Here is a 115,343-nt window from a genome sequence, read left to right as displayed (position 1 = left end):
TTATCGTTCTGCTCAGCGTGGTGTTGCAGCGGTTGCGCATGAAGCCGCCTCGTCAGGCGGTCAGCCACTGGCACTTTTTCCCCTGGCTTTACCCCGATACCCGCGCGCCGCCGCGTCGGTCTGCTTTCTCCCTTTAAAACAAAATCACTCACTTTTTGCCTTAAAAAGGAAAAGTATGACTACCTGCACTCCGCGCGCGGCATGGGGAAACCTGCTGCGTCGCCTCCATTTCTATATCGGGCTGTTTGTTGGTCCGTTTATTTTCTTCGCAGCGCTGACCGGTACGCTGTATGTCGCCACGCCGCAGCTTGAAAATGCGCTGTACCATCATGCACTCCACACGGATGCCGTGGGTGAGGCGCAGCCTCTTGCTGCACAAATTGCCGCGGCCGAAAAGGCCGTAGAATCAGATCTGCGTCTGCATGCCGTTCGTCCGGGGCTGGAAGAGGGCGAAACGACCCGCGTGATGTTTGCCGACCCGGCGCTGGGTCCCTCCGAGCATCGGGCTATTTTTATTGATCCCGCCAGCCTTGAGGTTCGAGGGGATATGACCGTATACGGCACCAGCGGGATTTTACCGCTGCGTCAGACTATCGATTATCTGCATACCTCGCTGATGCTGGGCAACCTCGGGCGCCTCTATAGCGAGTTAGCCGCCTCGTGGATGTGGGTTGCTGCCCTGGGCGGGATCGCGCTGTGGTTCTATACCCGACCGAAGCGCCGTATTAACAATCGTTTCCAGAATCGTCGTCGCCTGCATGTGATCTTAGGCTGGACGTTACTGGCGGGAATGCTGCTGTTCTCAGTCACCGGGTTAACCTGGTCACAATGGGCCGGTGGCAACGTCGATAAGCTGCGTGCAGAGATGAACTGGCTGACGCCGCAGGTAAACACCACCCTTTCCGGTGCGCCGGAAATGATGGATGAACACGCCGAACATCGTGGTCATCACGGCGGAATGTCGATGCCTGAAATGCCTGTTGAACTGTCGCTTTTTGACAGCGTATTGCAGGCCGCCCGCCAGTCAGGAATTGATGCGAAAAAGGTTGAGATCCGTCCGGCAAGCAGGGTCGACCAGGCCTGGACGGTGACGGAAATCGATCGCCGCTGGCCGACGCAGGTTGATGCCGTTGCCGTGGACCCCCACTCTCTGAAGGTGCTGGACAGGACTCGCTTTGGGGATTTCCCGCTGATGGCTAAACTCACCCGCTGGGGCGTGGATTTCCATATGGGGATCCTGTTTGGTCTGGCAAATCAGCTGCTGCTCATCGCGTTTGGCGTTGCGCTGTGCGTGCTGATTATCTGGGGATACCGGATGTGGTGGATGCGTCGTCCTGCGACGTCAGCCGCGAACCCGGTACAGACGCTCTGTCAAAGCTGGCTGGCATTGCCGCTGTGGGGAAGAGGAGTGACGTTCATGATAAGCCTCCTGCTGGGGCTGGCGTTGCCGGTAATGGGCGTCAGTCTGGCGGTATTTATCGTGATTGACTGGCTGCGCTGGCGAGCGGCTTCAGGCGTGTCGCTCGCCGGCACATCCGCTAAATAGCCTTAAGGCGTGCTGATAACTACCGCAACACGGCGGTTTTCAGCGCGCCCTTGCGCAGTACGGTTGCTGCTGAGAGGGTATTTTTTGCCTAAACCCCGCGTAGTGAGGTTGCTGCGCGGGATGTTCGCGCCCTTCGCCCAGGCATCCGCTACAACATTGGCACGTTTTAACGAAAGCGCTTCGTTGTAGCTCTCTTCGCCATAGTTATCCGTATGGCCGTCCATCCGGGCGTGATTCAGACCGGTTGCCGCCAGACGTGAGGCCATAGTCTGGATCTGCGTTTCACTTTCCGGACGCAGTCTGGCGTCATTTTTATCAAACAGGATCTTATCCGACAGGCCCAGGGACCAGTCGCCATTCAGTTCGTTAAAGCCGTAGGACTTCATGGCCGCGATTTGCTCTGGTGTGAATTTACCCTCCGTCGTCTGGCACCCGGACATAACCAGAGATGCCAGTAACAACGGCGCGAAGTATCGCTTCAACATATCGTCTTCCTTTCAGGGTGTTGTTTTCGAACGCTGGTTTTTGACCAGGTACATATTGCGATCGGCTTGCTCCAGTAATGCCTCGACGGAGGCATTTTCCCACGCCAGAGCAAAGCCAATGCTGAGTGACATTGATGCTGTGTGTCCGTTATGCAGATCAAACGGACGGATAAATTGCTGCGACAGCGCAGCGCAAATATATTCGACCTCACGCGCGGTGTGGACGCCATAAAGGATCATGGCAAACTCGTCGCCGCCAAGACGGTAAGACTGATGACGTTTTTCGCCAAATTCGACCATCCTTTTTGCGGCTTCGATCAGTACGCAGTCGCCCGCGGCATGGCCCCAGGTGTCGTTAATAAACTTGAAGTTATCACCATCCAGGAAGAGCAGGGCAGAATTGGTCTTTGCCGAAGCGTCATTCATTAAGGCCGCAATGTTGTTGCGAAACGCGGCGCGGTTTGCAAGCCCCGTGAGCGGATCGTGCATGGCGGTACGCAACAGTTGAGCGTTTTTCGCCTGTAGCTTGAGCTGCCACTCTTCCATTTCATCCAGCAGGCTGTTGAAGTCTTCACCAAACTGGTGGAACTCTTCAATGCGGCCTTCCGTTACCCGGCGAGAGAAGTTGCGGTTGGTACGGACGTCATGCACAACGTCAGTGATGTTTTGCATTTCAACAACCATGCCATGATGTAGCAAGCGGGTGATGGTCAATGCGACGGCAGAGGCAAAAAGAATGCAGCCGGTGAGGACCGCAAATGAGAGCCAGATAAAGTGGCTAATCAGGCTGTCTCGTGCGGTCAGACGAATTTCGCCAATCACATTACCGTTATGTATGATGGGCTGTGCGACAGGAACAGGGAACAACCACCGGTTGACCAGCGCGCCCAGCGTGTCGGTATTATCCGCCGGGTTCCACGACCACCAGGCAAACCGTTTATGATGTGCATTAAGCACTTCCGCCACGGCAAATTGCCCCTGCTTGCCGAGGGTCGCCAGCGTTTCATTTGCCGCCACGGCATCGTTGAACACCAGAGAAGCCTCAAGGCTGTGGCTCATGGTGGCGCCGGTGAGTTCGAGGTTTTTTTGCGCGTATTGCTTTAATGTCACCACGGAAGCGAAACACAGCAGCAACCATATAAACGTCATCGTTATAATGACGCTTATCATGCTGATTCGCCGCAACGTTCTTTTAAACGTCGGACGCGGTGTTGGTGTGACTTCCTTATTCATGCTTCTTATTCCGTGCGAGCATTAATACATCCGGATTGACTCTTACGCCACTGCGCGTCAGCGCATCCAGATTTACGGAAAACCTGACCTTGTTGTGCTCTATTATCAGACAAAATGCGCTGCCAATAACGCATTCAGGATTTTGCTCTGACATTAATAGCAACGCCTGGCCCTGATATTGATTTATTATTTCCTGTTGTTTTGCCGGTGATTCGCTCCCGAAATAGAGGGCATCGCACCTTGCTGTGAGTGCTTCCCGATCGCTATGCACAATGACAGGACTATAGGGCAACGGGTTATTTACATCTTCACTGCTGAGCGCCTGTCTGTAACGGGAAGAGGCATAAATACAGAGCTTAGGCTGGCCGGAAAGTGCTGGCCATCGGGTGTAGCTTACAATACCAGAAACAATCGAACGTACCGATTTATCCGTTTCCGTGAGCGAGCCTGCCCTTGCAGGGTTCACCAAAATGAACAGCATTAGCGCCAGGGGGAGGTGAAGCAAAGCGATCAAGAATGTATTTCTCATCAGAATCCGCCAAACCGCCCCGGAAATAGATGCCCTTATGAATTTCCGGCAGAATACCATTCTTTCTCAAAGCCGTCATTATGTCAGAAATATCCCTGTCTTGACCTAAGCTAAATCTTACAGAGCACGATATTCAAAGTAATTTAGGCAGGCTCAATTAAGTCTGCTGGAATTCATACTTTTATTCATTTTTTGTTGCCAGGATTTATGTAGCCACGCAACTTTCCCTCAATTCACCCGAGGATAATTAAGCTAACGGCCAGCGCCGGGATAGCGTGCCTGGTGTGAGCGTAGACTGGCGTTAAAAGCGTATGTGTAATTTTATGTTTACGATTTTAACCTGTAATTTGGCATTAAAATGGCTGCTGTAAAATAATCTGTACGTATTTTGGATTGAAATCTTTACTTGATGTGTTATCGTTGTGTCACCTCTTCGAGGAAAACCACTATCGCAAACGAGTTTTACAGGATCGCAATCATGCAAAAAGACGCGCTGAACAACGTACATATCACTGACGAACAGGTGTTAATCACCCCGGATCAACTGAAGGCGGAATTCCCGCTGAGCGTCGCGCAGGAAGCTCAGATTGAGCACTCTCGCCAGACCATTTCTGACATTATCGCAGGCCGCGATCCGCGCCTGCTGGTGGTATGTGGTCCTTGCTCCATTCACGATCCTGAAACCGCCATTGAGTACGCTCGTCGATTTAAAGCATTAGCGGAGGAGGTCAGCGATAGCCTCTATCTGGTGATGCGCGTCTATTTTGAAAAGCCACGTACAACGGTTGGCTGGAAAGGGTTGATTAACGATCCGCACATGGATGGCTCGTTTGATGTGGAAGCGGGCCTGAAGATTGCGCGTCGCCTGCTTGTGGAGCTGGTCAGCATGGGGCTGCCGCTGGCAACCGAAGCGCTGGATCCGAACAGCCCGCAGTACCTCGGCGATCTGTTTAGCTGGTCTGCGATTGGGGCGCGCACCACCGAGTCACAAACCCACCGCGAGATGGCGTCTGGCCTGTCTATGCCGGTTGGTTTTAAAAACGGTACCGACGGCAGCCTGGCTACGGCGATTAACGCCATGCGCGCCGCCGCTATGCCCCATCGTTTTGTCGGGATCAACCAGGCGGGCCAGGTATGCCTGCTGCAAACGCAGGGCAATCCGGACGGGCATGTGATCCTGCGCGGTGGTAAAGCGCCAAACTACAGCCCGGCGGATGTCGCGCAGTGTGAAAAAGAGATGGAACAGGCGGGACTGCGTCCGGCGCTGATGGTAGATTGCAGTCATGGTAATTCGAATAAAGATTACCGTCGCCAGCCTGCGGTTGCAGAATCTGTGATTGCACAGATTAAAGATGGTAACCGTTCAATTATCGGCCTGATGATTGAAAGTAATATTCATGAAGGCAATCAGTCATCGGAACAGCCGCGTAGCGCGATGAAGCCCGGCGTCTCCGTCACGGATGCTTGCATCAGCTGGGAAACCACTGATGCGCTACTGCGTGAGATCCACAAAGATTTGAACGGCCAGCTGGCGACGCGTCTGGCATAAGAGGATAGTTATGGTTGCTGAATTGACCGCATTACGCGATCAAATTGATGAAGTGGATAAGGCGTTGCTGGACCTGCTGGCGCGCCGCATGGCACTGGTTGCTGAGGTCGGCGAAGTTAAAAGCAAATACGGCCTGCCAATTTACGTTCCGGAGCGTGAGGCCTCTATGCTCGCCTCCCGCCGTAAAGAGGCACAGGCGCTGGGCGTTTCACCGGACTTAATTGAAGATGTCCTGCGTCGTGTGATGCGGGAATCCTATTCCAGCGAAAACGACAAGGGCTTCAAAACTCTCTGTCCGTCGCTGCGTCCGGTGGTGATTGTCGGTGGCGGCGGCCAGATGGGGCGTCTGTTTGAAAAAATGCTGACGCTTTCTGGCTATCAGGTGCGCATCCTGGAAAAAGAGGACTGGCCGCATGCGCCGGAACTCATGAAGGATGCCGGAATGGTTATCGTCAGCGTACCGATTCATGTGACGGAGCAGATTATCGCGAAACTTCCTCCGCTGCCGGAAGATTGCATTCTGGTGGATCTGGCGTCCGTTAAAAATGGCCCTCTACAGGCAATGCTGGCGGCGCACACCGGGCCCGTGCTTGGGTTACACCCGATGTTTGGCCCGGACAGCGGCAGCCTGGCGAAGCAGGTAGTGGTTTACTGCGACGGTCGTCAGCCGGAAGCGTATCAGTGGTTCCTGGAACAGATTCAGGTCTGGGGGGCACGTTTGCACCGTATCAGTGCGGTTGAGCACGATCAGAACATGGCGTTTATTCAGGCGCTGCGCCACTTTGCAACCTTCGCCTATGGTCTGCACCTGGCGGAAGAGAACGTTCAGCTTGAACAATTGCTGGCGCTTTCCTCGCCAATTTATCGTCTGGAGCTGGCGATGGTCGGGCGACTGTTTGCCCAGGATCCACAGCTTTACGCCGACATCATCATGTCGTCTGAAAATAACCTGGCGCTGATCAAGCGCTACTATCAGCGTTTTGGCGAAGCGATCACCTTGCTGGAACACGGCGATAAACAAGCGTTTATCGACAGTTTCCGTAAAGTGGAGCACTGGTTCGGTGATTACGCCACGCGATTCCAGAGTGAAAGCCGCACGCTGTTGCGCCAGGCAAATGACAGTCGCCAGTAATCTGATGATGTATATACTGAAAGCCAGCAATGCTGGCTTTTTTCATTTTGGGGAACTGTCATGGCTGAACCGCAGCTGCTGTTGAACTATACCGGGCATCTGCCCGAATGCCCGACGTGGAGTGCTGAAGAGAAGGCGCTCTACTGGGCGGATATTCTGGAAGGGGAGATTCATCGGTACCATCTGCCCACCGCGGAACACTCGGTGCTCTCATTCCATGAAGAAGTTGGGTGTTTTGCCCTGCGTGAACGCGGCGGATTTATCGTCGCGATGCGAAACGCCATCTGGCTGACCGATAAACACGGCCTGCTCCAGCGTAAGGTTTGCGATAACCCGTCCAACCCGCAGCTTGCACGCTTTAACGATGGAGGCACCGACCATCAGGGACGGTTTTATGCGGGCACGTTCTGGGGGCCGGGAGATTATAACGGCGCCATGTTGATGCGTATCGACAACGACCTGACACCGAAAGTGATCCAGTGCGATATTCAGGGGCATAACGGTTTAGCGTTTAGTCCTGACAAACGGTGGATGTTTACTTCTGATACGCCGAACGGTGTGATTTACCGTACGCCGCTTGATGAGCAGGGGGAACCCGGTAAGCGCGAAGAGTTTCGCCGGTTTAGCGAGGGAGACGGTATTCCCGACGGTGCGGCAATGGATGAGGAAGGCTGCTACTGGAGCGCACTGTTTGACGGCTGGCGTATCGCACGGTTTTCACCGCAAGGCGAACAGCTCGAAGAGTACCGGCTGCCGGTACGCTGCCCGACAATGGTCTGCTTTGGCGGCGACGATATGAAAACGCTGTTTATCACCACCACGCGGGAAAATATGGAGGCGGAGGAGCTGGCGAAATATCCGCTTTCCGGTGCCATCTTCACCCTGCCTGTAAATGTGGCAGGGATGAAGAAAAGCCGCTTTATCGAACATTAAGCCGGATCGACCGGGACCACGGTTTCGCTCGGATAGCAGCCCAGCACTTTCATGGAGCGTGTGATCTCGCCCAGTTCGCGCAGGGCTTTCTGCATGGATGCAGACTCCAGGTTGGCCTGAACGTCGAGATAAAACATCTCTTCCCACGGGTTGCCATGTATTGGGCGGGATTCCAGCTTCGTCATGATCAGGTTGTGATTACGCAGCACCAGCAGCGCTTCAACCAGCGCACCCGCCTGCTGGCCGGTCGCCATCAACAGGGTGGTTTTCGCCGGGACCTGGTCCGACACGTTGATGGCCTTGCGGGCCAGAACCACGAAACGGGTGATATTCTGCGTCTGGTTGGCCAGATTGCGTTCCAGCACCTGTAAGCCATACAGCGCGCCGCCCGCTTCGCTACCGAGAGCCGCGACGGCAGAAGAGTTTGCCTGCGCCACTTTTTCCATCGCCGCCGAGGTGCTTTCGGTGTATTCAATTTTCCAGTGCGGATAACGGTTCAGGAACTGGCTGCACTGCTGGAACGGCTGCGGGTGGCTGTACACCGTTTCGATCTGACTCAGATCGGTTGAGCCAGAGACCAGCACGCAGTGATCGATAGGGATAGTCAACTCGCCGACTAACGACAGGCTGGTGTGCTGGAGCAGATCGTAAACATCGTTGATGGCGCCGGAACTGGTGTTCTCAATAGGCACCACGGCGTAATCTGCCTGGCCGGTTTCGACCTGGTTGAAAATGTCTGCAAATTTCGCGCAGCCGCTCTCAATAAACTCTTCGAAATGGCGGGCTGCGTACTGGCGAGCCGCCAGGTGAGAATAGGACCCTTTCGGGCCGAGGAAAGCGATACGAGCAGAGTGCGGGTTGGTTTTGTTCAGATGCTGCTGGAGCAGGGCCTGTTGCGTCAGAACGGAATCTTCAATGATGAGCTGGAACAGGCGGGTGATGTAGTGCGCATCCAGATGATGCGCTTTGCCGAGTTGAATCAACCGTTCCAGTAAATCACGTTCGCGATCGATATCGCGCACCGGCCGATGGGACTCGAGCTTCGCTTTGCCCACTTCAACGGCGAGCGCGCGGCGTTCGGCCAGCAGGGCCAGTAATTTTTCGTCGAGTGCACTGATTTTTACGCGTAAATCCAGGAGCGGGTTTTCCGGTGTCATAGTGTTGTCTGTCTCATTTTATCGTTATCAATAAAAAAGGCCTCCCGGTGTGGGAGGCCTTGTTGTTCGTCTTCGCATTCTTTATCACACGACGAAACGCCTCCCGGTCAGGGGAAGGTAAAAAAGAATGCGAAGAAAAACGGCGTCTGTTTCATAAGGTCATCCTGAAAATGATAGGGTTAAAGTACCTGCACTGTTTTGATCCTGTCAATAAAAAACGCGCCCGAAGGCGCGTTGTCGGTACACTCAATTTTAGAGGATTACTCTTCTTCAACTTCTTCCGCGAAGCTGGCGTCTTTCACCGAGGTTGCGGCGCGACGTGCTTCACCTTTGTGTTGCACTTTATTGAGCTGCCGTTCCAGCTTGTTGATCAAATCGTTAATTGCGGTGTACATATCCTCGTGTTTTGCGCTGGCGACCAGATGGCCGTTTGGAGTATTGATAGTTGCATCAGCGATGAAACCCTGCGGCTCCTTGGACAGGATGATATGTGGATTAATCAAATGTGTTTGCCATTTATCCAGTTTGGCGAGACGGTCTGCGACGTGCTGGCGGATTGCCGGAGTAATTTCCATTTGTTTACTGGTAATGTTCATTGTCATAAATTTTACCTCTTGTCTTTCCGTCTTGGTGATTCCAGCATACCCGACCTAATGTCAAAATGTGTGATTTAGATCACGTTATTTTGTCGGTTTTTGTCAGGGAATCTTTTTTGTGAGGCAGGGCAGGAAGAGGTGAGATTTACCTTGTCGAAGCCAGCAATTGCGGTCATAGTTGACTGGATGTGTTGAAGCTAAACCGCTTCAGCGTAAGTCTGAAAGAATAAAAAAACGGCAGCCTGCGGGCTGCCGTTATGCGTCGTAGCGGTATCAGGTGTTGCTGCTGTTCGCGGCGATGATTTTCGCCACTTTGTCAGCCTGAGCCGTCATCTGCATCTGGCGATACGCATTCTCCATCAGCTTCAGGCCATCACGCGTGGCCTGGGTATCTGGATAATCACGCAGCATGCCTTCTACACGGTTAACCACGGCAACCCATGCGCCACGGCGAGTGTAGTATTCCGCGACGGAGTACTCGTATTTCGCCAGACGATCTTTCAGGAACACCAGACGCTTAGTGGCATCGGTAATGTACTGGCTGTTCGGGTAGCTACGCACCAGTTTGGAGAAGTCATTGAAAGCATCACGCGCATGTTGCGGGTCACGGTCAGAACGATCCACCCCGAAGAAGCCCTGCAATGCACTGTCATCCAGCGCCATGTTAGTCAGGCCGCGCATGTACATCACGTAATCGATGTTAGGATGGGTAGGGTTCAGACGCATGAAACGATCGATCGTTGCCTGAGCCAGCGGCAGATCGGCATTTTTATAGTAGGCGTAGATAAGATCTAACTGTACCTGCTGTGAATACGGACCAAACGGATAGCGATTATCCAACGCTTCCAGTTGCGTTATCGCCTGTTTCCAGTTACCGTCCTGCAACTTTTGTTGTGCAGTCGCATAGATTTCATTCGGCGGATTGTCAGGGACCTGTTCATTCGAACCGGAGCAGCCCACCAAAGCCAGGCTCAACGTGGCCGCTGCCACCAGATATTTCATGCGCGTCATGACGTTTTGACTTTCCTCAAATGTTTGTCCGGGAGAAACTCAGTTCCTGCTCCCGATTAAGACCAGCTACAATAGCACACTATATTAAACGGCAAAGCCGTAAAACCCAACGTTAAACGAAGAAGCAGTTTATGGCACAACGAGTAGAACTCACCGCAACAGTCTCCGAAAATCAGCTCGGTCAACGCTTAGATCAGGCTTTGGCCGAATTGTTCCCTGATTATTCGCGTTCACGTATAAAAGAATGGATCCTTGACCAGCGCGTGCTGGTAAACGGCAAGATCTGGGACAAACCAAAAGAGAAAGTGTTTGGTGGGGAAGCTGTCGCCATCAATGCTGAAATCGAAGAGGAAGTCCGCTTCGAGCCGCAGGATATCCCGCTGGATATCGTCTACGAAGATGACGATATTCTGGTCATCAACAAACCGCGTGACTTTGTCGTCCATCCGGGCGCGGGTAATCCTGACGGTACGGTACTTAACGCACTCCTTCATTATTACCCGCCGATAGCTGACGTACCGCGTGCCGGTATCGTTCACCGTCTGGATAAAGACACCACGGGTCTGATGGTGGTGGCGAAGACGATCCCCGCCCAGACTCGACTGGTGGAATCTTTGCAGCTGCGCGAAATCACCCGTGAGTATGAAGCGGTGGCCATTGGTCATATGACCTCTGGCGGCACGGTGGAAGAGCCGATTAGTCGTCATCCAACCAAGCGTACGCATATGTCCGTGCACCCGATGGGTAAACCGGCGGTAACCCATTACCGCATCATGGAACATTTCCGTATTCATACGCGCCTGCGTCTGCGTCTGGAAACCGGGCGTACTCACCAGATCCGCGTGCACATGGCGCATATTACCCATCCGCTGGTGGGTGACCCTGTTTACGGCGGTCGTCCGCGTCCACCAAAGGGCGCATCGGATGAATTCATCTCCGTGCTGCGTAAATTCGATCGCCAGGCGCTGCATGCGACGATGCTACGTCTTTACCACCCAATCACCGGAATTCAGATGGAATGGCATGCGCCTATCCCACAGGATATGGTGGAACTTATCGACGCGATGCGCGCAGATTTCGAAGAACATAAGGATCACGTGGACTGGTTATGACCAAACTGATTGTCCCGGAGTGGCCGCTGCCTGAAGGCGTGGCCGCCTGTAGCTCGACCCGTATCGGTGGCGTGAGCCAGGGTGCGTGGGCGTCTTTGAACCTCGGTGCGCACTGTGGCGATAACCTGGAGCACGTCGAAGAGAACCGTAAACGCCTCTTTGCTGCGGGAAACCTTCCTTCAAAACCGGTCTGGCTTGAGCAGGTGCACGGTAAAGCGGTGCTGAAGCTGACGGGTGAGCCCTATGCGTCTAAACGCGCCGATGCTTCGTACAGCAATACGCTGGGAACGGTTTGCGCGGTGATGACCGCTGATTGCCTGCCGGTGTTGTTTTGTAACCGTGCCGGTACGGAGATTGCAGCAGCGCATGCGGGCTGGCGTGGCCTGTGTGAAGGCGTACTTGAAGAGACCGTTGCCTGCTTCCAGGACGATTCTGCAAATCTCATCGCCTGGCTTGGCCCGGCGATTGGCCCGCAGGCATTTGAAGTGGGGCCTGAGGTTCGGCAAGCTTTTATGGAAAAAGATCCTCAGGCGGTTAATGCGTTTGTGGCATCCGGCGATAAATATCTGGCCGATATTTATCAACTTGCCCGCCAGCGCCTTAATAATGTCGGCGTGACCCAGATCTTCGGCGGCGATCGCTGTACATTCACCGAAAAGGGTGATTTTTTCTCCTGGCGCCGCGACAAGACGACAGGCCGTATGGCAAGTTTCATTTGGCTGATATAACCTAAAGAATCAAGACGATCCGGTACGCGCCGTTTTCTTTTCACATAATTCAGGTTATTAACCTTGAATAATTGAGGGATGACCTCATTTAATCTCCAGTAGCAAATTTGACCTGTTATGGGAGGAGTTATGCGTCTGGATCGTCTTACTAATAAATTCCAGCTTGCTCTCGCCGATGCCCAGTCCCTCGCACTGGGGCACGACAACCAATTTATCGAACCTCTTCATTTAATGAGCGCCTTGCTGAATCAGGAAGGGGGATCGATACGTCCTTTGTTAACGTCCGCTGGCATTAATGCCGGCCAGTTACGCACCGCCATCGATCAGGCGCTGAGTCGTTTACCGCAGGTAGAAGGTACCGGTGGCGACGTACAGCCGTCACAGGATCTGGTGCGTGTACTGAACCTTTGCGACAAGCTGGCGCAAAAACGTGGGGACAACTTTATTTCGTCAGAGCTGTTTGTTCTGGCGGCGCTTGAATCACGCGGTACCTTAACCGACCTGCTGAAATCCGCCGGTGCAACCACCGCTAATGTGACCCAGGCGATTGAGAAAATGCGCGGAGGTGAAAGCGTGAACGACCAGGGAGCCGAAGACCAACGTCAGGCTTTGAAAAAATTTACGGTCGATCTGACCGAACGTGCCGAGCAGGGCAAACTTGACCCGGTAATCGGTCGCGACGAAGAAATTCGCCGGACTATTCAGGTACTGCAACGCCGTACCAAAAACAACCCGGTGCTGATTGGTGAGCCTGGCGTCGGTAAAACCGCCATCGTTGAAGGGCTGGCGCAGCGTATCGTTAATGGCGAAGTGCCCGAAGGGCTGAAAGGCCGTCGCGTACTGGCGCTGGATATGGGCGCGCTGGTGGCCGGGGCGAAATACCGCGGTGAATTTGAAGAGCGTCTGAAAGGCGTGCTGAACGATCTGGCGAAACAGGAAGGCAACGTCATCCTGTTTATTGACGAACTGCACACTATGGTGGGGGCAGGTAAAGCTGACGGCGCAATGGATGCAGGGAACATGCTGAAACCTGCGCTGGCACGTGGTGAACTTCACTGCGTCGGTGCCACTACGCTGGACGAGTATCGTCAGTACATTGAAAAAGATGCCGCGCTGGAGCGACGCTTCCAGAAGGTGTTTGTCGCAGAACCAAGCGTTGAAGATACCATCGCGATTTTGCGTGGTCTGAAAGAGCGTTATGAGCTGCACCATCATGTGCAGATCACTGACCCGGCCATCGTTGCGGCGGCGACGCTTTCGCATCGTTACATTGCCGACCGTCAGTTGCCGGATAAAGCCATCGACCTTATCGATGAAGCGGCGTCCAGCATCCGTATGCAGATTGACTCGAAACCGGAAGAGCTGGACCGACTCGATCGCCGCATTATTCAGCTCAAGCTGGAACAGCAGGCATTGAACAAAGAGTCTGATGAAGCGAGTAAGAAACGCCTCGATATGCTCAACGAAGAGCTGGATGAGAAAGAGCGTCAGTATTCTGAGCTGGAAGAAGAGTGGAAAGCAGAGAAAGCCTCCCTCTCTGGCACCCAGACAATCAAGGCGGAGCTGGAGCAGGCGAAAATTGCCATTGAGCAGGCGCGTCGCGTAGGGGACCTGGCGCGGATGTCCGAGCTACAGTACGGCAAGATCCCTGAGCTGGAAAAACAGCTTGAGATCGCCACGCAGTCGGAAGGCAAAACCATGCGTCTGTTGCGTAATAAAGTGACGGACGCCGAGATTGCCGAAGTGCTGGCGCGCTGGACGGGGATTCCTGTAGCTCGCATGATGGAAAGTGAACGCGAAAAACTGCTGCGTATGGAGCAGGATCTGCATCAGCGCGTCATTGGCCAGAACGAAGCGGTCGAAGCGGTATCTAACGCCATTCGTCGTAGCCGTGCGGGGCTGTCCGATCCGAATCGTCCCATCGGCTCGTTCCTGTTCCTGGGGCCAACCGGTGTCGGTAAAACCGAGCTGTGTAAAGCGCTGGCTAACTTTATGTTCGACAGCGATGACGCGATGGTGCGTATCGATATGTCCGAGTTTATGGAGAAACACTCTGTCTCGCGTCTGGTCGGTGCGCCTCCGGGATATGTCGGTTATGAAGAGGGCGGTTACCTGACGGAAGCGGTTCGTCGTCGTCCTTATTCCGTCATCCTGCTGGATGAAGTGGAAAAGGCTCATCCTGACGTGTTTAACATTCTGTTGCAGGTGCTGGATGATGGACGCCTGACGGACGGGCAGGGAAGAACGGTCGATTTCCGTAACACGGTGGTGATCATGACCTCGAACCTGGGTTCCGATTTGATTCAGGAACGCTTCGGTGAGCTGGATTACAGCCATATGAAAGATCTGGTGCTGGGTGTGGTCAGCCAAAACTTCCGTCCGGAGTTCATCAACCGTATTGATGAAGTAGTCGTGTTCCATCCGCTGGGTGAGAAACACATTGCGTCGATTGCGCAGATCCAGTTGCAGCGTCTGTACAAGCGTCTGGAAGAGCGTGGGTATGAAATCCACATCTCGGATGATGCGCTGAAACTGCTGAGCGAGAATGGTTACGATCCTGTTTATGGCGCGCGTCCGTTAAAACGTGCAATCCAGCAGCAGATCGAAAACCCGCTGGCGCAGCAAATCCTTTCCGGGGAGCTGGTTCCGGGCAAAGTTATCCGTCTGGAAGCCAACGAAGACCGAATTGTGGCAGTGCAGTAAGTCACAAAACGCAAAAACGGGCCGCTTGCGGCTCGTTTTTGTTTAAAAACCAGGCAAGAATTAAGGTCTGAGATGTGTTTTGCCTGGAAAGTGAGCAGTCAGTAAATAATTTTCACTTTGCACTTGCAGCCTCAGAATAACTCCCTATAATGCGCCTCCACTGACACGGAACAACGGCACGCAAGCCGCCGGGTCAGCAGAGAAAAGCAAAATAAACGCTTGACTCTGAAGCGGGAAAGCGTAATATGCACACCCCGCGCCGCAGCGAAAACGTAGCGGCACTGCTCTTTAACAATTTATCAGACAATCTGTGTGGGCACTCAAAGTGACATGGATTCTTAACGTCCTCGGACGAAAAATGAATACCAAGTCTCAACGAGTGAACACGTAATTCATTACGAAGTTTAATTCACGAGCATCAAACTTAAATTGAAGAGTTTGATCATGGCTCAGATTGAACGCTGGCGGCAGGCCTAACACATGCAAGTCGAACGGTAACAGGAAGCAGCTTGCTGCTTCGCTGACGAGTGGCGGACGGGTGAGTAATGTCTGGGAAACTGCCTGATGGAGGGGGATAACTACTGGAAACGGTAGCTAATACCGCATAACGTCGCAAGACCAAAGAGGGGGACCTTCGGGCCTCTTGCCATCGGATGTGCCCAGATGGGATTAGCTAGTAGGTGGGGTAACGGCTCACCTAGGCGACGATCCCTAGCTGGTCTGAGAGGATGACCAGCCACACTGGAACTGAGACACGGTCCAGACTCCTACGGGAGGCAGCAGTGGGGAATATTGCACAATGGGCGCAAGCCTGATGCAGCCATGCCGCGTGTATGAAGAAGGCCTTCGGGTTGTAAAGTACTTTCAGCGGGGAGGAAGGCGACAGGGTTAATAACCCTGTCGATTGACGTTACCCGCAGAAGAAGCACCGGCTAACTCCGTGCCAGCAGCCGCGGTAATACGGAGGGTGCAAGCGTTAATCGGAATTACTGGGCGTAAAGCGCACGCAGGCGGTCTGTCAAGTCGGATGTGAAATCCCCGGGCTCAACCTGGGAACTGCATTCGAAACTGGCAGGCTAGAGTCTTGTAGAGGGGGGTAGAATTCCAGGTGTAGCGGTGAAATGCGTAGAGATCTGGAGGAATACCGGTGGCGAAGGCGGCCCCCTGGACAAAGACTGACGCTCAGGTGCGAAAGCGTGGGGAGCAAACAGGATTAGATACCCTGGTAGTCCACGCCGTAAACGATGTCGACTTGGAGGTTGTGCCCTTGAGGCGTGGCTTCCGGAGCTAACGCGTTAAGTCGACCGCCTGGGGAGTACGGCCGCAAGGTTAAAACTCAAATGAATTGACGGGGGCCCGCACAAGCGGTGGAGCATGTGGTTTAATTCGATGCAACGCGAAGAACCTTACCTACTCTTGACATCCTGAGAACTTTCCAGAGATGGATTGGTGCCTTCGGGAACTCTGAGACAGGTGCTGCATGGCTGTCGTCAGCTCGTGTTGTGAAATGTTGGGTTAAGTCCCGCAACGAGCGCAACCCTTATCCTTTGTTGCCAGCGGTTAGGCCGGGAACTCAAAGGAGACTGCCAGTGATAAACTGGAGGAAGGTGGGGATGACGTCAAGTCATCATGGCCCTTACGAGTAGGGCTACACACGTGCTACAATGGCGCATACAAAGAGAAGCGACCTCGCGAGAGCAAGCGGACCTCATAAAGTGCGTCGTAGTCCGGATTGGAGTCTGCAACTCGACTCCATGAAGTCGGAATCGCTAGTAATCGTGGATCAGAATGCCACGGTGAATACGTTCCCGGGCCTTGTACACACCGCCCGTCACACCATGGGAGTGGGTTGCAAAAGAAGTAGGTAGCTTAACCTTCGGGAGGGCGCTTACCACTTTGTGATTCATGACTGGGGTGAAGTCGTAACAAGGTAACCGTAGGGGAACCTGCGGTTGGATCACCTCCTTACCTTAAAGAACCTGCCTTTGTAGTGTCCACACAGATTGTCTGATGAAAAGTAAATAGCAAGGCGTCTTGCGATTGAGACTGTACGTCCCCTTCGTCTAGAGGCCCAGGACACCGCCCTTTCACGGCGGTAACAGGGGTTCGAATCCCCTAGGGGACGCCACTTGCTGGTTCGTGAGTGAAAGTCACCTGCCGTCATATCTCAAAACTGACTTGCGAGTCATGTTTGAGATATTTGCTCTTTAAAAATCTGGATCAAGCTGAAAATTGAAACGACACACAGCTCATGTGTGTTCGAGTCTCTCAAATTTTCGCAATCAGAAGTGAAACATCTTCGGGTTGTGAGGTTAAGCGACTAAGCGTACACGGTGGATGCCCTGGCAGTCAGAGGCGATGAAGGACGTGCTAATCTGCGAAAAGCGCCGGCGAGGTGATATGAACCTTTGACCCGGCGATGTCCGAATGGGGAAACCCAGTGCAATTCGTTGCACTATCGTTAACTGAATACATAGGTTAACGAGGCGAACCGGGGGAACTGAAACATCTAAGTACCCCGAGGAAAAGAAATCAACCGAGATTCCCCCAGTAGCGGCGAGCGAACGGGGAGCAGCCCGGAGTCTGAATCAGCTTGTGTGTTAGTGGAACGGTCTGGAAAGTCCGACGGTACAGGGTGATAGTCCCGTACACGAAAGCACACTTGCTGTGAACTCGAAGAGTAGGGCGGGACACGTGGTATCCTGTCTGAATATGGGGGGACCATCCTCCAAGGCTAAATACTCCTGACTGACCGATAGTGAACCAGTACCGTGAGGGAAAGGCGAAAAGAACCCCGGCGAGGGGAGTGAAAAAGAACCTGAAACCGTGTACGTACAAGCAGTGGGAGCCTCTTTATGGGGTGACTGCGTACCTTTTGTATAATGGGTCAGCGACTTATATTCTGTAGCAAGGTTAACCGTATAGGGGAGCCGAAGGGAAACCGAGTCTTAACTGGGCGTTAAGTTGCAGGGTATAGACCCGAAACCCGGTGATCTAGCCATGGGCAGGTTGAAGGTTGGGTAACACTAACTGGAGGACCGAACCGACTAATGTTGAAAAATTAGCGGATGACCTGTGGCTGGGGGTGAAAGGCCAATCAAACCGGGAGATAGCTGGTTCTCCCCGAAAGCTATTTAGGTAGCGCCTCGTGAACTCATCTTCGGGGGTAGAGCACTGTTTCGGCTAGGGGGCCATCCCGGCTTACCAACCCGATGCAAACTACGAATACCGAAGAATGTTATCACGGGAGACACACGGCGGGTGCTAACGTCCGTCGTGAAGAGGGAAACAACCCAGACCGCCAGCTAAGGTCCCAAAGTCATGGTTAAGTGGGAAACGATGTGGGAAGGCACAGACAGCCAGGATGTTGGCTTAGAAGCAGCCATCATTTAAAGAAAGCGTAATAGCTCACTGGTCGAGTCGGCCTGCGCGGAAGATGTAACGGGGCTAAACCATGCACCGAAGCTGCGGCAGCGACGCTTAGGCGTTGTTGGGTAGGGGAGCGTTCTGTAAGCCGTTGAAGGTGTGCTGTGAGGCATGCTGGAGGTATCAGAAGTGCGAATGCTGACATAAGTAACGATAAAGCGGGTGAAAAGCCCGCTCGCCGGAAGACCAAGGGTTCCTGTCCAACGTTAATCGGGGCAGGGTGAGTCGACCCCTAAGGCGAGGCCGAAAGGCGTAGTCGATGGGAAACAGGTTAATATTCCTGTACTTGGTGTTACTGCGAAGGGGGGACGGAGAAGGCTATGTCAGCCGGGCGACGGTTGTCCCGGTTTAAGCATGTAGGCGGAGGTTCCAGGTAAATCCGGTACCTTATTAACGCTGAGGTGTGATGACGAGGCACTACGGTGCTGAAGTGATAAATGCCCTGCTTCCAGGAAAAGCCTCTAAGCATCAGGTAACACGAAATCGTACCCCAAACCGACACAGGTGGTCAGGTAGAGAATACCAAGGCGCTTGAGAGAACTCGGGTGAAGGAACTAGGCAAAATGGTGCCGTAACTTCGGGAGAAGGCACGCTGATATGTAGGTGAAGTCCCTGCGGACGGAGCTGAAATCAGTCGAAGATACCAGCTGGCTGCAACTGTTTATTAAAAACACAGCACTGTGCAAACACGAAAGTGGACGTATACGGTGTGACGCCTGCCCGGTGCCGGAAGGTTAATTGATGGGGTTAGCGGCAACGCGAAGCTCTTGATCGAAGCCCCGGTAAACGGCGGCCGTAACTATAACGGTCCTAAGGTAGCGAAATTCCTTGTCGGGTAAGTTCCGACCTGCACGAATGGCGTAATGATGGCCAGGCTGTCTCCACCCGAGACTCAGTGAAATTGAACTCGCTGTGAAGATGCAGTGTACCCGCGGCAAGACGGAAAGACCCCGTGAACCTTTACTATAGCTTGACACTGAACACTGGTCCTTGATGTGTAGGATAGGTGGGAGGCTTTGAAGCGTGGACGCCAGTCTGCGTGGAGCCAACCTTGAAATACCACCCTTTAATGGCTGGTGTTCTAACGTAGACCCGTAATCCGGGTTGCGGACAGTGTCTGGTGGGTAGTTTGACTGGGGCGGTCTCCTCCCAAAGAGTAACGGAGGAGCACGAAGGTTGGCTAATCCTGGTCGGACATCAGGAGGTTAGTGCAATGGCATAAGCCAGCTTGACTGCGAGCGTGACGGCGCGAGCAGGTGCGAAAGCAGGTCATAGTGATCCGGTGGTTCTGAATGGAAGGGCCATCGCTCAACGGATAAAAGGTACTCCGGGGATAACAGGCTGATACCGCCCAAGAGTTCATATCGACGGCGGTGTTTGGCACCTCGATGTCGGCTCATCACATCCTGGGGCTGAAGTAGGTCCCAAGGGTATGGCTGTTCGCCATTTAAAGTGGTACGCGAGCTGGGTTTAGAACGTCGTGAGACAGTTCGGTCCCTATCTGCCGTGGGCGCTGGAGAATTGAGGGGGGCTGCTCCTAGTACGAGAGGACCGGAGTGGACGCATCACTGGTGTTCGGGTTGTCATGCCAATGGCACTGCCCGGTAGCTAAATGCGGAAGAGATAAGTGCTGAAAGCATCTAAGCACGAAACTTGCCCCGAGATGAGTTCTCCCTGAGACCTTGAGTCTCCTGAAGGAACGTTGAAGACGACGACGTTGATAGGTCGGGTGTGTAAGCGCAGCGATGCGTTGAGCTAACCGATACTAATGAACCGTGAGGCTTAACCTTACAACGCCGAAGCTGTTTTGGCGAAGAGACAGACACGATTTTCAGCCTGATACAGATTAACAGAATTTGCCTGGCGGCTTTAGCGCGGTGGTCCCACCTGACCCCATGCCGAACTCAGAAGTGAAACGCCGTAGCGCCGATGGTAGTGTGGGGTCTCCCCATGTGAGAGTAGGGAACTGCCAGGCATCAAACAGAAAGAACCCCGTACCGGAAGGTGCGGGGTTTTTTGCTTTGTGCGCGGAAAAACATGCCGGATGGCGGCTTCCCCTTATCCGGCCTACAATTGTTAAAACGATTTTAACAAAGGTGCCGCTTTGACTCGTCCTTTTGATTACCAACAAGATTTTGCAAATATAAATTTTCGCGAACATCCCGAACGGTATCAGGTTGGCCGGGGTGAGCAGGGCGTATTGATGGTCGAGCCTTATAAAAGCGAAATCCTTCCACACTGGCGTTTTAAAAATTCTGAAGTCGCAGCGCGTTCGGCACAAGAGATATACGCTCTCTTTGAAGAGTACCGCAGTAAAAACGATTTTGTAGGTATGGATATGGCGCGTAAATTCATACAAATGGGCTATACCCGCGCCCGGCGATACGCGAATCATAAGGGCGGTAAAAAGTATGATGCGGAACGACAAGTCAAACCCCTCGATCACGATCCAGTAAAAGCAGAAGCAGCCGCAGTCTTCAAAAAGTGGTGGGATAAAATTCGTGCAGACGAAGATTACTTGCAGCGAAAAAAGGCCCACCAGCAGTCCTGGGGATAATTACTGCGTCCGCTAATAATTAGATAGCTGATCGAGTTCACAAAACGCAATGAAACATATTGGAAACATTTTATTTACCTAACGATTCGTTTTAAATCCGGTTTTACTGTTTGTGGGCAAAGGCCCGCAATGTGAGACAGGGGATATTAAAATGACAGAAACCGTAGCCAGTGCAGATACGGATAACACCAATTTGGCAGGTAAGGATACTCGCCGTCGGGTTTGGGCAATCGTTGGGGCCTCATCAGGAAACCTTGTAGAGTGGTTTGACTTTTACGTCTATTCATTTTGTTCACTCTACTTTGCGCATATCTTTTTCCCGTCAGGGAACACCACAACTCAGCTTTTGCAAACCGCAGGCGTTTTTGCCGCCGGGTTCCTGATGCGCCCTATCGGTGGATGGCTATTCGGCAGGATCGCGGACAGGAAAGGGCGCAAGACATCCATGCTCATCTCTGTATGCATGATGTGCGTCGGCTCGCTGGTGATTGCCTGCCTGCCCGGTTATGAGACTATCGGAACATGGGCACCGGCGTTGTTGTTGCTGGCACGTCTGTTCCAGGGGCTATCGGTCGGTGGCGAATATGGCACCAGTGCGACATACATGAGCGAAGTGGCGGTTGAAGGGCGCAAAGGTTTCTATGCATCATTCCAGTATGTAACCCTCATTGGCGGACAGCTACTGGCGTTACTGGTTGTGGTGATCCTGCAACAAATCCTTAGCGATGAAGATTTGCGCGCCTGGGGCTGGCGCATCCCGTTTGCTATGGGCGCTGCCCTGGCGGTTGTCGCCCTGTGGCTACGCCGTCAGCTTGATGAAACCTCTCAACAGGAGGTCAGGGCGCTGAAAGAGGCGGGCTCGATGAAGGGGCTCTGGCGAAACCGCAAAGCATTTTTGATGGTGTTAGGTTTTACCGCCGCGGGCTCGCTAAGTTTCTATACCTTCACCACCTACATGCAAAAATATCTGGTTAACACCACGGGCATGCATGCAAACGTTGCGAGTGTCGTCATGACGGTGGCGTTACTCGTCTTTATGCTCATCCAGCCGATTGTCGGCGCGCTGTCGGACAAAATTGGTCGCCGTACCTCCATGCTGATCTTTGGCGGCATGCTAACCCTGGGTACCGTTCCGCTTTTGACGGCGCTACAGCATACAACCTCTCCGTATACCGCTTTCGCTTTAATCATGGTGGCGCTCATTATTATCAGTTTTTACACGGCAATCAGTGGCATTTTGAAAGCGGAAATGTTTCCCGCACAGGTGAGGGCGCTGGGTGTAGGCCTGTCTTATGCGGTCGCGAATGCCCTGTTCGGCGGTTCGGCGGAGTATGTCGCGCTATCGCTTAAGTCGTGGGGCAGTGAAACGACCTTCTTCTGGTATGTCACCGTAATGGGAGCGCTGGCGTTTATTGTCTCGCTGATGCTGCATCGCAAAGGAAAAGGTATCCGCCTTTAATAATGCGCCATCTGCCAGACGGCGTAGCCAGTTGTTGCCCCGGCTACGTCCCAGGCAAAATCTTTCCAGCTCCAGCCACTTCCCGAGGGGCGGCTATCCCAAAGTTCTTTTGATGCCCCCAGGCTGATGGAGAACATCAGGCCTATTGTGGCACTTCGATCCCTGCTATAACCCTGGTGCAGCGCATACTCATTACCCGCAGCGGACATCATTGCCGACGCCAGAAAGTGCTGAGCTTTATCCTGACCCGACCAGTTATCATTAGCCATATGGCTGCAACCTGTCAGCAAAAGAGGGATTATCAGGCAAGGCGTACGCATTAACAGGCTCCATAAAAAAGCCCCGTCGATGACAGGGCTCGTGTATTACAGAATGCGGCTGATGAGGCGATCGATACGGATCCGACGTAGACGGCGAATCAGCTTGCGAACTTTCACCGGGTAATCAGCGATGCTTTGCAGATCGCGATAATGACGAACCACTGTAGTATGCGTGCGTATAAGCTCCAGCTCACGATCGCGTTTCGCGGCTAACGCATGCTGAGGATCGTGAATAAGAATGGCGTTTTCCAAATCCAGACGCCAGGCGCGTGGGTTCAGGTTATTACCGGTCAGCAGCATCCACTCGTCATCAACCCACATTCCTTTGAGATGATAACTGTTATCTTCATCTTTCCAGAGGCGCACGACGAGCTGGTCCGTGTTCACATAGTACTGTAAACGGCTCAGAAAGCGGCGCAGGTTAATCTCATAGAGATAAGGCAGTGCGCCGATGATCTTGAAAGGCTGATCTTCCGGAATGAAAAAGTCGTTTGCCGTTTTATCCCCGACAATGATTTCCACCTTTTTACCATCACGCAGCAACTGAATGATATTACGCACCAGAACGGCGGGAAGGTTGAAGTAAGGGGTGCAGATGGTGAGCTTATGCTCCGCGCACGGCATCAAATGGAAGATAGTCTTGTTCAGGAGGCTGGATTTACCCAGGCCTACCAGAGGCGTAACGGACAGTTCTTCATTATTGGCATCACCCTGGAAACGATAAATCGCATCGCGCAGCTCCTGGCGGAAGGAGCGAACGTCGTTTTTGATTTCCGGGCTTTTCGGGCGATGAGGATCGTCAAGACGGTGCACACCCCGGCCATGAACCAGGTTTTTATCAACCCAGTTGAACATGATGTCGGTCATCTGCGGATTACGGATAAGATGGTAGCGATCGTAACGGTATTTATCGAGCTGATGGAGATAAACATCATTCAGGCTGGCGCCGCTGTAAAGGACGCTGTCATCGATGATAAATCCTTTGAAATGAAGAACGCCAAGCGCTTCACGGGTATTCACCGGTACGCCATATACCGGTATATCAATACCCGGATTTTCCTGGGCCATGCGGCAATACCAGTCCGCATTGGTATTCGAGGCAGCCGCACCAATACGGCCACGCTGAGCACGGTGCCAGTCAACCAGCACGCGAACATCCAGTTCCGGACGCTGACGTTTCGCTTCATAGAGCGCGTTCAGGATCGCACGCCCACCTTCATCTTGTTCAAGATAGAGCGCCACAATGCAAATACGTCGCGTAGCGCTGGCAATCTTTTCAAGAAGCGTCTCCCGGAAATGAGCGGGAGCATAAAAGAACTCTACATCATCAACTGACTGAGAAATCTTCGGTAGTTGAGCAAGGTGTTGTTGATGTTTATTACGCTTAAATTTTGACAACATCACAGTGCGTTTCTTCTCTGTTCATTGAAGGGTTGTCTGTACCAGGCAAACAACATAAGCGGACAATGATACCCCAGTGCCGGGAAAAGTGGGTAACATTTCCAGCAGCTTACTCTTGTTTATCCGTCGAAGTCAGGCTGAGGGACAAAGAGACAATGCCTTCATCCAGCTGGATATCAACGTCAAAACCGAGCTTCCGCGCCAGGGTCACCATACCCCGATTATTTGGCATAGTAATGCCATTGAGCCGTGACAATCCGTGATCGCGCGTATAACCAATGAGTTTTTCGAGCAGCCGTCTGCCCAAACCCAAACCTTTAAGATCGGAACGCACCAGTACGGCAAACTCCGCATCCACGTTATCCGGGTCGGAAATGGCACGCGTCACGCCGAGGATCTCTTCTCCCTCTGCGGAACGGCGGACCGCCACAATCGCCATTTCTCGATCGTAGTCGATCTGGGTCATATTGGCTAAATCGTCGTGGGTAAATTCATTAATTTCGCTGAAATAGCGATAGTACAAATCTTCTTTCGTCACCTGCGAGATGAACGCTCGCAGCAGCGGCTCGTCTTCCGGCAGGATAGGGCGAAACAGTGCCCGCTCTCCATTTTTCATCTCCACCCACTCTTCCAGATGGAGAGGATAAGGACGAATGGCGAGACGGCTTTCCCGGTCACCGACAAATGGCGCAATTTCCAGCGTCACGTCGAGGGCAGTGAATTCATTTCCGGAAGCGAGGAGCGGGTGGATGTCCAGGCGCTGGATCTCCGCACAGTCAACAATGAGGTTGGAGACCTTCACCAGAAACTGGCTTAACCCGGCGATATCAAGCGGCCTCAGAGCGCTTCTGCCGCGGATTTTTTTACTTTTGATGGCCTGAATAACCAAATAACGCGCCAGGTTCATGTTTAGAGGTGGAAGCGCGACAGCCGCTTGTTCTTCTGGCCGCCATTCAACGCCGCCTTCACCCAGCATAATAAGTGGACCAAAAACCGGATCGTGTTCGACGACCACGCGCAGCTCCTGCGCACCTGCTCGGTTAGCCATGCTCTGCACCAGCAGGCCGTGGATCCGGGCCTGTGGCCACGTCATTTTAACGCGATCGATAATGGCATCCGCGGCCTGTTGTACTTCTGTCGCGGTGCGCAGATACAGCATGACGCCCTGAACATCCGATTTGTGCGGAATATCGGGGGAGCGCAGCTTCAGCGCGACCGGATAGCCAATCTGCTCAGCGATATGTACCGCCTCAGCGCTGTCACCGGCAATCCAGGTCGGCAGTGTTTGCATCCCATAGCTGCCAAGAATGGGTTGCACTTCATGCGTATCAAGCGAAGTGGCGCCCTCTTCGATGGCCTGTTGCAATAAACTGTGTACGTCCACCGAATTTGCTGTGAGGTTGCCCGGTAGGGCAGGCGTTTCACGCAGCTGCTTCTGGTTGCGGCGGTATTCAACCATATGCATAAACGCGGTTATGGTGCCCTCTGGCGTACGGTAGGTTGGCAACCCGGCTTCACTAAACAGACGTCGCGCTTCCTGCGAGGAGAACTCGCCGCACCAGTTGGTTAGCAGGGTGACGTATTTGCCGCGCGGATGGTTTCGGACAGCCTCAATCAGCGTTCGTGCACTTTCGCTGCCTGGCGCAACCGCGCTGGGCGAATGGATAATCATCAGCGCATCAAAGTCCTGGCTATCCAGCAAAATCGTGATCGCCTTAATGTAACGATCGCTGCTGGCATCATCGCGCAAATCGAGGGGATTATCGGGAACAACGCTTCCCGGTAACGCGTCCCGCAGGCGCTGGAGCGTCTCTTCACCCAGCGTGGCCAGCTTGCCGTTGCGTAGCCAGAGCTCGTCCAGCGCCAGGGCGGCGGGAGCGGCTCCGTTGCTGACAATCATCAGCTTTTCACCGCGCAGGGGACGCATGTGGCTCAACGTTTCGACGGCGGAAAAAAGCTCGTGCGTATCCTGTACCCGCAGTAAACCGGCGCGCTGGATCGCTGCATCCCATGCGGGATCCATCCCGGAATGGGATTGCAGCAGGCGCTGAGCCGCGGGGCTGCGCCCGCTTTTGATGACCAGAATCGGTTTATTACGCGATGCGCTACGCGACGCCGACACAAAACGACGGGCGTCACTCAGGTGTTCAAGGTAGAGCAGGATAGCGCTGGTTTTGCTGTCACGCGCCAGGAAATCCAGCAGCTCATCAACGTCAATGTCCAGGCTGTCGCCGAGGGCGATGAAATAGGAAAAGCCCATCTCACGCTGCTGCGCCCAGTCGAGGATGGTATTGGATACCGCTGCCGACTGTGAAATAAAGGCCAGTTTGCCTTTACGGATCGGAACCGGGGAAAAACTGGCATTCAGCCCTTGCCAGGGCGCAAGCAGACCGAGGCTATTTGGACCAAGAATGCGCATCTGGTAGCGGCTGGCGCAGGCCAGCAGTTCGGGCTGCTGTTCAGGAGGCGAGGAAAGAATAATGCAGGTTTTACAGCCTTTCTGACCGAGCGACTCAAGCAATTCGAGGTTTCGTTTCGCATGCGTACAGAGCACGGCGAGGTCGGGAACAAACGGTAAACTTTGCACGTCCGGCCATGCCAGCACCCCCTGTACCGCTTTATAAGCGGGCGTAACGGGCATGACCGGGCCGTTAAACCCGCCAGACAGCAGGTTACGCATCATCAGATACCCTGCGCGGTCCGGTTTCATCGAGGCGCCAATAACGGCAATGGATTTCGGACGGAGTAGCGCTTCTAACCCTCTCTGGCTCATGCAGGCCTCCTGTGAATGCAAGCGACCTGATGATTTTAAACGCTTTCTGTCTCTGTTGCTGTGACGCTACCCTTATGAACGGTTTTTCCTGCCAGATAACGTTCGCGGAAGCAGGAGAAGTGGGAGCTTAATGCGCTGGCCGCCTGGGTATCGCCCGCCAGATCCAGTAGCGCAATGGCGACTTCAGCGGTGCAATATTGACCCTCGGCATGCGCTTCTCGTAAGCGATAGGCAGAAACACGCGACAGATCGACGGAAATCACCGGCAGCGCATCAAGATAAGGGCTTTTGCGAAACATCTTTCTTGCTTCGGTCCAGGTGCCGTCGAGCATAATAAACAGCGGCGGCTTACCGGATGGTGGCGCCGTAAGCACCTGGCGTTGTTCGCCTGCATATGATGCCGGGAAAACGACCATGGGCTGATAGTCCGGGTTTGCCACCAGGTCAAGCAGAGCCTGAGGTGGCTCAGTGCGCGACCACTGAAACGCTGCGGTATTGGGCAGAATATCGGCGATCAAACGCCCCGTGTTGCTGGGCTTCATCGGTTCGGTATCGAACATGACCAGACAAAAACGGCTTTTCGCCTCGCTCGGTGCAAGCGTTTCGCACAGACACACTTTCAGCGGTAAAAGGCAGCGCTGGCAGCGGCGAATACGATTGCCTCGGGCCAGAAAAGGGCGGGTTGCGCGCGCAAGGCGCTCGGCGCGTAATTGAAGTACAGCGTTATCAGTCATGGGCGAAAAGGCAGGAAAAACCCCATTTTCGCAGAGGAGAGAACGGGGCACAAGATGTGCCCCGTGAATGTTACAGGGATTCGTTTAACCAGCTGTCGAAAGGCGCCTTCGGTACTGCACCATTGAGCATGTCGATCACTTCCCCATTTTTGAAAATCATAATGGTTGGAATGCTGCGAATGCGAAAACGGGCGCTGAGTTCACGTTCCGCTTCGGTATTCACTTTAACAAAACGCATTTTCCCGCTGCGCTCTTCAGCCACGTCTTCGAAGATGGGCGCAAAGTTACGGCAGGGGCCGCACCACGGTGCCCAGAAATCGACCACAACCGGCAGATCGTCCTTGAGGAGTTTGTCCAGCGTAGCACCCGTCGCGTTAATGACATCGCCATCAAATAATTCGTGGCCACAACGCCCGCATTTCGCACCGTCATCCATCCGATCGTCCGGAATGCGGTTTAAAGCCTGACAGTTGGCACATACGGTATTCATAACTAACCTCTGATAGAGCCGTGGAACAACGGCAGAACGCCGATAATGTTTCTGATATGTTACATATTATCAGTGAGCCTGTATAAATCGACAACGCGTTTTATTCAATGGGAACAATAGTCACAGGCTTTTGTACGAAATTATGGCTATGAGCTTGCACATCGGGTAATCTGCGCGCTTCGCGCAGCGCTGGTGGAGAAAAGCATGAACGACGAAATGAAAAACAAAAGCGGCAAGGTCAAAGTGATGTATGTCCGCAGTGATGATGACTCTGATAAACGCACCCAAAATCCGCGTACCGGAAAAGGTGGCGGGCGTCCGGCGTCTTCTCGTGCAGACGGTGGCCGTCGCCCCGCCCGCGATGACAGAAATAACCGCGGCGATGACCGCAAACGTGATGACCGTAAGCGTGACGATCGCAAACGCGATGATTTTGTCCGCGACGGTGGATCGCCATGGCGTACCGTTTCGCGCGCGCCCAGTGAAGAGGCGACCGAAAAAGCCGATCACGGCGGTATCAGCGGAAAAAGCTTTATCGATCCGGAAGTGCTGCGTCGTCAGCGTGCGGAAGAAACCCGTGTATATGGCGAGAACGCCTGTCAGGCCCTGTTCCAGAGCCGCCCGGAGTGTATCGTTCGCGCATGGTTTATCCAGAGCGTGACCCCGCGCTTTAAAGAAGCGCTGCGCTGGATGGCGGCGAACCGTAAAGCCTACCACGTGGTTGACGATGCCGAGCTGACAAAAGCGTCCGGGACTGAACACCACGGCGGCGTCTGCTTCCTGATCAAAAAACGTAACGGCACCACCGTGCAGCAGTGGGTCAGCCAGGCGGATGCCGATGACTGTGTGCTGGCGCTGGAAGATGTGGGTAACCCGCATAACCTGGGCGCTATGATGCGTAGCTGCGCGCACTTTGGCGTGAAAGGCGTTCTGTTGCAGGATGCCGCGCTGCTGGAATCCGGTGCGGCAATCCGTACCGCGGAAGGCGGTGCTGAGCATGTTCAGCCGATCACCGGCGACAGCGTGCTGGAGGCCCTTGAGCAATTCCGTAAAGCGGGCTACACCATTGTCACCACCTCAAGCCGCGCCGCTACGCCGCTGTTTAAAGCGACGTTGCCGCGCAAAATGGTGCTGGTGTTAGGTCAGGAGCGCGATGGTCTGTCTGATGCGGCACTCTCCAGCGCTGACATGAGCGTTTCTATCGACGGCACTGGCAACGTTGAAAGCCTGAACGTATCCGTTGCGACCGGCGTGCTGCTGGCCGAATGGTGGCGTCAGAACAAGGCATAAGCCTTATATGTGCCGGGCCTGACCCGGCACATTCAAACCCTACTCACTCTCTGCCGGTAACACAGGCATCCAGTCAATCGGCTTTTCGCCACGCTTTTCCAGCCACTCATTCGTCAGAACAAAATGGTTACTGCCAAAGAAACCGCGATGCGCAGACAGCGGCGACGGGTGCGGTGCTTTCAGTACGTGATGGCGCTGACGATCGATAATCGCCCCTTTCTTTTGGGCATGTGAACCCCAGAGTAAAAACACGACGCCTTCACGATGCTCATTGATCAGGCTGATAACCTTATCGGTAAAGGTTTCCCATCCCAGACTGGCGTGGGAGTGTGCCTGACCCGCCCGGACGGTTAATACGGTATTCAGCAACAGCACGCCCTGGCGCGCCCAGCTTTCCAGATAACCGTGATTAGGGCGGGTGAAACCCGGAATCGTTCCTTCCAGCTCTTTATACATATTCAGCAGAGAAGGGGGAATGGCCACGCCCGGACGCACGGAAAATGCCAGTCCGTGAGCCTGCCCGGGACCATGGTACGGATCCTGCCCCAGTATAACCACCTTCACGTCGCTCAGTTCGGTGTAGCGAAAGGCGTTAAATACATCTTTCTGCGGTGGATAAATTGTCTGGCCGGCCTGCCGTTCAGCCGCAACGGTACTGAGGGTATTAATAAAATAGGGCTGCTGCTTCTCTTCTGCCAGCACGTCATGCCAGGTTAAAGGTGTTGTCATCTCGCTCTCCTGCGAATTTCATTCTCTGCCTAGCTTACCTGCTAATGCCTGGTGAGCAAAATTACCCGCGGAAAAGCGGCTAAGTGTCTCAATTTATGTTGAAAACCAGGCAGGGTAAGTTGAATTGGTAAATCATTAAAATTGATCTAAAACAAAAAATTCAGACCACACTCTTTATGTGGTTAGTGATTTTGTTGATTTAAATCAATAAATCACCCGGGTCTGAATGTTATATATACACACAACAAACAATGGTTTTACCAATTGGCCGCAAAAGGCCAGCATCAGTTAATGTAGCCTAAGGGAGGCAACACATGATTACAGGTATCCAGATTACTAAAGCTGCAAATGACGATCTGCTGAACTCTTTCTGGCTGCTGGACAGCGAAAAAAACGAAGCGCGCTGTGTAGTAGCGAAAGCAGGTTTTGCGGAAGACGAAATCGTTCCGGTGAGCAAACTGGGCGAAATTGAATACCGTGAAATTCCAATGCAAGTGCAACCAGAAGTGCGCGTGGAAGGTGGTCAGCACCTGAACGTTAACGTCCTGCGTCGTGAAACGCTGATGGATGCTGTTGAGAACCCAGAAAAATACCCGCAGCTGACCATCCGTGTGTCTGGCTATGCGGTGCGTTTCAACTCTCTGACTCCGGAACAGCAGCGCGACGTTATCGCCCGTACCTTTACTGAAAGCCTGTAAGGTTTCAGCTTCGGGGGTGGAATAAAAAAGCCGGGAATGTCCCGGCTTTTTTTTACTCTTCAGTTTTTGTCTCTGGCGCAGCAGAACTTGGCTTACGGCGCTTACCAATATTTTTGGTATCGCGGTGGCGCTGCTTCACGCGCGGCTTCTCTTTTTCTTTCTCTTTTCTCTCAGCACGTTTCGCGAGCGCTTTCTTGGACGGTTTACCCGTCATTTTTTCACTCGGTGCGCGTGTCGTCGGACGAAGTTCGTCAATCACACGAGCTTTTAGCGGCTCATCAACGTAGCGGCCAATTTTTTGGAGCAGCAGATGGTCGTGCGCTTCTACCAGAGAAATAGCAATCCCTTTGCGGCCCGCACGGCCGGTACGACCAATACGGTGCAGGTAAGTATCACCGCTGCGAGGCATATCAAAGTTGATCACATGGCTCACGTCCGGGATGTCGATCCCGCGCGCGGCAACGTCGGTTGCAACCAGCACATTCACGCGACCATCGGTCAGGCGCTTAATCCCTTCGGTACGCTTAACTTGTGCCATTTCACCTTCGAGATAGCAGTTGTTGATGCCAGCGTTGCGCAGCATTTCTGCCAGCTCATGCACGCGCTCGCGTTTACGTACGAAGACGATGGTACGGGTTGCTTCTTCCTGCTTCAGCAGATGTTTCAGCAACTCAACCTTATGCTCAAGGTTATCTGCGCGGTAGTACCACTGGTGGATCTTCTTACGCTCACGCGTCGATGGCGTAGCGGACACTTCCACCGGATCTTCCAGCAGACGTTCGGCGAAATCTTTAATGGCATCCCCTTCAAGGGTTGCCGAGAACAGCATTGTCTGGTTACGCCAGCGCGTTTCACCCGCGATGTGTTCGATATCCTGGGCAAAGCCCATGTCCAGCATGCGGTCAGCTTCATCGAGAATCAGCGTTTCCACCGCCCGGCAGTCGAAGTTCTCTTCTTTTATGTATTGCAGCAGACGGCCTGTCGTCGCGACAACGATATCCTGGTTTTCGCTGAACACTTCGGCGTGGTTCATATACGCTACGCCGCCGGTGATGGTCGCGATATCCAGATGGGTGTTCGCCGCCAGCTCACGCGCGTGTTCGGCAACCTGCATCGCCAGTTCACGGGTCGGGGTCAGGATCAAAATGCGCGGCGGCCCTGATTTTTTACGCGGAAAATCGAGCAAATGCTGCAACACAGGCAGCAAGTAGGCTGCTGTCTTCCCCGTGCCGGTTGGCGCAGAACCGAGCACATCGCGGCCCTCAAGCGCAGGCGGAATGGCCGCGGCCTGAATGGCGGTCGGGCGTGTAAAGCCTTTACTCTCAAGAGCATTGAGCAGGCTTTCATCGAGTTCAAGTTCGGAAAAAGTCGTTACAGTCATGTTCTACCTCTGTGTGGGGCGCTGATTATAGACGTTACGGCTGTAATCTTCATCTGTTTGTATGGATATCGCTTTTCGACCACTTCGCTTTCCCCTATGCTACTCCAGTTTCACACAGAAGGTTGCCCTGACATGTCTCAACTCAAAGCGCAGTTGCGCCGCGATGGTTTTACGTTTAAACAATTTTTTGTGGCGCACGATCGTTGTGCAATGAAAGTCGGTACAGACGGTATTTTACTGGGTGCATGGGCCCCTGTCGCAGGTGTAAAACGCATTCTGGATATTGGTACGGGCAGCGGACTTCAGGCGCTGATGCTGGCGCAGCGTACCGAAGAACACGTCACTATCGACGCCGTTGAGCTTGATCCTCAGGCGGCCCAGCAGGCAAGCGAAAACGCTGCCGATTCTCCGTGGGCAGAACGGATCAGGGTGGATTGTGCCGATGTCCTGACCTGGGCACCGGAGCAGACTGCGCGTTACGATTTGATCGTCAGCAATCCGCCGTATTTCACGCCAGGTGTGGAGTGTGGAACGCCGGAACGCGAGCAGGCACGTTACACCGGCTCGCTCGATCACAAGGCGCTACTGACCAGCGCGGCGGAACTCATCTCGGAAGAGGGATTTTTCTGCGTGGTCTTGCCCGAAAGCACGGGTAACACCTTCATTGAGATCGCTCGGGATATCGGCTGGAGTTTGCGTCTTCGTACCGATATTTCGGATACGGAAGGTCGCTTACCGCACCGTGTGTTGCTGGCGCTCTCGCCGAAAGAGGGGGAGTGCTTTACCGACAGGATGGTTATTCGCGGGCCAGACCAGCGTTATTCCGAAGATTACACTGCCCTGACCCAGGCCTTTTATCTGTTTATGTGAACCTGCGGCGTCAACACCGACGGGCCGGACGTTTCCAGCGGGTCGGGATAGTCCAGCGTATAATGCAGGCCACGACTCTCTTTGCGCATCATCGCACAGCGTACAATCAGCTCGGCAACCTGCACAAGGTTGCGCAGCTCCAGCAGATTATTGGAAACGCGGAAGTTGGCGTAATATTCATCAATTTCCTGCTGTAACATCATGATGCGGCGTAACGCGCGTTCCAGACGCTTCGTTGTGCGTACAATCCCGACATAATCCCACATGAGAAGCCGCAGCTCGTGCCAGTTATGCTGGATAACCACCAGTTCGTCCGGGTTCTCTACTCGACTTTCATCCCATGCTGGCAGGTGCGTTGTTGGACGTGCATAGGGCATGCGTTTGGTTATATCTTCCGCAGCCGACCATCCATACACCAGACACTCCAGCAATGAGTTTGATGCCATGCGATTCGCACCATGCAGGCCGGTGTAGCTGACCTCGCCGATCGCATACAAACCATCCACGTCGGTACGACCATGATCGTCAACCATCACCCCGCCACAGGTATAGTGGGCGGCAGGCACAATCGGCACCGGATCGCGGGTTAAATCGATACCCAGACTCAGCAGCTTTTCATAAATCATCGGGAAGTGCTGGCGAATAAAGTCTGCCGGTTTATGGCTAATGTCCAGATACATACAGTCCACGCCAAGCCGCTTCATCTCGTGGTCAATGGCGCGGGCCACGATATCCCGCGGAGCAAGTTCACCTCGGGGGTCGAAGTCCGGCATAAACCTGGAACCGTCCGGTCGCTTCAGATACGCGCCTTCGCCGCGCAACGCTTCAGTTAACAGGAAGTTACGTGCCTGCGGGTGGAACAGGGCGGTAGGATGGAACTGATTAAACTCCATATTCGCTACGCGGCAGCCTGCGCGCCAGGCCATGGCGATACCGTCTCCGGAGGCGATATCCGGGTTAGTCGTGTACTGGTAAACCTTGGAGGCGCCGCCGGTCGCCAGCACAACGGCTTTAGCCTGGCAGGTTTCCACCTTCTCTTTATTCCGATTCCACACCCATGCGCCGACAACACGGCGCGTGCCGGGCAGGCCAATTTTATCGGAAATAATCAGGTCGACGGCGTTACTGCGCTCCAGCACCCGAATATTAGGATGGCTGAGGGCTTTGCTGACCAGCGTGGTTTCAACCGCTTTTCCTGTTGCATCAGCAGCGTGCAGAATACGGCGATGGCTGTGCCCGCCTTCACGGGTCAGATGATAGCTCTCTTCACCATTAGGCTGAACCTGCGTATCAAACAGCACGCCCTGGTCGATAAGCCATTGCACGCAGTGGCGGGCATTGCTGGCGACAAACTCTGCGGCATGCTCATCCACGATCCCGGCACCGGCAATCAGAGTGTCTTCTACGTGTGAGGCAATGCTGTCCGTTTCATCAAACACGGCGGCAATACCGCCTTGTGCATAGAAGGTGGAACCTTCGCTCATCGGCCCTTTACTCAGCACGATTACGTTCTGATGTTCCGCCAGGCGCAGCGCGAGGGAGAGGCCAGCAGCACCGCTGCCGATAATCAGTACATCACAATGGAGTTCAGGCGTTGTATTCATGATGTTTGTTTAATTTACTAAACATGGTCTGGGCAGAATAGCATTGTGATGCGAGTTATCGCACGTTTTTTTTGAAGCGTGTTGCAATGACTAAACGGATGGCCGGAAGTTAAATCATCGCTAAATGACTGGAATTATTTTGCGAAGCAGATCGTTAGCTTCAGATTTTGTGGTGAAATAAAGCCTGTGTTGCGTTACTCTTCTGACAATAAAGTTAATGATTCTTGTCAGAAAGCGGGTGCGTATCGTGAACAGACTTATAATGAGAGAAAATGAACGGTCTGCGGCGCGATGAACAAAAACAAAGGCGTTACGGAACTTATTGAAGAACAGACGCTCTAATTCGGTGCTTGCTCAAAGTGCAATGTTGTTAGAGTGGCGTTTCGATAACGCGTGGAATTTGGTTTGGGGAGACATTACCTCGGATGAGCGAGCAGTTAACGGACCAGGTCCTGGTTGAACGGGTCCAGAAGGGAGATCAGAAAGCTTTTAACCTACTGGTGGTGCGCTACCAGCATAAGGTAGCGAGTCTGGTTTCCCGCTATGTACCGTCAGGCGATGTTCCTGATGTGGTACAAGAGTCTTTTATTAAGGCCTATCGCGCGCTGGATTCATTCCGGGGGGATAGTGCTTTTTATACCTGGCTGTATCGTATTGCAGTCAATACGGCTAAGAATTATTTGGTTGCTCAGGGGCGTCGTCCGCCTTCAAGTGATGTTGACGCTATCGATGCAGAAAACTTCGAAAGTGGCGGCGCGCTGAAAGAAATTTCGAACCCTGAGAACTTAATGTTGTCAGAAGAACTGAGACAAATCGTTTTTCGCACGATCGAGTCGCTCCCGGAAGATTTACGCATGGCAATTACGTTACGGGAGCTGGATGGCCTAAGCTATGAAGAGATAGCCGCCATCATGGATTGTCCGGTCGGCACGGTTCGTTCACGAATTTTCCGTGCGCGAGAAGCCATTGATAATAAAGTTCAACCGCTTATCAGGCGTTGACGATAGCGGGATACTGGAAAAGGTATTAGGCATGCAGAAAGAAAAACTTTCCGCTTTAATGGATGGTGAAATGCTGGATAGTGAGCTGCTCGATGAGTTGTCTCATTCTCCCGAAATGCAACAGACCTGGGAGAACTATCATCTTATCCGCGACACTCTGCGGGGTGATACCAGCGATGTTCTCCATTTCGATATCTCAGCACGCGTTATGGCGGCCATTGAGAACGAACCTGTTCATCAGACCACGCCGCTTATTCCTGAAGCGCAGCCTGCACCTCACCAATGGCAGAAAATGCCGTTCTGGCACAAGGTGCGTCCATGGGCCAGCCAGCTCACCCAGATGGGAGTCGCTGCGTGTGTATCGCTTGCAGTTATCGTTGGGGTCCAGCACTATAATACCCAGTCTGAAGCCAGTCAGCAGCCTGAAGCGCCAGTGTTCAATACGCTGCCGATGATGGGTAAAGCCAGTCCGGTTAGCCTGGGCGTACCGGCAGATGCCTCCGCAAGCGGCGGACAGCAACAGCAGGTACAGGAGCAGCGTCGTCGCATTAATGCGATGTTGCAGGATTACGAGTTGCAGCGTCGTCTGCACTCCGAGCAGCTTCAGTTTGAGCAGGCCCAAACCCAGCAGGCTGCTGTGCAGGTGCCAGGAAACCAAACTTTAGGAACGCAATCGCAGTAATGAAGCAACTTTGGTTCGCCATGTCTTTGATGGCGGGTAGCCTGTTCTTCTCTGCTAACGCCTCGGCTGATGTTTCATCCGGGGCGTTGTTGCAGCAAATGAATCTGGCCAGCCAGTCACTCAATTACGAGTTGGCATTTATTAGCATCAATAAGCAGGGTGTCGAATCGTTACGCTATCGCCACGCCCGCCTTGATAATCAGCCGCTCGCCCAGCTTTTACAGATGGATGGCCCGCGTCGGGAAGTGGTCCAGCGTGGGAACGAAATCAGCTATTTCGAGCCAGGCCTTGAGCCGTTTACGCTCAATGGTGACTACATCGTTGATTCCCTGCCATCGCTCATTTACACCGATTTTAAACGTCTCGCCCCCTACTATGATTTTATCTCAGTGGGGCGAACGCGTATTGCCGACAGGTTGTGCGAAGTGATCCGCGTAGTCGCGCGGGATGGGACACGTTACAGCTATATCGTCTGGATTGACGCAGAGACGAAGCTGCCGATGCGCGTTGATCTGCTCGATCGCGACGGTGAAACGCTGGAGCAGTTCCGCGTGATCTCCTTCGACGTGAACGGTCAGGTTGGCAACAGTATGCAGAATCTGGCCAAAGCCAGCCTGCCGCCTTTGCTTTCCGTACCTGCCGGCGATTCTGTCAATTTCAACTGGGTACCTTCCTGGATCCCGCAAGGATTCAGCGAAGTATCCAGCAGCCGTCGCCAGCTGCCGACTATCGAAACACCGGTTGAATCGCGCCTCTATTCCGATGGGCTATTTAGCTTCTCGGTGAATATCAATCGCGCTACGGCGAACAGTTCCGAACAGATGCTCCGTACCGGTCGCCGGACGGTTAGCACGACGGTACGCGATAATGCGGAAATTACCATTGTTGGTGAATTACCGCCGCCAACAGCAAAACGTATTTCAGACAGCATTAAATTCAGGGCTGCGCAATGATTAAAGAGTGGGCGACGGTCGTATCCTGGCAGGATGGCGTAGCGCTTGTCAGCTGTGACGTTAAAGCATCATGCAGCAGCTGCGCTTCGCGAGCCGGTTGCGGCAGCCGCGTATTGAATAAGCTGGGGCCGCAAACGTCGCACACTATTGCTGTGTCGAGCGATCAGCCGCTGGTGGCAGGGCAAAAAGTGGAGCTCGGCATCGCTGAAGGCAGCCTGCTCACTTCCGCCATACTGGTTTACCTTTCTCCGCTCGCCGGACTTTTCGTGATGGGCGGGGTTTTCCAGATGCTGTTCGGCACAGATTTGGCCGCCATGTGCGGTGCCGCCTTGGGCGGTGTGGGCGGGTTCTGGCTTGCTAAAGGCGTTTCCCCAAGGCTTACCGCCCGGGAAGCCTGGCAGCCCGTCATTCTCAGCGTTGCACTGGCACCCGACCAACTTCGTGTTGAGACGCTCTCTTCTGAGGCCCGGTGATCTGCCGGGCTTTATTATTATTTACATCGCAATAAAGTAAACGCCGTCTCTTCGCGCTATACCTGACTCTAAGTGCATTTCCAGCAGACGAGGTTGTAGTGTAGAATGCTGCGTTTTCGCACTGAAAAACGTCAGGCTAAGAACAGCGGCCTCCAGGAATTCGTAAGGCATAATTATTTAACTATATGAAGAACATACGTAACTTTTCGATCATTGCTCACATTGACCACGGTAAGTCGACGCTGTCTGACCGTATTATCCAGATTTGCGGTGGCCTGTCTGATCGTGAAATGGCAGCCCAGGTTCTGGACTCCATGGACCTGGAACGCGAACGCGGTATTACCATTAAAGCCCAGAGCGTGACGCTCGACTATAAGGCTTCCGATGGTGAAACCTACCAGCTGAACTTTATCGACACCCCAGGGCACGTTGACTTCTCTTATGAAGTGTCACGCTCGCTGGCGGCCTGCGAAGGCGCGCTGCTGGTGGTGGATGCCGGGCAGGGCGTAGAGGCCCAGACGCTGGCAAACTGCTATACCGCCATGGAAATGGATCTCGAAGTGGTGCCGGTTCTGAATAAAATCGACCTGCCAGCCGCCGATCCTGAGCGCGTAGCGGAAGAAATTGAAGACATCGTCGGTATCGATGCGACCGATGCAGTGCGCTGCTCGGCAAAAACCGGCGTAGGTGTTCCGGATGTACTGGAACGTCTGGTGCGTGACATTCCGCCGCCGGAAGGTGACCCGGATGCGCCGCTCCAGGCCCTGATCATCGACTCCTGGTTTGATAACTACCTGGGCGTTGTCTCGCTGGTGCGTATTAAAAACGGCACCATGCGTAAAGGCGACAAAATCAAGGTCATGAGCACCGGGCAGGTCTACAACGCTGACCGCCTCGGCATCTTCACGCCAAAACAGGTTGACCGTACCGAACTGAAATGCGGCGAAGTGGGTTGGCTGGTCTGTGCAATTAAAGACATCCTCGGCGCGCCAGTGGGCGATACCCTGACCGGCGCACGTAACCCGGCAGATAAAGCGCTGCCAGGCTTCAAAAAGGTGAAACCGCAGGTTTATGCGGGTCTGTTCCCGGTCAGCTCCGACGATTACGAAAACTTCCGCGATGCGCTCGGAAAGCTGAGCCTCAACGATGCTTCCCTGTTCTATGAGCCAGAAAGCTCAACGGCGCTGGGCTTCGGCTTCCGCTGTGGCTTCCTCGGTCTGCTGCACATGGAGATCATTCAGGAACGTCTGGAGCGTGAATACGATCTGGATCTGATCACCACCGCCCCGACGGTTGTCTACGAAGTAGAAACCACGTCGAAAGAGGTCATCTACGTCGACAGCCCTTCCAAGCTCCCGCCGCTGAATAATATTCAGGAACTGCGCGAGCCTATCGCAGAGTGTCACATGCTGCTGCCGCAGGAGTTCCTCGGTAACGTGATCACCCTGTGTATTGAGAAGCGTGGCGTGCAGACCAACATGGTGTACCACGGTAACCAGGTGGCGCTGACCTATGAAATTCCGATGGCGGAAGTGGTGCTCGACTTCTTCGACCGTCTGAAGTCTATCTCCCGTGGCTATGCGTCACTGGACTACAACTTCAAACGCTTCCAGGCCTCCAACATGGTTCGCGTGGACGTGCTGATCAACGGCGAGCGAGTTGATGCCCTGGCGCTGATCACCCACAACGATAACGCACCGTACCGTGGTCGTGAGCTGGTTGAGAAGATGAAAGAGCTGATCCCGCGTCAGCAGTTTGACATTGCGATTCAGGCGGCCATTGGTAACCACATCATTGCCCGTTCAACCGTGAAGCAGCTGCGTAAAAACGTTCTGGCTAAGTGCTACGGCGGCGACGTCAGCCGTAAGAAAAAGCTGTTGCAGAAGCAGAAAGAAGGTAAGAAGCGTATGAAGCAGGTCGGTAACGTTGAGCTGCCGCAGGAAGCATTCCTTGCCATCCTTCATGTTGGTAAAGACGGAAACGGTAAATAACCTTAAGGAGTTGGCATGGCGAACATGTTTGCCCTGATCCTGGTCATCGCTACCCTGGTAACAGGTCTGTTATGGTGCCTGGATAAGTTTATCTTCGCCCCAAAACGCCGTGAACGTCAGGCTGCCGCGCAGGCAGCCACGGGCGATACGCTGGACGCGAAAACCCTGAAAAAAGTCGGCCCAAAACCGGGCTGGCTGGAAACAGGGGCATCGGTCTTCCCGGTGCTGGCGATTGTGCTGGTGGTGCGTTCATTTATCTATGAACCGTTCCAGATCCCGTCAGGATCGATGATGCCAACGCTGCTGATCGGTGATTTCATTCTGGTTGAGAAGTTTGCCTATGGCATCAAAGATCCGATCTACCAGAAAACGCTGATCGAAACGGGTCATCCGAAACGTGGCGACATCGTGGTGTTTAAATATCCGGAAGATCCACGGCTGGATTATATTAAACGCGCGGTAGGTCTGCCGGGCGATAAAGTAACCTACGATCCGATAGCGAAGGAAGTGAGGATTCAGCCAGGCTGTAGCTCTGGAACTGCATGTGAAAATGCGCTGCCAGTCACTTACTCCAACGTTGAGCCAGGTGATTTTGTGCAGACCTTCGCCCGCCGTAATGGCGGTGAAGCGACCAGCGGATTCTTCCAGGTGCCAAAAGGTGAAACCAAAGAGAACGGTATTCGTCTGGTTGAACGCAAAGAGACGCTGGGCGATGTCACTCACCGCATTCTGACCGTGCCAATCGCACAGGACCAGCTAGCAATGTACTACCAGCAGCCGGGCCAGCAGCTGGCGACCTGGATTGTGCCGCCGGGACACTACTTCATGATGGGTGATAACCGCGATAACTCCGCGGACAGCCGTTACTGGGGCTTTGTGCCGGAAGCGAATCTGGTCGGTAAAGCAACCGCTATCTGGATGAGTTTCGAGAAGCAGGAAGGCGAGTGGCCGACCGGCGTTCGCCTGAATCGTATTGGCGGAATTCATTAATTTTCGTCAAAAATAACACGTAGCGGCTTTTATTCGCCGCTACGTGAATTATTTCAGCGATAAATCTCTTTGAACTAACGACATCCCCTGTCGTTGCGTATAGAATATTCCCCCGAAGTTTAAGGTTGGCCCTGCAAGGGTGCCACGGCACACGAAACCGCGTTGGTTTTCTCAGGTCGGTTTCGTGTGCTGCATTTTTGACGCATTCATTTATTGGTATCGCATGAACCCCATCGTAATTAATCGGCTTCAACGGAAGCTGGGCTACACTTTTCATCATCAGGAGTTGTTGCAACAGGCATTAACCCATCGCAGTGCCAGCAGCAAACATAATGAGCGTCTCGAGTTTTTAGGCGACTCTATTTTAAGTTTCGTGATTGCAAATGCGCTTTATCATCGTTTTCCGCGTGTGGACGAAGGTGATATGAGCCGCATGCGTGCCACGCTGGTGCGTGGCAACACCCTCGCTGAAATCGCACGCGAGTTTGAGCTGGGTGAGTGTCTGCGTCTGGGGCCGGGTGAGCTGAAAAGTGGTGGGTTCCGTCGTGAATCCATTCTTGCCGATACGGTCGAGGCTTTAATCGGTGGCGTGTTCCTGGACAGCGATATCCAGACCGTAGAAAAGATGATCCTGAACTGGTATCAGACCCGTCTGGACGAAATCAGCCCGGGCGATAAACAAAAAGATCCGAAAACGCGTCTGCAAGAATATTTGCAGGGTCGTCACCTCCCGCTGCCATCCTATCTGGTGGTGCAGGTACGTGGCGAAGCGCACGATCAGGAATTTACCATCCATTGCCAGGTCAGTGGCCTGAGTGAACCGGTGGTCGGCACGGGTTCAAGCCGTCGTAAGGCTGAACAGGCTGCCGCCGAACAGGCGTTAAAAATGCTGGAGCTGGAATGAGCGAAGAAAAAACGTATTGCGGATTTATTGCCATCGTCGGACGTCCGAACGTTGGTAAATCCACCCTGTTGAATAATCTGCTTGGACAGAAGATTTCCATTACCTCGCGTAAGGCGCAGACCACGCGTCACCGCATCGTCGGTATCCATACTGAAGGCGCTTATCAGGCGATCTACGTCGATACCCCGGGCCTGCACATGGAAGAGAAGCGTGCCATCAACCGTCTGATGAACAAGGCGGCGAGCAGCTCCATTGGCGACGTAGAGCTGGTGATTTTCGTTGTGGAAGGCACCCGCTGGACGCCGGACGACGAAATGGTCCTGAACAAGCTGCGTGACGGCAAAACGCCGGTGATCCTCGCGGTCAATAAAGTGGACAACGTGCAGGAAAAAGCCGATCTGCTGCCGCATCTGCAATGGCTGGGCAGCCAGATGAACTTCCTGGACATCGTCCCGCTGTCTGCGGAAACGGGTATGAACGTCGATACCATCGCGGGCATCGTGCGTAAACATCTGCCGGAAGCGACTCATCACTTCCCGGAAGACTACATCACCGATCGCTCTCAGCGTTTTATGGCGTCTGAAATCATCCGTGAGAAGCTGATGCGTTTCCTGGGCGCTGAACTGCCGTACTCTGTGACGGTGGAGATCGAGCGTTTCCAGAGCAACGAGCGTGGCGGCTACGATATTAACGGTCTGATCCTCGTTGAGCGAGAAGGGCAGAAGAAGATGGTGATCGGCAATAAAGGTGCCAAGATCAAAACTATCGGAATCGAAGCCCGTAAAGACATGATGGACATGTTTGAAGCACCGGTTCACCTGGAACTGTGGGTGAAAGTGAAATCTGGCTGGGCCGATGATGAGCGTGCGCTGCGCAGCCTCGGTTACGGCGAAGATCAGTAACCTAAGACGACGAGCATATGGATGGATGGCAGCGCGCCTTTGTCCTGCATAGTCGTCCCTGGAGCGAAACCAGCCTGATGCTGGACGTCTTCACGGAAGAGTCCGGTCGCGTGCGCCTTGTTGCCAAAGGCGCACGTTCCAGACGTTCTAATCTGAAAGGTGCCTTGCAGCCTTTCACCCCGCTGCTGGTCCGCTTTGGCGGGCGAGGGGAAGTCAAAACCCTGCGCAGTGCTGAAGCCGTCTCCCTGGCGCTTCCTCTTTCTGGTATCACGCTCTACAGCGGTTTGTATGTCAACGAACTCATTTCACGGGTTCTTGAACATGAGACCCGCTTCTCTGAACTTTTCTTTGATTACCTGCACTGTATTCAGGCACTTGCTGGCGCAACCGGCACCCCTGAGCCTGTGCTGCGTCGTTTCGAACTGGCGCTGCTCGGGCACCTTGGTTACGGCGTTGATTTTCTCCACTGTGCGGGAAGCGGAGACGAGGTAGAAGACACCATGACCTATCGCTATCGTGAGGAAAAGGGCTTTATTGCCAGTGTCGTCGTCGATAACAGCACTTTTACCGGGCGCCAGCTCAGAGCACTGTATGAACGCGAGTTCCCGGACGCCGACACCCTGCGTGCGGCAAAACGCTTTACCCGAATCGCGCTCAAGCCGTATCTTGGGGGCAAACCTTTAAAGAGCCGCGAATTATTCAGGCAGTTTATGCCGAAACGCTAATGTTTTACCCCTCACCCCAGCCCTCTCCCGGAGGGAGAGGGAGAAGGTAAATGACCAAAAATACCGAGGATTGTCATGGCTGAATTACTGTTAGGCGTCAATATCGATCACATCGCCACGTTACGTAATGCACGCGGTACCGCGTATCCCGATCCGGTTCAGGCGGCATTTATCGCTGAGCAGGCTGGCGCCGACGGCATTACCGTCCACCTGCGTGAAGATCGTCGCCACATCACTGACCGCGACGTGCGCATCCTGCGTCAGACGCTGGATACCCGCATGAACCTGGAGATGGCGGTGACAGAAGAGATGCTGGCGATTGCCTGCGAGACTAAACCGCATTTCTGCTGCCTGGTGCCGGAAAAGCGTCAGGAAGTGACCACCGAAGGCGGTCTCGATGTGGCCGGGCAGCTCGACAAAATGCGCGATGCCTGCAAACGCCTGGCGGATGCCGGTATCTTGGTATCTTTATTTATCGACGCCGATTTCACCCAGATTAAAGCCGCTGCCGACGTGGGTGCGCCGTATATTGAAATTCACACCGGCTGCTATGCCGATGCCGAAAACGACGCAGCGCAGGCGAAAGAGCTGGAGCGAATCGCCAAAGCGGCTACCTACGCCGCGAGCCTGGGACTGAAGGTGAACGCCGGTCACGGCCTGACCTATCACAACGTAAAAGCCATTGCTGCCCTGCCGGAAATGCATGAGCTGAACATTGGCCACGCCATTATTGGTCGTGCGGTGATGAGTGGCCTGAAAGAGGCGGTGTCCGAGATGAAGCGCCTGATGCTGGAAGCGCGTCAGTAATGGCTATTCTGGGCTTAGGCACCGACATCGTCGAAATAGCCCGCATTGAAGCGGTGATCGCCCGCAGCGGCGATCGCCTCGCAAGACGCGTGCTGAGCGATAACGAATGGGCTATCTGGGAGGCGCATCAACAGCCGGTGCGCTTTCTGGCAAAGCGCTTCGCGGTAAAAGAGGCGGCGGCGAAAGCGTTCGGCACGGGCATTCGTAACGGCCTGGCGTTCAACCAGTTTGAAGTGTTTAACGATGAGCTGGGTAAGCCACGTCTGCGTTTATGGGGCGAGGCGCTTAAGCTGGCGGAAAAGCTGGGCGTGGCGCACATGCACGTAACGCTTGCAGATGAACGCCACTATGCCTGTGCGACGGTGATTATTGAGAGTTAAATTTTGTCCGCATGGTGCATCAGGACAAACTTATCCCACAACTGTTCTTCGTTCTCGACGTGTGCCGGATCTTTTAAGATCGTATTGGGAATTGGGCACACCTTCTGGCAGGTCGGCGTTTCATAGTGGCCGATGCATTCGGTGCAGCGGTCGCTGTTAATCTCATAAATGCTGTCGCCCATCGAAATCGCCTGGTTCGGGCATTCGGGTTCGCACATATCGCAGTTGATGCAATTTTTGGTGATTAACAGCGCCATCAGGAAATTCTCAGAAACATCACAAACAGGGCGGGCATTATACGCTCATTCGTTGTTCAAACCAGTTTTTTTACCAGCTCTTCGCTGTGCCGAATACGTTCTGGCGCACGCTCCAGATCCTGCTGAACCAGCGCCATAAACAGCAGGTCCGTCAGCATCATCTGCGCACTCGTCGACGAAATCGCCGCGCTGCGAGTGGCCTGTTCCTCGGCAATGGTATACAGGCAGCGGGTTGCCCGTTGCTGGAGCGCATTCGGGCTAAATCCGGTAATCGCCAGAATTTTTCCCCCTACGCGCAGGGCTTCGTCAGTGGCCATATTAATTTCACGTCGCTCGCCGGAATAGGAGATGGCCAGCAGTAAATCGTCAGGATCCATGGCCTGCACGGTCGCCAGCAGCGCGTGCATATCCTGTTCAACGATGGCGTTATAGCCGATTTTTGTCAGCTTCCAGCCAAAGTTACGCGCAACCAGTCCGGAGGCGCCGATCCCGGTCAACACAATACGCCGCGCGTCGCGAAGCATGGCTACGCTTTCCAGCAGTTTCTCTTCTGTGTTCACATCCAGCGTGGCATGCATTGCCGCCACGTTCTCCTTGATCAGCTTTTCGCCCACCAGACGCATCGGATCGTCGCCACGGATCTGGTTATGCACCGGCATTGACTGCGGATTCGGGTTGCTCACCAGTGCTTCACTGATCGCCAGTTTTAGCGCCGGAAAGCCCTTGTAGCCTATTTTCTGGGCGAATTTCACCACGCTCGACTGGCTCACCCCGGCTTCGCCTGCCAACTGCTGGGAGCTGAGGTGTCGCGCGCGATCGGGCTGAGTAAGTAAAAAATCCGCCAGCTTTTTATCACTCTGGGCAAACCCTGCGTAGCGCTGACGAATACGAATTAAACAGTTCATACGGTCTCCTGGCGAAAATGTGATTACCCGCGCAAATACGAATTTTGCTCGCCTGAATGAATTTTATATTCCATTATAGTGCGTTTATTATGAATTAAAAATTCCAGAGGTAAATAACATGAATCTTGGCTCTCTTGTTTCTGAAACGCGTAACCCGCAAACCATGGATCTTGATGCACTGTCCACGCTGGAGCTGGTAAACCGCTTTAATCATCAGGATACCCTCGTCGCGCTGGCAGTCAAAGAGACATTGCCTGAGGTAGCAAAAGCCGTAGACGCCGCTGCCGACGCTCTCAAAGCAGGAGGACGCATTATTTATATGGGAGCGGGAACCAGCGGGCGCCTCGGGGTGCTGGATGCCTCAGAATGTCCGCCGACTTTTGGCGTTCCGCACGGGCTGGTCGTTGGCCTGATTGCCGGTGGCCCCGGCGCGCTGCTGAAAGCGGTAGAAGGGGCAGAAGACAATAAACAGCTTGGGGAAGATGATCTCAGGGCGCTAAACCTGACCGCGCAGGATCTGGTGGTCGGGCTGGCGGCTTCTGGTCGTACGCCGTACGTCATTGGTGGACTGGAATATGCCAGACAGACCGGGTGCACCACAGTGGCCATCTCCTGTAACCCGGGCTCGCCGATTGCGCAGGTGGCCGCCATTGCCATCTCTCCGGTCGTCGGGCCGGAAGCGCTCACCGGCTCCACACGGCTGAAGTCGGGTACCGCGCAGAAGCTGGTGCTCAATATGATCTCCACCGGCGGGATGGTGAAATTTGGCAAGGTCTACCAAAACCTGATGGTGGATATGCAGGCCACTAACATCAAGCTGGTGGACAGAGCGTGTCGCATGGTGATGGAAGCGACAGGCGCCAGTCGTGAAGAGGCGGAAAAGGTGCTTCAGCAGACCGATCACGATGTAAAACCCGCCATTCTGATGATATTAACCGGGCTGGATGCAGCCGCGGCCAGAGCCAGACTCGAAGCCCATCACGGGTTTTTACGGGCGGCATTAGAACACCAATAAGAGGCGTGTATGGACAAAACAGCAGCGCTCGCCAACGACATCCTGCTCGGGATCGGTGGGGAAAAAAATATTCAGCGTCTTGAGAACTGTATGACGCGTGTTCGCGTCGAGGTGCATAACGACGAACAGCTTGATTTGACGCGCCTTAAGCAGCTTCCCGGCGTGAGCGGGTACGTTAAGCAGGGGCAACAGCACCAGTTGATTGTCGGTCCGGGCAAAGCGGCGCAGGTGGTAGATGCCATGCGCGCCCTGATGACGGGCGGTGAAACGGCTCCCGCCTTTGACGATGCGGAACGCACCAAAGCGCAGGCGAAAGCCAAATACAAAGCCCCTATGAGCGATGCGCTGCGCCAACTGGCTAACGTCTTTATTCCGATGATCCCGGCGTTTATCGCGTCGGGGCTGATCACCGGGATTATCAATATTCTTAAGCGTCCGGATATTGTCGGGGATTTTGCCACGCAGTATCCGAACCTGCTGGGTATTCTGGCGATTTTCGGCAGCGCGGTGTTTGCCATCATGAACATTCTGGTGGGGGTGAACACGGCCAAAGTGTTTGGCGGCTCGCTGGCGATGGGCGGCGTTATGGCGGGTATCCTCTCCAGCCCGCAGCTGGCGCAGATTACGCTGTTTGGCGAGGCGCTTCAGCCTGGCCGCGGCGGGGTGATTGCCGTGCTGCTGGTGGTCATTCTGATGTGCTGGATCGAGAAAAAGCTGCGCGCGGTGCTGCCAGGCTCGATTGAGCTGATCCTCAACCCGCTGCTGACCACATTGATTACCGGGAGCGTGGCGATTGTGGCGCTGCAACCGTTAGGCGGCGCCATCTCTGAAGCCATCGCCCACGGCGCGTCTCTGGCTATCGATCGCGGTGGGTTATTGGTGGGGGCTGTGCTGTCCGGAACCTTCCTGCCGTTAGTGCTGACCGGTCTGCATCAGGGGCTGGTGCCGATCCACGTCGAACTGGTACAGGCGCACGGCTATAACGCCCTGCTGCCGATCCTGTCGATGGCGGGCGTTGGGCAGGTCGGCGCGGCCATCGCGGTGCTGATGAAAACCCGCAACGCACGTCTGAAAAAGGTCATTAAAGGGGCGTTGCCGGTCGGGTTGCTCGGTATCGGCGAGCCGCTGATTTTCGGCGTTACGCTGCCGCTGGGCAAGCCGTTCCTGGCCGCCTGTCTCGGTGGCGCGGTGGGCGGGGCGTTGATTAGCTACTGGAAAGTGGCGACCGTTATCACCTTCGGGATTTCCGGTTTACCGCTGGCATTAACCATCGTGACCGGAAAAGTGATGCTCTATCTGTTAGGCTATCTGGTAGCGGTGATCGCCGGGTTCCTGTTTACCTGGCTATTAGGATTCAACGACCCAGAGGAGTAAGGTTTGGCAAATCACGAGCGTCGCGTTGTCTTTTTTGATCTGGATGGAACGCTGCATCAGCAGGATATGTTCGGCACCTTTATGCGCTATCTGCTGCGGCGCCAGCCCCTTAACGCGTTGCTGGTATTGCCCCTGTTACCCGTTATTGGCATCGCGCTACTGGTGAAAGGCCGTTCAGCGCGCTGGCCGATGAGCCTGCTGCTCTGGGGATGCACGTTTGGTCATAGCGAAGCGCGTCTTAAGCAGCTTGAACAGGATTTTGCCCACTGGTTTCGCGGGCACGTCGCCGCGTTTCCCGTGGTCCAGGCGCGCCTGACCAGCTATCTCGACGCCAACGATGCCGATATCTGGCTGATTACCGGCTCCCCGCAGACGCTGGTGGAGCAGGTCTATTATGATACGCCCTGGCTGCCGCGCGTAAACCTTATCGCCACGCAGATCGCGCGCGGCTACGGCGGCTGGGTGCTCACCCTGCGTTGCCTCGGACATGAAAAAGTGGTGCAGCTGGAGAAACGCATCGGTACGCCGCTGCGTCTGTACAGCGGCTACAGCGACAGCAAGCAGGACAACCCGCTGCTCTATTTTTGCCAGCACCGCTGGCGCGTCACGCCTCTGGGCGAACTTCAGCAACTCGAATAGTCTTATCTGTACCGGCTGTGTATAATGCCGCCCGCTTTTCGACTGGAGTATCAGCCCTTGTCCAACCCTGAACACAATCATGAATACTGGATGCGCCACGCGCTGGCGCTGGCTCAGCGCGCCTGGGAAGAGGGCGAAGTTCCCGTGGGCGCGGTGCTGGTCCATAACAATCAGGTAATTGGTGAAGGGTGGAACCGTCCGATTGGCCGTCACGATCCTACCGCGCATGCTGAAATTATGGCGCTGCGTCAGGGCGGACTGGTGCTGCAAAACTATCGTCTGCTTGATACCACTCTGTACGTCACCCTTGAACCGTGCGTGATGTGCTCCGGGGCGATGGTGCACAGCCGAATCGGTACGCTGGTGTTTGGCGCGCGGGATGAAAAAACGGGCGCTGCTGGTTCACTGATGGACGTGCTTGGGCATCCGGGGATGAACCACCAGGTGAAAACTATCGGCGGGGTACTTGCACCAGAATGTTCGGGTCTGTTAAGTGACTTTTTTCGAATGCGTCGGCAGCAGAAAAAGCAACAAAAGGCAGAATTGAAACCGCAGGATGATTAAGCTCGTCCGGTGCGACCACCGGATAGCATTCAGCCAGCTGTTGCGCCTCGGCCGCCTCTTTTTCTTTCTCCAGCAGATATCCCACCAGGCTTATCTGATACTTACGAATATTTTCCACGTAGGCATACGCTTCATGCCCGCGCGCATAGCCGTACGTCAGCTTCTGGTACCACTGTTTCTGGCTAAGCAGCGGCAGGCGCTGTTTTACATCTGACCAGCTGTTCGGGTTACCTTTGGTTTTTGCCGTCAGCGTCCGCGCGTCGAGCATATGGGCATAACCCATGTTATAGGCGGCCAGCGCAAACCAGATCCGCTCCCCTTCAGGGACCGTCTCCGGCACTTTCGCCATCATATCCTGTAAATATTGCGCGCCGCCGCTGATGCTCTGTTCCGCATCGGTTCGATCGCTAATGCCGAGGCTCTGCGCGGTATTTTTGGTCAGCATCATCAACCCGCGCACGCCCGTGGGGGAGGTGGCCTGAGCATCCCAGTGCGATTCCTGATAGGAAATTGCCGCCAGTAACTTCCAGTCAATCTCCTGAGCGTACTTCTCGAACAGCGGTTGCAGGTCCGGCAGCACGCTATCCACCGCGCGCAGGAAGGAGCGGGTGTCAACGTAATCAAAATCGTCACCGTGACCGAGATATTTCTCTTCCAGACGCGCCAGGGTGCCGTCTTCATTGATGGAATTAAAGAAATCGAGCATAGCCGCAGAGACGGTTTGATCGTCGTCTAACTGGGTAAACCAGGTTACCGGCTGTTCATCGGTCACATCCAGCGCCACGGCGATTTCAGGATGAACGCGCTGGAAAAGGCTGATCGCCACCGAATCAGCAATGGTATAGGCCAGCTTTTTATCTTTTACCTGCTCCAGCAATTCGGTAGTGCCGAGTTTAGGATCGACCGTCCAGCTGAGGTTCGGGTATTTTTTCTCTTTCAACGCCCGCAGATCGTCAATCACCACATGGCCTGGCGCAATGGTCAATTGCTGGTCGGTAATGTCGGCCAGTGAGCGCGGGCGCAAGCTACCCACACGATAAACCACCTGCTGCGACACGGAGTAATAGGTCGGGCCCGGCTGATAATTTTTGCTGCGTTCGCTGTTGTACACCAGACCTGCGGCGAGAATATCGGCACGGTCATGGTCTAAATCATCAAACAGCTGGTTGATGTTCTGCCGCACGGTGACTTTAAGCTTCACGCCCAGATAGTCCGCAAACAGCTGTGCCAGTTCGTAATCAAGACCAATGGTTTTACCGTTGATATCGTCGTATATAAGCGGAGAGGAGAGGGTACTGACGCGCAACTCCCCCCGCTCCTGAATGGCGGCGATACGGTTTTCGGCTTTGCCGAACCAGGGGATAGACGGCCAGAGGGCCACTGCCAGCAGCAACGTAACAATGCCGATGAGCAGATAATTAATCTTTAATTTTTTCAATTAGTTAATTCTCTGCGACGCCGGTTGCCTCAGTGTGCTGTAGTCATGTTAAGAGTAGAGTTTGCCATTGATTGAGCGGCATTTTGCGCAAAGTAGCGCCAGTTGGCAACCAATTAGAGAGACAGGTCACATCTATTGTTAAACAAAAAGGATGATTTTATTTCGACGCAAACGGTTTCGTCGGCGCTCAGGATTCTCTATAATGACGCCCGTTTTCCCCCCCTTGCGCACACTGTAAGCGCCCCGGCGCTTCGAAGACGAGAGACTTATGATGGAAATTCTGCGTGGTTCGCCTGCACTGTCTGCCTTCCGTATTAATAAACTGCTGGCACGTTTTCAGGCGGCCGACCTTCCGGTAAGCAATATTTACGCTGAGTATGTCCATTTTGCTGACCTGAATGCCCCCCTGAATGCAGAGGAGCGCGTACAGCTGGAACGTCTGCTTAAATATGGCCCAAGCCTGAGCAGCCATACGCCGACCGGCAAATTAATCCTCGCCACGCCACGTCCTGGCACCATCTCCCCCTGGTCTTCCAAAGCCACCGACATCGCTCACAACTGCGGCCTGAGCCAGATTAACCGTCTGGAGCGCGGCGTGGCGTACTATGTGGAAGCGTCAACCCTGAGCGACGCGCAGTGGCAGGCCGTGACAGCGGAGCTGCACGACCGCATGATGGAGAGCGTGTTTGACTCTCTGGATGATGCGCAGAAACTGTTCTCCCACCATCAGCCTGCGCCGGTACAGAGCGTGGATCTGCTGGGGCAGGGGCGTCAGGCGCTGATCGACGCAAACCTGCGTCTTGGTCTGGCGCTCGCAGAAGATGAAATCGACTACCTTCAGGATGCATTCGTTAAGCTGAATCGCAACCCGAACGACATCGAACTGTATATGTTCGCGCAGGCCAACTCCGAGCACTGCCGCCACAAAATTTTCAACGCCGACTGGATTATCGACGGCGAACAGCAGCCGAAGTCGCTGTTCAAAATGATCAAAAACACCATGGAGCAAACCCCTGACCACGTGCTGTCTGCCTATAAAGACAACGCCGCGGTGATGGAAGGTTCCGAGGTGGGCCGCTTCTTCGCCGACCGCGAAGCAGGGCGCTATGACTTCCACCAGGAGCCTGCGCATATCCTGATGAAAGTGGAAACCCACAACCACCCGACGGCCATCTCTCCGTGGCCAGGTGCGGCGACCGGCTCCGGCGGTGAAATCCGTGACGAAGGTGCGACCGGTCGCGGCGCGAAACCAAAAGCGGGTCTGGTTGGTTTCTCCGTTTCCAACCTGCGTATCCCGGGCTTTGAACAGCCGTGGGAAGAAGATTTCGGCAAGCCAGAGCGCATTGTGACCGCGCTGGATATCATGACCGAAGGCCCGCTGGGCGGCGCGGCGTTCAACAATGAATTTGGTCGTCCGGCGCTGAACGGTTACTTCCGTACCTACGAAGAGAAAGTGGACAGCCACAACGGCGAAGAGCTGCGCGGCTACCACAAACCCATCATGCTGGCGGGCGGGATCGGCAACATTCGCGCCGATCACGTGCAAAAAGGTGAGATCGTCGTGGGCGCGAAGCTGATCGTGCTCGGCGGCCCGGCAATGAACATTGGTCTGGGCGGTGGTGCTGCCTCGTCTATGGCTTCCGGCCAGTCTGATGCGGATCTCGACTTCGCGTCCGTGCAGCGCGACAACCCGGAAATGGAGCGCCGCTGTCAGGAAGTGATCGACCGCTGCTGGCAGCTCGGCGATGCCAACCCGATTCTGTTCATCCACGACGTGGGCGCGGGTGGACTCTCTAACGCCATGCCGGAACTGGTGAGCGACGGCGGTCGCGGCGGGCGCTTCAACCTGCGCGATATCCTGAGCGATGAGCCAGGCATGAGCCCGCTGGAAATCTGGTGTAACGAATCCCAGGAGCGCTACGTGCTGGCGGTTGCTGCCGATCAGCTGCCGCTGTTTGACGAGCTGTGCCGCCGCGAGCGCGCGCCGTATGCCGTCATCGGTGAAGCTACCGAAGAGCAGCACCTGACTCTCAGTGATACCCATTTCGACAACCAGCCGATCGATCTGCCGCTCGACGTGCTTCTCGGCAAAACGCCGAAGATGACCCGCGACGTTACAACCCGCAAAGCGGCGGGTAAAGCGCTGGATCGTCAGGGCATTATTGTGGCGGAAGCGGTTAACCGCGTGCTGCACCTGCCTGCGGTGGCGGAGAAAACCTTCCTGGTCACCATCGGCGACCGTACCGTGACCGGTATGGTGTCACGCGATCAGATGGTCGGCCCGTGGCAGATCCCGGTCGCTAACTGCGCCGTGACCACCGCGAGCCTCGACAGCTACTACGGCGAAGCGATGGCGCTGGGTGAACGCACCCCGGTGGCTCTGCTGGACTTCGCCGCTTCTGCCCGTCTGGCGGTCGGTGAAGCGCTGACCAATATCGCCGCGACGCAGATTGGCGACATCAAACGCATCAAACTTTCCGCGAACTGGATGGCCGCTGCCGGTCACCCTGGCGAAGACGCGGGCCTGTACGAAGCGGTAAAAGCGGTGGGTGAAGAGCTGTGTCCTGCGCTCGGCCTGACCATTCCGGTGGGTAAAGACTCCATGTCGATGAAAACCCGCTGGCAGGAAGGCAGCGAGCAGCGCGAGATGACTTCGCCTCTGTCGCTGGTGATCACCGCGTTTGCGCGCGTGGAAGACGTGCGTCATACCGTTACGCCGCAGCTTTCCACTGAAGATAACGCCCTGCTGCTGATTGACCTCGGCAAAGGCCATAACGCGCTGGGTGCCACCGCGCTGGCACAGGTTTATCGCCAGCTCGGCGAAAAGCCAGCCGACGTGCGGGACGTCGCACAGTTGAAAGGCTTCTACGACGCAATTCAGGCGCTGGTGGCGCAGCGTAAGCTGCTGGCCTACCACGATCGTTCCGATGGCGGCCTGCTGGTGACGCTGGCAGAGATGGCCTTCACCGGCCACTGCGGCGTTGAAGCAAACATTGCAACGCTTGGCGAAGACCGCCTGGCGGCGCTGTTTAACGAAGAGCTTGGCGCGGTCATTCAGGTACGCGCCGCAGATCGCGACGCGGTGGAAGCGATTCTGGCGCAGCACGGTCTGGCAGACTGCGTGCACTATCTCGGTAAAGCGGTGCAGGGCGACCGTTTCGTGATTGAAGCCGACGGCCACCCGGTGTTCAGCGAAAGCCGCACCACGCTGCGTATGTGGTGGGCGGAAACCACCTGGCAGATGCAGCGCCTGCGTGACAATCCGGAATGCGCCGATCAGGAACACAAAGCGAAGGCGAACGACAACGATCCTGGCCTGAACGTGAAGCTCACCTTCGACATCAACGAAGACATTGCCGCGCCGTACATTGCGACCGGTGCGCGTCCGAAAGTGGCCGTGCTGCGCGAGCAGGGCGTTAACTCCCACGTTGAGATGGCAGCGGCCTTCCACCGGGCGGGCTTTGACGCCATCGACGTCCACATGAGCGACCTGCTGGCAGGGCGTACCGGGCTGGATGATTTCCAGGCACTGGTAGCCTGCGGGGGGTTCTCCTACGGTGACGTGCTGGGCGCGGGCGAAGGCTGGGCGAAGTCCATCCTGTTCAACAGCCGCGTACGTGACGAGTTTGAAACCTTCTTCCACCGTCCGCAGACGCTGGCGCTGGGGGTGTGTAACGGCTGCCAGATGATGTCTAACCTGCGCGAGCTGATCCCGGGCAGCGAAGCCTGGCCGCGCTTTGTGCGTAACCAGTCTGACCGCTTTGAAGCGCGCTTCAGCCTGGTAGAAGTAACCCAAAGCCCGTCTCTGCTGTTGAAGGGGATGGTCGGTTCGCAGATGCCAATCGCGGTTTCGCACGGTGAAGGTCAGGTTGAAGTCCGTGATGCGGCGCACCTGGCTCAGCTTGAAAGCAAAGGACTGGTGGCGCTGCGCTTTGTTGATAACTTTGGCAAGGTCACCGAAACCTATCCGGCTAACCCGAACGGTTCGGCAAATGGCATTACCGCGGTCACCAGCGAAAGCGGTCGGGTGACGATTATGATGCCGCACCCGGAGCGTGTCTTCCGTACCGTGAGCAACTCCTGGCACCCGGAAAACTGGGGCGAGGACAGCCCGTGGATGCGCATTTTCCGCAACGCACGTAAACAACTAGGTTAAGTTTCAACGCCTGACTGTAGGCCCGGTAAGCGCGAGCGCCACCGGGCTTTTTTGTCTCTGTCGCAAATTCGCGACAACTCTCTGGTCTGAGTGTCTCCAAAAGGAGACATTTAACCTGTTGATTTATATGCGGCAGGACAGGTTCCCGTTAAGGTGTTGCTTAATAGCGACACTTAGCCTGGAAATCATTCACGTAACAATCAATACGTTTTGATAATAAAAATATTACTAATCATAAGGATAGCATTAATTTTTGCAATCTGGCACGCGTGTTGCATAATAGTAACCAGTGGCTCATTCACCTTCTTATGTCAGCCCCTTCGGGACGTGCTACATAAACTTCGAATGACGCACAAAAAGGTGCCTGCCGTCCAACTACTGATTATTGCAATGCTTTATCAGGCCAGGGCGAAACGTCGAGTTAGGCACCGCCTTATTCCATGACAAAGCCGGGTTTTTACCCGGCTTTGTTGTATCTGAAGGGCAGACTCAGTTACGCTCTCCTCAAACCCGGATGAAGAGAGTAATGTGTTGAAACGCTGGCCCGCTTTCCCTCGCTCCCTGCGACAGCTCGTTATGATGGCCTTCCTGCTGATCCTGCTACCTTTGCTGGTTCTGGCCTGGCAGGCCTGGCAAAGCCTGAACGCGTTAAGTGCACAGGCGGCCCTGACTAACCGCACCACGCTTATTGATGCTCGCCGTAGCGAGGCGATGACCAACGCCGCGCTTGAGATGGAGCGTAGCTATCGCCAGTACTGCGTGCTGGACGATCGCACGCTGGAGAGGGTCTATCAGAACCAGCGTAAACGCTACAGCGAAATGCTGGACGCCCACGCCGGGGTGCTGCCAGATGACAAACTCTATCAGGCGCTGCGTCAGGATCTGAACGATCTGGCGCAGCTCCAGTGCAAAAACAGCGGTCCTGATGCCGCCGCCGCCGCCCGACTTGAAGCCTTCGCGAACGCCAATACGGAGATGGTTCAGTCCACCCGTACGGTTATCTTTTCCCGTGGTCAGCAGCTCCAGCAGGAGATTGCCGAGCGCGGCCAGTTCTTCGGCTGGCAGGCGCTGGTGCTGTTCCTCGTCAGCCTGGGGCTGGTGCTGCTCTTTACCCGCATGATCATCGGCCCCGTGAAGGGGATCCAGCGGATGATTAACCGCCTGGGGGAGGGTAAATCTCTCGGGGATACGGTCGTTTTTAAAGGCCCGCGCGAGCTGCGCTCGGTCGGTCAACGCATCATCTGGCTTTCAGAGCGCCTGGCGTGGCTGGAATCGCAGCGCCACCAGTTCCTGCGCCATATCTCACACGAACTCAAAACGCCGCTGGCCAGCATGCGTGAAGGTACGGAACTGCTGGCCGACGAAGTGGCGGGGCCGTTAACCCCTGAGCAAAAAGAGATCGTGGCGATTCTGGATGCCAGCAGCCGCAATTTACAAAAGCTTATTGAACAACTGCTGGACTATAACCGCAAGCTGGCGGATGGTGCTGTGGTGCTTGAAAGCGTTGAGATTGAACCGCTGGTGGACATGGTGATCTCCGCCCATAGCCTGCCAGCAAGAGCTAAAATGATGCATACCCAGGTGGAACTCAACGCGCCAGCCTGTCTTGCAGAACCGATGCTGTTAATGAGCGTACTGGATAATCTTTATTCCAATGCGGTGCACTATGGTACTGAATCCGGTACCATTTATATCAGAAGCAATAACAACGGTTCGCGGGTATTTATTGACGTAGCGAATACCGGAAGCCCGATTCCGGATGATGAAAAAACGATGATCTTTGAACCCTTCTTCCAGGGGAGTCATCAGCGAAAAGGTGCGGTAAAAGGAAGTGGTCTGGGGCTGAGTATTGCCCGCGACTGCATACGACGCATGCAGGGTGAGCTTAACATCGTGAGTGATGAACGCGCCGATGTCTGTTTTCGTATCGAACTGCCTCTTGAGCCGGAAAAATCAATGAAATGAATAACAACCTGGTGAGTATGTCACACGTCTTTTACCGCGCACTGCGCGCGGTGTTTTCCAGCAAAAATGTGCGCCTCAGCCTGCCCTGCTTACTGCTGGCAGGCTGTGTAACCCATGCACCGAAAAGTGCAATTAGCCACAAACAGGAAGATAAATGGCCGCAAAAACAGCTGGCCGATTTCCTTTCAACACGTTGCGATGATATCTGGAGCCTGTCGGGGCGTGATGTTGAATCCAATCCGCTGTTCTGGCTGCGCGGAATAGACTGCGCCCAGCGGCTGGCGCCCGCTGAGGCCCGTGCCCAGGCGGCGATGCTGGTGGACGATACCTGGCAGGACGCGTTTAAACGCGGGATCGTGATGGCGGATGCCAGAATCACGCCTGTCGAACGCCGCGCCAACGTGACGCGGCTGGATACTTACGTGATCAATATTCCCCCCCAGGTGCGCCCGGTCTATCAGCTCTGGCGGGACGGACAAACCCTGCAATTACAGCTGTCCGAAGAGCGTTTCCGCTACAGCAAATTGCAGCAGTCGAGCGACAGCGAGCTTGATGCGCTTCGCCAGCAGCAGGAGTCGCTGCGCGAGCAGCTGGATACCACCACCCGCAAGCTTGAAAATCTGACCGATATCGAAAGACAGCTCTCGACGCGTAAGCCGGCAGGCAGCTATCTGCCCGATGGGTCGAAAGGCAACTCTGCCACGACGCCAGACAGTGAGATGCCGAAACAAGAGGATGTGAAGCCATGACAAGCCGTAAACCTGCCCATCTGTTACTGGTGGATGACGATCCCGGGCTGTTAAAGCTGCTGGGGATGCGTCTGGTCAGCGAAGGCTACAGCGTGGTCACCGCTGAAAGCGGGCAGGAGGGGCTGAAGGTGCTCAGCCGTGAGAAAATCGATCTGGTGATCAGCGATTTGCGCATGGATGAAATGGATGGCCTGCAACTGTTCACGGAGATCCAGAAGCAGCAGCCCGGGATGCCGGTGATTATCCTCACCGCTCACGGATCTATTCCTGATGCGGTGGCCGCGACGCAGCAGGGGGTATTCAGCTTCCTCACCAAACCGGTGGATAAAGACGCCCTCTATAAAGCGATCGACAGCGCCCTTGAGCACGCGGCGCCATCCGGCGACGACGCCTGGCGTGAATCCATCGTGACGCGTAGCCCTGTAATGCTGCGCCTGCTGGAACAGGCGCGGATGGTGGCGCAATCCGACGTTAGCGTGCTGATCAACGGCCAGAGCGGGACCGGGAAAGAGATCCTCGCCCAGGCGATCCACAACGCCAGCCCGCGCAGTAAAAATGCTTTTATTGCCATTAACTGTGGCGCGTTGCCGGAACAGCTGCTCGAATCAGAGCTCTTCGGCCATGCCCGCGGCGCCTTTACCGGCGCGGTGAGCAGCCGTGAAGGGCTGTTCCAGGCGGCTGAGGGGGGCACGCTGTTCCTTGATGAAATTGGCGATATGCCCGCGCCGCTGCAGGTCAAATTGCTGCGCGTGTTGCAGGAGCGGAAAGTGCGTCCGCTTGGCAGCAACCGCGATATCGATATCAACGTGCGTATTATTTCCGCCACCCACCGTGATTTACCCAAGGTGATGGCGCGCAACGAGTTCCGCGAAGATCTCTACTATCGACTGAATGTCGTCAACCTGAAAATCCCGGCGCTGGCCGAGCGTGCGGAAGATATCCCGCTGCTGGCAAATCACCTTTTGCGCCAGGCCGCTGACCGCCACAAACCATTTGTGCGCGCGTTCTCCACCGATGCGATGAAACGCCTGATCACCGCAAGCTGGCCGGGTAACGTACGCCAGCTGGTGAACGTGATTGAGCAGTGCGTGGCGTTGACGTCATCGCCGGTGATCAGCGATGCGCTGGTGGAGCAGGCGCTCGAGGGGGAAAACACGGCCTTACCGACATTTGCGGAAGCGCGAAATCAGTTCGAGCTGAACTATCTGCGCAAGCTGCTGCAAATCACCAAAGGCAACGTGACCCACGCGGCGCGCATGGCCGGGCGTAACCGTACCGAGTTCTATAAATTGCTCTCACGCCACGAGCTGGAAGCGAACGATTTTAAAGAGTAATACCGCAAAATTCGCCTGAATATGATACTGTGAGCAACCGATTACGAGGCTGCTTACTGGCAAGAGTTTAAGGACCCACCATGAAAAAAATTGATGCGATTATTAAACCTTTCAAACTGGATGATGTACGTGAAGCGCTGGCAGAAGTAGGCATCACCGGGATGACCGTAACTGAAGTGAAAGGTTTTGGTCGTCAGAAGGGCCACACCGAGCTATACCGTGGCGCAGAGTACATGGTGGACTTTCTGCCGAAAGTGAAAATCGAGATCGTGGTGAGCGATGATATCGTCGATACCTGTGTGGATACCATCATCCGCACGGCGCAGACCGGTAAAATTGGCGACGGGAAAATCTTCGTCTTTGACGTGGCGCGCGTGATCCGTATCCGTACCGGCGAAGAAGACGACGCGGCGATTTAACATTCTTGCCGGGTGGCGCTGCGCTTACCCGGCCTACAGAACCCTTCGCAGGTCCGTGCAAGCGCAGCGCCGCCGGGCGATTACAGCACTTTATGCGGGCCGAAACATTCGTAATGAATGTTGTCTTTGTTCACGCCCAGGTCTACCAGCTGCTTCGCGGCATACTGCATAAACGCTACCGGTCCACACACGTAGAACTGCATCCCCGGTGCGCTAAACGCCCCTTCGTGCTGCCCTAAATTCATCAGGCCTTCGCTGTCAAAACGTGCCGCTGCGCGGTCAGCTTCCGTGGGTAAACGATACCAGGTATGCGCGGTAAAGTGTGGCAGACCCGCTCCGAGCGCTTTCACTTCATCTGCAAAGGCGTGCACATCACCGTTTTCGGCCGCGTGGAACCAGTTAACCTGCGCGCTGTGGTTTGATTTTGCCAGCGTATCCAGCATCGCCAGCATTGGCGTTTGACCAACACCTGCGGAAATCAGCGTCACCGGGGTACCCGATTCCACCGCCATAAAGAAATCACCCGCTGGCGCGGCCAGATGAACGATATCACCCACGCTGGCGACGTTATGCAGCCAGCTGGATACCTGACCGCCTTCCTCACGTTTAACCGCAATGCGATAGCCTTTGCCGTCTGGCTTGCGGGTCAGGGAGTACTGGCGAATCTCCTGGTGCGGGAAGCCTTCAGGCTTCAGCCAGACGCCCAGATACTGCCCCGGCTGGTAATCGGCAACTGGCTGGCCGTCCACCGGCTCAAACTCAAAGCTGGTGATCAGTGCGCTGCGCGGGGTTTTCTCAACGATGCGGAAAGCACGCGTGCCTTCCCAGCCGCCATTCTTGCTGGCGTTTTCGCTGTAGATCTGCGTTTCACGGTTGATGAACACGTTTGCCAGCACGCCGTATGCCTTACCCCAGGCATCCAGCACTTCCTGGCCCGGGCTGAACATTTCGTCCAGGGTTGCCAGCAGGTGACTGCCCACGATGTTGTACTGCTCAGGTTTGATCTGGAAGCTGGTGTGCTTCTGGGCGATTTTTTCCACCGCAGGCAGCAGAGCCGGCAGGTTTTCGATGTTGCTGGCATAGGCGGCAATAGCGTTAAACAGCGCTTCGCGCTGATCGCCGTTACGCTGGTTGCTCATGTTGAAAATCTCTTTGAGCTCCGGGTTATGCGCGAACATGCGATCGTAGAAATGAGCGGTCAGTTTAGGACCCGTTTCAACCAGCAGGGGGATTGTGGCTTTCACGGTAGCGATGGTTTGGGCGTCGAGCATAGCAGCTTCCTTATGATGTTACTTTAATGATGTATTTTATATGCATCTTATAAAAATACCCCTGCAATGTAAATGGTTCTTTGCATCGTGAAAAATATGCATCACAAAGCTGAAAAGAAATCCGTTGAAAATGGCGAGAGCTTTATTGCTCAAACCCTTGCGTGGCGTGGAGGTAAACGTTTGCGTAAAATCGTTTGTCAAGACCTGTTATCGCAGAACTATTCAGTTATACTGTTGCCCGTCGTCCAACAGGACTGCCTTTTCAGGCCAAAAATTTACTTGTTAGCTGAGTCAGGAGATGCGGATGTTAAAGCGTGAAATGAACATTGCCGATTATGATGCCGAACTGTGGCAGGCTATGGAGCAGGAAAAAGTACGTCAGGAAGAGCACATCGAACTGATCGCCTCCGAAAACTACACCAGCCCGCGCGTGATGCAGGCGCAGGGTTCTCAGCTGACCAACAAATATGCTGAAGGTTATCCGGGCAAGCGCTACTACGGCGGTTGCGAATACGTTGATATCGTTGAGCAACTGGCGATTGACCGTGCGAAAGAACTCTTTGGCGCTGACTACGCGAACGTCCAGCCGCACTCTGGCTCTCAGGCTAACTTCGCTGTTTACACCGCGCTGTTGCAGCCGGGCGATACCGTTCTGGGTATGAACCTGGCGCAGGGCGGCCACCTGACTCACGGCTCTCCGGTTAACTTCTCTGGCAAACTGTACAACATCATCCCTTACGGTATTGATGAGTCCGGTAAAATTGACTACGAAGACATGGCGAAGCAGGCCAAAGAGCACAAGCCGAAGATGATCATCGGTGGCTTCTCTGCTTACTCCGGCATCGTTGACTGGGCAAAAATGCGTGAAATCGCTGACAGCATCGGCGCGTACCTGTTCGTCGACATGGCGCACGTTGCCGGTCTGATTGCCGCTGGCGTTTACCCGAACCCGGTTCCACATGCGCACGTTGTGACCACCACCACCCACAAAACCCTGGCGGGTCCACGCGGTGGCCTGATCCTGGCGAAAGGCGGTGACGAAGAGCTGTACAAAAAGCTGAACTCCGCCGTGTTCCCAAGCGCCCAGGGCGGCCCGCTGATGCACGTTATCGCCGCGAAAGCCGTCGCGCTAAAAGAAGCGATGGAGCCAGAGTTCAAGGTTTATCAGCAGCAGGTTGCTAAAAACGCCAAAGCGATGGTGGAAGTGTTCCTGAACCGTGGTTACAAAGTGGTCTCTGGCGGGACTGAAAACCACCTGTTCCTGCTGGATCTTGTCGACAAGAACCTGACCGGTAAAGAAGCTGACGCAGCCCTCGGCCGCGCCAACATCACCGTGAACAAAAACAGCGTGCCAAACGATCCGAAGAGCCCGTTCGTGACTTCCGGTATCCGTATCGGTTCTCCGGCCGTAACTCGCCGTGGCTTTAAAGAAGCGGAAGTGAAAGAGCTGGCGGGCTGGATGTGTGACGTTCTGGACAACATCAATGACGACGCGGTTATCGAGCGCGTTAAAGGTAAAGTTCTGGACATCTGCGCACGCTTCCCGGTGTACGCATAATTCTCTGCGTTTCAGAACTGAAAAAGGCCGCTCATGCGGCCTTTTTTTATGGGCTAACGTCGGTCGAGGGAGATGGCCCCCGGCCCGGTTATCGCCAGCAAAATAAAGGCGCCAGCGATACTCACATTTTTATAGAAGTTAATCATATTTGGCAGGACCGCATCGCCCGTCATTTCCCAGTAGTGGTGTCCAATCACCGCCGTTCCCAGCGTATAGAAGACAAAGATCACCGCGAGGGGGCGGGTAAAAAAGCCCAGAACGATCAGAATCGCGGCGGGGATTTCCATTACCACCGCAATAATCGCGGCCAGCATGGGCATGGGGGCGCCGAGCGACGTCATGTACTGAACGGTGCCGCTAAACCCCGTTAGCTTGGGATAACCGAAAATAATAAACAGGACCACGATAGCAATGCGGGCAATTAAAAGCAGGAGAGAACGAGAGGATCCGAAATCGAAATAACGTAAGCTGTTCATGGCAAACGACCTCTTCAGGCGATGTCTTATAAACGTAATACAGTTTTACCGCTCTCGCCATACGCTGTACGGCTGGTGATGATGTTAATTTTTAGTTAATTTATAGCGCGCTAACGACTTGCTAAAGTCAGGGATTAACGCCAGACTATCGCCTCCATTTCGGGAGGGATTCATGGTCTTGCATTCCACGCGCTGGCTGGCGCTCAGCTATTTCACCTATTTCTTTAGTTACGGTATTTTTTTGCCTTTCTGGAGCGTCTGGCTCAAGGGAATTGGTCTGACGCCTGAGACCATCGGCATCCTGCTGGGCGCGGGGCTGGTGGCGCGTTTCCTGGGTAGCCTGCTGATTGCGCCCCGCGTCAGCGATCCCTCCTTACTGATTAAAGCGGTGCGAATTCTGGCCCTGCTGACGCTGGTCTTTGCGGCCTGCTTCTGGGTCAGCCACCAGTTTGCCTGGCTGATGGTGGTGATGGTTGGCTTTAATCTGTTCTTCTCCCCGCTGGTGCCGCTGACGGATGCCCTGGCGAACACCTGGCAAAAGCAGATCACCATGGACTATGGACGCGTGCGCCTGTGGGGATCGATTGCCTTCGTGATTGGCTCTGCGCTGGTCGGGAAACTGGTCAGCCTCTATGACTATCGCGCCATTCTGGCCCTGTTAACGCTCGGCATCGCCTCGATGCTGCTCGGTATGTTGCTGCGTCCGTCGGTGATGCCGCAGGGCGAAAGCCGCCATCAGGAGAGCGCTGGCTGGCCCGCCTGGCGCTCGCTGGTGGCGCAAAGCTGGCGTTTCCTGGCCTGCGTCTGTCTGCTTCAGGGGGCGCATGCGGCCTATTACGGCTTCAGCGCCATCTACTGGCAGGGGGCGGGCTACTCGGCTTCTGCGGTAGGCTACCTGTGGTCGCTCGGCGTGGTAGCGGAGGTCATTATCTTCGCGCTGAGCCAAAAACTGTTCCGTCGTTTCGGGGCGCGTGACCTGCTGCTGCTTTCCGCCGTTTGCGGCGTAGCGCGCTGGGGCATCATGGGCTGGACGACGGATCTGCCGTGGCTGATTGTGGCGCAAATTCTGCACTGCGGAACCTTCACCGTCTGCCATTTGGCGGCGATGCGCTATATCGCGGCGCGAGAGGGTGGTGACGTTATTCGTCTTCAGGCAGTCTATTCAGCGGTGGCGATGGGCGGCAGTATTGCGGTGATGACCGTATTTGCCGGTTTCCTCTATCAGCACCTGGGCCACGGTGTGTTCTGGGTGATGGCGCTGGTCGCTTTACCGGCCATTGTCATCCGCCCTAAAGTCGCTGCTCGCACGTAACTAAGATTCGAGCATAACGCGAATATGTTCCTGCTGCTGCGTGTTCAGGGTCTCAACGGCATGAATGAGCGGCGGCGAGAACAGCGGCAGGGCGGTTGGATAAGGCGTAATAACCAGCGCCGCCTCGCGGGGGGCGCCCTCCTTCTTAAACGCTTCCAGGCTAAGATAACGAATATTGAGCGGCAGCAGCGTTAGCTCGCGAAGCTGCTGCTCAATTAACTCCTCGCAGGCTTTATCTTCCCCCGTTAACAGGACCACCTGTTTTTCATGAAGATCGGTTTCCTGCATCAGCCAGGCACCAAAAATCACTGCCACCAGAGCCATCTCTTCACCGGAGAATCGCAGGCCAAATTCGGCTTCCAGCTCAAACAGCGCCTCTTTAGTGGTGCGCAGCAGCCGGGGGTATAGACGGTGGATCTCTTCCGGCAGACTGTTGTCGATGCCGATGTCAAATAAGGAGCGGTCCAGCGCCTGAGCCAGATGAATATACAGCTGATCGGTCAGCCCTTGCTCATCGCTGAAGTTCATCCCGGTTTGCGCCCGGAAACGGGCAATCATACGCACGATGGCCCGACGCAGGCGCTGATCCTGCTGGTGTTTATCCAGTACCGGGTCGGGTGTGCGGAGCATCATAAACAGCAGCGCCAGGAACAGCTGTTCATCACTGTGCGTTCCCTGCGGGACGCGCCGTTTCCAGTGACGGACAATTTCCTGCGCCGTAAAGTATTCCCCTCTCGATTGCGTCCAGCTGCGCTGAACGGGTGAAAACTCCGGCGTATTGCCCAGATGATGCTGAATCAGACAATATTGCAGATAAAGCTGTAAAAACTGTACGTCGCGGGACTCAAACTGGCGCTGAAGCTTGCGCGCGCAAAAGTTGATAAGCGCCCGAAGGTTCGCATCGTCATAAAGCGGGCGGGCAATGCCGTGCTGTTTGAGCGCGGTTTTTAAGGCAGGGGTAAACTGTTGGGCGACAAAATGTGGACACAGCCGAAGCGCCCTGCGCAGCCAGTGCAGCAGGCACAAACGCTGATTCAGGGCGGAGCCCTCAATACGGTAGCAACCGTCATGGTGCGTGACGATATCAAGCCGATGATAGCGCTGGATTTCATCGCGCGTCTCGGCTATATCTTGCCGTGTCAGGACGTCGTCCACGCCATTGGCAGCGATTATGCTCTGTGCGGTGACGGCAGCATCGGGCAGGTAAAGCATCAAAAGCACCTGGCAACGGCGCTGCGAACTGGAAAGCACAGATGGAATTTCAAGCGTCGTCATCATCTGTCGGGTATCCAGTGTGAATGTTTGATAAGAATAGCTAAAGGATGGGCGCTGAAAAGCGCGCCGGCAGGCCTTTCATTCAGGATTGCTGGCGAACATCACAGAATTTTTGACGTGAGGAATTGATGCAAACAGTTAAACAAAGCGTGACAGCGTTATTTTTGGCGGTTATCACCTCCGCCGCCAGCGCACATCCTCACAGCTTTATCAGCCTGAAAACCGAACTGGTGACGGACGGCACACAGCTCAGCGGCCTGAAGATGCGCTGGACGATGGATGAAATCACCTCCGCCGACCTGCTGTACGATGCCGGAAACGCAAAGCCCGGCGACGAGATCTGGAAAAAGCTGGCGGCGGAAGTCATGGCCAACGTGCTGGGTCAGCACTACTTCACAGAGTTCTGGCACAACGGACAAAAGGTGAAATTTCTTAACCGTCCCACGGAGTACGGTATGACCCGCGACGGCCATCAGGCGGTGCTGACGTTTATCCTTCCGCTGGCGCACCCTCAGCCGCTGGCCGGGCAGAAGTACAGGTTTTCCACGTTTGACCCAACCTACTATGTCGATATGCATTACGCCCAGGACAGCGACGTACAGTTGCCAGAAATATTGCAAAAAAGCTGCAAAATTGCCGTGCACACGCCGACGCCCAGTGAAGAGACGCTGAACTTTGCCGTTTCCCTTGATAAAGAAGATGCGCCTCCAGAAGACATGGAATTAGGAAAACAGTTTGCGCAGGAGGTGACGTTACAATGTCAGTGATCTCCTCCCCCGTCAGTAAGCCGCGTCGCTGGCTGCACCTCTGGCCTCTGGCGCTCTTTTTGCTGTTAGCGTCTGGCGGCGCGCTCTGGCTGTGGCAGGCATGGCCGCAGGTGATGATGAAAAGTATCCTCTGGCAGCGGGAAGTTAATCAGCAGATGAGCGGGCTGCTGAAAGCCGTGGCGGAAAATCCGTCCAAAGCGGGCGGCTCTCTTCTGGCGTTCAGCTTTATCTATGGCGTGCTGCATGCCCTGGGGCCGGGGCACGGCAAAATCGTCATCACGACCTGGCTTGCCACCCATCCGTCGAAGCTGAAATCGAGTATCGGCCTGACGCTGGCTTCCTCTTTACTTCAGGGCGGTGTGGCAATTGCGCTGGTCGTGGTCGTCCTTTCGCTGCTACAGCTCCCGGCCCGCCAGCTGCATATGAGCAGCTTCTGGCTGGAGAAGGGAAGTTACGCGCTGGTAGGCTTACTGGGGCTGATTCTCTGCTGGCGGGCGCTGAAAAAATTGCGCGCGTTGCTGCAAAAACCAAAATTCAAAATCTTTACGCCGCATCACGTTCACCATAAAAACTGCGGGTGCGGGCATCAGCATCTGCCGACGCAGGAACAATTACAGAATGGTGACGACTGGCGTGCGCGCCTGATGATTGTTCTCTCAATGGGGATGCGTCCATGCTCGGGCGCAATCATGGTGCTGTTGTTCAGCAAAGTGATAGGTGTATTTGGCTGGGGCATGATCTCGGCGCTGGCGATGGCGGCGGGAACATCTCTGACTATCTCTTCGTTAGCCTTGCTGGTGCACAGCTTCCGTCAGCTGGCGGTAAAACTCAGCGGCAATAAAACGCCGGTATTGTGGCGACAGGTTGGCTGGACGACGCTTGCGCTGGCGGGCGGGGTGATTCTGCTGGTGGCTGCGGTCACGATGTGGATGAGCGCGGTGCCGGTGGGAAGGGGGTTGCGGCCTTTTTAGCCATACCTGAGGGATTTGTAGGCCCGGTAAGCGTAGCGCCACCGGGCTTAACAGACTGGATTAACGCTTCAGCGCATCGCTCAGTTCTTCACGCATGTTTGCCAGCATGGCTTTAACAACGCGCGGGTTACCTGCAACGATGTTGCCGGTAGACATATAGTTATGGCCGCCGGTGAAGTCACAAACAATCGCGCCAGCTTCACGTGCGATCAGCTCGCCCGCCGCGAAGTCCCACGGCTTCAGTGACAGCTCAAAGTAACCGTCAACGCGGCCGGTCGCCACGTAGGCCAGATCCAGTGCAGCAGAGCCGGTGCGACGGAAGTCCGCGCATTCGGTGAACAGTTTGCCGAGGATATTCATATAAGTGGTTGCGTGCTGCTTCGCCTTGAACGGGAAGCCGGTCGCCAGAATCGTGCCGTCCAGATCGCGTGCATTGCTGCAGCGCAGACGGTAGCCGTTCAGCTGCGCGCCCTGACCGCGGGTCGCGGTGAACAGTTCGTTACGCATTGGATCGTAAACAACGGCGACTTCAGTACGGCCTTTGATGCGTACTGCGATAGACACAGAGAAGTGTGGCAGGCGCTTAACGAAGTTGGTGGTGCCATCCAGTGGATCGATAACCCATTGAACATCCTGATCGGTACCTTCATGTTCACCGCTTTCTTCGGTGATGATGGTGTGCTGCGGGTAAGATTTGCGGATCGTTTCGATAATAATCGCTTCGGCGGCTTTATCGACGTTAGTCACGAAATCATTGCTGCCTTTCTGGCTGGTTTCTACGGAGTCTGGGGTTTCGTAGTGTTTGGCAATTACATTACCCGCCTTGCGCGCTGCGCGCACGGCGATGGTCAGCATCGGATGCATCGGTCTCTCTCACTGGATGTTAAAGAACAGGAAAATCGGCGCAGAGTATAGCAGCGGGATCGGATTATGTCTCTCGTTTATGATAATATGCCCGAATATTCTTCAGACACTGAATCCAGACATCTAAAAATTATGCTGCAAAACATTCGAATCGTGCTGGTCGAAACATCGCACACCGGCAACATGGGCTCTGTGGCCCGCGCTATGAAAACCATGGGCTTAACGAACCTGTGGCTGGTTAATCCGCTGGTGAAACCAGACTCTCAGGCTATTGCGCTGGCGGCCGGCGCCAGCGACGTGATCGGGAATGCACAGATTGTGGACACCCTGGACGAAGCCCTGGCCGGTTGCAGTCTGGTGGTGGGGACCAGCGCGCGCTCCCGTACGCTGCCCTGGCCGATGCTGGACCCGCGCGAATGCGGCCTGAAAAGTATCTCAGAAGCGGAACAGGCACCGGTTGCGCTGGTGTTTGGTCGTGAACGCGTTGGCCTGACCAACGAGGAACTACAGAAGTGTCACTACCACGTGGCGATTGCCGCCAACCCGGAATACAGCTCGCTTAACCTGGCGATGGCGGTGCAGGTAATCGCCTACGAAGTGCGCATGGCATGGCTGGCGACGCAGGAGAAACAGGTCGAACCTAAAGAAGAGACGGCCTACCCGCTGGTGGACGATCTTGAGCGCTTCTACGGCCACCTGGAGCAGACGCTGCTCTCTACTGGCTTTATCCGCGAAGGTCACCCGGGACAGGTGATGAACAAGCTGCGCCGTATGTTCACCCGCGCGCGTCCGGAAAGCCAGGAGCTGAACATCCTGCGCGGGATCCTGGCGTCTATTGAGCAGAAGAATAAAGAGTAGTGCAGTGTGTTCGCCGGGTGGCGCTGCGCTTACCCGGCCTACAAAGCCCGTAGGCCCGTGCAAGCGCAGCGCCGCCGGGCAAAAAATACGGCACAGAAGGTTAAATACCTGACTAAAACAGTCAAGTAAATAGTTGACCAATTTAGTCAGGAATGTCAGACTTGGCCCTGCTATGCAATACCCCCATTTTACAATAAAAAACCCCGGGCAGGGGCGAGTTTGAGGTTAAGTAAGACATGAGACTGACATCTAAAGGGCGTTATGCCGTGACCGCGATGCTGGACGTTGCGCTCAACTCCGAAGCGGGCCCGGTTCCGTTGGCTGATATTTCTGAACGACAGGGGATCTCCCTCTCTTATCTGGAACAGCTGTTCTCCAGACTGCGTAAAAATGGACTGGTGTCCAGCGTTCGTGGCCCGGGCGGCGGTTATCTGCTGGGTAAAGACGCGGGCAGTATTGCGGTTGGCGAAGTGATTAGCGCAGTTGACGAATCCGTTGACGCGACCCGTTGCCAGGGCAAAGGCGGCTGTCAGGGCGGCGATAAATGCCTGACCCACGCGCTGTGGCGCGATCTGAGCGACCGTCTGACCGGCTTCCTGAATAACATCACCCTGGGTGAGCTGGTTAATAACCAGGAAGTTCTGGATGTTTCTGGTCGTCAGCACAGTCAGGATTCACAACGCAGCACCCGCTCGCAGGACGCCATCGACGTTAAACTGCGCGCGTAATTAAAAAGATAAGTATTCAGAATCAGGCCGGGGTGGTAACACCCCGCGTACTCGGTCGTACATCCAGCCGGTTGCCTGATTCCTTGCATTGAAGCGATGTACGGAGTTTATAGAGCAATGAAATTACCGATTTATCTCGACTACTCCGCAACCACGCCGGTGGACCCGCGTGTTGCCGAGAAAATGATGCAGTGTCTGACCCTGGACGGAAACTTTGGTAACCCAGCTTCCCGTTCACACCGTTTTGGCTGGCATGCTGAAGAGGCGGTTGATATCGCCCGTAATCAGATTGCTGACCTGGTCGGTGCCGACCCGCGTGAAATTGTTTTCACCTCCGGTGCGACCGAATCCGACAACCTGGCGATCAAAGGTGCAGCCAACTTTTATCAGAAAAAAGGCAAGCACATCATCACCAGCAAAACCGAACACAAAGCCGTGCTGGACACCTGCCGTCAGCTGGAGCGTGAAGGGTTCGAAGTGACTTACCTGGCGCCGCAAAGCAACGGGATCATCGACCTGAAAGAGCTCGAAGCGGCGATGCGTGATGACACCATTCTGGTTTCCATCATGCACGTTAACAACGAAATCGGTGTTGTGCAGGACATCGCCACCATCGGCGAAATGTGCCGTGCGCGCGGCATCATCTACCACGTGGATGCGACCCAGAGCGTGGGCAAACTGCCTATTGACCTGAGCCAGCTGAAAGTGGACCTGATGTCCTTCTCCGGTCACAAAATCTATGGCCCGAAAGGCATCGGCGCGCTGTACGTTCGTCGTAAGCCACGTATCCGCATCGAAGCACAGATGCACGGCGGCGGTCACGAGCGCGGCATGCGTTCCGGTACTTTGCCTGTTCACCAGATCGTGGGGATGGGCGAAGCGTATCGCATCGCGAAAGAAGAGATGGAAAGCGAGATGGCACGCCTGCGTACGCTGCGTAACCGTCTGTGGGACGGCGTGAAGGATATGGAAGAAGTCTATCTGAACGGCGATCTCGAGCAGGGCGCGCCGAACATCCTCAACGTCAGCTTCAACTATGTTGAAGGCGAGTCGCTGATCATGGCGCTGAAAGACCTGGCCGTTTCTTCCGGTTCTGCCTGTACGTCTGCAAGCCTGGAGCCATCCTACGTGCTGCGTGCGCTGGGCATGACTGACGAGCTGGCGCACAGCTCTATCCGTTTCTCTTTAGGTCGTTTCACTACCGAAGAAGAGATTGACTACACCATCAAACTGGTTCGTAACTCCATCGGCCGTCTGCGCGACCTTTCTCCACTGTGGGAAATGTTCAAGCAGGGCGTGGATCTGAACAGCATTGAATGGTCACATCACTAATCGGTACATAAGGAGAATTCAATCATGGCATACAGCGAAAAAGTTATCGATCATTACGAGAACCCGCGCAACGTTGGCTCTTTTGACAACAGCGACGAATCTGTCGGTAGCGGTATGGTTGGCGCGCCAGCGTGTGGCGATGTGATGAAGTTGCAGATTAAAGTCAACAATGAAGGTATCATTGAAGACGCGCGCTTCAAGACCTACGGCTGCGGTTCTGCTATCGCCTCCAGCTCCCTGGTCACCGAGTGGGTGAAGGGCAAGTCTCTGGACGAAGCACAGGCAATCAAAAACACGGACATTGCTGAAGAACTCGAACTGCCGCCGGTGAAAATTCACTGTTCAATTCTGGCAGAAGACGCGATCAAAGCCGCCATTGCGGATTACAAAAGCAAACGTGAAGCAAAATAATTGAGGTTTGAGTATGTCGATTACCCTTAGCGACAGCGCTGCCGCGCGAGTAAGCTCTTTTCTGGCGAACCGTGGTAAAGGCTTTGGCCTGCGACTGGGCGTACGTACCTCCGGCTGTTCTGGTATGGCTTACGTACTGGAGTTTGTTGACGAACCGGCGTCTGATGACACCGTGTTTGAAGACAAGGGCGTGAAGGTGGTGGTCGATGGCAAAAGCCTGCAATTTCTCAACGGCACTCAGCTGGACTTTGTAAAAGAAGGCCTGAACGAAGGGTTCAAATTTACGAACCCGAACGTCAAAGACGAGTGTGGTTGCGGCGAAAGCTTCCACGTTTAACCGCGTTCCGCTGTTATACCGATTAATTCGTGTTGCAGAAAGGCGGCAAGCGAGTGAATCCCCGGGAGCTTACTTAAGTAAGTGACTGGGGTGAACGAGCGCAGACAACGCATCTGCAGCGCGAAGTAAGAAGGTATAACCCCACCGTGGCTTTGCTGCGCGTGGGGTTTGTTCTAACAGGCTACCCCTGAGATTGTTATGGATTACTTCACTCTCTTCGGACTACCCGCTCAATACCCGATTGATCTCCAGGCGCTGACGATCCGTTTTCAGGATCTCCAGCGTCAGTACCATCCGGATAAATTCGCCAGCGGGACGCAGGCAGAGCAGCTGGCTGCGGTATCACACTCCGCAACCATCAACCAGGCCTGGCAAACGCTGCGTCATCCGCTGGCGCGTGCAGAATATCTGCTCTCGCTCCACGGTTTTGATCTGGCGAGCGAACAGCATACCGTGCGCGACACCGCGTTTCTGATGGAGCAGCTGGAGCTTCGCGAAGAGCTGGATGAAATTGAACAGGCTAAAGACGAAGCGCGTCTGGAACGTTTTCTCCAGCGCGTAAAGGGCATGTTCGATACCCGCCATCAGCAGATGGTTGAGCAACTGAACAACGAGACCTGGGACGTGGCGGCAGACACTGTGCGCAAACTCCGTTTTCTCGATAAACTGCGAAGCAGTGCTGAACAACTCGAAGAAAAGCTGCTCGATTTTTAATTTCGGAAGCAATTATGGCCTTATTACAAATTAGTGAGCCAGGCTTTAGCGCCGCACCGCACCAGCGTCGTCTGGCGGTCGGTATTGACCTGGGCACCACCAATTCTCTCGTGGCGACCGTGCGTAGCGGCCAGGCGGAAACGCTGGCTGACGAGCAGGGCCGCCATCTGCTGCCTTCCGTGGTCCACTACCAGCAGCAGGGTCACGCTGTCGGCTTTGATGCCCGCGCCAATGCCGCGCGCGATCCGGCTAACACCATCAGCTCGGTTAAGCGCATGATGGGCCGCTCGCTGGCGGATATCCAGACCCGTTATCCGCATCTGCCGTACCAGTTACAGGCCAGCGAAAACGGCCTGCCGATGATTGCGACATCTGCCGGTCTGCTGAACCCGATTCGTGTTTCTGCTGACATCCTCAAAGCGCTGGCGGCGCGCGCGACGGCGACGCTCGGTGGCGATCTGGACGGCGTGGTAATCACCGTTCCGGCCTACTTCGACGATGCACAACGTCAGGGCACCAAAGACGCCGCGCGTCTGGCGGGCCTGCACGTGCTGCGTCTGCTGAACGAACCGACAGCGGCAGCCATTGCCTACGGCCTCGATTCCGGTCAGGAAGGGGTGATTGCGGTTTACGATCTCGGCGGCGGGACGTTTGATATCTCTATCCTGCGCTTAAGCCGCGGTGTGTTCGAAGTGCTGGCCACCGGCGGGGATTCCGCGCTCGGCGGCGATGACTTCGACCATCTGCTGGCGGACTACATCCGCGAGCAGGCGGGCATCAGCGATCGCAGCGATGCGCGCGTCCAGCGTGAACTGCTGGATGCGGCCATCGACGCCAAAATCGCCCTGAGCGATGCGCAGTCCGTCAGCGTGAACGTCGCAGGCTGGCAGGGTGAGATCACCCGCGACCAGTTCAGCGAACTGATTGCGCCTCTGGTTAAGCGTACCCTGCTGGCCTGCCGTCGCGCATTGAAAGATGCGGGCGTTGAAGCCAGCGAGGTGCTGGAAGTGGTCATGGTTGGCGGCTCAACCCGCGTGCCGCTGGTACGTGAGCGCGTAGGGGAATTCTTTGGCCGCACGCCGCTGACCTCTATCGACCCGGACAAAGTGGTTGCCGTGGGTGCCGCTATCCAGGCCGATATCCTGGTCGGCAACAAGCCGGACAGCGAAATGCTGCTGCTGGACGTCATCCCGCTGTCTCTGGGTTTAGAAACCATGGGCGGCCTGGTGGAGAAAGTTATTCCCCGTAACACCACCATTCCGGTGGCGCGCGCGCAGGAGTTCACCACCTTCAAAGACGGCCAGACCGCGATGTCCATCCACGTGATGCAGGGCGAGCGCGAGCTGGTGCAGGACTGCCGCTCTCTGGCGCGCTTTGCGCTGCGCGGAATTCCGGCGCTGCCGGCGGGCGGGGCGCATATTCGCGTCACCTTCCAGGTGGATGCGGACGGCCTGCTGAGCGTGACGGCGATGGAAAAATCCACCGGCGTCGAATCGTCCATTCAGGTGAAGCCGTCCTACGGCCTGACCGATGGCGAAATCGCCTCCATGATTCAGGACTCAATGAGCTACGCCGAGCAGGATGTGAAGGCGCGTATGCTGGCGGAACAAAAAGTGGAAGCCGCACGCGTGCTGGAAAGCCTGAACGGCGCGCTTGCTGCCGATGCCGCGCTGTTAAGCGCCGCTGAGCGCCAGGTGATTGACGACGCTGCCGCGCGCTTAAGCGTAGTCGCCGAAGGCAATGACGCTGACGCAATAGAAGAAGCCATTAAAAACGTTGATAAACAAACCCAGGACTTCGCTGCTCGCCGCATGGACAAATCTGTCCGCGTCGCGCTGAAAGGCCAGTCCGTGGACGAGGTTTAATATGCCAAAGATTGTTATTTTGCCTCATGCGGACCTCTGTCCGGATGGCGCTGTTCTGGAAGCGAAGACCGGTGAAACCATTCTCGATGTAGCCCTGCGTGCAGGTATCGAAGTGGAACACGCCTGTGAAAAATCCTGTGCCTGCACCACCTGCCACTGCATCGTGCGTGAAGGTTTTGATTCTCTCGCCGAGAGCACCGAAGACGAAGACGACATGCTGGATAAAGCATGGGGTCTGGAGCCTGACAGCCGCTTAAGCTGCCAGGCGGCGGTGACCGATGAAGATCTGGTCGTGGAATTCCCACGCTACACCATCAACCACGCACGCGAGCATTAATATGGGACTGAAGTGGACAGACAGCCGTGAAATCGGCGAAGCGCTCTACGACGCGAACCCGGATCTCGATCCGAAGACCGTACGATTCACCGACATGCATCAGTGGATCTGCGATTTAGAGGATTTTGACGACGATCCAAACGCATCCAATGAAAAAATTCTGGAGGCGATTCTGTTAGTCTGGTTAGATGAAGCAGAGTAAATCACTTAACGGGCTGCCTTCAGGCGGCCCGTTTGCTAATAAGGACAAATAAAATGACCGAAGCGATGAAGATTACGCTCTCCACGCAGCCAGCCGACGCACGCTGGGGCGAGAAAGCCACCTGGAGCATCAATAACGACGGTATTACCCTGCACCTGACGGGTAACGATGATTTGGGCCTGATCCAGCGCGCCGCGCGTAAAATTGACGGCCTGGGCATTAAGCATGTCACTCTGGCTGGCGAAGGCTGGGACACAGACCGCAGCTGGGCTTTCTGGGCGGGTTACAAAGGCCCGAAAGGCACCCGTAAAATTGAGTGGGCGAACCTCGATGAAGCCGGTCAGAAAGAGCTGGAAAGCCGCCTGAAAATTATCGACTGGGTGCGCGACACCATCAACGCCCCGGCGGAAGAGTTGGGGCCTGAGCAGCTGGCGCAGCGCGCGGTTGACCTGCTGTGCGGCGTGGCGGACGACAAGATGTCCTACCGCATCACCAAAGGTGAAGACCTGCGCGAACAAAATTACATGGGTATCCACACCGTGGGTCGTGGCTCCGAGCGTCCTCCGGTCCTGCTGGCGCTGGATTACAACCCAACCGGCGATAAAGAAGCGCCGGTCTTTGCCTGTCTGGTCGGGAAAGGTATCACCTTCGATACCGGCGGTTACAGCCTGAAGCAGAGCGCGTTCATGGATTCCATGAAGTCCGACATGGGCGGCGCGGCGACCATTACCGGCGCGCTGGCGTTCGCCATCACCCGTGGTCTGAACAAGCGCGTGAAGCTCTACCTGTGCTGCGCGGATAACATGGTGAGTGGCAACGCCTTCAAGCTGGGCGACATCATTCGCTACCGCAACGGTAAAAATGTTGAGGTGATGAACACCGATGCCGAAGGCCGTCTGGTGCTGGCCGATGGCCTGATCGACGCCTCTGCGCAGAAGCCGGAGCTGATTATCGACATGGCGACCCTGACCGGCGCGGCGAAAACTGCCCTTGGCAACGATTACCATGCGCTGTTCAGCTTCGACGACAAGCTGGCCGCTCGCCTGCTGGCCAGCGCGGCGGCGGAAAACGAGCCGTTCTGGCGTCTGCCGCTGGCCGAGTTCCACCGCAGCCAGCTGCCGTCTAACTTCGCCGAGCTGAACAACACCGCGAGCGCGGCGTACCCGGCGGGGGCCAGTACCGCAGCAGGCTTCCTGTCTCACTTCGTTGAGAACTACCATGAAGGCTGGCTGCACATTGACTGCTCCGCAACCTACCGTAAAGCGGCGGTTGAGCAGTGGTCCGCAGGCGCAACCGGTCTGGGTGTGCGTACCGTGGCGAACCTGCTGACGGCTGAGTGATCTTTTTTGCCGGGTGGCGCTACGCTTACCCGGCCTACAAAACCCGTAGGCCCGTGCAAGCGTTGCGCCGCCGGGCAATTGTGAAGTAGCCAAACTATGTCAGAAACCAAAAACGAATTAGAAACCCTGCTGGAGCAGGCGGCGACCGAGCCCGCCCACCGTCCGGCCTTTTTCCGCACGCTGCTGGAATCCACCGTCTGGGTGCCGGGCACCGCCGCGGAAGGGGAGCAGGTTGTCGAAGACAGCGCGCTGGATCTGCTGCACTGGGAGAAAGACGACGGCACGTCGGTGATCCCGTTCTTTACCTCGCTCGAGGCCTTGCAGGAAGCGGTAGAAGACGAACAGGCGTTCGTGGTGATGCCGGTGCGCACGCTGTTCGAAATGACCCTGGGGCAGACGCTGTTCCTCAACGCCAAACTGCCGGCCGGGAAAGAGTTCACTCCGCGTGAAATCAGCCATCTGATTGGTGACGAGGGCAACCCGCTCAGCACCCAGGAGGTGCTGGAAGGGGGCGAAACGCTGCTGCTGTCTGAAGTGGCTGAGCCGCCCGCGCAGATGATTGACTCCCTGACCACGCTGTTTAAAACCATCAAGCCGGTAAAACGCGCGTTCCTCTGCTCCATCAAAGAGAGCGCTGACGAAAAGCCTGTTCTGCTGATTGGAATTGAGGCCGATGGCGATATCGACGAGATCATCCAGGCGGCGGGAAGCGTAGCGACCGACACGCTCCCGGGCGATGAGCCGATTGATATCTGTCAGGTGAAGAAAGGTGAGCAGGGCATCAGCCACTTTATTACCGAGCACATCACCCCGTTCTACGAGCGTCGCTGGGGCGGCTTCCTGCGCGATCTCAAGACCAACCGCATTATCTGATTACGGCGGGGTGACCTTCACCCCGTTGCTTCCAGCAACAGTAAATCCATCAGCAGCACCAGATTCGACTCAAACGACGTCACCCCTGCGGCTTCGGCGGCGAAATGTACCGCTTCGTCATAGAGGGCAAAATGCACGTCGGCCATACCTGCCAGCGTATTGGCCGACGCGCGGGTAAACGCGACGATCGTCATGCCGACGTTTTTGGCGATCCGCGCTTTATCCAGCACCTGCTCCGTTTCGCCGCTGCGCGAAACGGCAATAAATACCTGATAGCGTGCGGCGTTGCTGAGAAAAATATTCCGGCTGTCCCCCGGTCCGGAGATGAACGCGGTTTTTCCCAGCACCTGCAACTTCTTGGTCAGGTACTCGGCAAAAAGATATGAAAACCCGGCGCCGTAGAGAAAGAAGCTCTCTTTCTGGCGCAGCAGGCTGGCAAACTGCTGGCGTTTGTCCTGGGTAACCCACTGGAAGGTCTGCTGATAGTTGGCAATAAACCGGGCAAAAAGCACGGGCATTTCTGCATGTTGCGCAGACTGTACGGTGATATGCGGCGTGTCAGAAAGCAGCTGCTTGCAGTGCCAGATAAACTCGCTAAATCCGCTGAAGCCCAGCTTCTGGCATAGCCGCATAATCGTCGCGGTGGAGACAAATGTCGCCAGCGCCAGCTCGCGCACCGTGATATTGCCCACCAGCAGCGGATGCTCAGTGAGGTGGGCGAGGACGCGATACTCAGCGCGGGTCAGTGACGACCCGCGTGTTAACAGCGTTGCCAGGCGGTTATCCATTATTTCGCCGGTTCAACCGGCAGATCGTCCCGTGCACCCCATTCACTCCAGGCGCCGTCATACAGCGTCACGTCATTCGCCCCAAGGGTTGCCAGCGCCAGGATCACCACGCAGGCCGTCACGCCGGAGCCGCAGCTGGCAATAACCGGACGATGCAAATCCACGCCCTGACGTTCAAAAATGGCACGCAATTCATCGGTGGTTTTCAGCTCGCCTTCAAACACCAGATCGCCCCACGGCACATTCAGCGCCCCCGGGATATGTCCGCGCTTCAGCCCCGGACGCGGTTCATCCGCTTCTGCATTGAAGCGCGGAGCAGGACGGGCATCGACGATTTGGGCCGTTTTTTCATGGCTCACGACCAGCACGTCGGTCAGGCGTTTCACCACGTGTGCGTCGAACGTGGCATCGAATTCGCCTTCCGGCAGCGTCACGTCGCCCTGCTGAAGCGGCAGCTCGTCGCGCTTCCAGCACGCAAGCCCGCCCGCCAGAATCGACACTTTTTCCACGCCGAAGTTTTTCAGCATCCACCACGCCCGCGGGGCGGAAAACAGATTACCTTCATCATAAACAACAAGATGTTTGTCTTTGCTGATTCCGAGCTCGCGCATCGCCACGGAAAACGCTTCCGGACGAGGCAGCATGTGCGGCAGGGGAGAGGTGTGATCGGAGAGAGCTTCGATATCGAAAAAAACCGCGCCAGGCAGGTGCCCTGCGCGATATTCAGCGGGAACGTCACGATGCTCCTGGCCCGGAGGGGCCATGCGCGCGTCGATAATCTGAACTTCCGGGTCGTCGCCGTGCTCAATCAGCCAGTCGGCGGCGACAAAATATGAGGTGGACATGGTTGCCTCCATTCTTTTCCGTAAAAAAGGATTGTCGGTGTTTTTTCTGACACCGACAAGTTAACCACGTTCAACTCGCGAGCAAGCCCCTATTTTTTCACCGCTTCACCGTCCTGCCATGCCTTTTGCAGCGCAGGCCAGTAGTCGCGGTTGGCTTCGATCATCTCATCCAGAATCGCTTTCGCGTGCTCCATGGTCGGCACGGTGCGGTTCAGGGTGAACGCCTGAAGTGCTTTCTCATAGCTGCCTTCGATTGTCGCCTCAACCAGCAGCTGTTCAGAAGCGAGCTGCTGTTGCAGGAGCGTCTGGTGGAACAACGGCACCTGACCCACGCGGACAGGCTCCGGCCCTTCGGAGGTGATATAGGCAGGTACTTCCACCACCGCATCGTACGGCAGATTGGTAATCGCCCCGCGGTTTTCCACCATCACCAGATGACGTTGGCGCAGGTTGAATGCCAGCGAGCAGGCGACATCGACGATAAATTCGCCGTGAACACCTACGTGGAAGGCGTCCGGTAAGATCCCGCTGCGCTGGTACTCTTCGGCGGCGGCAAACAGCTTTTTCTCACGTCCGTTCATCACTTCGTTGGCACGGGTATAGTCCGGGTTCTGATGCTCCACAATCTGGTTCGGCATCAGGTAGTACTGTAGATACGGGTTCGGCAGGTACTCCGGGAAGTTATCCATAATCGGCTTGATGTTGCGCCAGGTTTTCACCCATGACGGATCCGAGTGCTGCGGGTCGGTTTTGGCCGCGTCTTCCGTCAGCAGGCCAAACTTCGCGATATGTTTACGCAGCTCCGGCAGCTTGTCCTCGCCGTCCACCAGCACGCGGGTAAACCAGCCGAAATGGTTGAGGCCAAAATAGTCCACCTCCAGTTTATGGCGATCCACGCCCAGAATGGCGCCCATATTGCGCATCGCGGCGACAGGCATATCACAGATGTTCAGCACGCGTGCGTTGGGGCGCAGGCGACGCACGCCCTCAGCGACGATCGCCGCCGGGTTGGAGTAGTTCACGATCCACGCCTTTTCGTGCGCGTAGCGTTCCACCCTATCGATCAGCTCTACCATCGGCAGGATCGTACGCAGGCCATATGCCAGCCCGCCGGGTCCGCAGGTTTCCTGGCCGACCACCCCGTGGCGCAGCGGAATTTTTTCATCCTGCTCGCGCATTTTGTACTGTCCGACGCGCATCTGAGCAAAAACAAAATGCGCGCCGCTGAAGGCCACCTCCGGATCGCTGGTGACCGTGAATTTGATGCTCTGGCTGTGGTCGCGAATGACCTTTTCCACCACGGGCGCAATGGTGTTCTGGCGCGCCTCGTCGATGTCATACAGGCGAATCTCTGCCAGGGGGAAATCGTGCAGGCGTACCATCAGGCTTTTCACTATACCTGGCGTGTAGGTGCTGCCGCCGCCAGCAATCGACAGAATGAATGGGGGTGTTAACATCTTTAGCTCCTTTCAGAGAAACGTCTCAACGGCTTCTCGCATTTTTTTGACATGCAGCCCGTAGACCACCTGAACGTTGTTACCTTGTTTGATAATCCCTTTCGCGCCGGTCGCTTTCAGGCGCGGTTCGTCGATGATGGCGACGTCCTTCACCGTGACGCGTAAGCGGGTGTAGCAGTTATCAACCACCTGAATGTTTTCCCGACCGCCCAGACCGACGACGATCGATTCGCCCAGCCCGTCGTTATTTCCCTTCGCCTGGTATTCCTGTTTGCTGTAGAGGCGCGTCTCCCGATCGTCATCTTCACGACCGGGCGTTTTCATGTTGAAACGCAGGATCAGGAAGCGGAACACCACGAAATAAAGGGCGAACATGATCAGCCCGACCACGATGTACATGGGCCAGTTGGACTTTTCCGTGCCGAGCGGCAGGTTGTAGAGGATAAAATCGATAATTCCGTTGGCGCCGATGGCGTGAACGCCAAACAGGGTGAACAGCATCATGCCAATGCCGGTCAGCACCGCATGCACCACGAACAACAGCGGGGCGACAAACAGGAAAGAGAACTCGATCGGCTCGGTTACGCCGACCAGCAGCGAGGTCAGCGCCGCCGGGATCAGAATGGCTTTCGCAATCGCTTTACGCTCTGGCTTCGCGGTCATGTACATCGCCAGCGCGGCGGCGGGAAGGCCGAACATCTTGCTGATGCCGCGAGCATCCCACACCACGGTGCTGCTGAGCTGCTTCACGTCCGGGCAGGCCATCTCGGCGAAGTAGATATTGCGCGCGCCCTGGTAAGCCGTACCGCACACCTCCTGCGTACCGCCCAGTTCGGTATACAGGAACGGCGTATAGACCAGATGATGCAGGCCCGTCGGCACCAGAATGCGTTCAAGGAAACCGTAGATCGCCACCCCAAACGGACCGGACCCTTTGATCGCCAGCGCCAGGGCGCTTATTCCATGCTGTGCGTACGGCCAGAGTTCGCTCATGACCACGCCGAGCAGCATAGAGACTGGCAACATCACAATCGCGACAAAGCAGTGGCCGGAGTATATCGCCATCGCGCCGTTAAACAGGACACCGGAATATTTGTTGTACAGATAACCGGAGAGCGCCCCGGTCAGGATCCCGGCGAAAACGCCCATCTCCAGCACCTGGACGCCCAGTACCATGCTTTGTCCGGCGGCTTTCATCTGCTCCGCAGGGGCCAGTTCTCCCTGAAGCTGTAACGTCACGTTCATCGCGTTAATGAATACGATAAAGGTCACCAGCCCAATCAGCGCCGCGTAGCCTTTGTCTCGGGTTGCCAGGCCAATGGGGATCCCGACGGCAAACACCAGCGCCAGGTTGACCAGCACCGACACGGCAGATTTGGCGATCAGCTGGCCGACACTCTGGATCAGCGGATGGCCGAGAAACGGCAGGTACTCGGCCAGATTGCCGTTACCCAGCACATTCCCAAAGGCGATAAACAGACCGACGATAGGTAAGATAAGTACAGGTCCGTAAAGTGATTTTCCGAAATTTTGTAGGGCGTTCACGGCTCGTTTCATGGCTTTCTCTCTTATTGAACCGCGCACTCGGGGTGCGTCATGGTCATAAAACTAGCAGGCATGATGCGAGCTTATCCAGCTATCTTCTTGTTTTAAAAACAAATGACGCGAAAGGTAACATGTTACGTTACGCTGTGTGATCGCGGTTCCACCCTCGCATGCGAGTACGATGCCATTCTGCGAGGCGCTTTCCAGATTATAAAATTGGACTTTTTGTATTAACGAAACTTGCGGATAATACTTATCCGGACGACGACCAACAGGCCCCTCAGGCCAGGGACATAGGATGAAACCGTTTCGCTTAGCTGCGATCTCTCTCGCGCTGCTCACCACCTTTACGCTTGCCGGCTGTGATAACAGCGATGACAAACCTCAGGCCGCTGCCCCCGCAGCGTCTACTACATCAGAACAGAAAACCCCGGCAAAACCGGATCCTGAAAAGCTGGCTAAGCTGGCCGCGCAGAGTCAGGGTAAGGCGTTGACGCTGCTGGATGCCTCTGAAGTGCAACTCGACGGCGCTGCGACACTGGTTCTGACCTTCTCTGTACCGCTGGATCCCAGCCAGGATTTTGCGAAAACGGTGCATGTGGTGGATAAAAAAAGTGGCAAAGTGGACGGCGCCTGGGAACTGGCCCCCAATCTGAAAGAGCTGCGCCTGCGCCATCTGGAGCCGAATCGTAATCTGGTCGTCACCGTCGAGCGTAATTTGCTGGCGCTGAACAAAGCGACATTTGGCATTGACTATGAAAAAGCGATCACCACCCGGGATGTTGAACCGACGGTCGGATTCGCCAGCCGCGGATCGCTGCTGCCGGGTAAAGTGGTGGAAGGGTTGCCGGTGATGGCGCTCAACGTCAACAATGTGGACGTGAACTTCTACCGCGTTAAGCCGGAGTCGCTGGCCTCGTTTGTCAGCCAGTGGGAGTACCGTAACTCGCTGACCAACTGGGAATCTGACAACCTGCTGAAGATGGCGGAACTGGTCTACACCGGCCGTTTCGACCTCAACCCGGCGCGCAACACGCGTGAAAAACTACTCCTGCCGCTCAAAGATATTAAGCCGCTCCAGCAGTCTGGCGTCTATATCGCCGTGATGAATCAGGCTGGTCACTATAACTACAGTAACGCCGCGACGCTCTTTACCTTAACTGATATTGGGCTGTCCGCTCACCGTTATCATAACCGCCTGGACATCTTCACCCAGAGTCTTGAAAACGGTGCGGCGCAGTCAGGCGTGACCATTACCCTTCTGAACGATAAAGGACAGACCCTGGCCGAGGCGAACAGCGACGCCGATGGTCATGCGAAACTGGAAACCGATAAAGAAGCCGCGCTGATCCTGGCCAGTAAAGATGGCCAGACCACGCTTCTTGACCTCAAACTTCCGGCGCTGGATCTGGCGGAGTTTGATATCGCCGGTAACCCGGGTTACAGCAAACAGTTCTTTATGTTTGGCCCGCGCGATCTCTATCGTCCGGGTGAAACGGTGATCCTTAACGGCCTGCTTCGCGACAGCGATGGCAAACCGCTTCCCGAGCAGCCTGTAAAACTTGACGTGCTGCGTCCGGACGGCCAGGTAGCGCGTACGGTCGTTGTGCAACCTGAGAACGGTCTCTATCGCTTCAACTATCCGCTTGATAGCAGCGCCCAGACCGGCATGTGGCATATTCGCGCGAATACGGGGGATAACCAGCAGCGCATGTGGGATTTCCACGTCGAAGATTTTATGCCTGAGCGTATGGCGCTGAATCTGACCGGGCAAAAAACGCCGGTTTCCCCGCAGGAGGATGTGGACTTTAACGTTGTGGGCTATTATCTGTATGGCGCGCCGGCTAACGGTAATTCTCTGCAAGGCCTGCTTTTCCTGCGTCCGCTACGTGACGCGGTGCCTGCACTGCCTGGCTTCCAGTTCGGTGATATTGCCGAGGAGAACCTGAGCCGCAGCCTGGATGAAGTGCAGCTTACGCTGGACGAACAGGGGCGCGGACAGGTTACCACCGAAAGCCAGTGGAAAGAGGTGCACTCGCCGCTGCAACTGATTTTGCAGGCCAGCCTGCTGGAATCAGGCGGGCGTCCGGTAACGCGACGCGCCGAGCAGGCTATCTGGCCTGCGGCTGAACTTCCGGGGATCCGCCCACAGTTCGCCAGCAAGGCCGTGTACGACTACCGCACCGATACCACCGTCAACCAGCCGATTGTCGACGAGAACGGCAACGCCAGCTTTGACATCGTCTATGCCGATGCCAGCGGGGCGAAAAAAGCGGTATCTGGTCTGCAGGTGCGTCTGGTCCGTGAGCGTCGCGACTACTTCTGGAACTGGTCCGAGAGCGAGGGCTGGCAGTCTCAGTTTGATCAAAAAGATCTCGTTGAGGGCGAGCAGGAACTTAACCTCAAGGCCGATGAAACCGGTAAAGTCACCTTCCCGGTGGAGTGGGGCTCATACCGTCTGGAAGTGAAAGCCCCTGATAGCATGGTCAGCAGCGTGCGCTTCTGGGCGGGGTACAGCTGGCAGGATAACAGCGATGGCACGGGTGCTGCACGCCCGGATCGTGTGACGCTGAAACTGGACAAGCCATCCTATCAGCCAGGCGATACCATCAACCTGCATATTGCAGCGCCGGCCGCAGGCAAGGGCTATGCAATGATCGAATCCAGCGAAGGGCCACTGTGGTGGAAAGAGATCGACGTACCGGTTAACGGTCTGGATCTCGCCATTCCGGTGGATAAGGCCTGGAAACGTCACGATCTCTACCTCAGCACGCTGGTGGTTCGTCCTGGCGATAAATCTAAATCCGCCACGCCAAAACGCGCGGTTGGTCTGCTGCATCTGCCAATGGGGGACGAAAATCGTCGCCTGAGCATCGCACTTGATAACCCACAAAAAATGCGTCCGAACCAGACGCTTTCTGTGAAAGTGAAAGCCAGCGTAAAAGAGGGGGCTGTGCCACAGAAGGTGAACGTGCTGGTCTCGGCTGTTGATAGCGGCGTGCTGAACATTACCGACTACGTCACGCCGGATCCGTGGGAAGCTTTCTTCGGTCAGAAGCGCTATGGCGCGGACATCTATGATGTTTACGGCCAGGTGATTGAAGGTCAGGGACGTTTGGCCGCACTGCGCTTTGGCGGAGACGGCGATGAACTGAAACGCGGCGGTAAGCCACCGGTGAACCATGTCACCATTATTGCTCAGCAGGCGCAGCCGGTTACGCTTGATGCCAACGGTGAAGGCACCATCACGCTGCCGATCGGTGATTTCAACGGCGAACTGCGTCTGATGGCGCAGGCCTGGACGGAAGACGATTTCGGCAGCAGCGAAAGCAAAATCATTGTGGCGGCTCCGATTATCACCGAGCTTAACACGCCGCGATTCCTCGCAAGTGGCGATACCTCTCGCCTGACGCTGGACCTGACCAACCTTACTGACCAGTCGCAAACGCTGAACATTGCGTTAACCGCAACCGGTAAGGTGTCGCTCGAAGGTGCTCAGCCAGAGCCGGTTAAGCTGCCGCCTGGCGCTCGTAGCACTCTGTTTATTCCGGTGCGCGCGCTGGAAGGCTATGGCGATGGTGAAGTAACTGCTCAGGTGACGGGGCTTCAGCTCCCTGGTGAGACGTTTGCGCCGCAGCAGAAGAGCTGGAAAATTGGTGTACGCCCCGCATTCCCGGCGCAAACGGTGAATACGGGCACGATGCTGAACCCTGGCGAATCCTGGAGCGCGCCAGCACAGCATATCGACGGTTTCTCGCCTGCCACGCTACAGGGACAGCTGTTGCTCAGCGGTAAACCACCTTTGAACCTGGCGCGCTACATTCGTGAACTTCAGGCCTATCCATACGGATGTCTTGAGCAGACCACCAGCGGCCTGTTCCCGTCCCTCTACACCAACGCGGCACAGCTTACGGCGTTGGGCATTAAAGGCGACACCGACGATAAACGCCGTGCGGCCATTGATATCGGCATCTCCCGTCTGCTGCAAATGCAGCGTGACGATGGCGGTTTTGCCTTGTGGGATAAAAACGGCCCGGAAGAGTACTGGCTGACCGCCTATGTTACGGATTTCCTGGTGCGGGCAGGGGAGCAGGGTTACAGCGTGCCTGCCGAGGCGGTGAATAACGCCAACAGCCGACTGCTGCGCTATTTACAGGATCCGGGGATGATGTCCATCCGCTACAGCGACGACACCCAGGCCAGCAAATTTGCTGTCCAGGCGTATGCTTCGCTGGTGCTGGCTCGCCAGCAAAAAGCGCCGCTCGGTGCACTGCGTGAAATCTGGGAGCGTCACGCTCAGGCCGCTTCCGGGCTTCCGTTGATGCAGCTGGGCATGGCACTCAAACTGATGGGGGATACACCGCGCAGCCAGCAGGCGCTGGATCTGGCTCTCAAAACACCCCGTAACGACAGCCGAAACTGGATGGCGGATTACGGCAGCCAGCTGCGTGATAATGCCCTGATGCTCTCCCTGCTGGAAGAGTACAAGCTGCTGCCGGATGCGCAAAACAGGCTGTTGAACGCGTTATCTGAAAACGCGTTCAGCCAGCGCTGGCTGTCAACCCAGGAGAGCAATGCGCTGTTCCTGGCTGGACGTTCACTGCAAACCTTGTCAGGCGCGTGGCAGGCAACGACCACCCTCTCTGAACAGACCCAGAGCAGTGATAAAGCGCAGGTAGAAAACCTGAACGGCGACCAGCCTGGTGCCTTGCAGGTGACGAATACCGGCACGACGCCGCTGTGGGTACGACTGGACACTACTGGCTATCCGGAGTATGCGCCCCAGCCATCTTCTCACGTCTTGCAGATTGAACGTCATATCCTGGCGACAGACGGCAGCAGCAAGTCGCTCTCTTCACTTAAGAGCGGTGAGCTGGTTCTGGTGTGGCTGGAAGTGAAGGCAAGCCAGAACGTACCGGATGCGCTGGTGGTGGATCTGCTCCCGGCAGGTCTGGAGCTGGAAAACCAGAATCTGGCGAGCAGCAGCGCCAGCTTGCAGGACAGCGGCAGTGAAGTGCAAAACCTGCTGAATCAGATGCAACAGTCTGATATTCAGCACATGGAATTCCGCGACGATCGCTTTGTGGCCGCCGTGCCGGTCAATGAAGGTCAGCCGGTCACGCTGGTTTACCTGGCCCGTGCCGTTACGCCAGGAACCTATCAGGTGCCTGTTCCGATGGTCGAGTCCATGTACGTTCCGCAGTGGCGAGCAACGGGGTCGGCCAGTGGCCCGCTGATCGTTGTTCCGTAAGATGCAGATAGCACGCCTGATTCGCTCCCGCTGGCTGTGGCTTGCGGGAGCGCTTCTCTTTTTAGGGGGGCTGATTGTCGCCGCTGACCGCGTGTGGCCGTTGCCCCTGAAAGAGGTCAACCCTGCGCGAGTGGTGGTGGATGAGCAGGGTGTTCCGTTGTGGCGTTTTGCCGACAGCGAAGGCATCTGGCGCTATCCGGTTACCATTGAAGAGGTTTCCCCACGCTATCTTGAGGCGCTGATCCAGTATGAAGATCGCTGGTTCTGGGATCACCCTGGCGTCAATCCGCTTTCTGTACTGCGTGCCGCCTGGCAGGATCTCACCGCCGGGAGAGTGGTTTCTGGCGGGAGCACGCTTACCATGCAGGTGGCACGCCTGCTGGATCCGCATCCGCGTACCTTTGGCGGTAAAATTCGTCAGCTGTGGCGGGCGATGCAGCTGGAGTGGCATCTCTCCAAGCGTGAAATCCTGACGCTGTATCTCAACCGTGCCCCGTTTGGCGGCACGTTGCAGGGCGTGGGCGCGGCAAGCTGGACTTATCTTGGCAAACCGCCGTCTCAGCTGAGCTATTCCGACGCGGCGCTGCTGGCTGTACTGCCACAGGCACCCAGCCGTCTGCGCCCCGACCGCTGGCCGGAACGTGCCGAAGCGGCGCGGAACAAAGTGCTCGACCGCATGCTGACTCAGGGCGTCTGGTCTGAGAAGCAGGTGAAAGAGTCCCGTGAAGAGCCGGTCTGGCTGGCCCCCCGGCAGATGCCGCAGCTGGCGCCGCTCTTTTCCCGCATGATGTTGAGTAAAAGCCGCGACACAAAAATAGTCACCACGCTGGATGCAGCTTTGCAACGACAGCTTGAAGAGCTGGCAATGAACTGGAAATCGCGCCTGCCTGCCCGCAGTTCACTGGCGATGATCGTCGTGGATCATACATCCATGAAAGTGCGTGGCTGGGTAGGCTCGGTAGATATCAATGATGACAGTCGCTTTAGTCACGTGGATATGGTCAATGCGATCCGATCGCCGGGATCGGTCCTCAAGCCATTCATCTATGGCATGGCGCTGGACGATGGCCTGATCCATCCCGCTTCGTTATTACAGGATGTTCCAAGAAAAACGGGGGATTATCGCCCCGGCAACTTTGACAGCGGTTTTCATGGGCCGGTCAGCATGAGCGAAGCCCTGGTGCGTTCCCTCAACCTGCCTGCGGTGCAGGTGCTGGAAGCGTACGGCCCAAAACGTTTTGCAGGCATGCTGAGCAACGCGGGATTACCGCTCATACTCCCTGCGGGTGCGCAGCCCAACCTCTCCCTGATCCTGGGGGGCGCAGGGGCACGCCTGGCTGATATCGCTGCCGCCTACAGTGCCTTTGCGCGGCAGGGGCAGGCGGGTCGGTTGCGTTTACAGCCGGGCGATCCGCTGATCGAACGTCCGCTGCTGTCGCAGGGGGCGGCGTGGATCATTCGTCGCATTCTCGCCAGTGAAGCACAGCCCCTGCCGGACAGTGCGCTGCCCCAGGTTGCGCCGCTGGCGTGGAAAACGGGCACCAGTTACGGCTACCGGGATGCCTGGGCCATTGGGCTGAACGCCCGGTATGTCATTGGAATCTGGACCGGACGTCCGGACGGCACGCCCGTTGCCGGGCAGTTTGGTTTCGCCAGCGCAGTTCCGCTCCTGAATCAGGTCAATAACATGCTTCAGTCCCGCTCGATGGTGGATGAAGCCCGTCTGCCGCGCGATCCGCGTCCTGCAAGCGTAGGACGGGGCGTGATTTGCTGGCCGGGGGGCCAGTCCCTGCCTGAAGGGAGCGAAAACTGTCGGCGTCGGCTGTCAACCTGGCTGCTGGAAGGCAGTGAACCGCCTACGCTGCTGCTGCCGGAACAGGAAGGTATTCGCGGGATCCGTTTCCCGGTCTGGCTGGATAAAGAAGGCAAACGCGTCGCAGCGGATTGTCCTGATGCGACAGAAAAAGTGCTGGATGTCTGGCCGCTGCCTCTGGAGCCCTGGCTGCCTGCTGCCGAAAAACGGGCAGCTCGTCTCCCCGCCCGTTCAGCGGTTTGCCCTCCGCTGGATAACCATAATGCGGCGCCGCTGATGTTGTCAGGCGTCAGAGAAGGGGCGGTAATTAAACGTCTTCCGGGTGAGAAAAACATGACCCTGTTCGTTTCAACCAGCGGCGGGGAGGGGCAACGATGGTGGTTTTTGAATGGCGAACCGCTGGACGGACATCAGAAGAATTATTCACTGCAATTATATTTGTCGGGTAAATATCAGTTAGTTGTATTAGATGAAACAGGACAAACGGCGACGGTCAATTTTGAGTTAGATCGCTAAGTGTTACTCCTCAAGAGTTAGCTTGATAATTATCAATATCCGTTCCTGAAAAAAAACGAGAATGCGTTTTTATTTTAAGGAACGAGCAATGGAAAAAAATAAACATCAGGGAGAGGGGACTATTCCCGCCATATCCCGGCGTCAGTTTATTCAGGCAGGATCGGCGCTCGCCGCTCTGCCTTTTGTCGTCAAAACCGGCAAAGTACAGGCACAGGGCGCGGCGGTTTCAGACACTACGCCTGAAGAAAAAGTGGTGCAAACCTGTAGTACGTTTGACTGCGGCGGCAAGTGTGATATTCGTGCTCACGTCAGTGAGGGCGTTGTGACCCGAATTTCTACGCGTCCGGATAACGCGTTGGATCCGCAAATGCCCGTAATGCGCGCCTGCGTGCGTGGCCGGGCTTATCGGAAATTTGTTTACCATCCCGATCGACTGAAATACCCAATGAAACGTGTAGGGAAACGTGGCGAAGGAAAATTCGAGCGTATTACCTGGGATGAAGCCACCACCCTTATTGCGAATCAATTAAAAACTATTACGCAAAAATACGGTGCGGCTTCACGCTATGTTCATGTGGGCACCGCTGTGTCCGGCGGGACTTTTTCCGGCGATAAAATGGTTCGTCGTCTGCTCAACTTAACCGGCGGCTATCTCGAAAGCTATCACTCGGTCAGTATGGGTAACACGGCGGCAGCAACGCCGTATACCTATGGCACCGCTGCCAGCGGCAGCTCTCTTGACACGCTGCTGGACACCAAACTGGTCATCCTCTGGGGACATAACCCGACGGAAACGATCTTTGGTCACAGCAACCACTTCTACCAGAAGATGAAGCAAAACGGCACTCGCTTTATTGTTGTCGACCCTCGCTATTCCGATACGGTTTCCTCCCTGGCCGATCAGTGGATCCCGCTGCTTCCCACCACGGACAACGCCCTGATGGACGCGATGATGTATGTGATCGTCACGGAGAACCTGCACGATCGCGACTTTATTCAGCGCTACACCCTGGGCTTTGACGAAGACACTATGCCAGAAGGCGTTCCGGCCAATGAATCCCTGATGGCTTACCTGAGCGGCGCAAAAGATGGCGTGGCGAAAACGCCCGAGTGGGCAGAGAAAATCACCCACGTGCCTGCACAAACAATTCGGCAACTGGCGCGCGACTACGCAACCACCAAACCCGCTGCGCTGATCCAGGGCTGGGGACCGCAGCGTCATAACTGCGGCGAGCGCACCGCGCGCGGCTCGACGTTGCTGGCTACGCTCACGGGTAACGTCGGGGTGAAAGGCGGTTGGGCAGCAGGCTATGGCGGCTGCGCAAACCGGAAATTTGCCGCCGGACCAGAAATGCCGGACAACCCGGTCAAAGCCAAAATATCGGTGATGAACTGGGTGCAGGCCGCCGACGATGCCTCTCAGGTCACCGCGGACGTCGGCCTGAAGGATGCCGAAAAGCTGGACAGCAATATCCGCATCCTGTTCTCGCTGGCGGGAAATTATCTGGCTAACCAGAACCCGGATCTTCATCAGGCAACCCGTGTCCTGGAAGACGAGTCGAAAATCGAGTTTATCGTCGCAAGCGATCTGTTTATGACGCCGAGCGCCCGATACGCCGACCTTCTTTTGCCGGAAACCAGCTTTATGGAACGCTGGAATATCGGCGAAACCTGGGGCACGGCAAGCTATCTGATCCTGTCAGAAAAACTCATTGAACCTGAATTTGAACGCCGTTCAGACTACGACTGGCTGCGGGAGGTCGCTGCTAAGCTTGGCGTCGAACCCGCGTTCAGTGAAGGGCGTGACGAAAAAGCGTGGATTGAGCACATCTGGGAGCAGACGCGTCTTTCCATGCCTGACGAAAACCTGCCGGACTTCGCGACGCTACAGAAGACGCGTCAGCACCTTTTCAAAAGCGCGCCGTTCGTCGCCTTTGAAGACAACATTCGCGATCCGCAGAATCATCCGTTTCCGACGCCGTCCGGAAAAATTGAGATCTTCTCGAAGCGTCTGTACGACATGCATCACCCGGAAATTCCGGCGCTGTCGCACTACGTGCCTGCCCATGAAGGGCCGGAAGACGCGCTGGCGAAACGCTTCCCGCTCCAGCTGATTACCTGGAAAGGAAAAAACCGCGCTAACTCCACCCAGTACGCCAACCCGTGGTTAATTGAGGCGCAGCAGCAAAAGCTGTGGATCAACCCGCAGGATGCGCAAAAACGCGGCATTGCGCAGGGAGATACCGTGCGTATTCATAACGCGCGCGGCATTTGCGAGATCCCGGCGGAGGTCACGCCGCGCATCATTCCAGGCGTTGTGGCCATGCAGGCGGGTGCCTGGTGGCAGCCGGACGAGCAGGGTATTGATAAGGGCGGCTGCGCGAACGTGCTCAGTTCCGCACGTATTACCGCGCTTGCGAAAGGGAATTCCCATCAAACCATGCTGGTGGAGGTAGCTAAAGCATGAGTCAGTTTAAACATTACGCACCGGTAAGCGACAAACAGCTGGGTTTTTATATCGACTCTTCTCGCTGCTCGGGCTGTAAAGCATGTCAGGTAGCGTGCAAAGATAAAAACAACCTTGAGGTCGGACGTCGTTTCCGTCGCGTGTACGAAGTTAATGGCGGGAGCTTTATCCCGACCGGGCAGGGTGGCGTCAGCAATAACGTTTTTGCCTACACGCTCTCTATCTCCTGTAACCACTGTGCCGACCCAATCTGCACCAAAAACTGTCCGACCACTGCGATGCATAAGCGTCCGGGGGACGGTATTGTGCGCGTAGATACTGATAAGTGCGTCGGCTGCGGCTACTGCGCGTGGTCATGCCCTTACGGCGCGCCACAGCTCAACGAGCAGACCGGGCAGATGTCCAAATGTGATTTCTGCGTGGATCTACAGGCGAAGGGGGAACAGCCTGTCTGTGTGGCAACCTGTCCACTCGAAGCGATTAAATTCGGGCCGATTGATGAACTGCGGGCGAAGTATGGTGCGGTCTGTGATGTGAAAGGCTTGCCTGATTCCTCCATCACCAAACCGAACCTGGTGATCAAAGCGCATCAGGGCGCAGAGAAAGAGGGGAAACGTCATGCATGAGTTACCGCTGCTGATTTTTACGCTGTTCCTGCAAGGATCGGTTGGCGTTACGCTGTGGCTGGCCTTCGGAAGCACGCAACGCAGCGCGCTGCTGCCGGCTGCCGGAGCGTTTGTGCTGGCCAGCCTCGGTCTGCTCGCCTCTGCGTTGCACATGGGCTATCCACTTAATGCGTTCAATGCGCTGCGTCACGTATCCAGCTCCTGGCTGAGCCGTGAGATTATCTTTGCCAGTCTTTATCTTGCGGCACTTGGCCTCGCAACGCTGCTGATGTTTGTCAAAAAACCAGGCTGGAAGCCGCTGTTGGTTGTGGCAGGTCTTGTCGGGCTGGTGGATGTGTTCTGCATGGCGCAGATCTACATGCATGCATCCGTGGTGACGTGGCATCACATTAATACCCTGGTGCTGTTTATCGGTTCGGTGGGAATTATCGGTTCAGCCTGCATGGCCGTTGGGGCACGTTCCCAGACCCGCGTGCGAACGGCGATTGTCATTATTACGCTGCTGGTGATTGCACGTCTGGTGATGCAGCCCGTCTGGCTGGCAGATATTACGGCTATGGACAACACCGTTGTGACGTTCCCACACGCACCGTTACAAATGCTGGAGCAACTGCGAACCGTGCATCTGCTGAGCTGGTGCGTTTCCGTTGCGGGTATGCTGTGCTTTGCTGCGGGCGGCTTAAAAGCGGCGCGAGGCACAATGCTGTTGGGCAGTGCCTTGCTAATTGTGGGTGAGCTGATGCTGCGCTTTGTTTTCTTCAGTATTGGCTGATGGGCGGATTAACCTTTGCCCCGGCGATGGACGTGACGCATGCGTGCGTCCGTCGCCGTTTTCGCCACTCTTCCTGCTGCGCCTGCGCGGACGTCTGTCCCGTGCAGGCTTTTTCTTTTACCGACACCGGCGTCTCGGTTGATGACAGCCGCTGTATTGAATGCGGTGACTGCCTGTTTGTCTGCCCCGCTGTAGCCATCACCGGCATCACGCCGCGAAAACGTTTTCTGTGTGGCGATACGCTTGTTGGGCCTTTTACTGACCGTGCGCCAGGGGTGAATGAGCTTCTGCTGTGGCACGCGCAGCACCACGTTCGTTTTATCAGTATCGACGCGGAGCAGAATCCTGACTGGTTGCTGGCGATTGCCCGGCTGAATCTGGCGCTTCGTCGACGTGGTGAAGCAGCGTGGGCGTTTAAACATATACCCGTCAACGAGGTAAATACCGCCCGGCGTGCGCTGATGCACGTTCCCCGTGAGGATGTCCGGGTCTGTTGCGTCGTGCCCGGTCAGCGTGAGCTGCGCAGGGCGTTTTCTGCGTTTAGCGAGGCAGAGATAACTCTCGATACCGAATCCTGCGTACTCTGCGGCGCGTGCTGGCGGAGTTGTACGGAAAACGCGATTCGGTTTGAGAACGCTGAACTGGTCGTGGAAACCGGACGCTGTACGGGGTGTGGCGGCTGCGAAGCGGTATGCCAGCATGCGGCGATAAACGTGACGCAAACAGACGGGACAGCGAAAAGCGTGACCATACCGGCATATGAAGCCGTTTGTTTGACGTGCCACCGGCATTTCTGGTCATTTAGTTCTGATGAAAAGCAGTGTCCGCTCTGTTTTCACCATCAGTACGGCATGCGAAATACGAGCTGTTGCTAATCTTCGTCTCATTTTAAAAAAATGTTATGCATAACCATAGGCAATGGCGCTATTGCTCTTTATAATCCGCGCCACACCATACTCAGGTATGCAAAAACAACAGAACATTTTACAGAGGTTATCAATGGCTATTGAACGTACTTTTTCCATCATCAAACCAAACGCGGTGGCAAAAAACGTTATTGGCAGCATCTTCGCTCGCTTTGAATCAGCAGGGTTTAAGATCGTTGGCACCAAAATGCTGCACCTGACCGTTGAACAGGCTCGCGGTTTCTACGCTGAGCACGAAGGTCGCCCATTCTTTGACGGTCTGGTCGAGTTCATGACTTCTGGCCCGATCGTGGTATCCGTACTGGAAGGCGAAAACGCGGTACAGCGTCACCGCGATCTGCTGGGTGCAACCAACCCGGACAACGCGCTGGCAGGTACTCTGCGCGCTGACTACGCAGACAGCTTCACCGAGAACGGCACCCACGGTTCCGACTCTGTTGAATCTGCTGCGCGCGAAATCGCGTTCTTCTTTGCAGAAGGCGAAGTGTGCCCGCGCACTCGCTAATAATTTCGTAAATGCCGCGTGCAAACGTGGCATCCCTGCGCCAGACTTTGTACAATGCAACGCCCCGGACGAGCAGACTGCTTACCGGGGCGTTTCTTTTCAACCCACCAAGGGCCACAACGTGTAACAACGAGGCCGGAAAAAATTATGTCTGAATTAGTGAATACCTCCGAAGTCGCCATTCCTGCGGTTCCCAATAAAAATGGAAAAATTAACCTGCTGGACCTGAACCGTCAGCAGATGCGCGAGTTCTTTAAAGAGATGGGCGAGAAGCCGTTTCGTGCCGATCAGGTCATGAAATGGATGTACCACTATTGCAGCGACAACTTTGATGACATGACGGACATCAACAAAGTGCTGCGCAATAAGCTTAAAGAAGTGGCGGAAATCCGCGCACCGGAAGTGGTGGAAGAGCAGCGCTCTTCAGATGGCACTATCAAGTGGGCCATTGCCGTTGGCGATCAGCGTGTTGAAACCGTGTATATCCCGGAAGACGATCGCGCCACGCTGTGCGTCTCTTCTCAGGTGGGCTGTGCGCTGGAGTGCAAATTCTGCTCTACGGCGCAGCAGGGCTTTAACCGTAACCTGCGCGTATCGGAAATTATCGGCCAGGTCTGGCGTGCTGCGAAAATCGTGGGTGCAGCGAAAGTCACCGGTACACGTCCAATCACCAACGTGGTGATGATGGGGATGGGTGAACCGCTGCTCAACCTGACCAACGTCGTTCCGGCGATGGAAATCATGCTCGACGATTTCGGTTTTGGTCTGTCCAAGCGCCGCGTTACGCTCTCTACTTCCGGCGTTGTGCCTGCGCTGGACAAACTGGGTGACATGATTGACGTTGCGCTGGCCATCTCCCTTCACGCGCCAAACGACGCCATCCGTGACGAAATTGTGCCGATCAACAAAAAGTACAATATCGAAACTTTCCTGGCTGGCGTGCGCCGTTACCTGGAGAAATCCAATGCTAACCAGGGCCGCGTGACCATTGAATACGTGATGCTGGATCATGTTAACGACGGTACCGAGCATGCACATGAGCTGGCTGAACTGCTGAAAGATACGCCATGTAAGATCAACCTGATCCCATGGAACCCGTTCCCGGGCGCGCCGTATGGCCGTAGCTCGAACAGCCGTATCGATCGCTTCTCAAAAGTGCTGATGGAGTATGGTTTCACCACCATCGTACGTAAAACGCGTGGCGACGATATCGACGCAGCCTGTGGTCAGCTGGCGGGTGACGTTATTGACCGTACCAAACGTACGCTGCGTAAGCGTATGCAGGGTGAGTCAATCGCGGTTAAAACCGTTTGATTATTATGCAGACACGGCGCATTTTTTGCGCCGTGAAGCATTAATTTACTGAATAACCAGCCACAATCATCACGACTGATTAATAATTACGGTGCGTTTCATACGACTTTCGGGCAGTATGTAACGACGTAACAACAGTTTAGCGTGAAGGCCTGCCAGCGCTGTCATCTGCGGCCCGACAGTCTTATACTGTTTGTTCCAGGTTAACTGACCTAAAGTTTCGCGGTGCGGGTGGCATTGTGACTCACCGGCACCTGAACCCTTATTTTCACGTACCAGTAGTTGTAGCGAATGAATACTGAAGCCACTCACGATCAAAATGCAGCACTCTCCACTGGCGTTCGTCTTCGCAACGCCCGTGAACAACTCGGACTTAGCCAGCAAGCCGTTGCAGAACGCCTGTGCCTGAAGGTTTCCACCGTTCGCGACATTGAAGAAGATAAGGCACCCGCCGATCTGGCTTCAACGTTTCTGCGCGGTTATATCCGTTCTTACGCCAAACTGGTTCATATTCCTGAAGACGAATTACTGCCGATGATGGAGAAGCAGGCGCCTGTGCGTGCGGCAAAAGTTGCGCCGATGCAGAGCTTCTCTCTGGGCAAACGTCGTAAAAAACGCGATGGCTGGCTGATGAGCTTTACCTGGCTGGTCCTGTTCGTGGTTGTCGGCCTGACGGGCGCATGGTGGTGGCAAAACCACAAAGCGCAACAGGAAGAGATCACCACCATGGCCGATCAGTCCTCCGCTGAGCTTAATCAGTCTGGCACTAACGGCGCGCAAAGCGTGCCGTTGGGCACCGAAGGGGCTGCGACCTCCAGCGAACCTCAGGCGACAGCAACCAGCACGCCTGCAACCGATCCAGCGGCGACGCCAGAATCGACGGCGAATACCGCACCGGCTACCCAGGCCCAGGATCAGAACGCGGTCGTATCACCTTCTCAGGCCAATGTTGATACCGCCCCTGCGGCAACGGCACCGGCAGATAACACCGCGGCGTCACTGCCAACTGACCCGGCGGGTACGGCGGCACCTGCCGTTGACCCGAATGCGCTGGTGATGAATTTCACGGCTGATTGCTGGCTGGAAGTGACTGACGCGACAGGTAAAAAGCTGTTCAGCGGCCTGCAACGTAAAGATGGCACGTTAAATCTAACGGGCCAGGCACCATACAAGCTTAAAATCGGCGCACCGGCAGCGGTACAGATCCAGTATCAAGGAAAACCTGTCGATCTGAGCCGCTTTATCAGAACTAACCAGGTTGCGCGTCTTACCGTTAATGCCGAACAATCAGCAGCACAGTAACAGACGGGCAATGCGGGAGATTTTACATGCATAACCAGGCTCCTATTCAACGTAGAAAATCGAAACGGATTTACGTTGGGAACGTGCCAATCGGCGATGGGGCGCCTATCGCCGTCCAGTCGATGACCAATACGCGTACTACGGATGTAGAAGCGACGGTTAATCAAATCAAAGCATTAGAACGCGTCGGCGCGGACATTGTTCGCGTCTCAGTGCCGACCATGGACGCAGCTGAGGCGTTCAAACTGATCAAGCGGCAGGTGAGCGTTCCGCTGGTTGCCGATATTCACTTCGATTACCGTATCGCGCTGAAAGTCGCTGAATACGGTGTCGATTGTCTGCGTATTAACCCAGGCAACATCGGCAACGAAGAGCGCATTCGCATGGTGGTTGACTGCGCCCGCGACAAAAACATTCCAATCCGTATCGGCGTAAACGCTGGCTCTCTGGAAAAAGATCTCCAGGAAAAGTACGGTGAGCCGACGCCGCAGGCGCTGCTCGAATCCGCCATGCGTCACGTCGATCATCTGGATCGCCTTAACTTCGATCAGTTCAAAGTGAGCGTGAAAGCGTCTGACGTTTTCCTGGCCGTTGAATCGTATCGTCTGCTGGCAAAACAGATCGATCAGCCGCTGCACCTTGGCATCACCGAGGCGGGCGGTCTGCGCAGCGGCTCAGTAAAATCGGCAATTGGTCTCGGCCTGCTGCTCTCTGAAGGCATCGGTGACACGTTACGCGTCTCCCTGGCCGCCGATCCGGTGGAAGAGATCAAAGTCGGTTTCGACATCCTGAAATCACTGCGTATCCGCGCGCGTGGGATCAACTTCATCGCCTGCCCAACCTGTTCACGTCAGGAGTTTGACGTGATCGGCACCGTCAATGCCCTGGAGCAGCGTCTGGAAGACATCATCACCCCGATGGACGTTTCCATCATCGGCTGCGTGGTGAACGGTCCGGGTGAAGCGCTGGTGTCCACGATGGGCGTTACCGGCGGTAACAAGAAAAGTGGTCTCTATGAAGATGGCGTTCGTAAAGATCGTCTGGATAATAGTGATATGATCGACCAGCTTGAAGCCCGCATTCGCGCAAAAGCGACGATGATGGACGAAGCGCAGCGCATCAGCGTTCAGCAGGTTGAAAAATAACGTGATGGGAAGCAGGCTGCTTCCCATGTATGATTGAACCCATTCTTTGGGTTCTTTTTTGTATATAGAAAGAGAATAAACGTGGCAAAAAACATTCAAGCCATCCGCGGCATGAACGATTATCTGCCTGGCGAAACCGCCATCTGGCAGCGCATTGAAGGCACACTGAAGCAGGTGCTCGGCAGCTACGGTTACAGCGAAATTCGTTTGCCGATTGTAGAGCAGACCCCGTTATTCAAACGCGCGATCGGCGAAGTAACCGACGTGGTTGAAAAAGAGATGTATACCTTTGAGGACCGCAACGGCGACAGCCTGACCCTGCGTCCTGAGGGGACGGCGGGTTGCGTACGCGCCGGCATCGAACATGGTCTCCTGTACAATCAGGAGCAGCGCCTGTGGTATATCGGCCCGATGTTCCGCCACGAACGTCCGCAAAAAGGCCGCTACCGTCAGTTCAACCAGCTTGGCGTGGAAGTGTTTGGTCTGCAAGGACCAGATATCGATGCCGAACTGATTATGCTGACTGCCCGCTGGTGGCGTGCGCTCGGTATTTCTGAGCACGTATCCCTGGAGCTGAACTCTATCGGTTCTCTGGAAGCGCGTGCGAACTATCGCGATGCGCTGGTGGCGTTCCTGGAACAACACAAAGAGAAGCTCGACGAAGACTGTAAACGTCGTATGTACAGCAACCCGCTGCGCGTACTCGATTCCAAAAATCCTGACGTACAGGCGCTGCTGAACGATGCGCCAGCGCTGGGTGACTACCTGGATGAGGATTCCCGCGAACACTTTGCTGGCCTGTGCAAGCTGCTTGAAGCGGCGGGCATTGCTTATACCGTTAACCAGCGTCTGGTGCGCGGTCTGGACTACTACAACCGCACCGTATTTGAGTGGGTCACCACCAGCCTCGGTTCGCAGGGCACCGTCTGTGCTGGCGGTCGTTATGACGGACTGGTCGAGCAACTGGGTGGTCGCGCAGCACCGGCTGTAGGCTTCGCGATGGGCCTTGAGCGACTTGTTTTGCTGGTTCAGGCAGTTAATCCGGAATTTAAAGCCGATCCTGTTGTCGATATATACCTGGTGGCCTCAGGTGCGGATACGCAGTCTGCGGCGATGCAGCTTGCCGAACGCGTGCGCGATGCGCTGCCGGACGTAAAGCTGATGACCAACCACGGCGGCGGCAACTTTAAAAAACAGTTTGCTCGTGCCGATAAGTGGGGCGCAAGTATTGCACTGGTGCTGGGTGAGTCCGAAGTGGCCAACGGCGAAGTGGTGGTTAAAGACCTGCGCTCTGGTGAGCAAACTACGGTAACGCAGGATGGCGTTGCGGCGCACTTGCGCACTCTATTGGGCTAAGGAGAAGGACTGCGTGGAAATGTACGAGAACGAACACGACCAGGTTGATGCGGTTAAACGCTTCTTTGCTGAAAACGGCAAGGCACTGGTTGTAGGGGTTATTTTAGGTGTTGGTGCGCTGGTTGGCTGGCGTTACTGGAACAATCATCAGGCTGACTCTGCTCGCGGTTCATCCCTGAACTACGAAAACACCGTTAGCGCAATCCGTGCCGATCAGCCGCAAACGCTGACGGCTGCGGAGAAATTTGCCGCTGACAACAAAAACACCTACGGTGCGCTGGCTGCGCTGGAAGTGGCTCAGCAGTATGTTGATAAAAACGAACTGGACAAAGCCGCTGCGCAACTGTCTCAGGGGCTTGCTGCTGCCAGTGACGAAAATCTGAAAGCGGTGATCAATCTGCGCCTGGCACGTATTCAGGTTCAGCAGAAAAAAGCCGACGACGCGCTGAAAACGCTTGATACCATCAAAGGTGATGGCTTTGCCGCTATTGTCGCCGATCTTCGCGGTGAAGCACTGCTGAGTAAGGGTGATAAAGCGGGCGCGCGTAAAGCGTGGCAAGCTGGCGTGGATAGTAAAGCTTCACCTGCGCTGAGCGAAATGATGCAGATGAAAATAAATAATTTGTCCGTCTGAGAGGGACCCAATGCAATTGCGTAAATTACTTCTGCCAGGACTGCTTTCTGTTACGTTATTGAGTGGTTGTTCACTGTTCAGTGGCGAAGAAGACGTTGTCAAAATGTCCCCGCTACCGACGGTTGAAAACCAGTTCACTCCGTCCACCGCCTGGGACACCTCCGTGGGTGATGGTATTGGCGATTTTTATTCCAACCTGCACCCGGCATTTGCTGACGGCGTGGTCTATGCGGCCGATCGCAAAGGCACCGTTAAAGCGCTGAACGCTGATGACGGAAAAGAAGTGTGGTCCATTAACCTGGCGGAAAAAGACGGCTGGTTCTCCCGTAAACCTGCGCTGCTTTCTGGCGGCCTGACCGTTGCCGGCGGTCACGTGTATGTGGGCAGCGAAAAAGCGCAGGTTTACGCGCTGAATGCCAGCGACGGTTCGGTTGCATGGCAGACCAGCGTTGCCGGTGAATCCTTGTCACGTCCGGTTGTCAGCGACGGCCTGGTGTTGATCCATACCAGCAACGGCCAGTTGCAGGCGCTGAACGAAGCCGATGGTCTGGTAAAATGGACGGTTAACCTGGATATGCCAGCGCTATCTCTGCGTGGTGAATCTGCTCCGGCGACTGCATTTGGCGCCGCCATTGTGGGTGGTGACAACGGTCGTGTCAGCGCAGTACTGATGCAGCAGGGCCAGATGATCTGGCAGCAGCGTATTTCCCAGGCGACCGGTTCAACTGAAATCGACCGTCTGAGTGACGTGGACACCACGCCGGTCATCGTTGACGGTGTGGTTTACGCGCTGGCGTATAACGGCAACCTGACGGCGCTGGACCTGCGTAGCGGTCAGATCATGTGGAAACGTGAGCTGGGTTCCGTGAACGATTTCATTGTCGACGGCAACCGTATTTATATGGTGGATCAGAACGACCGTCTGCTGGCGCTGAGCACCGAAGGTGGCGTGACGCTGTGGACGCAGAGCGATCTGCTTCACCGTCTGCTGACCGCACCGGCACTGTATAACGGCAGCCTGGTGGTGGGCGACAGCGAAGGCTATATGCACTGGATCGATCCAGAGAATGGCCGCTTCGTGGCGCAGCAGAAAGTGGACGGCTCAGGCTTCCTGACCGACCCGGTTGTGGCTGACGGCAAACTGCTGATTCAGGCAAAAGACGGCACGCTGTACGCGATCACGCGTTAATTACACGGCGGTTGTAGTATACTAAACGGCTCCTGTTCACTCAGGAGCCGTTTTGACATTTTTAAAAACGCTGCGAAAGCGACGTTATTTTGAATTTTATGAGGCTTCAAACATGGTACCTGTGGTCGCGCTTGTCGGGCGCCCTAACGTTGGAAAATCCACTCTTTTTAACCGTTTAACACGCACCCGTGATGCGCTGGTTGCGGATTTCCCGGGGCTGACGCGTGACCGTAAGTACGGTCGTGCAGAGGTGGAAGGACGCGAGTTCATCTGTATCGATACCGGGGGTATTGACGGTACGGAAGACGGCGTAGAAACCCGCATGGCAGAGCAATCTCTGCTGGCTATCGAAGAAGCGGATGTGGTTCTGTTTATGGTGGATGCGCGCGCTGGCCTGATGCCCGCGGATTCTGCTATCGCTAAACATCTGCGTTCACGCGAAAAGCCAACCTTCCTGGTGGCGAACAAAACTGACGGTATCGATGCCGATCAGGCCGTTGCGGATTTCTGGTCTTTAGGTCTGGGTGATATTTATCCTATCGCGGCCTCGCATGGCCGTGGCGTCACCAGCCTGCTGGAAACCGTTCTGCTGCCGTGGGTTGATGAAGTAAACCCGCCGGAAGAGGTGGACGAAGACGCCGAATACTGGGCACAGTTTGAAGCCGGAGAGGAAGGCGAGGAAGAGCCGGAAGATGACTTCAACCCGCAGGATCTGCCGATTAAGCTGGCTATCGTTGGTCGCCCAAACGTAGGTAAGTCTACGCTTACTAACCGTATTCTGGGCGAAGAGCGCGTGGTGGTTTACGACATGCCAGGCACAACGCGCGACAGCATTTACATTCCAATGCAGCGCGATGAACGTGAGTACGTACTTATCGACACTGCAGGGGTGCGTAAGCGCGGGAAAATCACCGATGTAGTGGAAAAATTCTCGGTGATCAAAACCCTTCAGGCGATTGAAGACGCCAACGTGGTGCTGCTGGTTATTGACGCACGTGAAGGTATCTCCGATCAGGATCTCTCTCTGCTCGGCTTTATCCTTAATAGTGGGCGCTCACTGGTTATCGTCGTCAACAAGTGGGATGGCCTGAGCAATGAAGTACGCGAACAGGTGAAAGAGACGCTGGACTTCCGTCTGGGCTTTATCGACTTTGCCCGCGTTCACTTCATCTCTGCCCTGCACGGGAGTGGTGTTGGCAACCTGTTCGAATCCGTTCGTGAAGCCTATGACAGCTCTACCCGCCGCCAGAGCACGGCGATGCTGACCCGTATCATGAACATGGCTGCAGAAGATCACCAGCCGCCGCTGGTGCGTGGCCGTCGCGTGAAGCTGAAATATGCCCACGCCGGGGGGTATAACCCGCCTATCGTGGTGATCCACGGTAACCAGGTGAAGGATCTGCCGGACTCCTACAAACGCTACCTGATGAACTACTTCCGCAAGTCGCTGGACGTGATGGGTACGCCTATCCGCATTCAGTTCAAGGAAGGGGAGAACCCGTTTGCGAATAAACGCAACACCCTGACGCCGAACCAGATGCGTAAGCGTAAGCGTTTGATTAAGCACATTAAGAAAAGCAAATAATTCTTACTGAACTCACTAAAACCCGCGCCTGTCGCGGGTTTTTTTCGCCCATTCAAAAGGCCTGCCTTCCCTGTGTGATGTCAATCACTATTCGCTTTTAACCATGTTTATATCTAAGAAAGTAGACAATCATCGAATTTTCGTCTTAAAGTCCAGGGTTCGGTACTAGACAAAACTAGCGCCTGGTTATCAAATGGTTAACCAACATTTCGCCGCATGTAAAAAATCGATCGGATACGTAACCGTTCGGCGTACATGCTGGTGTTTACAAGCACGACACATACCTTTTCGGGAGAATTATGCAATCCTCTGTTAATCAAAAAGAGAGCCGAACCTTCTTCGGCCATCCTTATCCGCTCGGTTCGCTGTTCTTCACCGAGATGTGGGAGCGTTTTTCGTTTTACGGTATTCGCCCGCTACTGATTCTGTTTATGGCCGCCACCGTCTATGACGGCGGGATGGGCCTGGCGCGTGAAAACGCCTCGGCGATTGTCGGCATCTTTGCCGGCACCATGTACCTTGCTGCGCTGCCGGGCGGCTGGCTGGCGGATAACTGGCTCGGCCAGCAGCGGGCCGTCTGGTACGGTTCGATTTTGATTGCGCTCGGGCACCTGTCGATCGCCCTGTCGGCCATCATGGGCGACAACCTGTTCTTCATCGGCCTGATGTTTATCGTGCTCGGCTCCGGCCTGTTCAAGACCTGTATCTCGGTCATGGTCGGCACCCTGTACAAAAAAGGCGATGCGCGTCGTGACGGCGGTTTCTCGCTGTTCTATATGGGCATCAACATGGGCTCGTTCATTGCCCCTCTGATTTCCGGCTGGCTGATTAAAACCCACGGCTGGCACTGGGGCTTTGGTATCGGTGGTATCGGGATGCTGGTCGCCTTGATTATCTTCCGCGTGTTTGCCGTTCCGGCCATGAAGCGCTACGACAGTGAAGTCGGTCTGGACTCCACCTGGAACAGTCCGGTAGTGAAACGTAACGGCGTGGGTGCCTGGCTGCTGGCGCTGGCTGTGGGTGTTGCAATCATCGTAACGTTGATTGCCCAGGGCGTGATTGTGATTAATCCGGTCGCGGTCGCCAGCGTGCTGGTGTATGTGATTGCCGCCTCCGTCGCGCTCTACTTCATCTATCTGTTCATCTTCGCCGGGCTGAATCGCAAAGAGCGCGCAAGGCTGCTGGTGTGCTTTATTCTGCTGGTCTCCGCCGCGTTCTTCTGGTCCGCGTTCGAGCAGAAGCCAACCTCCTTCAACCTGTTCGCCAACGACTACACTAACCGCATGATCGGTGATTTTGAGATCCCGGCGGTGTGGTTCCAGTCGATCAATGCCCTGTTCATCATTCTGCTGGCCCCGGTATTTAGCTGGGCATGGCCGAAGCTGGCGAGCAAAAACATTCGTCCGAGCAGCATCACCAAGTTCGTGATCGGTATTCTGTGCGCGGCGGCGGGCTTTGGCCTGATGATGCTGGCGGCGCAGAACGTGCTGAGCAACGGTGGGGCAGGGGTTTCTCCGTTCTGGCTGGTGGGCAGTATCCTGATGCTGACGCTCGGGGAACTGTGCCTGAGTCCGATTGGTCTGGCGACCATGACCCTGCTGGCGCCGGAGAGAATGCGCGGCCAGATGATGGGCCTGTGGTTCTGCGCCAGTGCGCTGGGTAACCTGGCTGCGGGCCTGATTGGTGGTCACGTGAAGGCCGACCAGCTGGATATGCTGCCGGACCTCTTTGCCCGTTGCTCCATCGCGCTGTTGATTTGTGCTGCGGTGCTGATCGTCCTCATTGTTCCGGTGCGTCGCATGCTGGAAAATGTGCAGACAAAACCGGCTACCGAAGCCTGATACTATTCAGCCTGCCGGGGCAGTTATCCAGCCCCGGCCCAACTCAACAGGAGAGAGCATGTCGATAACCTGTCCGGATTGCCACGCAGCGCTCGAGCCGCAAAACGGTATCGCGCACTGCGACAGCTGCAATAACGATATTCCCCTCGAAGCGCGCTGCCCTGACTGCCATCAACCGCTTCAGGTACTCAAGGCCTGCGGTGCGGTGGACTATTTTTGCCAGAACGGCCACGGTCTTATCTCAAAAAAACGCGTGGAGTTTGTTCGGGCTGAGGCTTAATCGCACACGCAGCCTTCACCTTTCTGCCACAGTTCCACCAGCGACTCGGGTGCTTCCTGCTCGGGTACCAGCACGATGATATCGGCGTAGTGCGCCTGATTTTGGCCGGTCCAGATAATCTGGATGCGGAAATAGCGCTGGTCACCGCTGCCGGGGGAAGAGGCTTGCCCGGGCGGCTGGCCGCGCGGGAAAGCCTGCTCCAGAATGCTCACCAGGCGCTGGCGCTGGGCCTCATTAAGCGAGGAGAGCGCAATGGTGCGCTGGCCGCTCAGCTTAGGGATAAAAGCGACGCCGCCTTCCCGGGCCAGCTCAACCACGGCGTCATCCGTCAGTTCCGGAACCTGCATTTACAGCACTCCTACCTGTTCCCAGGCTTGTTTTATAGCCGCCCCAACGTCGCTACCGGAGCGTTTCTCGCCGTGCGCTATCGTCAGTTTTGCAAAGGCATCAAAATCCGCATCCTGCGCCAGGTTGCGATCGCAAACCGTGTCGTACCAGGCATAACCCGCTTTTTCCCAGGCGTAGCCACCGATCGTCGTTGCGGCCAGGTAAAACGCGCGGTTGGGGATACCGGAGTTAAGGTGTACGCCGCCGTTATCCTCGCGCGTTTTAATGAAATCTTTCATATGCCCGGGCTGCGGATCTTTACCGAGCAGCGGATCGTTATAGGCCGTGCCGGGTTCAGACATGGAGCGAAGCCCTTTCCCGTTGATGCCCTCCGCCAGCAGCCCTTCACCAATCAGCCAGTCTGCCCGATCGGCGGTTTGCTTAAGATGGTATTGTTTCACCAGCGAACCGAACACGTCGGATAACGACTCGTTCAGCGCGCCCGATTGTTCAAAGTAGATGAGTCCGGCTTCGGTCTCCGTCACGCCGTGGCTAAGCTCATGCGCTACCACGTCGATGGCAATGGTAAAGCGGTTGAAGATTTCCCCGTCGCCATCGCCAAAGACCATCTGCTGGCCGTTCCAGAAGGCGTTTTGATACTCACGGCCATAGTGCACGGTGCCGGTGAGGATCAGCCCTTTGTTATCGAGCGAATCGCGCTGATATTCCTTCCAGAAGAAATCATGGGTAATACCCAGATAATCGTACGCTTCATCCACCGTCACATCTCCGTTGGAGGGCTGGCCTTCATAGCGTACCTGGGTACCCGGCAGCTCCTGGGTCTGTTTCGCATCGTAGATGTCACGCTCAAGCTGACCGGTTTTATTCACATGCGGCGCGGCGGGTTTGCCCGGCATATGGGCCATCAGCGTCTGGACGTGGGTTAAGGTCTGACGGGCGCAGCGCTGCTGCGGCTCAGAACCGCTTTCGATAATACGGCGAAGAATATACGGAGGAATGACGCTATGTAGATGGGGCATGCTGCTCTCCTTATTAAAAAAGGCAATAGCAGCAGTATAGTTTGTAACCGGCGAAGATTTATCCGCTTTTACGCTGACGCGTTTTTTTCACCGGTTTGATCTCTTTCACTTCACTCTCGACCCAGCCGTCAGAAAGCCGGGTGGTGAGCACATCCCCTGCTTTAACCTGCTTCGTCTGCTTCAGCACTTTGCCGTCCGTCGCGGTGGTCACGCTATAGCCGCGGGCCAGCGTGGAGAGTGGGCTGACGGCTTCCAGATGGGTGACCGCATTGCCAAAACGCTCGCGGGTGGCGCTCAGGCGTGAGCGGATATTTTCCGCAAGGCGATACTCAAGCTGCTGGATCCGCGTTTGTGCGCGATAAATCTTTGGCTGCGGATTCTGCTGGTTCAGACGCTGAGTCGTGCGCTGCTGGCGTGATATCGCTCTCTTAAGCTGGTTATCCAGCGCGAAGTTCATCCGCTGACGCAGACGCTCCAGTACGGTTTGCTGACGCGCCAGACGCAATTGCGGATGCTGCTGTTGCAGACGATGATGAAGCTGGGTAAAGCGGCGGGTACGGTTGGCGAGGAAGTAGTCCATCGCCATCTCCAGGCGCTGCTGCCCGTTCTGGATCTGGCGCAGCAGCTCCTGCTGATTACGGCTGACCACCTCTGCCGCCGCGGACGGCGTGGGCGCGCGTAAATCCGCGACAAAATCGGCTATCGTCACATCCGTTTCATGGCCGACGGCGCTCACCACAGGGATAAGGCTGGCAAAGATTGCCCGCGCCACGCGCTCGTCGTTAAAGCTCCACAGGTCTTCCAGCGAGCCGCCGCCGCGCCCGACGATCAGGACATCGCACTCCTGACGCGCATTCGCCAGCTCAATCGCGCGCACGATCTGCCCCGGCGCATCGTCACCCTGAACGGCAGTTGGGTAGATAATGACGGGCAGGGAAGGGTCACGGCGCTTCAGGACGTGCAAAATATCGTGCAGCGCCGCGCCGGTTTTCGAGGTGATAACTCCAATACAGTGGGCAGGTGAGGGCAGGGGCTTTTTAAACTGCTGGTCAAACAATCCCTCAGCCGAAAGCATGGCTTTTAACTGCTCGTACTTCTGCTGCAACAAGCCTTCACCGGCGGGCTGCATGCTCTCGACGATAATCTGATAATCGCCGCGCGGCTCATACAGGGTAATGTTGGCGCGAACCAGAACCTGCTGGCCATGCTGAGGGCGGAACGTCACGCGACGATTGCTGTTGCGGAACATCGCGCAGCGCACCTGAGCGGTGTCGTCTTTTAGCGTAAAGTACCAGTGACCGGAAGCAGGCTGCGTGAAGTTAGAGATTTCACCGCTGATCCAGACCTGTCCCATTTCCTGCTCAAGCAGCAAACGCACCGTCTGATTAAGGCGGCTGACAGTATAAATTGAGGGGGATTGAGAGGATAACATGTGAGCGGGATCAAATTCTAAATCAGCAAGTTATTCAGTCGATAGTAACCTGCTGAGAGGCGATCGCAAGCATTTTTTTCAAAAAAGTGTAGATGCAATCGGTTACGCTCTGTATAATGCCACGGCAATATTTAACCACCCAGGTCAGAGATATTGCCCATGCTACGTATCGCTAAAGAAGCACTGACGTTTGACGACGTCCTCCTCGTTCCCGCTCATTCCACCGTTCTGCCGAATACTGCCGACCTCAGCACGCAGTTGACGAAAACCATTCGTCTGAACATTCCTATGCTCTCCGCAGCAATGGACACCGTGACTGAAGCGCGTCTGGCTATCGCTTTGGCACAGGAAGGCGGCATTGGCTTTATCCACAAAAACATGTCTATCGAGCGTCAGGCGGAAGAAGTTCGCCGCGTGAAGAAACATGAATCCGGTATCGTGTCCGATCCTCAGACCGTTCTGCCAACCACCACCCTGCACGAAGTGAAAGCGCTAACCGAGCGTAACGGCTTTGCAGGTTACCCGGTTGTGACCGAAGACAACGAGCTGGTGGGCATCATCACCGGTCGTGATGTGCGTTTCGTGACTGACCTGAACCAGCCTGTCAGCGTCTATATGACGCCAAAAGAGCGCCTGGTGACCGTTCGCGAAGGCGAAACCCGCGACGTGGTGCTGGCGAAAATGCACGAAAAACGTGTTGAGAAAGCGCTGGTTGTGGATGCGAACTTCCACCTGCGTGGCATGATCACCGTTAAAGATTTCCAGAAAGCAGAACGTAAACCGAACGCCTGTAAAGACGAGCATGGCCGTCTGCGCGTCGGCGCTGCGGTTGGCGCGGGCGCAGGTAACGAAGAGCGCGTTGACGCGCTGGTTGCCGCGGGCGTTGACGTGCTGCTGATTGACTCCTCACACGGCCACTCCGAAGGCGTTCTGCAACGTATTCGTGAAACCCGTGCTAAATACCCGGATCTCCAGATCATCGGCGGTAACGTGGCTACGGGCGCAGGTGCTCGCGCACTGGCGGAAGCCGGTTGCAGCGCGGTGAAAGTGGGTATCGGCCCTGGCTCTATCTGTACTACCCGTATCGTCACCGGCGTGGGCGTTCCGCAGATCACCGCGGTGTCTGACGCGGTTGAAGCGCTGGAAGGCACCGGTATTCCGGTTATCGCGGACGGCGGTATCCGCTTCTCTGGCGACATCGCCAAAGCGATCGCCGCAGGTGCCGCAGCCGTGATGGTGGGCTCCATGCTGGCCGGTACCGAAGAATCCCCGGGCGAAATCGAACTCTACCAGGGCCGTTCTTACAAATCCTACCGCGGTATGGGCTCCCTGGGCGCGATGTCCAAAGGTTCCTCCGACCGTTACTTCCAGACCGATAACGCCGCTGACAAACTGGTACCGGAAGGCATCGAAGGCCGCGTGGCCTATAAAGGCCGTCTGAAAGAGATCATCCACCAGCAGATGGGCGGCCTGCGTTCCTGTATGGGGCTGACCGGCTGTGGTACCATTGACCTGCTGCGTACCAAAGCGGAATTCGTACGCATCAGCGGTGCGGGTATCCAGGAGAGCCACGTGCACGACGTGACGATCACCAAAGAGTCCCCGAACTACCGTCTGGGATCATGATTTTCTTCGCCCGACCTCGTGTCGGGCGATTTATTTAATCTGTTTCACTTGCCTCGGAATTAGCGTCAATGACGGAAAACATTCATAAACATCGCATCCTCATCCTCGATTTTGGTTCTCAGTACACTCAACTGGTGGCGCGTCGCGTGCGTGAGCTGGGCGTTTACTGTGAACTGTGGGCGTGGGATGTTACGGAAGCACAGATTCGCGAGTTCAATCCAAGCGGCATCATCCTGTCCGGCGGCCCGGAGAGCACCACCGAAGAGAACAGCCCGCGCGCGCCACAGTACGTATTCGAAGCGGGCGTACCGGTGTTCGGCGTGTGCTACGGCATGCAGACTATGGCGATGCAGCTGGGCGGCCACGTAGAAGGCTCTAACGAGCGTGAGTTCGGCTACGCGCAGGTTGAAGTCGTCACCGACAGCGCGCTGGTGCGCGGTATCGAAGATTCCCTGACCGCAGACGGCAAACCGCTGCTGGAGGTGTGGATGAGCCACGGCGACAAAGTCACCGCTATCCCGTCGGACTTCGTGACCGTAGCCAGCACCGAAAGCTGCCCGTTCGCGATTATGGCGAACGAAGAAAAACGCTTCTACGGCGTGCAGTTCCACCCGGAAGTGACTCACACCCGTCAGGGTATGCGCATGCTGGAGCGCTTCGTGCGTGATATCTGCCAGTGTGAAGCCCTGTGGACCCCGGCAAAAATCATCGACGACGCCGTGGAGCGTATCCGCCAGCAGGTTGGTGATGACAAAGTGATCCTCGGCCTCTCCGGCGGCGTGGACTCCTCCGTGACCGCGATGCTGCTGCACCGCGCCATCGGCAAAAACCTGACCTGCGTCTTCGTGGACAACGGCCTGCTGCGTCTGAACGAAGCCCAGCAGGTCATGGACATGTTCGGCGACCACTTCGGTCTGAACATCGTTCACGTGGAAGGCGAGCAGCGCTTCCTGGACGCGCTGAAAGGCGAGAACGATCCGGAAGCGAAACGTAAAATCATCGGCCGCGTATTCGTGGAAGTGTTCGACGAAGAAGCGCTGAAGCTGGAAGACGTGAAATGGCTGGCGCAGGGCACTATCTACCCTGACGTGATCGAGTCTGCGGCCTCCGCGACCGGTAAAGCGCACGTTATCAAATCTCACCACAACGTGGGCGGCCTGCCGAAAGAGATGAAGATGGGCCTGGTTGAACCACTGCGTGAGCTATTCAAAGACGAAGTGCGTAAGATCGGTCTGGAGCTGGGGCTGCCGTACGACATGCTCTACCGTCACCCATTCCCGGGCCCGGGCCTCGGCGTACGCGTGCTGGGCGAAGTGAAGAAAGAGTACTGCGACCTGCTGCGTCGCGCGGACGCGATCTTCATTGAAGAGCTGCACAAGGCTGACCTGTACAACAAGGTTAGCCAGGCGTTCACCGTGTTCCTGCCGGTTCGCTCCGTCGGCGTGATGGGCGATGGCCGCAAGTACGACTGGGTTGTCTCCCTGCGTGCGGTTGAAACCATCGACTTCATGACCGCGCACTGGGCGCACCTGCCGTATGACTTCTTAGGCCGCGTGTCTAACCGCATCATCAACGAAGTGAACGGCATTTCCCGCGTGGTGTATGACATCAGCGGCAAGCCACCGGCGACGATCGAGTGGGAGTAAGCCCATAACCTTTCCTGCGAAGTTATAAGCAGGTAAGACTGATAAAACCCTCTGTTTACAGAGGGTTTTTCTTTTGTAACTGATATCCGAACGGGACGTGAATTATTGGCTCATCTGTCGGGATCCACGGCAGCCGATACTGCGTCGCCATGCCCCTGGCGCCTGACCATACTGACGCTTAAAGCTGCGGTTGAAGGACTGCTGAGAGTCAAAGCCCAGCGCGATCGCCACGTTCAGAATCGGTTCATCGCTTTGGGCTAAGCGCTCAACCGATTTTTGCAGCTTTTGCGCGCGAATATATTCGGCGAGAGGGGAGCCGGTATGTTCTTTGAAGATCCGCTGGAGATGCCATTTCGAATAGCCGGCTCGCCTGGAGACGGTTTCAATGTCCAGGCGGCTATCAAGGTTGTTGTCGATCCAGTCGAGCAAATCGTGAATGAATGCACCCGTGTTCATCTTGCTTCCCCCTCCGCCACGCATTAAAAGCATCTTTGTTTGTTGCACTTAAAGGTGGCCCGTTTTGATATTAATTGCAAGTTTTATTGTTACATTTAAATCCCTTCTCAAAACCCGTGATTTACCTTCGCCGCAAATAGCACATAAAGTGCAACAATTATTCTTGCACTTAATTAAGCGCCTTCCTACAATCGCCGCGATAGTGTATTCGCAACTGTTACAGTTTTGTGGCGATGAACGACACAAATGGCCTTAAGCCAGACCGGACAAAGGAAGTGGCGCGGCGCCTCCCGCTGCGTCTTGCCCGGCGGCTACAATAACCGGAATAAAAATAATGAGCCTGCAAAAAACCTGGGGTTACTTTCATCTGAGCGCGACGGGGGTGGTTTTACTCTCCGCGCTTCTCGTCGGGTGCGATGACAGTGTCGCGCAAAATGCTGCACCGCAAGCGCCCGTCGTCAGCGCAGCTGACGTGGTGGTGAAATCCATTAGCCAGTGGGACAGCTTTAACGGTCGCATTGAAGCGGTGGAAAGCGTTCAGCTGCGCCCACGCGTCTCCGGCTACATTGATAAAGTGAATTACACCGACGGCCAGGAGGTGAAAAAGGGCGAGGTGCTGTTCACGATTGATGACCGAACCTATCGCGCGGCGCTGGAACAGGCGCAGGCGAACCTGGCGAGAGCCAAAACGCAGGCCAGCCTGGCGCGAAGCGAGGCTAACCGTACCGATAAATTAGTCAATACCAACGTGGTATCCCGTGAAGAGTGGGAGCAGCGCCGTTCCGCCGCTACCCAGGCGCAGGCCGATATTCGCGCGGCGCAGGCGGCGGTTGATGCCGCGCAGCTCAACCTCGACTTCACCAAAGTGACCGCGCCTATCGACGGTCGCGCCAGCCGGGCGCTGATCACCAGCGGTAACCTGGTGACTGCGGGTGACAGCGCCAGCGTGCTCACCACCCTGGTCTCACAGAAGACGGTTTACGTCTACTTCGACGTGGACGAGTCCACCTATCTTCACTATCAGAACCTGGCCCGCAGCGGGCAGGGGGCGTCCAGTCACCACACGGCGCTGCCGGTGGAGATTGGTCTGACGGGTGAGGAGGGCTATCCCCATCAGGGCAAAGTGGATTTCCTGGATAACCAGCTCACGCCGAGTACCGGTACAATCCGCATGCGCGCGCTGCTGGATAACTCACAGCGTCAGTTCACGCCGGGACTCTTCGCACGCGTGCGCCTGCCGGGCAGTGCGGAATTTAAAGCCACGCTTGTTGACGATAAGGCGGTGCTGACCGATCAGGATCGTAAGTATGTTTATGTCGTTGATAAAGACGGGAAAGCGCAGCGCCGCGATATTACGCCGGGGCGTCTGGCCGACGGTTTACGTATTGTACAGCAGGGGCTGAATCCCGGGGATAAAGTCATCGTCGATGGTTTACAAAAAGTGTTTATGCCGGGTATGCCGGTTAACGCGAAAACCGTTGCCATGACCGCCAGCGCCGCCCTCAACTGATCCCTTACCTGAGAATCCAATCCATGGACTTTTCCCGTTTTTTCATCGACAGGCCGATTTTTGCCGCCGTACTGTCGATTCTGATTTTTATCACAGGATTAATCGCCATCCCGCTGCTGCCGGTGAGCGAATATCCTGATGTCGTGCCGCCAAGCGTGCAGGTGCGCGCCGAGTACCCGGGCGCCAACCCGAAAGTGATTGCCGAAACCGTGGCGACGCCGCTGGAAGAGGCGATCAACGGCGTTGAAAACATGATGTACATGAAATCCGTCGCGGGCTCCGACGGCGTGCTGGTGACTACCGTCACCTTCCGTCCGGGTACCGACCCGGATCAGGCGCAGGTACAGGTGCAAAACCGCGTCGCACAGGCCGAGGCACGTCTGCCGGAAGACGTTCGGCGTCTGGGCATTACGACTCAGAAACAGTCGCCAACGCTGACGCTGGTGGTGCATCTCTTTTCGCCTGGCGGTAAGTACGATTCACTGTATATGCGTAACTACGCCACGCTGAAGGTGAAGGACGAGCTGGCGCGTCTGCCCGGCGTGGGTCAGATCCAGATTTTCGGCTCGGGTGAATACGCGATGCGCGTCTGGCTGGATCCAAACAAGGTGGCGGCGCGCGGACTGACGGCCTCGGACGTGGTGACGGCGATGCAGGAGCAAAACGTACAGATATCCGCCGGGCAGCTTGGCGCCGAGCCGCTGCCGAAAGAGAGCGATTTCCTGATCTCCATTAACGCCCAGGGCCGTCTGCATACCGAAGAAGAGTTTGGCAATATTGTCCTGAAAACAACGCAGGACGGTACGGTCGTCCGCCTGCGCGACGTGGCGCGTATCGAGATGGGTTCCGGCAGCTATGCGCTGCGCTCCCAGCTGAACAATAAAGACGCGGTCGGGATTGGTATCTTCCAGTCGCCGGGGGCAAACGCCATCGATCTGTCTAACGCGGTGCGCGCCAAAATGGACGAACTGTCCACCCGTTTCCCGGACGATATGAAGTGGGCGGCACCTTATGACCCAACGGTATTTGTGCGCGACTCGATCCGTGCGGTTGTACAAACGCTGCTGGAAGCGGTGGTGCTGGTCGTGCTGGTGGTGATCCTGTTCCTGCAAACCTGGCGCGCGTCGATCATCCCGCTGATCGCGGTGCCGGTATCGGTGGTGGGTACCTTCAGCATTCTTTACCTGCTGGGCTTCTCGCTGAATACCCTGAGCCTGTTCGGGCTGGTGCTGGCCATCGGTATCGTGGTGGATGATGCCATCGTGGTGGTGGAGAACGTCGAGCGAAATATCGAAGAGGGGTTCGCCCCGCTTGCGGCGGCGCATCAGGCGATGCGTGAAGTGTCCGGGCCGATTATCGCCATTGCGCTGGTGCTGTGTGCAGTGTTTGTGCCGATGGCGTTCCTCTCTGGCGTGACCGGCCAGTTCTACAAACAGTTTGCGGTAACGATAGCCATTTCCACGGTGATCTCCGCGATCAACTCGCTGACGCTTTCTCCGGCGCTGGCCGCGCTGCTGTTGAAGCCGCATGGTGCCCCGAAAGATTTCCCGACCCGGCTTATCGATCGTCTGTTCGGCTGGATTTTCCGCCCGTTTAACCGCTTTTTCCATCGCAGCTCGACCGGCTATCAGGGACTGGTAGGGAAAACGCTTGGCCGACGCGGTGCAGTGTTTGCGGTTTATTTGCTGCTGCTTTGTGCCGCGGGTGTGATGTTTAAAGTCGTACCCGGCGGGTTTATTCCGACGCAGGATAAGCTGTACCTGATCGGCGGCGTGAAAATGCCGGAAGGCTCGTCGCTGGCGCGTACCGATGCGGTGATCCGCAAAATGAGCGAGATCGGGATGAATACCGAAGGTGTGGATTATGCGGTCGCGTTTCCTGGCCTGAACGCGCTCCAGTTCACCAATACGCCGAACACCGGGACGGTCTTCTTTGGCCTGAAGCCGTTCGACCAGCGTAAACATACTGCGGCGGAAATTAACGCGGAGATCAATGCGAAAATCGCGCAAATCCAGCAGGGCTTTGGCTTCTCGATTCTGCCGCCGCCGATTTTAGGGCTGGGTCAAGGGTCCGGTTATTCGCTGTACATTCAGGATCGTGCTGGTCTGGGCTATGGCGCGCTGCAAAACGCGGTGAACACCATGTCCGGGGCGATTATGCAGACGCCGGGGATGCATTTCCCCATCTCAACCTACCAGGCTAACGTTCCGCAGCTGGATGTGCAGGTTGACCGTGATAAAGCGAAAGCGCAGGGCGTATCGCTTACCGATCTTTTCGGCACGCTGCAAACCTATCTGGGCTCGTCATATGTAAACGACTTTAACCAGTTTGGACGGACCTGGCGCGTAATGGCACAGGCCGACGGGCAGTTCCGCGACAGCGTGGAAGATATCGCGAATTTACGCACACGCAATGACCAGGGCGAAATGGTGCCGATTGGCAGTATGGTGAAAATCACGACCACCTACGGGCCGGACCCGGTGATCCGCTATAATGGTTACCCGGCGGCGGATCTTATTGGTGATGCTGACCCGCGCGTGCTCTCTTCCGCGCAGGCGATGACGCAGCTGGACGCCATGTCTAAGCAGA

Annotated in this window: 98 protein-coding genes, 1 tRNA gene, 3 rRNA genes and 1 other annotated feature (2 of these 103 running past the window's edge); of the genes, 72 read left to right on the top strand and 30 right to left on the bottom strand. The window is 55.6% G+C overall.

Annotation, left to right across the window (positions count from 1 at the left end):
• Both L2Y28_RS16455 and L2Y28_RS16450 read left to right on the top strand, forming a co-directional pair.
• Positions 1–137: the final stretch of a DUF2946 domain-containing protein gene (locus L2Y28_RS16455; protein WP_022649065.1), read on the top strand. The gene continues 268 nt to the left of window position 1, outside the view; 137 of the gene's 405 nt are visible here — the last part of the coding sequence; its start codon lies beyond the left edge, outside the window; the stop codon is at positions 135–137.
• 38 nt (positions 138–175) lie between these two features.
• Positions 176–1,546, top strand: a complete 1,371-nt coding sequence (locus tag L2Y28_RS16450) for a PepSY domain-containing protein (RefSeq protein WP_022649064.1) — start codon at positions 176–178, stop codon at positions 1,544–1,546.
• A 2-nt stretch (positions 1,547–1,548) separates the two neighbouring features.
• Here L2Y28_RS16450 and L2Y28_RS16445 read toward each other — a convergent pair whose 3' ends face one another.
• The 3 genes from L2Y28_RS16445 to L2Y28_RS16435 are packed head-to-tail and all read right to left on the bottom strand — an operon-like array spanning position 1,549 to position 3,793.
• Complete coding sequence (locus L2Y28_RS16445; protein ID WP_022649063.1) at positions 1,549–2,031, bottom strand: OmpA family protein; 483 nt, start codon at positions 2,029–2,031, stop codon at positions 1,549–1,551.
• A 12-nt stretch (positions 2,032–2,043) separates the two neighbouring features.
• The gene (gene dgcN, locus L2Y28_RS16440) at positions 2,044–3,264 is read right to left on the bottom strand and encodes a diguanylate cyclase DgcN (protein ID WP_022649062.1); all 1,221 of its coding nucleotides are present in this window, start codon (positions 3,262–3,264) and stop codon (positions 2,044–2,046) included.
• Positions 3,257–3,793: a YfiR family protein gene (locus L2Y28_RS16435; protein WP_032622391.1), complete on the bottom strand. Its 537-nt coding sequence runs from the start codon at positions 3,791–3,793 to the stop codon at positions 3,257–3,259. Before L2Y28_RS16435 ends, dgcN begins: the two co-directional genes overlap by 8 nt.
• A gap of 478 nt (positions 3,794–4,271) precedes the next feature.
• On the opposite strand from L2Y28_RS16435, the gene aroF reads away from it, so the two are divergent.
• The 3 genes from aroF to L2Y28_RS16420 are packed head-to-tail and all read left to right on the top strand — an operon-like array spanning position 4,272 to position 7,407.
• Positions 4,272–5,342, top strand: coding sequence for a 3-deoxy-7-phosphoheptulonate synthase AroF (gene aroF / locus L2Y28_RS16430; RefSeq protein WP_006811632.1), 1,071 nt, complete (start codon positions 4,272–4,274; stop codon positions 5,340–5,342).
• Between the two features lie 10 nt (positions 5,343–5,352).
• Positions 5,353–6,474 carry a bifunctional chorismate mutase/prephenate dehydrogenase gene (gene tyrA / locus L2Y28_RS16425; protein WP_022649060.1) on the top strand — a complete coding sequence of 374 codons (1,122 nt, stop codon included), beginning with the start codon at positions 5,353–5,355 and terminating at the stop codon, positions 6,472–6,474.
• A gap of 60 nt (positions 6,475–6,534) precedes the next feature.
• Entirely contained in the window at positions 6,535–7,407 is an 873-nt protein-coding gene (locus L2Y28_RS16420; protein WP_022649059.1) for an SMP-30/gluconolactonase/LRE family protein, read from the top strand.
• Here the strand turns inward: L2Y28_RS16420 and pheA are convergent.
• The 4 genes from pheA to bamD form a co-directional block, all read right to left on the bottom strand.
• Complete coding sequence (pheA, locus tag L2Y28_RS16415) at positions 7,404–8,564, bottom strand: bifunctional chorismate mutase/prephenate dehydratase (protein ID WP_022649058.1); 1,161 nt, start codon at positions 8,562–8,564, stop codon at positions 7,404–7,406. The genes L2Y28_RS16420 and pheA overlap by 4 nt on opposite strands.
• A gap of 30 nt (positions 8,565–8,594) precedes the next feature.
• Positions 8,595–8,720, bottom strand: a sequence feature (Phe leader region).
• Complete coding sequence (gene pheL, locus L2Y28_RS16410; protein WP_100229775.1) at positions 8,672–8,719, bottom strand: pheA operon leader peptide PheL; 48 nt, start codon at positions 8,717–8,719, stop codon at positions 8,672–8,674. Its footprint overlaps the feature before it by 48 nt.
• Before the next feature lie 104 nt (positions 8,721–8,824).
• Positions 8,825–9,166: a ribosome-associated translation inhibitor RaiA gene (raiA, locus tag L2Y28_RS16405; RefSeq protein ID WP_003863162.1), complete on the bottom strand. Its 342-nt coding sequence runs from the start codon at positions 9,164–9,166 to the stop codon at positions 8,825–8,827.
• A 267-nt stretch (positions 9,167–9,433) separates the two neighbouring features.
• Positions 9,434–10,171 (bottom strand): outer membrane protein assembly factor BamD, encoded by a 738-nt coding sequence (gene bamD, locus L2Y28_RS16400; RefSeq protein WP_003863164.1) that lies wholly within the window; start codon positions 10,169–10,171, stop codon positions 9,434–9,436.
• 131 nt (positions 10,172–10,302) lie between these two features.
• On the opposite strand from bamD, the gene rluD reads away from it, so the two are divergent.
• The 9 genes from rluD (at position 10,303) to L2Y28_RS16355 (ending at position 22,156) form a co-directional block, all read left to right on the top strand.
• Complete coding sequence (rluD, locus tag L2Y28_RS16395; protein ID WP_022649057.1) at positions 10,303–11,283, top strand: 23S rRNA pseudouridine(1911/1915/1917) synthase RluD; 981 nt, start codon at positions 10,303–10,305, stop codon at positions 11,281–11,283.
• Positions 11,280–12,011: a purine nucleoside phosphorylase YfiH gene (yfiH, locus tag L2Y28_RS16390; protein ID WP_022649056.1), complete on the top strand. Its 732-nt coding sequence runs from the start codon at positions 11,280–11,282 to the stop codon at positions 12,009–12,011. Before rluD ends, yfiH begins: the two co-directional genes overlap by 4 nt.
• Before the next feature lie 129 nt (positions 12,012–12,140).
• A complete protein-coding gene (clpB, locus tag L2Y28_RS16385; protein WP_022649055.1) occupies positions 12,141–14,714 on the top strand; it encodes an ATP-dependent chaperone ClpB in 2,574 nt (857 codons plus the stop codon).
• 426 nt (positions 14,715–15,140) lie between these two features.
• Positions 15,141–16,682, top strand: a 16S ribosomal RNA gene (locus tag L2Y28_RS16380).
• A gap of 84 nt (positions 16,683–16,766) precedes the next feature.
• Positions 16,767–16,842, top strand: a tRNA-Glu gene (locus L2Y28_RS16375).
• Between the two features lie 182 nt (positions 16,843–17,024).
• Positions 17,025–19,930, top strand: a 23S ribosomal RNA gene (locus L2Y28_RS16370).
• A 69-nt stretch (positions 19,931–19,999) separates the two neighbouring features.
• A 5S ribosomal RNA gene (gene rrf / locus L2Y28_RS16365) occupies positions 20,000–20,115 on the top strand.
• The 16S, 23S and 5S rRNA genes sit together here with 1 tRNA gene alongside, the layout of an rRNA operon.
• Positions 20,116–20,244: 129 nt before the next feature.
• The gene (locus L2Y28_RS16360) at positions 20,245–20,697 is read left to right on the top strand and encodes a DUF4385 domain-containing protein (RefSeq protein ID WP_032622345.1); all 453 of its coding nucleotides are present in this window, start codon (positions 20,245–20,247) and stop codon (positions 20,695–20,697) included.
• 151 nt (positions 20,698–20,848) lie between these two features.
• Positions 20,849–22,156, top strand: a complete 1,308-nt coding sequence (locus L2Y28_RS16355; RefSeq protein WP_022649054.1) for an MFS transporter — start codon at positions 20,849–20,851, stop codon at positions 22,154–22,156.
• Here the strand turns inward: L2Y28_RS16355 and L2Y28_RS16350 are convergent.
• The 5 genes from L2Y28_RS16350 to trxC all read right to left on the bottom strand — a co-directional run bounded on the left by L2Y28_RS16350 (position 22,153) and on the right by trxC (position 27,874).
• Complete coding sequence (locus L2Y28_RS16350; RefSeq protein ID WP_022649053.1) at positions 22,153–22,476, bottom strand: YfiM family lipoprotein; 324 nt, start codon at positions 22,474–22,476, stop codon at positions 22,153–22,155. The genes L2Y28_RS16355 and L2Y28_RS16350 overlap by 4 nt on opposite strands.
• Before the next feature lie 45 nt (positions 22,477–22,521).
• Positions 22,522–23,877 carry a CDP-diacylglycerol--serine O-phosphatidyltransferase gene (pssA, locus tag L2Y28_RS16345; protein WP_022649052.1) on the bottom strand — a complete coding sequence of 452 codons (1,356 nt, stop codon included), beginning with the start codon at positions 23,875–23,877 and terminating at the stop codon, positions 22,522–22,524.
• 109 nt (positions 23,878–23,986) lie between these two features.
• Positions 23,987–26,650, bottom strand: coding sequence for a protein lysine acetyltransferase (gene pat / locus L2Y28_RS16335; protein ID WP_022649051.1), 2,664 nt, complete (start codon positions 26,648–26,650; stop codon positions 23,987–23,989).
• 35 nt (positions 26,651–26,685) lie between these two features.
• Positions 26,686–27,384: a tRNA-uridine aminocarboxypropyltransferase gene (gene tapT / locus L2Y28_RS16330; RefSeq protein ID WP_022649050.1), complete on the bottom strand. Its 699-nt coding sequence runs from the start codon at positions 27,382–27,384 to the stop codon at positions 26,686–26,688.
• Positions 27,385–27,454: 70 nt separating this feature from the next.
• On the bottom strand, positions 27,455–27,874 hold the full coding sequence (trxC, locus tag L2Y28_RS16325; RefSeq protein WP_003860733.1) for a thioredoxin TrxC: 420 nt from the start codon (positions 27,872–27,874) through the stop codon (positions 27,455–27,457).
• Positions 27,875–28,078: 204 nt separating this feature from the next.
• Between trxC and L2Y28_RS16320 the strand changes: the two genes are divergently transcribed.
• Complete coding sequence (locus tag L2Y28_RS16320) at positions 28,079–29,164, top strand: tRNA/rRNA methyltransferase (RefSeq protein ID WP_023330172.1); 1,086 nt, start codon at positions 28,079–28,081, stop codon at positions 29,162–29,164.
• A gap of 39 nt (positions 29,165–29,203) precedes the next feature.
• Here the strand turns inward: L2Y28_RS16320 and ung are convergent, their stop codons facing one another.
• Positions 29,204–29,893, bottom strand: coding sequence for a uracil-DNA glycosylase (gene ung, locus L2Y28_RS16315; protein ID WP_003860729.1), 690 nt, complete (start codon positions 29,891–29,893; stop codon positions 29,204–29,206).
• 314 nt (positions 29,894–30,207) lie between these two features.
• On the opposite strand from ung, the gene grcA reads away from it, so the two are divergent.
• A complete protein-coding gene (gene grcA / locus L2Y28_RS16310) occupies positions 30,208–30,591 on the top strand; it encodes an autonomous glycyl radical cofactor GrcA (RefSeq protein WP_022649048.1) in 384 nt (127 codons plus the stop codon).
• A gap of 52 nt (positions 30,592–30,643) precedes the next feature.
• Here the strand turns inward: grcA and srmB are convergent, their stop codons facing one another.
• Entirely contained in the window at positions 30,644–31,972 is a 1,329-nt protein-coding gene (gene srmB / locus L2Y28_RS16305; RefSeq protein WP_022649047.1) for an ATP-dependent RNA helicase SrmB, read from the bottom strand.
• A 132-nt stretch (positions 31,973–32,104) separates the two neighbouring features.
• On the opposite strand from srmB, the gene L2Y28_RS16300 reads away from it, so the two are divergent.
• Positions 32,105–32,842, top strand: a complete 738-nt coding sequence (locus L2Y28_RS16300; protein WP_022649046.1) for a tRNA1(Val) (adenine(37)-N6)-methyltransferase — start codon at positions 32,105–32,107, stop codon at positions 32,840–32,842.
• Here L2Y28_RS16300 and nadB read toward each other — a convergent pair.
• Positions 32,827–34,446 carry an L-aspartate oxidase gene (nadB, locus tag L2Y28_RS16295; protein ID WP_022649045.1) on the bottom strand — a complete coding sequence of 540 codons (1,620 nt, stop codon included), beginning with the start codon at positions 34,444–34,446 and terminating at the stop codon, positions 32,827–32,829. The two genes, L2Y28_RS16300 and nadB, sit on opposite strands and share 16 nt — an antisense overlap.
• A gap of 425 nt (positions 34,447–34,871) precedes the next feature.
• Between nadB and rpoE the strand changes: the two genes are divergently transcribed.
• The 11 genes from rpoE (at position 34,872) to acpS (ending at position 44,254) form a co-directional block, all read left to right on the top strand.
• Complete coding sequence (rpoE, locus tag L2Y28_RS16290) at positions 34,872–35,447, top strand: RNA polymerase sigma factor RpoE (protein ID WP_006176728.1); 576 nt, start codon at positions 34,872–34,874, stop codon at positions 35,445–35,447.
• Between the two features lie 31 nt (positions 35,448–35,478).
• Entirely contained in the window at positions 35,479–36,129 is a 651-nt protein-coding gene (gene rseA, locus L2Y28_RS16285) for an anti-sigma-E factor RseA (RefSeq protein WP_022649044.1), read from the top strand.
• Positions 36,129–37,082, top strand: coding sequence for a sigma-E factor regulatory protein RseB (rseB, locus tag L2Y28_RS16280; protein ID WP_022649043.1), 954 nt, complete (start codon positions 36,129–36,131; stop codon positions 37,080–37,082). The genes rseA and rseB overlap by 1 nt, the downstream gene beginning before the upstream one ends.
• Positions 37,079–37,555, top strand: coding sequence for a SoxR-reducing system protein RseC (gene rseC / locus L2Y28_RS16275; protein WP_022649042.1), 477 nt, complete (start codon positions 37,079–37,081; stop codon positions 37,553–37,555). Before rseB ends, rseC begins: the two co-directional genes overlap by 4 nt.
• Positions 37,556–37,740: 185 nt before the next feature.
• Positions 37,741–39,546, top strand: coding sequence for a translation elongation factor 4 (gene lepA, locus L2Y28_RS16270; protein ID WP_236919560.1), 1,806 nt, complete (start codon positions 37,741–37,743; stop codon positions 39,544–39,546).
• A 15-nt stretch (positions 39,547–39,561) separates the two neighbouring features.
• Entirely contained in the window at positions 39,562–40,536 is a 975-nt protein-coding gene (lepB, locus tag L2Y28_RS16265) for a signal peptidase I (protein WP_022649040.1), read from the top strand.
• A gap of 223 nt (positions 40,537–40,759) precedes the next feature.
• Positions 40,760–41,440, top strand: coding sequence for a ribonuclease III (gene rnc, locus L2Y28_RS16260; RefSeq protein WP_023300736.1), 681 nt, complete (start codon positions 40,760–40,762; stop codon positions 41,438–41,440).
• The gene (gene era / locus L2Y28_RS16255) at positions 41,437–42,342 is read left to right on the top strand and encodes a GTPase Era (protein ID WP_023330171.1); all 906 of its coding nucleotides are present in this window, start codon (positions 41,437–41,439) and stop codon (positions 42,340–42,342) included. Before rnc ends, era begins: the two co-directional genes overlap by 4 nt.
• 17 nt (positions 42,343–42,359) lie before the next feature.
• Complete coding sequence (gene recO / locus L2Y28_RS16250) at positions 42,360–43,067, top strand: DNA repair protein RecO (protein ID WP_015572142.1); 708 nt, start codon at positions 42,360–42,362, stop codon at positions 43,065–43,067.
• A gap of 75 nt (positions 43,068–43,142) precedes the next feature.
• Entirely contained in the window at positions 43,143–43,874 is a 732-nt protein-coding gene (gene pdxJ, locus L2Y28_RS16245; RefSeq protein ID WP_015572143.1) for a pyridoxine 5'-phosphate synthase, read from the top strand.
• On the top strand, positions 43,874–44,254 hold the full coding sequence (acpS, locus tag L2Y28_RS16240) for a holo-ACP synthase (protein WP_015572144.1): 381 nt from the start codon (positions 43,874–43,876) through the stop codon (positions 44,252–44,254). Before pdxJ ends, acpS begins: the two co-directional genes overlap by 1 nt.
• On the opposite strand, the gene L2Y28_RS16235 is transcribed toward acpS, so the two are convergent.
• Together L2Y28_RS16235 and L2Y28_RS16230 are read right to left on the bottom strand one after the other, a co-directional pair.
• On the bottom strand, positions 44,251–44,511 hold the full coding sequence (locus L2Y28_RS16235; protein WP_022649037.1) for a YfhL family 4Fe-4S dicluster ferredoxin: 261 nt from the start codon (positions 44,509–44,511) through the stop codon (positions 44,251–44,253). The genes acpS and L2Y28_RS16235 overlap by 4 nt on opposite strands.
• A gap of 56 nt (positions 44,512–44,567) precedes the next feature.
• Positions 44,568–45,416, bottom strand: coding sequence for a MurR/RpiR family transcriptional regulator (locus tag L2Y28_RS16230; RefSeq protein ID WP_022649036.1), 849 nt, complete (start codon positions 45,414–45,416; stop codon positions 44,568–44,570).
• Positions 45,417–45,534: 118 nt separating this feature from the next.
• Between L2Y28_RS16230 and murQ the strand changes: the two genes are divergently transcribed.
• The 4 genes from murQ to tadA are packed head-to-tail and all read left to right on the top strand — an operon-like array spanning position 45,535 to position 49,008.
• Positions 45,535–46,431 (top strand): N-acetylmuramic acid 6-phosphate etherase, encoded by an 897-nt coding sequence (gene murQ / locus L2Y28_RS16225; protein WP_022649035.1) that lies wholly within the window; start codon positions 45,535–45,537, stop codon positions 46,429–46,431.
• A gap of 9 nt (positions 46,432–46,440) precedes the next feature.
• A complete protein-coding gene (locus L2Y28_RS16220) occupies positions 46,441–47,805 on the top strand; it encodes a PTS transporter subunit EIIC (RefSeq protein WP_022649034.1) in 1,365 nt (454 codons plus the stop codon).
• A gap of 3 nt (positions 47,806–47,808) precedes the next feature.
• Positions 47,809–48,444, top strand: a complete 636-nt coding sequence (yfhb, locus tag L2Y28_RS16215; protein WP_022649033.1) for a phosphatidylglycerophosphatase C — start codon at positions 47,809–47,811, stop codon at positions 48,442–48,444.
• A gap of 24 nt (positions 48,445–48,468) precedes the next feature.
• Complete coding sequence (gene tadA, locus L2Y28_RS16210; protein ID WP_022649032.1) at positions 48,469–49,008, top strand: tRNA adenosine(34) deaminase TadA; 540 nt, start codon at positions 48,469–48,471, stop codon at positions 49,006–49,008.
• Here the strand turns inward: tadA and mltF are convergent.
• Positions 48,896–50,446, bottom strand: coding sequence for a membrane-bound lytic murein transglycosylase MltF (gene mltF, locus L2Y28_RS16205; protein ID WP_022649031.1), 1,551 nt, complete (start codon positions 50,444–50,446; stop codon positions 48,896–48,898). The two genes, tadA and mltF, sit on opposite strands and share 113 nt — an antisense overlap.
• 268 nt (positions 50,447–50,714) lie before the next feature.
• Between mltF and purL the strand changes: the two genes are divergently transcribed.
• The 5 genes from purL to glnB all read left to right on the top strand — a co-directional run bounded on the left by purL (position 50,715) and on the right by glnB (position 59,069).
• Positions 50,715–54,602, top strand: coding sequence for a phosphoribosylformylglycinamidine synthase (purL, locus tag L2Y28_RS16200; protein ID WP_022649030.1), 3,888 nt, complete (start codon positions 50,715–50,717; stop codon positions 54,600–54,602).
• Between the two features lie 531 nt (positions 54,603–55,133).
• Complete coding sequence (gene qseE / locus L2Y28_RS16195) at positions 55,134–56,567, top strand: two component system sensor histidine kinase QseE/GlrK (protein ID WP_032622390.1); 1,434 nt, start codon at positions 55,134–55,136, stop codon at positions 56,565–56,567.
• Positions 56,564–57,316, top strand: coding sequence for a two-component system QseEF-associated lipoprotein QseG (gene qseG / locus L2Y28_RS16190; protein WP_022649028.1), 753 nt, complete (start codon positions 56,564–56,566; stop codon positions 57,314–57,316). The genes qseE and qseG overlap by 4 nt, the downstream gene beginning before the upstream one ends.
• Entirely contained in the window at positions 57,313–58,650 is a 1,338-nt protein-coding gene (gene glrR / locus L2Y28_RS16185) for a two-component system response regulator GlrR (RefSeq protein WP_023330170.1), read from the top strand. Before qseG ends, glrR begins: the two co-directional genes overlap by 4 nt.
• An 80-nt stretch (positions 58,651–58,730) precedes the next feature.
• Complete coding sequence (glnB, locus tag L2Y28_RS16180; RefSeq protein ID WP_003860685.1) at positions 58,731–59,069, top strand: nitrogen regulatory protein P-II; 339 nt, start codon at positions 58,731–58,733, stop codon at positions 59,067–59,069.
• Between the two features lie 80 nt (positions 59,070–59,149).
• Here the strand turns inward: glnB and hmpA are convergent, their stop codons facing one another.
• Complete coding sequence (gene hmpA, locus L2Y28_RS16175; protein ID WP_022649026.1) at positions 59,150–60,340, bottom strand: NO-inducible flavohemoprotein; 1,191 nt, start codon at positions 60,338–60,340, stop codon at positions 59,150–59,152.
• A 304-nt stretch (positions 60,341–60,644) separates the two neighbouring features.
• Here hmpA and glyA point away from each other — a divergent pair, with 304 nt between their 5' ends.
• Positions 60,645–61,898 (top strand): serine hydroxymethyltransferase, encoded by a 1,254-nt coding sequence (gene glyA, locus L2Y28_RS16170; RefSeq protein WP_003860678.1) that lies wholly within the window; start codon positions 60,645–60,647, stop codon positions 61,896–61,898.
• A 53-nt stretch (positions 61,899–61,951) separates the two neighbouring features.
• Here the strand turns inward: glyA and L2Y28_RS16165 are convergent, their stop codons facing one another.
• Positions 61,952–62,374 (bottom strand): DoxX family protein, encoded by a 423-nt coding sequence (locus L2Y28_RS16165; RefSeq protein ID WP_022649025.1) that lies wholly within the window; start codon positions 62,372–62,374, stop codon positions 61,952–61,954.
• Between the two features lie 172 nt (positions 62,375–62,546).
• Between L2Y28_RS16165 and L2Y28_RS16160 the strand changes: the two genes are divergently transcribed.
• Positions 62,547–63,686: a 3-phenylpropionate MFS transporter gene (locus tag L2Y28_RS16160; protein WP_022649024.1), complete on the top strand. Its 1,140-nt coding sequence runs from the start codon at positions 62,547–62,549 to the stop codon at positions 63,684–63,686.
• Here L2Y28_RS16160 and csiE read toward each other — a convergent pair whose 3' ends face one another.
• Positions 63,687–64,964: a stationary phase inducible protein CsiE gene (gene csiE, locus L2Y28_RS16155; RefSeq protein WP_022649023.1), complete on the bottom strand. Its 1,278-nt coding sequence runs from the start codon at positions 64,962–64,964 to the stop codon at positions 63,687–63,689. It lies immediately after the preceding gene.
• Positions 64,965–65,089: 125 nt separating this feature from the next.
• Between csiE and L2Y28_RS16150 the strand changes: the two genes are divergently transcribed.
• A complete protein-coding gene (locus tag L2Y28_RS16150) occupies positions 65,090–65,728 on the top strand; it encodes a DUF1007 family protein (protein ID WP_022649022.1) in 639 nt (212 codons plus the stop codon).
• On the top strand, positions 65,719–66,699 hold the full coding sequence (locus L2Y28_RS16145; RefSeq protein WP_022649021.1) for a nickel/cobalt transporter: 981 nt from the start codon (positions 65,719–65,721) through the stop codon (positions 66,697–66,699). Before L2Y28_RS16150 ends, L2Y28_RS16145 begins: the two co-directional genes overlap by 10 nt.
• Positions 66,700–66,759: 60 nt before the next feature.
• Here the strand turns inward: L2Y28_RS16145 and suhB are convergent, their stop codons facing one another.
• Positions 66,760–67,563 (bottom strand): inositol-1-monophosphatase, encoded by an 804-nt coding sequence (gene suhB / locus L2Y28_RS16140; protein WP_022649020.1) that lies wholly within the window; start codon positions 67,561–67,563, stop codon positions 66,760–66,762.
• 132 nt (positions 67,564–67,695) lie between these two features.
• Here suhB and trmJ point away from each other — a divergent pair, with 132 nt between their 5' ends.
• The 11 genes from trmJ (at position 67,696) to sseB (ending at position 76,560) form a co-directional block, all read left to right on the top strand.
• Positions 67,696–68,421, top strand: coding sequence for a tRNA (cytosine(32)/uridine(32)-2'-O)-methyltransferase TrmJ (gene trmJ / locus L2Y28_RS16135; RefSeq protein WP_032622388.1), 726 nt, complete (start codon positions 67,696–67,698; stop codon positions 68,419–68,421).
• 236 nt (positions 68,422–68,657) lie between these two features.
• Positions 68,658–69,149 carry a Fe-S cluster assembly transcriptional regulator IscR gene (gene iscR, locus L2Y28_RS16130; RefSeq protein ID WP_022649018.1) on the top strand — a complete coding sequence of 164 codons (492 nt, stop codon included), beginning with the start codon at positions 68,658–68,660 and terminating at the stop codon, positions 69,147–69,149.
• Positions 69,150–69,266: 117 nt separating this feature from the next.
• Positions 69,267–70,481, top strand: coding sequence for a cysteine desulfurase (iscS, locus tag L2Y28_RS16125; RefSeq protein ID WP_006176692.1), 1,215 nt, complete (start codon positions 69,267–69,269; stop codon positions 70,479–70,481).
• 24 nt (positions 70,482–70,505) lie between these two features.
• Positions 70,506–70,892 (top strand): Fe-S cluster assembly scaffold IscU, encoded by a 387-nt coding sequence (iscU, locus tag L2Y28_RS16120; protein ID WP_003860661.1) that lies wholly within the window; start codon positions 70,506–70,508, stop codon positions 70,890–70,892.
• A 13-nt stretch (positions 70,893–70,905) separates the two neighbouring features.
• On the top strand, positions 70,906–71,229 hold the full coding sequence (gene iscA / locus L2Y28_RS16115; protein ID WP_003860659.1) for an iron-sulfur cluster assembly protein IscA: 324 nt from the start codon (positions 70,906–70,908) through the stop codon (positions 71,227–71,229).
• Positions 71,230–71,427: 198 nt separating this feature from the next.
• On the top strand, positions 71,428–71,943 hold the full coding sequence (gene hscB, locus L2Y28_RS16110; protein ID WP_022649017.1) for a co-chaperone HscB: 516 nt from the start codon (positions 71,428–71,430) through the stop codon (positions 71,941–71,943).
• 14 nt (positions 71,944–71,957) lie between these two features.
• On the top strand, positions 71,958–73,808 hold the full coding sequence (hscA, locus tag L2Y28_RS16105) for a Fe-S protein assembly chaperone HscA (protein WP_022649016.1): 1,851 nt from the start codon (positions 71,958–71,960) through the stop codon (positions 73,806–73,808).
• Between the two features lies 1 nt (position 73,809).
• Complete coding sequence (gene fdx / locus L2Y28_RS16100) at positions 73,810–74,145, top strand: ISC system 2Fe-2S type ferredoxin (RefSeq protein WP_003860652.1); 336 nt, start codon at positions 73,810–73,812, stop codon at positions 74,143–74,145.
• Between the two features lies 1 nt (position 74,146).
• On the top strand, positions 74,147–74,347 hold the full coding sequence (gene iscX / locus L2Y28_RS16095) for a Fe-S cluster assembly protein IscX (protein WP_003860650.1): 201 nt from the start codon (positions 74,147–74,149) through the stop codon (positions 74,345–74,347).
• A 53-nt stretch (positions 74,348–74,400) separates the two neighbouring features.
• Positions 74,401–75,687, top strand: a complete 1,287-nt coding sequence (gene pepB / locus L2Y28_RS16090) for an aminopeptidase PepB (RefSeq protein WP_022649015.1) — start codon at positions 74,401–74,403, stop codon at positions 75,685–75,687.
• A 96-nt stretch (positions 75,688–75,783) separates the two neighbouring features.
• On the top strand, positions 75,784–76,560 hold the full coding sequence (gene sseB, locus L2Y28_RS16085; RefSeq protein WP_022649014.1) for an enhanced serine sensitivity protein SseB: 777 nt from the start codon (positions 75,784–75,786) through the stop codon (positions 76,558–76,560).
• Positions 76,561–76,577: 17 nt separating this feature from the next.
• On the opposite strand, the gene L2Y28_RS16080 is transcribed toward sseB, so the two are convergent.
• The 4 genes from L2Y28_RS16080 to L2Y28_RS16065 form a co-directional block, all read right to left on the bottom strand.
• Positions 76,578–77,348, bottom strand: coding sequence for a MurR/RpiR family transcriptional regulator (locus L2Y28_RS16080; RefSeq protein WP_022649013.1), 771 nt, complete (start codon positions 77,346–77,348; stop codon positions 76,578–76,580).
• Entirely contained in the window at positions 77,348–78,193 is an 846-nt protein-coding gene (gene sseA, locus L2Y28_RS16075) for a 3-mercaptopyruvate sulfurtransferase (protein ID WP_022649012.1), read from the bottom strand. Before sseA ends, L2Y28_RS16080 begins: the two co-directional genes overlap by 1 nt.
• A gap of 89 nt (positions 78,194–78,282) precedes the next feature.
• Positions 78,283–79,650 (bottom strand): 6-phospho-alpha-glucosidase, encoded by a 1,368-nt coding sequence (locus L2Y28_RS16070; RefSeq protein ID WP_022649011.1) that lies wholly within the window; start codon positions 79,648–79,650, stop codon positions 78,283–78,285.
• A gap of 12 nt (positions 79,651–79,662) precedes the next feature.
• Entirely contained in the window at positions 79,663–81,207 is a 1,545-nt protein-coding gene (locus tag L2Y28_RS16065; protein WP_022649010.1) for a PTS transporter subunit EIIC, read from the bottom strand.
• 286 nt (positions 81,208–81,493) lie between these two features.
• Between L2Y28_RS16065 and L2Y28_RS16060 the strand changes: the two genes are divergently transcribed.
• The 16 genes from L2Y28_RS16060 to L2Y28_RS15985 all read left to right on the top strand — a co-directional run bounded on the left by L2Y28_RS16060 (position 81,494) and on the right by L2Y28_RS15985 (position 104,717).
• On the top strand, positions 81,494–86,446 hold the full coding sequence (locus tag L2Y28_RS16060) for an alpha-2-macroglobulin (RefSeq protein ID WP_022649009.1): 4,953 nt from the start codon (positions 81,494–81,496) through the stop codon (positions 86,444–86,446).
• Position 86,447: 1 nt separating this feature from the next.
• On the top strand, positions 86,448–88,775 hold the full coding sequence (pbpC, locus tag L2Y28_RS16055) for a peptidoglycan glycosyltransferase PbpC (RefSeq protein WP_022649008.1): 2,328 nt from the start codon (positions 86,448–86,450) through the stop codon (positions 88,773–88,775).
• A gap of 88 nt (positions 88,776–88,863) precedes the next feature.
• The gene (locus L2Y28_RS16050; RefSeq protein WP_022649007.1) at positions 88,864–91,242 is read left to right on the top strand and encodes a DMSO/selenate family reductase complex A subunit; all 2,379 of its coding nucleotides are present in this window, start codon (positions 88,864–88,866) and stop codon (positions 91,240–91,242) included.
• Complete coding sequence (locus tag L2Y28_RS16045; RefSeq protein WP_022649006.1) at positions 91,239–91,868, top strand: DMSO/selenate family reductase complex B subunit; 630 nt, start codon at positions 91,239–91,241, stop codon at positions 91,866–91,868. Before L2Y28_RS16050 ends, L2Y28_RS16045 begins: the two co-directional genes overlap by 4 nt.
• On the top strand, positions 91,861–92,640 hold the full coding sequence (locus L2Y28_RS16040; RefSeq protein ID WP_022649005.1) for a DmsC/YnfH family molybdoenzyme membrane anchor subunit: 780 nt from the start codon (positions 91,861–91,863) through the stop codon (positions 92,638–92,640). The genes L2Y28_RS16045 and L2Y28_RS16040 overlap by 8 nt, the downstream gene beginning before the upstream one ends.
• Positions 92,640–93,515: a 4Fe-4S binding protein gene (locus tag L2Y28_RS16035; protein ID WP_022649004.1), complete on the top strand. Its 876-nt coding sequence runs from the start codon at positions 92,640–92,642 to the stop codon at positions 93,513–93,515. The genes L2Y28_RS16040 and L2Y28_RS16035 overlap by 1 nt, the downstream gene beginning before the upstream one ends.
• A 124-nt stretch (positions 93,516–93,639) precedes the next feature.
• Positions 93,640–94,071, top strand: a complete 432-nt coding sequence (gene ndk / locus L2Y28_RS16030) for a nucleoside-diphosphate kinase (RefSeq protein WP_003860625.1) — start codon at positions 93,640–93,642, stop codon at positions 94,069–94,071.
• Between the two features lie 147 nt (positions 94,072–94,218).
• Positions 94,219–95,385: a bifunctional tRNA (adenosine(37)-C2)-methyltransferase TrmG/ribosomal RNA large subunit methyltransferase RlmN gene (locus L2Y28_RS16025; RefSeq protein ID WP_003860623.1), complete on the top strand. Its 1,167-nt coding sequence runs from the start codon at positions 94,219–94,221 to the stop codon at positions 95,383–95,385.
• A gap of 291 nt (positions 95,386–95,676) precedes the next feature.
• Positions 95,677–96,687 carry a cytoskeleton protein RodZ gene (gene rodZ / locus L2Y28_RS16020; protein WP_022649003.1) on the top strand — a complete coding sequence of 337 codons (1,011 nt, stop codon included), beginning with the start codon at positions 95,677–95,679 and terminating at the stop codon, positions 96,685–96,687.
• A gap of 26 nt (positions 96,688–96,713) precedes the next feature.
• Entirely contained in the window at positions 96,714–97,832 is a 1,119-nt protein-coding gene (gene ispG / locus L2Y28_RS16015) for a flavodoxin-dependent (E)-4-hydroxy-3-methylbut-2-enyl-diphosphate synthase (protein WP_022649002.1), read from the top strand.
• 81 nt (positions 97,833–97,913) lie between these two features.
• Positions 97,914–99,188 (top strand): histidine--tRNA ligase, encoded by a 1,275-nt coding sequence (gene hisS, locus L2Y28_RS16010; protein WP_022649001.1) that lies wholly within the window; start codon positions 97,914–97,916, stop codon positions 99,186–99,188.
• A gap of 13 nt (positions 99,189–99,201) precedes the next feature.
• Positions 99,202–99,822, top strand: coding sequence for a YfgM family protein (locus L2Y28_RS16005; protein ID WP_032622338.1), 621 nt, complete (start codon positions 99,202–99,204; stop codon positions 99,820–99,822).
• A 10-nt stretch (positions 99,823–99,832) separates the two neighbouring features.
• Positions 99,833–101,011 carry an outer membrane protein assembly factor BamB gene (gene bamB / locus L2Y28_RS16000; protein WP_022648999.1) on the top strand — a complete coding sequence of 393 codons (1,179 nt, stop codon included), beginning with the start codon at positions 99,833–99,835 and terminating at the stop codon, positions 101,009–101,011.
• Between the two features lie 112 nt (positions 101,012–101,123).
• Positions 101,124–102,596: a ribosome biogenesis GTPase Der gene (gene der, locus L2Y28_RS15995; RefSeq protein ID WP_022648998.1), complete on the top strand. Its 1,473-nt coding sequence runs from the start codon at positions 101,124–101,126 to the stop codon at positions 102,594–102,596.
• Positions 102,597–102,895: 299 nt separating this feature from the next.
• Complete coding sequence (locus L2Y28_RS15990) at positions 102,896–104,437, top strand: peptide MFS transporter (protein ID WP_022648997.1); 1,542 nt, start codon at positions 102,896–102,898, stop codon at positions 104,435–104,437.
• 58 nt (positions 104,438–104,495) lie between these two features.
• A complete protein-coding gene (locus L2Y28_RS15985) occupies positions 104,496–104,717 on the top strand; it encodes a zinc ribbon domain-containing protein (RefSeq protein ID WP_022648996.1) in 222 nt (73 codons plus the stop codon).
• Here the strand turns inward: L2Y28_RS15985 and L2Y28_RS15980 are convergent.
• The 3 genes from L2Y28_RS15980 to xseA are packed head-to-tail and all read right to left on the bottom strand — an operon-like array spanning position 104,714 to position 107,516.
• Positions 104,714–105,064, bottom strand: coding sequence for a protealysin inhibitor emfourin (locus L2Y28_RS15980; protein WP_006811517.1), 351 nt, complete (start codon positions 105,062–105,064; stop codon positions 104,714–104,716). The genes L2Y28_RS15985 and L2Y28_RS15980 overlap by 4 nt on opposite strands.
• Complete coding sequence (locus L2Y28_RS15975; protein ID WP_022648995.1) at positions 105,065–106,084, bottom strand: M4 family metallopeptidase; 1,020 nt, start codon at positions 106,082–106,084, stop codon at positions 105,065–105,067. It lies immediately after the preceding gene.
• A 58-nt stretch (positions 106,085–106,142) separates the two neighbouring features.
• A complete protein-coding gene (gene xseA / locus L2Y28_RS15970) occupies positions 106,143–107,516 on the bottom strand; it encodes an exodeoxyribonuclease VII large subunit (RefSeq protein WP_022648994.1) in 1,374 nt (457 codons plus the stop codon).
• A 159-nt stretch (positions 107,517–107,675) separates the two neighbouring features.
• Here xseA and guaB point away from each other — a divergent pair, with 159 nt between their 5' ends.
• Both guaB and guaA read left to right on the top strand, forming a co-directional pair.
• A complete protein-coding gene (guaB, locus tag L2Y28_RS15965) occupies positions 107,676–109,142 on the top strand; it encodes an IMP dehydrogenase (RefSeq protein WP_003860601.1) in 1,467 nt (488 codons plus the stop codon).
• 68 nt (positions 109,143–109,210) lie between these two features.
• The gene (gene guaA, locus L2Y28_RS15960; protein WP_022648993.1) at positions 109,211–110,788 is read left to right on the top strand and encodes a glutamine-hydrolyzing GMP synthase; all 1,578 of its coding nucleotides are present in this window, start codon (positions 109,211–109,213) and stop codon (positions 110,786–110,788) included.
• A 102-nt stretch (positions 110,789–110,890) separates the two neighbouring features.
• On the opposite strand, the gene L2Y28_RS15955 is transcribed toward guaA, so the two are convergent.
• Positions 110,891–111,244, bottom strand: coding sequence for a helix-turn-helix domain-containing protein (locus L2Y28_RS15955; RefSeq protein ID WP_006811509.1), 354 nt, complete (start codon positions 111,242–111,244; stop codon positions 110,891–110,893).
• A gap of 334 nt (positions 111,245–111,578) precedes the next feature.
• On the opposite strand from L2Y28_RS15955, the gene L2Y28_RS15950 reads away from it, so the two are divergent.
• Both L2Y28_RS15950 and oqxB read left to right on the top strand, forming a co-directional pair.
• On the top strand, positions 111,579–112,754 hold the full coding sequence (locus tag L2Y28_RS15950) for an efflux RND transporter periplasmic adaptor subunit (protein ID WP_022648992.1): 1,176 nt from the start codon (positions 111,579–111,581) through the stop codon (positions 112,752–112,754).
• 23 nt (positions 112,755–112,777) lie between these two features.
• A protein-coding gene (gene oqxB / locus L2Y28_RS15945; RefSeq protein WP_022648991.1) for a multidrug efflux RND transporter permease subunit OqxB crosses the window boundary here: on the top strand, positions 112,778–115,343 show its 5' portion. 587 nt of this gene lie beyond the right edge of the window; the window shows 2,566 of its 3,153 coding nt (coding positions 1–2,566); the start codon lies at positions 112,778–112,780; its stop codon lies off the right edge, out of view.

This window comes from Enterobacter sp. JH25 (assembly GCF_021725435.1).
GTDB lineage: Bacteria > Pseudomonadota > Gammaproteobacteria > Enterobacterales > Enterobacteriaceae > Enterobacter > Enterobacter intestinihominis.
Note: the sequence above shows the minus strand (reverse complement) of the source record. Positions and strands in the feature narration are given on the sequence as shown.

What these genes read in the sequence shown, in the direction of transcription:
- L2Y28_RS16450 (WP_022649064.1), top strand. Translation starts at nt 176, where the DNA reads ATGACTACCTGCACTCCGCGCGCGGCATGGGGAAACCTGCTGCGTCGC.
- L2Y28_RS16445 (WP_022649063.1), bottom strand. Translation starts at nt 2,031, where the DNA reads ATGTTGAAGCGATACTTCGCGCCGTTGTTACTGGCATCTCTGGTTATG.
- dgcN (WP_022649062.1), bottom strand. Translation starts at nt 3,264, where the DNA reads ATGAATAAGGAAGTCACACCAACACCGCGTCCGACGTTTAAAAGAACG.
- L2Y28_RS16435 (WP_032622391.1), bottom strand. Translation starts at nt 3,793, where the DNA reads ATGAGAAATACATTCTTGATCGCTTTGCTTCACCTCCCCCTGGCGCTA.
- aroF (WP_006811632.1), top strand. Translation starts at nt 4,272, where the DNA reads ATGCAAAAAGACGCGCTGAACAACGTACATATCACTGACGAACAGGTG.
- tyrA (WP_022649060.1), top strand. Translation starts at nt 5,353, where the DNA reads ATGGTTGCTGAATTGACCGCATTACGCGATCAAATTGATGAAGTGGAT.
- L2Y28_RS16420 (WP_022649059.1), top strand. Translation starts at nt 6,535, where the DNA reads ATGGCTGAACCGCAGCTGCTGTTGAACTATACCGGGCATCTGCCCGAA.
- pheA (WP_022649058.1), bottom strand. Translation starts at nt 8,564, where the DNA reads ATGACACCGGAAAACCCGCTCCTGGATTTACGCGTAAAAATCAGTGCA.
- raiA (WP_003863162.1), bottom strand. Translation starts at nt 9,166, where the DNA reads ATGACAATGAACATTACCAGTAAACAAATGGAAATTACTCCGGCAATC.
- bamD (WP_003863164.1), bottom strand. Translation starts at nt 10,171, where the DNA reads ATGACGCGCATGAAATATCTGGTGGCAGCGGCCACGTTGAGCCTGGCT.
- rluD (WP_022649057.1), top strand. Translation starts at nt 10,303, where the DNA reads ATGGCACAACGAGTAGAACTCACCGCAACAGTCTCCGAAAATCAGCTC.
- yfiH (WP_022649056.1), top strand. Translation starts at nt 11,280, where the DNA reads ATGACCAAACTGATTGTCCCGGAGTGGCCGCTGCCTGAAGGCGTGGCC.
- clpB (WP_022649055.1), top strand. Translation starts at nt 12,141, where the DNA reads ATGCGTCTGGATCGTCTTACTAATAAATTCCAGCTTGCTCTCGCCGAT.
- L2Y28_RS16355 (WP_022649054.1), top strand. Translation starts at nt 20,849, where the DNA reads ATGACAGAAACCGTAGCCAGTGCAGATACGGATAACACCAATTTGGCA.
- L2Y28_RS16350 (WP_022649053.1), bottom strand. Translation starts at nt 22,476, where the DNA reads ATGCGTACGCCTTGCCTGATAATCCCTCTTTTGCTGACAGGTTGCAGC.
- pssA (WP_022649052.1), bottom strand. Translation starts at nt 23,877, where the DNA reads ATGTTGTCAAAATTTAAGCGTAATAAACATCAACAACACCTTGCTCAA.
- pat (WP_022649051.1), bottom strand. Translation starts at nt 26,650, where the DNA reads ATGAGCCAGAGAGGGTTAGAAGCGCTACTCCGTCCGAAATCCATTGCC.
- tapT (WP_022649050.1), bottom strand. Translation starts at nt 27,384, where the DNA reads ATGACTGATAACGCTGTACTTCAATTACGCGCCGAGCGCCTTGCGCGC.
- trxC (WP_003860733.1), bottom strand. Translation starts at nt 27,874, where the DNA reads ATGAATACCGTATGTGCCAACTGTCAGGCTTTAAACCGCATTCCGGAC.
- L2Y28_RS16320 (WP_023330172.1), top strand. Translation starts at nt 28,079, where the DNA reads ATGAACGACGAAATGAAAAACAAAAGCGGCAAGGTCAAAGTGATGTAT.
- ung (WP_003860729.1), bottom strand. Translation starts at nt 29,893, where the DNA reads ATGACAACACCTTTAACCTGGCATGACGTGCTGGCAGAAGAGAAGCAG.
- grcA (WP_022649048.1), top strand. Translation starts at nt 30,208, where the DNA reads ATGATTACAGGTATCCAGATTACTAAAGCTGCAAATGACGATCTGCTG.
- srmB (WP_022649047.1), bottom strand. Translation starts at nt 31,972, where the DNA reads ATGACTGTAACGACTTTTTCCGAACTTGAACTCGATGAAAGCCTGCTC.
- L2Y28_RS16300 (WP_022649046.1), top strand. Translation starts at nt 32,105, where the DNA reads ATGTCTCAACTCAAAGCGCAGTTGCGCCGCGATGGTTTTACGTTTAAA.
- nadB (WP_022649045.1), bottom strand. Translation starts at nt 34,446, where the DNA reads ATGAATACAACGCCTGAACTCCATTGTGATGTACTGATTATCGGCAGC.
- rpoE (WP_006176728.1), top strand. Translation starts at nt 34,872, where the DNA reads ATGAGCGAGCAGTTAACGGACCAGGTCCTGGTTGAACGGGTCCAGAAG.
- rseA (WP_022649044.1), top strand. Translation starts at nt 35,479, where the DNA reads ATGCAGAAAGAAAAACTTTCCGCTTTAATGGATGGTGAAATGCTGGAT.
- rseB (WP_022649043.1), top strand. Translation starts at nt 36,129, where the DNA reads ATGAAGCAACTTTGGTTCGCCATGTCTTTGATGGCGGGTAGCCTGTTC.
- rseC (WP_022649042.1), top strand. Translation starts at nt 37,079, where the DNA reads ATGATTAAAGAGTGGGCGACGGTCGTATCCTGGCAGGATGGCGTAGCG.
- lepA (WP_236919560.1), top strand. Translation starts at nt 37,741, where the DNA reads ATGAAGAACATACGTAACTTTTCGATCATTGCTCACATTGACCACGGT.
- lepB (WP_022649040.1), top strand. Translation starts at nt 39,562, where the DNA reads ATGGCGAACATGTTTGCCCTGATCCTGGTCATCGCTACCCTGGTAACA.
- rnc (WP_023300736.1), top strand. Translation starts at nt 40,760, where the DNA reads ATGAACCCCATCGTAATTAATCGGCTTCAACGGAAGCTGGGCTACACT.
- era (WP_023330171.1), top strand. Translation starts at nt 41,437, where the DNA reads ATGAGCGAAGAAAAAACGTATTGCGGATTTATTGCCATCGTCGGACGT.
- recO (WP_015572142.1), top strand. Translation starts at nt 42,360, where the DNA reads ATGGATGGATGGCAGCGCGCCTTTGTCCTGCATAGTCGTCCCTGGAGC.
- pdxJ (WP_015572143.1), top strand. Translation starts at nt 43,143, where the DNA reads ATGGCTGAATTACTGTTAGGCGTCAATATCGATCACATCGCCACGTTA.
- acpS (WP_015572144.1), top strand. Translation starts at nt 43,874, where the DNA reads ATGGCTATTCTGGGCTTAGGCACCGACATCGTCGAAATAGCCCGCATT.
- L2Y28_RS16235 (WP_022649037.1), bottom strand. Translation starts at nt 44,511, where the DNA reads ATGGCGCTGTTAATCACCAAAAATTGCATCAACTGCGATATGTGCGAA.
- L2Y28_RS16230 (WP_022649036.1), bottom strand. Translation starts at nt 45,416, where the DNA reads ATGAACTGTTTAATTCGTATTCGTCAGCGCTACGCAGGGTTTGCCCAG.
- murQ (WP_022649035.1), top strand. Translation starts at nt 45,535, where the DNA reads ATGAATCTTGGCTCTCTTGTTTCTGAAACGCGTAACCCGCAAACCATG.
- L2Y28_RS16220 (WP_022649034.1), top strand. Translation starts at nt 46,441, where the DNA reads ATGGACAAAACAGCAGCGCTCGCCAACGACATCCTGCTCGGGATCGGT.
- tadA (WP_022649032.1), top strand. Translation starts at nt 48,469, where the DNA reads ATGCCGCCCGCTTTTCGACTGGAGTATCAGCCCTTGTCCAACCCTGAA.
- purL (WP_022649030.1), top strand. Translation starts at nt 50,715, where the DNA reads ATGATGGAAATTCTGCGTGGTTCGCCTGCACTGTCTGCCTTCCGTATT.
- qseG (WP_022649028.1), top strand. Translation starts at nt 56,564, where the DNA reads ATGAATAACAACCTGGTGAGTATGTCACACGTCTTTTACCGCGCACTG.
- glrR (WP_023330170.1), top strand. Translation starts at nt 57,313, where the DNA reads ATGACAAGCCGTAAACCTGCCCATCTGTTACTGGTGGATGACGATCCC.
- glnB (WP_003860685.1), top strand. Translation starts at nt 58,731, where the DNA reads ATGAAAAAAATTGATGCGATTATTAAACCTTTCAAACTGGATGATGTA.
- hmpA (WP_022649026.1), bottom strand. Translation starts at nt 60,340, where the DNA reads ATGCTCGACGCCCAAACCATCGCTACCGTGAAAGCCACAATCCCCCTG.
- glyA (WP_003860678.1), top strand. Translation starts at nt 60,645, where the DNA reads ATGTTAAAGCGTGAAATGAACATTGCCGATTATGATGCCGAACTGTGG.
- L2Y28_RS16165 (WP_022649025.1), bottom strand. Translation starts at nt 62,374, where the DNA reads ATGAACAGCTTACGTTATTTCGATTTCGGATCCTCTCGTTCTCTCCTG.
- L2Y28_RS16160 (WP_022649024.1), top strand. Translation starts at nt 62,547, where the DNA reads ATGGTCTTGCATTCCACGCGCTGGCTGGCGCTCAGCTATTTCACCTAT.
- csiE (WP_022649023.1), bottom strand. Translation starts at nt 64,964, where the DNA reads ATGATGACGACGCTTGAAATTCCATCTGTGCTTTCCAGTTCGCAGCGC.
- L2Y28_RS16150 (WP_022649022.1), top strand. Translation starts at nt 65,090, where the DNA reads ATGCAAACAGTTAAACAAAGCGTGACAGCGTTATTTTTGGCGGTTATC.
- L2Y28_RS16145 (WP_022649021.1), top strand. Translation starts at nt 65,719, where the DNA reads ATGTCAGTGATCTCCTCCCCCGTCAGTAAGCCGCGTCGCTGGCTGCAC.
- suhB (WP_022649020.1), bottom strand. Translation starts at nt 67,563, where the DNA reads ATGCATCCGATGCTGACCATCGCCGTGCGCGCAGCGCGCAAGGCGGGT.
- trmJ (WP_032622388.1), top strand. Translation starts at nt 67,696, where the DNA reads ATGCTGCAAAACATTCGAATCGTGCTGGTCGAAACATCGCACACCGGC.
- iscR (WP_022649018.1), top strand. Translation starts at nt 68,658, where the DNA reads ATGAGACTGACATCTAAAGGGCGTTATGCCGTGACCGCGATGCTGGAC.
- iscS (WP_006176692.1), top strand. Translation starts at nt 69,267, where the DNA reads ATGAAATTACCGATTTATCTCGACTACTCCGCAACCACGCCGGTGGAC.
- iscU (WP_003860661.1), top strand. Translation starts at nt 70,506, where the DNA reads ATGGCATACAGCGAAAAAGTTATCGATCATTACGAGAACCCGCGCAAC.
- iscA (WP_003860659.1), top strand. Translation starts at nt 70,906, where the DNA reads ATGTCGATTACCCTTAGCGACAGCGCTGCCGCGCGAGTAAGCTCTTTT.
- hscB (WP_022649017.1), top strand. Translation starts at nt 71,428, where the DNA reads ATGGATTACTTCACTCTCTTCGGACTACCCGCTCAATACCCGATTGAT.
- hscA (WP_022649016.1), top strand. Translation starts at nt 71,958, where the DNA reads ATGGCCTTATTACAAATTAGTGAGCCAGGCTTTAGCGCCGCACCGCAC.
- fdx (WP_003860652.1), top strand. Translation starts at nt 73,810, where the DNA reads ATGCCAAAGATTGTTATTTTGCCTCATGCGGACCTCTGTCCGGATGGC.
- iscX (WP_003860650.1), top strand. Translation starts at nt 74,147, where the DNA reads ATGGGACTGAAGTGGACAGACAGCCGTGAAATCGGCGAAGCGCTCTAC.
- pepB (WP_022649015.1), top strand. Translation starts at nt 74,401, where the DNA reads ATGACCGAAGCGATGAAGATTACGCTCTCCACGCAGCCAGCCGACGCA.
- sseB (WP_022649014.1), top strand. Translation starts at nt 75,784, where the DNA reads ATGTCAGAAACCAAAAACGAATTAGAAACCCTGCTGGAGCAGGCGGCG.
- L2Y28_RS16080 (WP_022649013.1), bottom strand. Translation starts at nt 77,348, where the DNA reads ATGGATAACCGCCTGGCAACGCTGTTAACACGCGGGTCGTCACTGACC.
- sseA (WP_022649012.1), bottom strand. Translation starts at nt 78,193, where the DNA reads ATGTCCACCTCATATTTTGTCGCCGCCGACTGGCTGATTGAGCACGGC.
- L2Y28_RS16070 (WP_022649011.1), bottom strand. Translation starts at nt 79,650, where the DNA reads ATGTTAACACCCCCATTCATTCTGTCGATTGCTGGCGGCGGCAGCACC.
- L2Y28_RS16065 (WP_022649010.1), bottom strand. Translation starts at nt 81,207, where the DNA reads ATGAAACGAGCCGTGAACGCCCTACAAAATTTCGGAAAATCACTTTAC.
- L2Y28_RS16060 (WP_022649009.1), top strand. Translation starts at nt 81,494, where the DNA reads ATGAAACCGTTTCGCTTAGCTGCGATCTCTCTCGCGCTGCTCACCACC.
- pbpC (WP_022649008.1), top strand. Translation starts at nt 86,448, where the DNA reads ATGCAGATAGCACGCCTGATTCGCTCCCGCTGGCTGTGGCTTGCGGGA.
- L2Y28_RS16050 (WP_022649007.1), top strand. Translation starts at nt 88,864, where the DNA reads ATGGAAAAAAATAAACATCAGGGAGAGGGGACTATTCCCGCCATATCC.
- L2Y28_RS16045 (WP_022649006.1), top strand. Translation starts at nt 91,239, where the DNA reads ATGAGTCAGTTTAAACATTACGCACCGGTAAGCGACAAACAGCTGGGT.
- L2Y28_RS16040 (WP_022649005.1), top strand. Translation starts at nt 91,861, where the DNA reads ATGCATGAGTTACCGCTGCTGATTTTTACGCTGTTCCTGCAAGGATCG.
- L2Y28_RS16035 (WP_022649004.1), top strand. Translation starts at nt 92,640, where the DNA reads ATGGGCGGATTAACCTTTGCCCCGGCGATGGACGTGACGCATGCGTGC.
- ndk (WP_003860625.1), top strand. Translation starts at nt 93,640, where the DNA reads ATGGCTATTGAACGTACTTTTTCCATCATCAAACCAAACGCGGTGGCA.
- L2Y28_RS16025 (WP_003860623.1), top strand. Translation starts at nt 94,219, where the DNA reads ATGTCTGAATTAGTGAATACCTCCGAAGTCGCCATTCCTGCGGTTCCC.
- rodZ (WP_022649003.1), top strand. Translation starts at nt 95,677, where the DNA reads ATGAATACTGAAGCCACTCACGATCAAAATGCAGCACTCTCCACTGGC.
- ispG (WP_022649002.1), top strand. Translation starts at nt 96,714, where the DNA reads ATGCATAACCAGGCTCCTATTCAACGTAGAAAATCGAAACGGATTTAC.
- bamB (WP_022648999.1), top strand. Translation starts at nt 99,833, where the DNA reads ATGCAATTGCGTAAATTACTTCTGCCAGGACTGCTTTCTGTTACGTTA.
- der (WP_022648998.1), top strand. Translation starts at nt 101,124, where the DNA reads ATGGTACCTGTGGTCGCGCTTGTCGGGCGCCCTAACGTTGGAAAATCC.
- L2Y28_RS15990 (WP_022648997.1), top strand. Translation starts at nt 102,896, where the DNA reads ATGCAATCCTCTGTTAATCAAAAAGAGAGCCGAACCTTCTTCGGCCAT.
- L2Y28_RS15985 (WP_022648996.1), top strand. Translation starts at nt 104,496, where the DNA reads ATGTCGATAACCTGTCCGGATTGCCACGCAGCGCTCGAGCCGCAAAAC.
- L2Y28_RS15980 (WP_006811517.1), bottom strand. Translation starts at nt 105,064, where the DNA reads ATGCAGGTTCCGGAACTGACGGATGACGCCGTGGTTGAGCTGGCCCGG.
- L2Y28_RS15975 (WP_022648995.1), bottom strand. Translation starts at nt 106,084, where the DNA reads ATGCCCCATCTACATAGCGTCATTCCTCCGTATATTCTTCGCCGTATT.
- xseA (WP_022648994.1), bottom strand. Translation starts at nt 107,516, where the DNA reads ATGTTATCCTCTCAATCCCCCTCAATTTATACTGTCAGCCGCCTTAAT.
- guaB (WP_003860601.1), top strand. Translation starts at nt 107,676, where the DNA reads ATGCTACGTATCGCTAAAGAAGCACTGACGTTTGACGACGTCCTCCTC.
- guaA (WP_022648993.1), top strand. Translation starts at nt 109,211, where the DNA reads ATGACGGAAAACATTCATAAACATCGCATCCTCATCCTCGATTTTGGT.
- L2Y28_RS15955 (WP_006811509.1), bottom strand. Translation starts at nt 111,244, where the DNA reads ATGAACACGGGTGCATTCATTCACGATTTGCTCGACTGGATCGACAAC.
- L2Y28_RS15950 (WP_022648992.1), top strand. Translation starts at nt 111,579, where the DNA reads ATGAGCCTGCAAAAAACCTGGGGTTACTTTCATCTGAGCGCGACGGGG.